Here is a 114611-nt window from a genome sequence, read left to right on the forward strand (position 1 = left end):
GCGACGCGTGCCGTGGCTGCTCCGGCGGCTGAGGCTGCCGAGGTTCCGGTTGTGGAGGCTCCGGCTGCCGCTGAGGCTGCCGCCCCGGTGGTCGAAGAGGCCACTGCCGCTCCGGCTCCGCGTGCCCGTCGTCGTGCGACGCGTGCCGTGGCTGCTCCGGCGGCTGAGGCTGCCGAGGTTCCGGTTGTGGAGGCTCCGGCTGCCGCTGAGGCTGCCGCCCCGGTGGTCGAGGAGGCCGCTGCCGCTCCGGCTCCGCGTACCCGTCGTCGTGCCACCCGCGCCGTCGCCGCCCCCGCCGCCCAGGCCCCGGCCGCCGAGACCGCGGCCGAGCCCGCCCCGGCCGCCGCCGCGGAGGAGGCCCCCAAGGCCGCCCGCGCCGTGACCGTCGCCGACGCCGTGGACGCCCCCAAGCGCGGCCGCCGCCGCGCCACCCGCTCCACCACCACCGCGGCCGCCGCCGCCCCGCAGCAGCCCGCCGCCGAGCCCGAGGCCGCCGAGGCGCCCGCCGCTCCGGCCCGTGCCCGCCGTGCGGTGCGCCCCGCCGTCGCCGTCTTCCAGGCGCCGGTCTTCACCGAGCCGATGTTCCAGACCCCCGAGACCGCCGCCATGGCCGCCGCTGCCGCCGCAGCCGCCGCCCCGGCCGAGGAGGTCGAGGAGGAGGAAGAGACCGAGGCCGCGGCTCCCGTCGAGCCCGCGCAGCCCGCCGGCCGCCGCCGTCGCCGTGGCCGCGGCGCCGCCGAGAACGCGCCGGTCTCCCTGCCCGAGGTCCTCGCGGAGGAGGAGCCGGAGGCCGAGGCCGCCGAGTTCGAAGAGGAGTCCGCCGAGTCCGCGGAGTTCGACGAGGGCGACGAGTCGGGCGAGCGCCCCTCGCGCCGTCGCCGTCGCGGTGGCCGTCGCCGCCGTCGCGGTGAGGCCGCCGACCTCGACGAGTCCGCCGAGGACGAGACCGAGGCCGAGACCGCCGAGCAGGACGCCGACGAGGAGGAGGACGAGGAGACCGACGAGGCCTCCGGCTCCACCTCCAGCCGTCGTCGCCGCCGTCGCCGCCGCCGCAGCGGCGAGCCCGCCGACGCCGCCGGCGAGTCCGCCGGCGACGAGGACGGCGTCCGCACCGTCGTCAAGGTCCGCGAGCCCCGCCCGGCGCGCGAGAAGGCCGAGCCGTCCGACGAGGTCCAGTCCATCAAGGGCTCGACCCGCCTGGAGGCGAAGAAGCAGCGCCGCCGCGAGGGCCGCGAGCAGGGCCGCCGCCGCGTGCCGATCATCACCGAGGCCGAGTTCCTGGCCCGCCGCGAGGCCGTCGAGCGCGTCATGGTCGTCCGCCAGAGCGGCGAGCGCACCCAGATCGGCGTCCTCGAGGACAACGTGCTCGTCGAGCACTACGTCAACAAGGAAGAAGCCACCTCGTACGTCGGCAACGTCTACCTGGGCAAGGTCCAGAACGTGCTGCCGTCGATGGAGGCCGCCTTCATCGACATCGGCAAGGGCCGCAACGCGGTCCTGTACGCCGGCGAGGTCAACTTCGAGGCGCTCGGCATGGCCAACGGGCCGCGCCGCATCGAGTCCGCCCTGAAGTCCGGCCAGTCGGTCCTCGTGCAGGTCACCAAGGACCCGATCGGCCACAAGGGCGCCCGCCTGACCAGCCAGGTCTCGCTGCCCGGCCGCTACCTGGTCTACGTGCCCGAGGGCTCGATGACCGGCATCAGCCGCAAGCTGCCCGACACCGAGCGCGCGCGCCTGAAGACCATCCTCAAGAAGATCGTCCCCGAGGACGCGGGCGTCATCGTGCGCACCGCCGCCGAGGGCGCGAGCGAGGACGAGCTGCGCCGCGACGTCGAGCGTCTGCAGGCCCAGTGGGAGGACATCCAGAAGAAGTCGAAGCAGATCACGACCTCTTCGCCGTCCCTCCTGTACGGCGAGCCGGACATGACCGTCCGCGTCGTGCGCGACATCTTCAACGAGGACTTCTCCAAGGTCATCGTCAGCGGCGACGGCGCCTGGGAGACCATCCACGGCTACGTCTCGCACGTGGCCCCGGACCTGGCCGACCGGCTCCAGCGCTGGACCTCCGAGGTCGACGTCTTCGCGACGTACCGGATCGACGAGCAGCTCGCCAAGGCGCTCGACCGCAAGGTGTGGCTGCCCTCGGGCGGCTCGCTTGTGATCGACAAGACCGAGGCGATGATCGTCATCGACGTCAACACCGGCAAGTTCACCGGTCAGGGCGGCAACCTCGAGGAGACCGTCACCAGGAACAACCTGGAGGCGGCCGAGGAGATCGTGCGCCAGCTGCGGCTGCGCGACCTCGGCGGCATCGTCGTCATCGACTTCATCGACATGGTCCTGGAGTCCAACCGCGACCTGGTCCTGCGCCGCATGCTGGAGTGCCTGGGCCGCGACCGCACGAAGCACCAGGTCGCCGAGGTCACCTCGCTGGGCCTGGTCCAGATGACCCGCAAGCGGGTCGGCCAGGGCCTGCTGGAGTCCTTCTCCGAGACCTGCGTCCACTGCAACGGCCGCGGTGTCATCGTCCACATGGAGTCGCCGGCCGCGATCGGCGGCGGTGGCAACGGCAAGCGCTCCAAGCGCCGTGGCGGCCGCACCGAGTTCGACCAGCACGACCACGAGGTCGAGACCGTCGAGACCGCCGAGCCGGAGGCCTTCGAGTCCGAGGCCGAGGTGGCCGCCGAGGTCGCGGCGCCGAAGGCGCTGCCCGAGCCGGCGTTCGTGGCGGGCGAGGAGCTCTACGGCTCCCCGGCCGAGGCCGAGGCCGCCGCCGGCCTGAGCGGACGCCGCAACCGGCGCCGCGCCACCCGCAAGGCCACCGCTCCCGCGGGCGCCCCGCGGGGCGAGGCCGCCGCGGTGCAGGCCCCGGCCCCCGTGGCCGAGGCCGTCGCCGAGCCGGTGACCGAGCCGGCCGACACCGTCCTGGAGCCGGCCGCGGAGGTCGTCGCCGAGGTCGTCGCCGAGGCCGCCCCCGCCGTGGAGCCGGCCCCGGCCGCCCCGGTCGAGGAGGCCGCGCCGAAGGGCCGTACCCGTCGCCGTGCGACCCGCAAGGCCACCGCGCCGGCGCCGGTCGCCGACGCCGCCCCGGAGCCGGCCGTGACCGCGGAGCCGGAGCCGGAGCCGGTCGTGGCTTCCGAGCCCGAGCCCGTCGTCGAGCCCGAGCCGGTCGCCGCCGTCGAGGAGGCCCCGGCGGCGGAGGCCGCACCGGCCCGTCCGCGCCGTCGTGCCACCCGTAAGGCCACCGCACCCGCCGGTTCCCCGGCGGGCGCCGCGGAGGCCGCCGTGGTGGTCGTCGAGGCCCCGGTGACCGAGCCGGCGGCGCCGGCCGAGGAAGCCGCGCCCGCCGAGGAGCCCGCGCCGGCCAAGAAGGCCGCCCGCAAGGCTCCGGCCAAGAAGGCCGCCGCGGCGAAGAAGGCCCCGGCCAAGAAGGCGGCGGCCGCCAAGAAGACCGCGGTCAAGAAGACGGCCACGACCAAGAAGACCGCGACGAAGCGGGCGACGAAGAAGACCGCGGCGGCGGAGCAGCAGGCTGCCCCGTCCGTCTCGGCTCCGACCGAAGCCTGATCCGTCACACGACCGTGGGCCCCGCCGACCGGCGGGGCCCACGGCCGTGCGGGACCCGGTTTGACCCTCCGGAACCGGCCCCGTAACCTAGACCGTCGGCGTGTCCTGTACGCGCCGCGCTCCTGAGCACCTTCCTCCCGCTTCCCGCGCGCAAGCGCTGTACGGGAGAGGCCGCTCGTCCAATCCGGATCAGCGTGGGCCCCGGCCCGCCTGAGCGGCTGGCTTCAGGAGCATCCGTCCCGAGTGAGAGAGAGATCCGCGTGTACGCCATCGTGCGCAGCGGTGGTCGCCAGCACAAGGTTGCTGTCGGCGACATCGTTGAGGTTGACAAGATTTCCACTGCCAAGGTTGGCGACACGGTCGAGCTCTCGACCCTGCTCGTTGTCGACGGCGACGCCGTGACCAGCGACCCGTGGGTCCTGGCCGGTATCAAGGTCACGGCCGAGGTCGTGGACCACCACAAGGGCGCCAAGATCGACATCCTGCGCTACAAGAACAAGACCGGCTACCGCCGTCGCCAGGGTCACCGCCAGCAGTACACGGCGATCAAGGTCACCGGTATCCCCGCGGCTGCGAAGTAAGAGGGACTGAGACATGGCACACAAGAAGGGCGCATCGTCCACCCGGAACGGGCGCGACTCCAATGCCCAGCGGCTCGGCGTGAAGCGCTTCGGCGGTCAGGTCGTCTCCGCCGGCGAGATCCTCGTCCGCCAGCGCGGCACCCACTTCCACCCGGGCTCGGGTGTCGGTCGTGGTGGCGACGACACGCTGTTCGCGCTGCAGGCCGGTGCCGTGCAGTTCGGCACGCACCGTGGCCGCAAGGTCGTCAACATCGTTCCGGCCGCCTGATCCAGCTTCGGCTGATCGAGCGTTCGTAACTTCCCGAGGGCGGATCTCAGCTCTTCCCGGCTCAGGCCGGGAAGAGAGGTCCGCCCTCGGCGCGTTGTCACATAGACACGTTTAATGGGCAGCAAGGCCTGCCACCGGATTTTCCGGACTATCCCCGCTGTATCTGGAGGAACAACCATGACCACCTTCGTGGACCGCGTCGAGCTGCACGTCGCCGCGGGTAACGGAGGCCACGGCTGCGCCTCCGTTCACCGGGAGAAGTTCAAGCCGCTCGGCGGCCCCGACGGCGGCAACGGCGGCCGCGGCGGCGACGTCATCCTGGTGGTGGAGCAGGCGATCACCACCCTGCTGGACTACCACCACAGCCCCCACCGCAAGGCCACCAACGGCAAGCCCGGCGAGGGCGGCAACCGCTCCGGCAAGGACGGCCAGGACCTGATCCTGCCCGTTCCGGACGGCACCGTCGTCCTCGACAAGCAGGGCAACGTCCTCGCCGACCTCGTCGGTCAGGGCACCACCTACGTGGCCGCCGAGGGCGGCCGCGGCGGCCTCGGCAACGCCGCGCTCGCCTCCGCCCGCCGCAAGGCCCCCGGCTTCGCGCTCCTCGGCGTCCCCGGCACCACCGGCGACATCGTCCTGGAGCTCAAGACCGTCGCCGACGTGGCGCTGGTCGGCTTCCCGAGCGCCGGCAAGTCCTCGCTGATCTCGGTGCTCTCCTCCGCCAAGCCGAAGATCGCGGACTACCCCTTCACCACCCTCGTCCCGAACCTGGGCGTCGTCACCGCCGGCTCGACCGTCTACACGATCGCCGACGTCCCGGGCCTGATCCCCGGCGCCAGCCAGGGCAGGGGACTGGGCCTGGAGTTCCTGCGCCACGTCGAGCGCTGCTCGGTGCTCGTGCACGTCCTGGACACGGCCACCCTGGAGACCGACCGCGACCCGATCGCCGACCTCGACGTCATCGAGGAGGAGCTCAAGCTCTACGGCGGCGGCCTGGAGAAGCGCCCGCGGCTCGTCGTCCTCAACAAGGTCGACATCCCCGACGGCCAGGAGCTCGCCGACATGGTGCGCCCCGACCTGGAGGCGCGCGGCTACAAGGTCTTCGAGGTGTCCGCGGTCGCCCGTACGGGCCTGAAGGAGCTCTCCTACTTCCTCGCCGAGGTCATCGCCAAGGCCCGCTCCCGCAAGCCGAAGGAGGAGGCGACCCGCATCGTCATCCGCCCGAAGGCCGTGGACGACGCCGGCTTCACCGTCGCCTACGACGAGGCCGAGGACGTGTACGTGGTGCGCGGCGAGAAGCCGGAGCGCTGGGTCCGCCAGACCGACTTCAACAACGACGAGGCCGTCGGCTACCTGGCCGACCGGCTCAACCGCCTCGGTGTCGAGGACGCGCTCAAGAAGGCCGGCGCGCGGGCCGGCGACGGCGTCGCCATCGGCTCCGACGAGAACGCGGTCGTCTTCGACTGGGAGCCGACCATGATGGCCGGAGCCGAGATGCTGGGCCGCCGCGGTGAGGACCACCGCATGGAGGCGCCGCGCCCGGCCACCCAGCGCCGCAAGGAGAAGGAAGCCAAGCGCGGGGATTCGGCGCAGCAGGAGTACGACGAATTCCGGCCGTTCTAGTCCACTCCCGAGGGAATCTGCCCCGGAGGGTTTGAAGGCGTCTTTATGTGGGTCGCCTAGGATCCTCCGGGTGAACAGCAGCAACCTCCCCACGGTCTCCGTCGTGGTCATCGCGTACAACGACGCCGGGCTCGTGGGCGAGGCCGTCTCCTCGGCCCTCGCCCAGGGCCCGGTGGTCACCGAGGTCATCGCGGTGAACGACGCCTCGTCCGACGGCACCGCGCGGGTGCTGGACGAACTGGCCTCCGTCCACCCCCGCCTCAAGGCCGTGCACCGGACGGAGAACAGCGGCGGGTGCGGCACCCCGCGCAACGACGGGATCGCCGCGGCGTCCGGCCGCTACGTGCTCTTCCTCGACAGCGACGACATCCTGCCACCGGGCGCGGCGGACGCCCTGGTGCGCGCCGCCGAGCGGCACCGCGCCCCGGTCACCGTCGGCGCGGCCGTGCGGCGCGAGCTGCCCCAGCACCACGACGTGCCGTGGATGCCCGGTCTCTACACCCCCGGCGACGTCATCGAGCGCCCCGCGGACCGGCCCGAGCTCGTCCGCGACACCCTGTGCGTCAACAAGCTCTACGAGCGCGCGTTCCTGGAGGAGCACGGCCTGCGCTTCCCGGACGGCCGGTTCGTCTACGAGGACTTCGTCTTCACCTCCCGCGTGCTCGCCGCCGCCCCCCGCATCGCCGTCACCGGCGACCTCGTCTACGTCTGGCACGTGCGCCGCAGCGCCGCCCAGGTGTCCATCTCCCTGGACCGCAAGGACGTCGGGAACTGGCGCTCCCGCATCGAGGCCCACCGCACGGCCGCCCGGACCCTGGCCGCCGCCTCCCCGGTCCTGGGCAGCGCCTGCCACGTGAAGTTCCTCGAGTACGACCTGCCCATGTACCTGCGCGAGCTGGGCACCGACCCCGAGTACCGGGCCGCCTGGTGGACCCTCACCCGCGAGTACCTCGACACGTTCGCCGAGGCCGACGTCGAGGCCGCCGCGGCCCATGCCCGCTGGATCGTACGGGTGCTGCGCGCCACCGCGACCCCGCCCGCCGACGTCGAGCGGCTCACCCGCCTGGCCGCGCAGCCGCCGCGCCTGCTGCCCCCGTACGCGGTCGGCGCCTCCGGCGAGCCGGTGTGGAGCGAGGAGCTCCCCGTCGAGCTGGACGGCCTGCCGACGCTGCCGGTCGGGGAGCTGCCCGTCACCGTCGACGCCGAGCCGGCCGGCCGCGGCGCCGTCCGGATCCGCGTGCACGACCTCTACGGGCGCCTCGCCGAGGCGGGCCCGCAGACCGCGCGCCTGAGCTTCATGCCCCGCGCCGGGGGCGAGCCCGTCCTCGCGCGCCCCGTCGAGCTGCTGCCCGACCGCAGCGGCGGCTGGATGGCCGTGCTGCCGTTCCGCCTCGCCGACCTGGCCGTCACCGGCCGCCGCCAGGGGCTGCGCAGGATGCAGGCCTGGAACGTCGGGGTGGGCGTGCAGTGTGCCGACGGGAGCTCGGTGTTCACCTCCCTGCGCCCCCGGGGCCGGCTGCTCCGCCGTCGGGCGCTGCCCAGCAGCCGGTACGGTGTTCTGCTGGCGCAGCCCTACCGGACGGGGGCCGGCGCCCTCGCGCTGCGCCTCGCGCCGGGCGCCGAGGGAGCCCTGTACCTCGTACGCAACCGCCTCCACCGGGCCCGGGCGGCCCGGGGGGCGGGCTGAACCCGATGCGCCCCGCTGCGCTTTCCCCACCGAAGTCGGACAGGACCAAGGAGATACACATGACGTTTCTGATCACCGGTGGCGCCGGTTACATCGGCGCGCACGTCGTCCGCGCGATGCTGCTCGCGGGGGAGAAGGTCGTCGTCCTCGACGACCTCTCCACGGGCAACGAGGACCGCGTCCCGGAGGGCGTCCCGCTGGTGGTCGGCTCCGTCCTGGACCGGCTGGTGCTGGAGAAGACCCTCCGCGAGCACAAGATCACGGGCGTGGTGCACCTGGCCGGCAAGAAGCAGGTCGGCGAGTCCGTCGAGAAGCCGCTGTACTACTACCACGAGAACGTCCAGGGCCTGACGGTCCTGCTCCAGGCCGTCGCCGACGCGGGCGTGCGCAACTTCCTCTTCTCCTCCTCCGCCTCCGTGTACGGCATGCCCGACGTCGACCTGGTCACCGAGGAGACCCCGTGCGCGCCGCTGAGCCCGTACGGCGAGACCAAGCTGGCCGGCGAGTGGCTGGTGCGCGCCGCGGGCAAGGCGCACGGCATTTCCACCGCGTGCCTGCGCTACTTCAACGTGGCGGGTGCGGCGACCCCGGAGCTCGCGGACACCGGCGTCTTCAACCTGGTGCCGATGGTCTTCGAGCGCTACGACGCCGGCCAGGGCGCCAAGATCTTCGGTGACGACTACCCGACGCCGGACGGCACCTGCATCCGCGACTACATCCACGTCGAGGACCTGGCGGAGGCCCACGTGGCGGCCGCCCGCAAGCTGGCCGAGTGGGCCGCGGCGGAGGACTACAAGGACCTCACCGTCAACATCGGGCGCGGCGAGGGCGTTTCCGTCGCCGAGATGGTCGAGCTCCTGAACAAGGGCACCGGGCACGACTACGCCCCCGTGATCAGCCCGCGCCGTCCCGGGGACCCGGCGAAGGTCGTGGCCTCCGCCGAGCGGATCAACACGGTGCTGGGCTGGGCTGCCCGGCACGACGTCAGCGAGATGGTCACCTCCGCCTGGGCGGGCTGGGAGGCCAACAAGGTGGCCCGCGCGGACGCGCACCGCGACGTCCACAAGGCCTGACGGGCACCGCCCCCGCCGTACGACGAAGCCGCCCGCCCCGGACACCTCCGGGGCGGGCGGCTTCGTCGTTCCTCGCGTGTGGCGCCGCCGTCAGCGCTCCAGGAAGGAGAACAGCTCCTCCCACCGGTCGGTGATCTCGGCGCTGGAGTAGCGCTTCACCGAGCGGAAGGCGTTGTCCCCGAGCCGGTCGCGCAGCTCGCGGTCGGACATCAGCGCGTGCAGGTGTCCGGCGAGCTCCATCGTGTTGCCCAGCCGGGCCAGCAGCCCGTCCTCACCGTGCTCGACGATCTCCCGCACGCCCGGCGCGCAGTCGAAGGCGGCCGGTGCCACACCCGCCGCCATCGCCTCCAGCAGCGTGATCGGGAAGCCCTCGGCGCGCGAGGCCTGCGCGAAGACCGAGGCCTCCTGCAGCGCGCCGAGCACGTCGTCGGTGCTGCCCATCCACTCGACGGAGTCGTCCAGCCCGAGCGAGGTGCAGTGCGCCCGCAGCGCCGCCTCCTCCACGCCCGCGCCGTAGATCCGCAGGACCCAGTCGGGGTGGTGCGGCGCCGCGTCGGCCCACGCGTCGAGCAGCAGGTCGACGCCCTTCTCGAAGGCGAGCCGGCCGACGCTGGCCACGATCTTCCCGGTGCGCCGAGCGGGGGTGGCGGGCATGAAGGGGATCGGGTTCGGCATGCTGCCGACGTTCTCCATGCCGGCCCGGATCCACAGGTCCGCGTCCTCGGGGGTGAGCACCAGCAGCCGGTCCACCTCACGGAAGTGCCGGCGGACCCGCTCGCCGCGGGTGGACTTCTGGCTGGCCTCGAACGACTCGTGGCTCATGCCGATGACGGAGAGGCCCTTGGTGTCGGCGAGCGCCACCCACTCCATGGCCCAGACCTGGGTGACGATGACGACCCCGCCCGGGCGGGCGCCGCGCAGCAGTTCGCTCAGCCGGTCCGCCTTGACCCGCATCTGCGCCCGCCGGGCCGCCTGGCGGCGCCGCTCGGGCGCGTTCAGCCGGCCCTTGATGCCGCGCAGCCGGCGCGCCGACGGCGGGTGGGCCTCGTACAGCGTGGTCGTCGCGTACGGCAGGTCCTGGGGCAGCTTCTGCCGGATCTCCTCGGCGACCGGCGCGATGCCGACGATGTGGACCCGGTGCCCGCGGTCGGTGAACTGCCGGGCCATCTGGTGCGACCAGGTGGTCACGCCGCCGATCTCGTCGACGCTGTTGGAGACGATGAAGATGTCCCGGCTCACTTGCCGCTCCCGGTGAAGAACTTCTCGACGATCTGGCGGGCCGCGTCCCCGCGGTCGTACTCGCCGAACTCGGTGAGGAAGCGCTGCCGCGCCTCCGCGTACTTGGCGTCCGCCTCCTCGAAGGCCGCCAGCGCCTGCAGGAGTTCGTCGGCGGTGGCCACCACCGGGCCCGGGGCCTTCTCCTTCAGGTCGAAGTACGTGCCGCGGATGTCGGTGGCGTACTTCTCGTAGTCGTACGCGAAGAACACCATCGGCCGGTCCAGGACCGCGTAGTCGAACATCACGGACGAGTAGTCGGTGATGAGTCCGTCGGCAAGGGCCAGCAGCGGGGTGATGTCGTGGTGCCGTGACACGTCGACGACCCGGCCCGCGACCGACGGCGGCAGCGAGACGCTGTTGAGGTAGTGGGTCCGCACCAGCAGCGTGAAGCGGTCGCCGAGCCGGTCCGCGAACTCCTCCACGTCGAAGGGGAAGGTGAAGCCCTCCACCGCGCCGTCCGCGCCCGCCCGGAAGGTCGGCGCGTACAGCAGCACCTTCTTGTCCGGGTCGATGCCGAGTTCGGTGGCGAGGGCGCCGCGGACCCGCTCGCCGCTGTCCATCTCGGCCCGGTGCGCCTCGACGAGGGCGTCGTTGCGCGGGTAGCCCGTGCGCAGCAGCACCTCGTCGCGCAGCCGGAAGCCCTTGGCGAGGGTGCGGGCGTCGTGCTCGGAGCGGATCAGGAAGTGGTCGAAGCGGTCGACGGCCGCCTGGAAGCGGGCCTGGCCGGCCCGGCCCTGCGCCTTGGTGCGGGGCTCGTGGAAGCCCATCCGCTTGAGCGCGGAGCCGTGCCAGGTCTGGATGTACGTGGTGCCCGGGCGCTTGGCGAGGGCCAGGGGGAAGCCCTGGTTGTCCACCCAGTACTCGGCCTGGGCCAGGGCGCGCAGGTACTGCCAGCTCCAGCGCTTGACCAGGGTGGCCTCCTTGGGGAAGCCGGTGGGCCTGGAGCCCGCGTACGACCAGACCGCCTCGAAGGGCACGCCCTGGCGGACCATCTCCTCGTAGATGGCCTTCGGGCTGTCGCTGTACTGCTTGCCCATGTGGCTCTCGAAGACGACCGTGCCCTTCTTGACGGGCAGCTTGGAGAAGACCTCGTGGTAGATCTTCACCTTCTGCTCGCCGGAGCCCATGTTCCGGCGGGCCCGCAGGGCCTTGCGCAGACCCCGCTTGACCACGCCCGCCGCCCTGCCCTGTATGGCGTTGTTGATCAGCGACTGGGTGCGTACGGCGGCGGCGCCCTCCGCGGTCAGGACGTAGGAGAGGTTGCCCTTCTTGGTCATCTCCGCCGCGAAGCGGTCGGAGACCAGGCGGGTCAGCCGCGGCCGGACGCGCAGCCGGGCCGCCGAGTCCAGGTCCAGGCCGCCGATCGAGACGCGGGTGGTGATGCGCTCGCCCCCGGCGGTCAGCTTCAGGCGGACGTCCCAGACGGCGTCGATGATGCCGAGGGGGCGCACGGTGCCGCCGATGTCCGCCGTCGTGCGCCACTCGATCGTGTCACCGGCGTGTCGCACGCTTGCCACGGGGAAGCTGAAGGAGCGCACGCCGATCTGGCGGCGGGCCCGCAGCTCCAGGGTGGCCTTCAGCTCCGCGTCCTCGGCGATGCGGCCCAGCGGGTTCACCACGGTGCCGGACAGCGTGACGGTGCCGCGGCCGTCGTCCTCGTAGGAGGTGAGGCGGTTGCCCAGGGTGAGGGACGCGAGCGGGGTGGTGTGGAAGCCCTGCTCGGTGACGTCCAGTATCCGGCGGGCCTCGGCGGCGTCGGGGCCGTCGATGTGCTGCGCGCACCAGTAGACGCGGCCGTCGCGCTCGGCGAGCGGGGAGGTCAGCCGACCCTTGTTGATCATGGCGTCGGCGGCCGGGAGCAGGTTCTCCCAGTCCTCCTTGCCCAGCAGGTACGCGCAGATCGCCTGGAGGTGGGTGACGTGCTCGTAGGCCTCCGGGTCGATGCCCGCGAGGTAGCCGTTGGCGAGGCCCGCGAACTCCTGGCGGTACTCGTCGCTCAGCAGCGGCAGGTCACGCAGGTGCAGGACCAGGTCGTGCTTGAGGAACTTGGCGTCCTTCGCGGACTTGATGTCCGTGTGGCCCTTGGCCGCGAGCAGCTCGTCGACGCGACGGTGGATCTCCATCCGGTGGACGAAGTTCGCGATCTCGTGGCGCCGGTTGCTGATCGACTTGGCCGCGGCCTTCTCGACCACGTTCCAGAAGTAGACGTGGTTGGGGATCAGCGTGATGCGCCGGGCCGCCACGTACGCCTGCGCGGAGAACAGCAGGTCCTCGTAGTGGATGCCGACCGGGAACTCCAGGCCCTGCTCCAGCAGGAACGCGCGCCGGTAGCACTTGTTCGTGGAGAGCGTGTCGTAGACCAGCAGGTCCGGGAACTCGGTGATCGACTCCAGCGTGCGGGTGCTCGAGTAGATCCAGGGGTACCACTCGGTGGTCTTGCCCCACCGGTTGTCGAGGTGCACGCGTACGCACATGCCCGAGACCAGGTCGGAGCCGGTCCGCTCGGCGGCGGCCAGCATGTTCCGGCAGGCGTTGCGCTCCAGCACGTCGTCGCTGTCCAGGAACATCACGTACGTTCCGGTGGCCTGCTGGACGCCGTGGTTGCGCGGCGCACCGCAGCCGCCGCTGTTCTGCGGCAGCTGGAAGGCGCGCACCCTCCCCGGATGCGCGGATTCGAGTTCCTGGGCGACCGCGAAGGAGCGGTCCTGGCTGCAGTCGTCGACGATCACGATCTCGACACCCTGGAGTGTCTGGTCGAGAACCGACTGGACTGCTGTCGACAGACGCTCTGCGTCGTTGTAGACGATGACGACCACGGAGACGTCGGGCACGTGCACCTCGATCCCTTCGTTTCGTTCCGCTCATTCCGCTTATCCCGTCAAAGCTACCGTGTGCCGCCCTCGGCTCAGGCAGGGCGACTCTCGGTAGCCGCTCGCCGTGCATACTTCTAAGGAAGAGGTGAGAGGCGGGTGCGGTCGCCACAATCACCCGTTCGGATCCAGCAGGAAGTGTTCATGACGAAGCTGTCCGTAGTTGTCCCTTGCTACAACGAAGAAGCCGTCATCGACAGCTTCGACGTGGAGATCCGCAGGGTTCTGGACGCCCTGCCCGTCGAGTACGAGGTCTGCTACGTCGACGACGGGAGCCGTGACGGCACCCTCGACAAGCTCCGGAAGATCGCCGCGGAACACGGTGAGGAGACCCGCTACGTCTCCTTCAGCCGCAACTTCGGCAAGGAGGCCGGCATGCTCGCCGGCCTGCGCGAGGCCACCGGCGACGCCGTCGTGATCATGGACGCCGACCTCCAGCACCCGCCGGAGCTCATCGCCACCATGCTGGAGCACTACCGGCAGGGCCACGACCAGATCATCGCCCGCCGCACCCGCGAGGGCGACAAGAAGGTGCGCTCCGCGCTCAGCCGCCTCTACTACCGCGGCGTGAACCGCTGGGTCGACGTCGAACTCACCGACGGCGTCGGCGACTTCCGGATGCTCTCGCGCCCGGCCGTGGACGCCCTGCTATCCCTGCCGGAGTACAACCGCTTCTCCAAGGGCCTGTTCTCCTGGATCGGCTTCGACACCGTCCACTTCGACTACCGCAACGCGCAGCGCGAGGCCGGCGAGACCAAGTGGAAGTTCGGCGCCCTGCTGAACTACGGCATGGACGGCCTGATCTCCTTCAACAACCGGCCGCTGCGGATCGGCATCTGGTTCGGCGTGTCCCTGGTCGCCCTGACCGGCCTCTACGCCCTGTGGATCACCGTCATGGCGATCACCAACGGCGTGGACGCGCCCGGCTACGTCACCCTTGTGGCCATCATCACGGGCCTGGGCGGCGTACAGCTGATCATGCTGGGCCTCGTCGGCGAGTACATCGGCCGCATCTACTACGAGACCAAGCGCCGGCCGCACTTCCTGGTGAAGGAGTCGCACGGCTCGGAGCCCCTCCCCAAGGCCGCGGGCGCCGCCCCGGCGGCGGAGCCGACGATCCGGGAGCGCAGCGCCCGATGACCCGCAAGGAGCAGCTCGGCCAGGTATTCCGCTTCGCCCTCGTGGGCGGGGTCAACACCGGCACCTTCTTCGGCATCTACCTCCTGCTGCACCCGTGGATGCCGTACTTCGCCGCCTACTCGCTCGCCTTCGTGCTGGCGATGGTCGGCTCCTTCTTCATGAACACCTACTTCACCTACCGGACCCGGCCGACCTGGAAGAAGTTCCTCCTCTTCCCCCTGACGAACGTGACCAACTACGTCATCCAGTCCGCCGGCCTGTACGCCCTGGTGACCTGGGCCGGGATGGACACCCGCATCGCCCCGCTCGTCGCGGCGATCGTGGCCATCCCGTTCACCTTCCTGCTCTCCCGCAAGATCCTCGTCCCGGGCGCGGCCCGCGCCGCCGCCGGGCAGGAGGAGAACCAGGGACAGGCCAGGACCTCGTCCACGGTCTGAAACCCCCGAGCGGCCCCCGTCGGCCACCCCGTAGATTGAGGTGGCAGGCAGTGCAGGTGAAGGCAAGGGGCAAGGGGAAGAACGTGTCAGCGGCTAGGCAAGGTGTCGTGGACGCCCGCAGGATCGTGGTCAAGGTCGGCTCCTCCTCCCTGACCACCGCGGCCGGCGGACTCGACGCCGACCGGGTGGACGCGCTCGTCGACGTCCTGGCCAAGGTCCGCAGCGGCGGTGAGAAGGAGATCGTCCTCGTCTCCAGCGGAGCCATCGCCGCCGGGCTCTCCCCGCTCGGCCTGCGCCGCCGCCCCAAGGACCTGGCCCGCCAGCAGGCCGCCGCCAGCGTCGGCCAGGGCCTCCTCGTCGCCCGCTACACCGCCTCCTTCGCGCGCTACGGCCTGCGCGTCGGCCAGGTGCTGCTCACCACCGACGACACCAGCCGGCGCGCCCACTACCGCAACGCCTACCGGACCCTCGACCAGCTGCTGGACATGGGCGCCGTCCCGGTCGTCAACGAGAACGACACCGTCGCCACGGACGAGATCCGCTTCGGCGACAACGACCGGCTCGCCGCCCTCGTCGCCCACCTCGTCCGCGCGGACCTCCTCGTCCTCCTCTCCGACGTCGACGGCCTCTACGACGGCGACCCGTCGCAGCCCGGCACCACCCGCATCGACGAGGTCCGCGGGCCCGAGGACATCGCGCACGTCACCATCGGCAGCGCCGGCAAGGCGGGCGTGGGCACCGGCGGCATGGTCACCAAGGTCGAGGCGGCCCGGATCGCGGCCGCCGCCGGTATCCCGGTGGTGCTCACCTCCGCCAGCCAGGCCGCCGACGCCCTGGCGGGACGCGGGACCGGCACGTTCTTCCACGCCACCGGACGCCGCTCCGCGGACCGGCTGCTCTGGCTCCAGCACGCCTCGACCCCGCAGGGCCACCTGGTCCTCGACGACGGGGCGGTCAGGGCCGTGACCGAGCGCGGCAGCTCGCTGCTGCCCGCCGGCATCGCCGCGGTCGAGGGGGACTTCGTGGCCGGGGACCCGGTGGAGCTGCGCGCCGCCGACGGCCGCGCCGTGGCCCGGGGGCTCGTCAACTTCGACGCCAAGGAACTCCCGCAGCTCCTCGGCCGCTCCACTCGCGAGCTCGCGCGGGAACTCGGACCCGCGTACGAGCGGGAGGTCGTCCACCGTGACGATCTGGTCCTGCTCCAGGGCTGAGGTTCTGCAAAACCGCAGCGCGGCCGCCCGGGGACTGGTCAACTGTGAGGGGCGGAGCAGGCGGACACGCGTAGCGGAGACAGGAGACGGCTGGTGAGACGAGCGTTGACCAGCGTCGGTCCGGGGGACGGTGACGGCGGCGGGTACGAGCAGGAGCAGGCCTCGCGCCTGTGGCACGTGACCCTGAGCGTCTCCGGCAAGCCGGCCCCGCTGTCCGAGGTCCGGCGGGGACTGGAGCAACTGGCCCACGACCACCCGTTCCTCCTGACCAGCCGGTACGCCGACGACCACGCGGAGATCCGCTACTGGGAAGAGGCCCGCGACCTCCACGACGCGGCGGCCGTCGCCCTGCGCCTGTGGGGCGAGCACCGGTCCACGGCGCAGCTGCCGCCGTGGGAGATCGTCGGCCTGGAGGTCATCGACCGCGCCACCTACCACCTGCGCGTCGCGGAGGGCTACGGCCCACCCCCGGCCCACCCGGTGGGCGTCCACCCGTACTGACCCCCCTCAAGCCCCGCCCCGGCTCTTCCAGCCCCGCCGGCGTTTGAGGCGCGGGTCCGGGCAGCGCCCGGGAAACGGAGAAAGGGCGGGGCGGGGAGACGGCTCCGCGCAGCGGCGTCCGGCGGGGCCCGTCTCGCGGAACGGAAGCCCCGTCGGCGGGGCATCGGCGTGGGCTTACCCTGGCCGCATGACCTCGCTCGACGACGCCACCGTCACCTCGCCCGTCCTCGCCACCGCGCACCGCGCCCGGACCGCCGCCGCGGCCATCGCCCCACTCCCGCGGTCCGCCAAGGACACGGCCCTGCTGGCGATCGCCGACGCGCTGGAGGCCCGTACCGCCGAGGTCATCACGGCCAACGCCGTGGACACGGACAAGGCCCGCGCCGCCGGCACCAGCGAGACCGTCATCGACCGCCTCACCCTCACCCCGGAGCGGATCGCCGCCATCGCCTCCGACGTGCGCGACGTCGCCGCCCTCCCCGACCCCGTCGGCGAGGTCGTCCGCGGCAGCACCCTGCCCAACGGCATCGACCTGCGGCAGATCCGCGTCCCGCTCGGGGTCGTCGGCATCATCTACGAGGCCCGCCCCAACGTCACCGTCGACGCCGCCGCCCTCTGCCTGAAGTCCGGCAACGCCGTCCTCCTGCGCGGCAGCTCCTCCGCCTACGCCTCCAACACCGCGCTCGTCGCCATCCTGCGCGACGCCGTCGAGAGCACCGGACTGCCCGCCGACGCGATCCAGCTCGTCCCCGGCGAGTCCCGCGACTCCGTCCGCGAGCTGATGCGCGCCCGCGGCCTCGTCGACGTGCTCATCCCGCGCGGCGGCGCCTCCCTCATCAAGACCGTGGTCGAGGAGTCCACCGTCCCGGTCATCGAGACCGGTACCGGCAACTGCCACGTCTACGTCGACGCCCAGGCCGACCTCGACATGGCCGTGGACATTCTCATCAACTCCAAGGCCCAGAGGCCCTCGGTCTGCAACGCCGCCGAGACCCTCCTCGTCCACCGCGAGATCGCCGGCGCCTTCCTGCCGCGCGCCCTCGACGCGCTCGCCGACGCCGGCGTCACCGTCCACGGCGACCCGGCCGTCCTCGCCGCCGCGGAGGGCGCCAAGGTCACCGCCCTGCCCGCCACGGACGAGGACTGGGCCGCCGAGTACCTCTCGTACGACATCGCCGCGGCGGTCGTGGACTCCCTCGACGACGCCGTCACCCACATCCGCCGCTGGACCTCGGGGCACACCGAGGCGATCGTCACCACCTCGCAGGCCGCCGCGCGCCGCTTCACCCAGCTGGTCGACTCCACCACCGTCGCCGTGAATGCATCCACTCGGTTCACCGACGGTGGTCAGTTCGGCTTCGGCGCGGAGATCGGCATCTCGACGCAGAAGCTGCACGCCCGGGGCCCGATGGGGCTTCCCGAGCTCACCTCCACCAAGTACATCGTCACCGGCGACGGTCACGTTCGGTAGTCGCAGCGCCAACTCGGTGTGGCCGGAATTCGGCGGACACCCTGCCCAAAGGCTCCCCCCAGGTCTACGCTGTCCCCGTGCCGGACGACGTGGGGGGCAAGCCGTTCCCGGACGACGGGACCCCCGAAGACGATGCAGACGACCGCGGAGGCGCGGAAGAGTACTTCGCCTCCGTGGTGTTCGACGAGGACTTCGTCCGGAACGCCGAGATCCATGAACCGAGCGCCGCGGAGCGCCAGCGGGCCGCCGACCGGGCGCGCGCCGAGGCGGAGGCCGCCCGGGCCGTCGCCGGCGGCTGGACGGGCGACGACGACCACGACGGCTACGGATACGGCCACCCGGACGGGTACGACGCCGACGCGTACGGCTGGGATCACGACGGGGACCACGAGCGGGGCCACGGCCACCCCGACGGCCCGTACGGGGCCTACGGCGGCAGCCTGCGCCCCTACCGCGGCCGCGCACCCTGGCTGCGCCCCGTCGCCTGGGTGCTCGCCTTCGTGATGGGCCTCGGCATGGTCGCGCTCGCCTTCAGCGCCGTCTACCGCAGTGCCGCGGGTGAAGCGGAACCCGCTCCGGCGCCCGCCAGCACCCCCAGGGGTGAAGTCACCGGCGTCGGCGCGTTTACGTACCCCTCAGTACGCCAACCCTGAAGGTACGACCCCCCTCGCGTTCGCCGGAGCTGGGGGCTTCTCTGAAGCGGGGACAGCGGGGAGAAGCGATGGCCGTGCCAGGAGATCCACCCAACGGCACCCCCGACGGCACCGGCGGGGACGACGAGGAGTTCCGGTCGGACGAATACCGGTCGGTGGTGTTCGACGAGGACTTCGTCCGTGCTGCCCGGCTCCAGGAGTACTCCGCCCAGGAACGGATGGGCGAGCACGCCCGGGCCGTCCGCAGCCGGTCCATCTGGTCCTCCGGCGGTACCGCACCCCGGACCAGCACCCCCGGCCGCGGCGCCCGGCAGGGCATGCTGCTCGTGCTGCTCATCGCCACGGCCTTCGCCGCCGCCGTCTACATGGGGCTGCGCAACCCCTACGTGCCCCCGCCCGGAGGTCCTGTCCAGCCGCTCACCAGCACCGTGGTCCCGCTCGCGCCGACCACCGCCGTGCCCGGCGGGCTGCCGCCCGAACTGTTCGCGAAAAGCCCCGCCGCCGACTACCGGGTCGGGGCGGCCGGGATCACCCTCCCCGCGGTGCGCCGCACGCACCACTTCACCGACGTCCAGGTCGTCACCGCGCTGTCCATCGCCAAGGACTACCTGGTGCAGTCCTCACTGGACCCCGACGTCCTGGCCGGATCCGCCACGCGGCCGGTGCGCGTCCTGCTCGACCCCGACCAGCTGGAGCAGTTCGACCGCAGCATGACCTCGCCCGCCGGCGACGGCCGGCACGCGGCCACCGGCTGGCTCGTCCGCTTCGACCCGGCCACCGCCGTCATGGCCGACTCCCGGGTCCGGGTGAGCGGCACCCTCGCCTTCGAGGAGGTGGCCCAGGACGTGCTGGAGGTCACCACCGATCACACCTTCGTGTACGCGGTGCGGCCGGCCACCGGAGCCCCGGCCGCCGCCGAGGGCGCGTCGCTCTTCACCGTCCGGCGCGAGCTGCGGCTGCGCTTCGACCGGGACGACCTGGGCGCCCGGCGGCTGGAGCTGGCATCGGCCTACGTGATGGCAGGACCGCAGGACTGCTCCGCCGACCCGTCCGGAGGCTTCCGCCCGCTCCTGGCCGGGGCCGGTCCCACCACCGTGGGACCGGCCGCGAGCGATCCGTACGCCAGCGGCCACCCGAGGCGCTCGGCCGGGCTGTGCGGCGTACTGGCCCCCTCCGCGACCCCGGGCGCCCCGGTCAGCCCTGCCCCGTAGCCCCCTTGCCCTCGGAGCCGGAGCCGCCCCCGGCGCCGGTGAACTTGTCGCGCAGCTTGCCACCCATGTCGGCGGCTCCGCCCGCGATGTCGCCCACCAGCTTGAACAGCGGGTCCTTGCTGGTGCGCACCGAATCGGCGTAGTGCGCGGCCGACTCCCGGAAGGAGTCCGTGACCGAGGTGTCCTTGTCCTCCTCGCGGCGCGGGTAGTGGCCGTCCATGATCCGCTGGTAGTCCCGGCTCTCGGACCACTTCTTCAGCTCGGCCGCCCGGACCGTGGTGAAGGGGTGCGTGCGCGGCAGCATGTTGAGGATCTTCAGCACAGAATCCCGCAGGTCGCCGCCCTTCTCGTACTCGTCGGCCTGCTCCAGGAAGGCGTCCACGTTCATCTCGTGCAGGTGGTTGCCGCCCGCCAGCTTCATCAGCCCGCGCATCGAGGCCGTCACGTCCTGCCCCACCAGCAGCCCGGCCCGGTCGGCCGAGAGCTCCGACTTGCGGAACCACTCCCGCAGCGCGGTCACGATCGTCATGATCGCCACATTGCCCAGCGGGATCCACGCGACCTTCAGCGCCAGGTTCGTCAGGAACAGCAGGATCGTGCGGTACACGGAGTGCCCCGACAGCGCGTGGCCCACCTCGTGGCCGACCACCGCCCGCATCTCCTCCTCGTCGAGCAGCTCGACGAGGCTCGTGGTCACCACGATGATCGGCTCGTCCAGCCCGATGCACATGGCATTGGGCCGCGGGTCCTGCTGCACGTACATCTGCGGGACCTTCTCCAGGTCCAGGATGTAACAGGCGTCGCGGAGCATCGCGTACAGGTGCGGGAACTGCGTCTCGCCCACCCGCACCGAGTCCGACAGGAACAGCAGCCGCAGGCTCCGCTCCGGGAGCAGTCCGCTGAGGGCCTTGAAGACCGTGTCGAAGCCGGTCAGCTTGCGCAGCGCCACGAGGGCCGAACGGTCCGCCGGATGCTCGTACGCACGCGAGGAGATACCGGGGAACCTCCTGCGGTCCCGCGCCGGTGCCTTCTCGAAACCCGTCTCCGTCATTGCGCCCTCCCCTGATGGAACTGCTCGACCTTGCGTCTATCCTCTCCAACGCCTGAGTCGGCGCGAGCGTGCCCCGGGCGCCCGCATACGATGTGAGCGAAGTCTCCGACCGCTCCCCGACTCGATAGGTACCTGCCTGATGAGCCTCTCCTCCACCGCCCACAACCTGGTCGTCCTCGCCTCGGAGGGGGCCGAACAGCACGGCGGCAACCACGACAGCCTGAACCCCTACCTGACCGGCGGCGCCGCGTTCGTCATCCTGATGCTGATGCTCTGGGTCACCACGCGCCTGAACCGCGACCGCTAGTCGGACCGGTCCGCCGGGCCAGTAGGCTCTGCGCTCATGGGAGAGCAGGAGACGCCTACCGGTCCGGTCAAGCGCCGGCTCGGCGTGATGGGCGGGACATTCGACCCGATCCACCACGGACACCTGGTGGCCGCCAGCGAGGTGGCCGCCCTTTTCCACCTCGACGAGGTGGTGTTCGTGCCGACGGGCCAGCCGTGGCAGAAGTCCCAGCGGGCCGTCTCGCCCGCCGAGGACCGCTACCTGATGACGGTCATCGCCACGGCCTCGAACCCGCAGTTCTCGGTGAGCCGCATCGACATCGACCGCGGCGGGCCGACGTACACGATCGACACCCTGCGGGACCTGAAGGCGCTGAACGACGACGCCGACCTGTTCTTCATCACGGGTGCCGACGCGCTCGCACAGATCCTGACCTGGCGCAACGCCGACGAGCTCTTCTCGCTCGCCCACTTCATCGGAGTCACCCGGCCGGGCCACGTGCTCACCGACGACGGACTCCCCGAAGGCGGCGTCTCCCTGGTCGAGGTCCCCGCGCTGGCGATCTCGTCCACGGACTGCCGCACGCGCGTCGCCCAGGGGGATCCCGTCTGGTACCTGGTGCCGGACGGCGTGGTGCGCTACATCGACAAGCGTGAGCTGTACCGGGGAGCCTGAGCTTCCGGAGAGAGGGGCCCCGCGGTGAACGACCGACAGGACCAGTACGGCCGATACGACCCGCACGCAGCCCACGAGCAGCAGCTCATCGGCTACGACGCGTACGGGCGGCCGGTGTACGGCCAGGCGCCCGCGCAGCCCGCCCAGCAGTACGAGCAGCAGTACGGCTACGACTACCAGGGCTACGACCAGCAGCAGCCGCAGCAGTACTACCAGCAGCCGCAGCCGGCGGCCCAGGAGTACGGGCAGCAGGAGTACACCCAGGCCCCCTCCTACGGGTACGACGCGCAGCAGAGCCCCCAGCAGGCCCAGCAGGCTCCGCAGCAGACCCAGCAGTGGATCCCGCAGCAGACGGCGCCCGAGCCCCCGGCGGCCGAGCAGCCCTCCGCCCCGGCGGAGCGGCCGGCCGGCCAGGTCCCCGAGCCGCGCCGCCCCGAGAGCGGTTCCGAGGCGGGCCGGGACTACCGCACCGAGATGTTCGCGTTCATCGACCAGCCGGACGAGGACTCCGAGGACGTCATCGACTGGCTCAAGTTCACCGAGAGCCGCACCGAACGCCGCGAGGAGGCCCGACGCCGCGGCCGCAACCGGGTCGTCGCGCTGATCGTCGTGCTCGCGGTGTTCGTCGTCGCGGGCCTCGGCTACCTCTGGTACGCGGGCAAGCTGCCGTTCCTCGACGGTCCCGGGGAGAAGACCGCCGCCACCGCGGACGCCGCGGCGCAGAAACGCGACATGATCGTCGTGCACCTGCACAACACCAAGAAGGGCGGCACCTCCTCGGCGCTCCTCGTCGACAACGTCACCACCAAGCAGGGCGCCACCGTCCTGCTGCCGAACGCCCTCGCCGTCGCCGGCCAGGACGGCGCCGCCACGGCACTCGGCAAGGCGGTCGAGGAGGGCGGCCTCGGCACCCGCGAGGCCCTCGACTCCGTCCTCGGCACCCACATCGGCGGCACCTGGCGCCTGGACACCCCCTTCCTGGAGAACCTGGTCGAGCTGGTCGGCGGCATCGAGACCGACACCGACGTCGCGGTCCCGGCCGACGACGCGGCCAAGACCCCGGCCGTGGCCCAGGGGCAGAAGCAGAGCCTGAGCGGCCCGATGGCCGTCGCGTACGCCACGTACCGCGCCCAGGGCGAACCGGAGGCCAAGCAGCTGGAGCGCACGGGCAAGGTGCTCCACGCGGTCCTGCGCAAGTTCCCGAGCGACCCGAAGGCCGGGGCGGTCACGGTCGAGAGCATCGGCCAGATCCTCGACCCCGCACTGAACGCGCAGACCCTCGGCGCCCTGCTGTCCCGGCTCGGCGCGCACGCCAAGGTGGGCGACTACCGCACCGACGCCATCGCGGTGAAGGCGGACGGGACGCTCACCGAGGACGCCAACAAGAAGGTGGTCAAGGAGGTGCTCGGCGGCTCCGCCGACGCGGCGCAGCCCGGCGCCACCCCGCGCGTCGGACTCAAGGACGCCACCGGCGACGAGAAGACGCAGGTCGCGGCGAAGGCGGCGCTGATGAACGGCGGCTACACCTTCGTGGACGGCGGCAAGGCCGACAAGACCGCGGCGGCCTCGCAGATCACCTACCAGGACGACGCCCAGCGCGACCGCGCGATCGAGGTCGCCAAGACGCTGGGGCTGCCCGAGACGGTCGTGAAGAAGGCGGAGAACGTCGTGAACGCCGAGGTCGTGGTGATCCTCGGGAAGGACTACAAGCCGTCCTGACCGGGTCCCGGTCCGGCCGGGAGAGGGCACCGGCGCCCGTGCGGAACGTTCCGCGCGGGCGCTGTCGGCGGTACATGAGACCCTTGTAAGGATCTGCCCGCCAACCCGAAAGCATGGCCAGTGACCGCCACGGACCGCTCCATCGAGCTCATCACCACCGCTGCCCAGGCCGCGGCCGACCGGCTCGCGCACGACATCATCGCGTACGACGTCAGCGACGTGCTGTCGATCACCGACGCCTTCCTGCTCGCCTCGGCGCCCAACGACCGCCAGGTCAAGTCGATCGTCGACGAGATCGAGGAGCGCCTGCAGAAGGAGCTCGGCGCCAAGCCGGTGCGCCGTGAGGGCGACCGCGACGCCCGCTGGATCCTGCTCGACTACGTCGACATCGTCGTCCACGTCCAGCACAGCGAGGAGCGGGTCTTCTACGCGCTGGAGCGCCTGTGGAAGGACTGCCCCGAGATCGAGCTCCCCGAGGACGCCAAGCTCACCATCGGCAAGGCCGAGGAGCACGCCAAGCTGCGCGAGGCGGCGGGCGACGACGACCTGGACGGTGATCTGTTCTGAGCGCGACCGAAGCGGCCGGTCCGGCCAGGTCCAGCAGGAAGATCGTCCTCTGGCGGCACGGCCAGACCTCGTGGAACCTGGAGCGGCGCTTCCAGGGGTCCACGGACATCGAGCTGACCGAGACGGGCCTGGCGCAGGCGCGCCGCTCCGCGCGGCTGCTCGCCTCGCTGAAGCCGGACGCCATCGTCGCGTCCGACCTCAAGCGCGCCGCGGCCACCGCGGCCGAACTGGCCGCCGTCACGGGCCTGCCCGTGACGCACACCGAGGCGCTGCGCGAGACGTACGCCGGCGAGTGGCAGGGCCTGACGCACGAGGAGATCGTCGAGAAGTACGGCGAGCAGTACGCGGCGTGGAAGCGCGGCGAGCCGGTTCGCCGGGGCGGCGGTGAGCTGGAGACCGAGGTCGCCGACCGCGCCGCGCCCGTGGTGCTGGACCACACCGACCGGCTGCCGGCGAACGGCACGCTCGTCGTGGTCAGCCACGGCGGCACCATCCGTACGACCATCGGCCGTCTGCTGGGCCTGGAGGCGCGCTCCTGGGAGAGCCTGGGCGGGCTCTCCAACTGCTGCTGGTCCGTGCTCGGCGAGGGCGCGCGCGGCTGGCGGCTGCTGGAGCACAACGCCGGCACCCTGCCGGAACCGGTGCTCGGCGACGACGACTGAGCGGGCTCCCTGCCGCCTCCCACCAGGGCTCCGACCCGGATTTCACTTTCCGGCTGGTCACAGGCTAGAGTTCTTCTTGTTCGCAGCGAAGAACACCGGAGACGGGGGAAGCGCAGCGGAGAGCGGGGCTATAGCTCAGTTGGTAGAGCGCCTGCATGGCATGCAGGAGGTCAGGAGTTCAATTCTCCTTAGCTCCACAATCAGGATCCCGTCCCCAAGTGGGGGCGGGATCCTTGTTTTTATACCCTTTGCGTTTGCTGACCTGGCCCGCACCGGCGTGGCAGAATCGGACGGCCGGAGGGGGAGTCGACGGCCCGACGCGGGAGGGAGTCGCGAACGGATGGGTGCACACCGGCGCCGGTGCGACTGGTGCAACAACGGGACGCCGATCGTGCGGGACATGGACCCGGTCAACCCCGACTACCAGTACTGGTGCGAGGAATGCGCGCGGGCGCTGATCATAAAAGGCGACCCGATCGAGACGTACCGCGAGCTGGAAGGGGAGCCGATCTACGGACGGCTGCTCGACGAGCACTGCACGCTCAAACGCTTCTACCAGTTCGCAAGAGCGTGACGTAACGTCTCAAATCGGACATGGCCCTTGGTTGGTGGAAACCGATTTTTGGACCAGGGCCATGACCGTGTAATGTTTGGGACGTCGCCAAGGGGAACCGGCAAGGGAAACCGAAGCGGCAAGCAGGGCAAGGGGCTATAGCTCAGTTGGTAGAGCGCCTGCATGGCATGCAGGAGGTCAGGAGTTCAATTCTCCTTAGCTCCACAGTGAAGAAGCGGGCCACCCGGATCGGGTGGCCCGCTTCTCGTTGTGTCACCGGGTGGAACGGCCGAGCGTCGGCCGGGGCCGCTGCGGTACCCTGACGCCATGCGTGCCGTACGCCTCCTGCTTACCGAGCCGCGCTGAACAGTACCGACCTTCGAACGGTCGGCCTCGGCGCGGCGCCCCCTCCTGTGCGAGGGGTTTTTTCGTTTGGGCAGGCAGAGACGGCAGAGACGATCGATGGAGCTTCAGAAATCATGAGCGAGACGAACACCCCGGCCCCCGAGGCGGCCGAGGCGCACCGTTACACGGCTGCCATGGCCGCCGACATCGAGGCACGCTGGCAGGACGTATGGGACGCGCAGGGCACGTACGAGGCCCCGAACCCGACCGGTGACCTGGCCGGGGACCCCGCGGTCGTCGCGCGGCCCAAGAAGTTCATCATGGACATGTTCCCGTACCCGTCCGGTGCGGGCCTGCACGTCGGTCACCCGCTCGGGTACATCGCCACCGACGTCTACGCCCGCCACCAGCGGATGACCGGCCACAACGTCCTGCACACCCTGGGATTCGACGCCTTCGGCCTGCCGGCCGAGCAGTACGCCGTGCAGACCGGCACGCACCCGCGCGTGTCGACCGAGGCGAACATCGAGAACATGAAGCTCCAGCTGCGCCGGCTGGGCCTGGGCCACGACAAGCGCCGGTCGTTCGCGACGATCGACCCGGACTACTACAAGTGGACCCAGTGGATCTTCCTGCAGATCTACAACTCCTGGTACGACGAGGACGCGAAGCGGGCCCGGCCGATCGCCGAACTGGTCGCCGCCTTCGAGGACGGCTCCCGTGAGGTCCCGGGCGGCCGCGCCTGGGCCGGGCTGACCGCCGCCGAGCGCTCCGACGTCCTCAACGGCTTCCGGCTGGCCTACGCCTCCGACGCGCCGGTCAACTGGTGCCCCGGGCTGGGCACCGTACTGGCCAACGAGGAGGTCACCGCCGACGGCCGGTCCGAGCGCGGCAACTTCCCCGTCTTCAAGTCCAAGCTGAGCCAGTGGAACATGCGGATCACCGCGTACGCCGACCGGCTGCTGGACGACCTGGACGCGCTGGACTGGCCCGAGGCCATCAAGCTGCAGCAGCGCAACTGGATCGGCCGCAGCGAGGGCGCGCGCGTCGACTTCGCGCTGGGCGACGAGGCCATCACCGTCTTCACCACCCGCCCGGACACCCTGTTCGGCGCCACCTACATGGTGCTGGCGCCCGAGCACCCGCTGGTCGAGAAGTTCATCCCGGCCGCCTGGCCCGAGGGCACCCACGCCGTCTGGACGGGCGGGCACGCCACGCCGGCCGAGGCCGTCACCGCCTACCGCAAGCAGGCCGCCTCGAAGTCGGACGTCGAGCGCCAGGCCGAGGCCAAGGACAAGACCGGCGTCTTCACCGGCGAGTACGCGGTCAACCCGGTCAGCGGCGACAAGGTCCCGGTCTTCATCGCCGACTACGTCCTGATGGGCTACGGCACCGGCGCGATCATGGCCGTTCCGGCTCACGACAGCCGGGACTTCGAGTTCGCGCGCGCCTTCGAGCTGCCGATGCGCTGCGTCGTGCAGCCCTCGGACGGCCGCGGCACCGACCCGGCCGAGTGGGACGACGCCTTCGCCTCCTACGACGCGAAGCTGGTCAACTCCACGGGCGAGGGCATCTCGCTGGACGGCCTGGGCGTCGCCGAGGCGAAGGCCGCGATCACCGAGTGGCTGGCCGAGCGCGGCATCGGTGAGGGGACGGTCAACTTCCGCCTGCGCGACTGGCTGTTCAGCCGCCAGCGGTACTGGGGCGAGCCCTTCCCGATCGTCTACGACGAGGACGGCGTCGCGCACTCCCTGCCCGAGTCGATGCTGCCGCTGGAGCTGCCGGAGGTCGAGGACTACTCGCCGCGCACCTTCGAGCCGGACGACGCGGACTCGCAGCCGGAGACCCCGCTGTCGCGCAAGGCCGACTGGGTCAACGTCGAGCTGGACCTGGGCGACGGCGTGAAGTCCTACCGGCGCGAGACCAACACCATGCCCAACTGGGCCGGCTCCTGCTGGTACGAGCTGCGCTACCTGGACCCGAACAACTCCTCCGCGCTGGTCGACCCCGAGATCGAGCAGTACTGGATGGGTCCCCGCGAGGGCGCTCCGCACGGCGGTGTCGACCTGTACGTGGGCGGCGCCGAGCACGCGGTGCTGCACCTGCTGTACGCCCGCTTCTGGTCGAAGGTGCTGTTCGACCTGGGCCACGTGTCCTCGGTCGAGCCGTTCCACAAGCTGTTCAACCAGGGCATGATCCAGGCGTACGCCTACACCGACGAGCGCGGCGTGTACGTCCCGGCGGCCGAGGTCGAGGAGCGCGACGGCGCGTACTTCTACGAGGGCAAGCAGGTCAAGCGCGAGCACGGCAAGATGGGCAAGTCCCTGAAGAACGCCGTCACGCCGGACGAGATCTGCGAGGAGTACGGCGCCGACACGCTGCGCCTGTACGAGATGGCGATGGGCCCGCTGGACGTCTCCCGTCCGTGGGACACGCGTGCCGTGGTCGGCCAGTACCGGCTGCTGCAGCGCCTGTGGCGCAACATCGTCGACGAGGAGACCGGCGCGGTCACCGTCGTGGACGGCGAGCCCGGCGAGGACACCCTGCGCGCGCTGCACAAGGCCATCGACGGCGCCGGGGCGGACCTGGCGGGGCTGCGGTTCAACACGGCCATCGCCAAGATCACCGAGCTGAACAACGCGCTGACGAAGGCGGGCCGCCCGCTGGAGCGCTCGGTCGCCGAGCGGCTGGTGCTGCTGGTCGCCCCGCTGGCCCCGCACATCGCGGAGGAGCTGTGGCACCGGCTGGGCCACAGCGACTCCGTGGTCCACCAGGACTTCCCGGTCGCGGACCCGGCGTACGTCGTGGACGAGAGCGTGACGTGCGTCGTGCAGGTCAAGGGCAAGGTCAAGGCGCGGCTGGAGGTGCCGCCGACGATCACGGACGCCGAGCTGGAGCAGCTGGCCGTGACCGACGCCGGTGTCGTGGCGGCGCTGGGCGGCGCGGAGATCCGCAAGGTGATCGTGCGCGCGCCGAAGCTGGTGAACATCGTCATCTGAGCCGCCGGAAGGCGCGCGGCCCCCGCATAGGGGGGATCCCGTACGGGCAGGTTGGGGGTTCGAATGGAACCCCTGGCCTGCCCGTGGCGTTTACCGTGGAGGGGAAGAACCGACGCCTGGGGAAAGGGGCCCGTCATGGAGGCCGCGTTGATCATCTTCGCGCTGATGTTGCTGACCTTCGTCGGTCTCGGCGCGTACCTCACGGTCAAGGCGGTGGGCGCGGCCAAGCGGGGCGTGGAGCGCACCGTCGCCCAGGCGCGGCGCAGCGTGGAGGACACCACGCTGCGCGCCAAGAGCTTCGGCCAGGTCGGCGTGGCGGGGTCCCTGGCGCAGCTGCGTCTCGACCTGCGCACGTCGATGCGCGCCACCCAGCAGGCGCTGGCCGAGGGGGCCCAGGTGGACGCCTCGCTGCGGGAGTCCCTCGGGCTGTTCGAGCGGCTGAGCGCCCACGGGCACGAGCTCGACGGGGAGCTGAAGCGGCTGGAGCAGGAGCCCGACCGGCAGCGCACCGCCGAGCTGCTGCCGGATCTGCGCGAGCGCGCGGCCAAGATCATCCAGGCGGCGGACTCGCTGCGGTGGGCCGCCCGCGACCGGGCCCGGCGCTTCGCGGAGGACGAGATCTCGCTGCTGTCGGAGCAGATCGAGATGGAGTCCGGCGCCCTGCGCGACTGGTCCCGGGAACCGGTGGACGACCTGGCGGCGGCGGCCGCCGAGTGGGACGCGGCGCCGGCCCCGAAGCAGAACCCGACGCCCACACCCCCGCCGGCGCTGAACCCGCCGACCCCGACGATGCAATACCCGTGGCAGAAGGCCGCCCGCCCGGAGAGCGCCGGCTGAGCCGCACCACTGCACTACCGGGTACCTGCCCGGTGCCAGCCGGGCGCGCCGGGTGCAGCGGGCGTGCCGGGCCTCGGGCGTGCTGTGCCTCGGGCGTGCCGGTTGCGCCGGGCCTGGGCCCGCCGGGCCTCGGGCGTGCCGGTTGCGCCGGGCCTCGGGCGTGCTGTGCCTTGGGCGTGCCGAGCCGGGGGGCCGACGTGCCTCGGGCGGGCTGGGCCTCGGGTGTGCCGGTTGCGCCGGGCACGAGCCCGTGCGGACCGTGGTCGACCGGCCCGTGGGCCGCTCACGGGCCGGACGGGGGGCGGAGCCCCAGGGAGCCGGGGCAGCGCCCCGGGTCCAGGGAAGGGGCGGGGGAGAGGCTCCCAGGGCCCCGGTGCCGACCGCCCGCAACGCGCTCCGTAGGCTCTGCCCACCCGCCCGGCAGGGGCCGAGGACGTCCCGCCCCGCCCCGGCCAGGGGCCCCGGCTGCCGCGCCGCGCCGACGGGCGGTAACCTCCGCCTCATGTCCCGCCATGTCGCCATCGTCACCGATTCCACGGCCTACCTGCCCCGACCGGCCATGGCGAGGCACGGAATCGCCTCCGTCCCGCTCACCGTGGTCCTCGGCGGCGAGGCGCTCGAAGAGGGCACCGAGATCTCGGCGCGCAGCCTCGCCCTCGCCCTGCAGAAGCGCCGCTCCGTCACCACCTCCCGCCCCAGCCCGGAGGAGTTCGTACGGGCCTACCGGGCGGCCGCGGACGCCGGGGCCACCGGCATCGTCAGCCTGCACCTGTCCGCCGAGTTCTCGGGGACCTACGACGCCGCCGTGGTGGCCGCCAGGACCGCTCCCGTGCCCGTACGCGTCGTGGACACCGGCATGGTCGCGATGGCCCTCGGCTTCTGCGCGCTGGCCGCGGCCGAGGTCGCCGAAGCGGGCGGCTCCGTGGACGAGGCCGTGGCGGCCGCCGAGAAGCGGGCGGCGGACATGGCCGCGTACTTCTACGTCGACACCCTCGACTACCTGCGCCGCGGCGGCCGGATCGGGGCCGCGCAGGCCCTGCTCGGCTCGGCCCTGGCGGTGAAGCCCCTGCTGACCCTGGACGGCGGGCGCATCGAGATGCTGGAGAAGGTCCGTACCGCCTCCAAGGCCATCGCCCGCCTGGAGGAGCTGGCCGTCGAGCGCGCCGGCTCCGCCGAGGTGGACGTCGCGGTGCATCACCTGGCGGCACCGGAGCGGGCCGAGAAGCTCGCCGAGCGGCTCCGCGAGCGCATCCCCGGCCTGGTCGAGCTGCACGTCAGCGAGGTCGGCGCGGTGATCGGCGCGCACACCGGACCGGGGCTCCTGGCGGCGGTCGTCTCGCCCCGCTGATCACCGGAACGGGTGGCCCGGATATCCACAACGGGACTGTCATCCACCGGAATTGAAGGCTCCGAACGGGGGTCGGGATCTGCCCCTACGGTCGTGGCATGACTCTTCGAACGCGTACTCCGTATCCCTCGGGGGCCACCAGCGGCCCGGGCCGTTCCCCTCTCTCCGACAGCCGCCTGCGGCACGGCACCGCCCGCGGCAGGCGCCGCCACGGCCTCCGCGGCACGGCCGCACGTCCCCGCCCGCAACCCGACCCCGGACCGGATCCGGTGCTGCGGAGGGCCGAAGCCCTGCTCGGCGGTGCCGACCCGCCGCGGGCATCAGCGCCGCCGTCGCCCCTGCCGCCCTTGCCGTCGTCCTCGCTGCCGTCCCCTTCCCCGTCCCCGTCCCCGTCTCCTTCCCCGTCGGGAAGGGACGGTCTGCCGGAGCCGTCCGACGGGGCGGCCGCCGCCCTGCCCGCCGCCACCGCGCGCAGGCTCGCGGTGCGGGAGCGGCTGCCGGTGTGGCTGCAGACCCGTTGCGCTGTGGAACCGCGGACGGTGGCCGCGATCGGGGTGGTACTGGTCGCGGCCGTGGGCTTCGCCGGGCAGCAGTACTGGTCGGCCCGGCCGCAGGGGGTTTCGGCCCCCGCGCCGGTCGCCCCCGCGGTGGTGCCGGCGGGGGCCGCGGCGTCGGCCGGGACGCCCGCTCCGGCAGGGGGCGGCGCGGGACCCGCGCGGATCGTCGTCGACGTCGGCGGCAAGGTCCGGGATCCCGGAGTCCGGCGGCTGCCGGCGGGATCCCGGGTCGAGGACGCGCTGGCCGCCGCCGGGGGAGTGCGTCCGGGCACGGACACCACCGGGCTGAACCGGGCCCGGGTGCTGGTGGACGGCGAGCAGGTGCTGGTGGGTGCCACGGCGCAGCCGCAGCCGCAGCCGCCGCCCGGCGGGGCCGCGGGCGGGCCGGCCGCCGGGCCGCTCAGTCTGGGCTCGGCCACCGTCGAGCAGCTGGACGGCCTGCCGGGGGTGGGGCCGGTCCTGGCCCGGCACATCGTCGACTTCCGCACAGCCCGCGGCGGCTTCCGTTCCGTGGAGGAGCTCCGGCAGGTCACCGGCATCGGCGAGCGGCGCTTCGCCGACCTGCGTGAGCTGGTGCGGCTGTGAACCGCGAGGAGCGGGCGGGCCCGACGGACCTGCGGATCGCGGTGCCGGCCGTGGCAGCCTGGGCGGCGGCCGCCCTCGCCCTCGACGTGCCCCTGGGGCGGACGGCCCTCGGCGTGGGCCTGGCAGCGGTCTGCGCGGGGCTGTTGATGCTGGTCCATGGCGGCCGTCCGGGGGCGCTGTGGAAGGTCGCCCCGGCCGTGGCGGCGGCCCTGCTGTCCGCGGGCGCCGGAGCGGGCGTGGCGGGGCTCCAGCTGGCCGAGGCGCGGGCCGGGCCGGTCGCCGGGCTCGCCCGTGAGCACGCCCGGGTCCTCGCGGAGCTCACCGTCGGCTCCGATCCCAGGACCGCGCGCAGCGGGAGCGGGCCGCCGGTGGTGGTGCTGGACGCCGTGGTGACCCGGGTGACCGGGCCCGACGGGGCGAGCACCCGGGTCGAGACCCCGGTGCGGGTACTGGCGGGGCACGCGGGATGGGCCCGGCTGCTGCCCTCCACCCGGGTGGTGGTCGCCGCCCGGCTGGCCCCGGCCCGGGACGGGGAGCGGGCCGTGGCGCTGCTCCGCCCGGCCGGTGACACAGTGCCGGGGGTGACCCGCGGCCCGGATGCCGCCCAGCGGTTGGCCGGGCGCCTGCGGGCCGGGCTGCGCGAGGCCACCGAGGGGCTCGCGCCGGACGCGCGGGCCCTGTTGCCGGGGCTGGTCGTCGGGGACACCTCCAGGGTTCCGCCCGACCTGCACGAGGCGTTCAGGGCCACCGATCTGCTCCACCTGCTGGCCGTCTCCGGTTCGAACCTGACCGTGGTGCTGTTCCTGCTCATCGGGCCCCCGGGGCGCGCGCAGCAGGCCGAGCGGCGCGGGCTGGCGCCACGGCTGGGACTCTCGCTGCGGACGACCGCCCTGTGCGGGGCGGCCCTGACGGCGGCGTTCGTGGTGGTGTGCCGGCCGGAGCCGAGCGTGCTGCGGGCGGCGGCCTGCGGGGCGGTCACCTTGCTGGCCATCGCCACCGGCCGGCGCAGGTCCCTCGTCCCCGCCCTGGGAGCCGCGGTCCTGCTGCTGGTGCTCTACGACCCGTGGCTGGCCCGCAGTTACGGCTTCCTGCTCTCCGTCCTCGCCACCGGGGCGCTGCTGACCCTGGCTCCCCGGTGGAGCGGCGCCCTGCGGCGGCGGGGGATGGGGCCCCGCCTCGCGGAGGCGGTGGGCGCCGCTGCTGCCGCCCAGGCGGTGTGCGCGCCCGTGGTCGCCGTGCTCGCGGCCCGGGTCAGCCTGGTGGCGGTGCCCTGCAACCTGCTGGCCGAGCTGGCCGCGGGCCCGGCGACCGTCCTCGGCTTCGCCGCGCTGGCGGTGGCCCCGCTCTCGATGCCCGCCGCGGAGCTGCTCGCCCGGTGCGCCGGGGTGCCCGCGGGGTGGATCGCGGCCGTCGCGCGGGCCGGGGCGGGGTTCCCCGGGGCGGAGCTGCCCTGGCCGGGAGGTCTCACCGGCGGCCTGCTGCTGGCCGCGGCGACCCTGACGGCCGTCGTCCTCGGCGCCCGGTGGGGGCGGCAGCGGTGGCTGTGCTGCGCCCTCGCGGTGCTGCTGCTCCTCGCGGTACTGCGGCCGCCGCAGCTCACCCGTACGCTCACCGGCTGGCCACCGCCCGACTGGAGCTACGTCCAGTGCGCCGTGGGACAGGGGGACGCAGCCGTCCTCGCCGTCGGCCCGGGGGAGGCGCTGGTGGTGGACGCGGGCGCGGAGCCCGGGCCGGTGGACGAGTGCCTGCGCGAGCTGGGAGTGCGGCGGGTGCCGATGCTGCTGCTGACGCACTTCCACGCGGACCACGTGGGAGGGCTCCAGGGCGTCCTGCGGGGCCGCTCCGTGGGGATGATCCAGGCCTCCGTGCTGGAAGAGCCCCGGGGCCAGGCCGAGTTCGTCCGGCGGACCGCGGCGGCCGCGGGCGTGCCGGTCGTACCGGCCGTGCAGGGGGAGCGGCGCCGGGCGGGCCCGTTCGAATGGCAGGTGCTGTGGCCGCCGTCGGCCGGGTCGCCCTTCGAAGGACCCAACGACGCGAGCGTGGTGCTGCTGGTGCGCGGTGCGGGACTGACCCTGCTGCTGCTCGGCGACCTCGAACCCCAGGCGCAGCAGGCCCTCCTGAGGGAGCATCCGCAGCTGGGCCCGGTCGATGTCCTCAAGGTCGCCCACCACGGCTCCGCGCACCAGGACCCCGCCCTGCACGAGCGGGTCCGGCCGCGGCTCGCGATTGTTCCCGTCGGTACAAAAAACCGCTACGGACATCCGGCGCCGGGTACGCTCGCCCGCCTGCGGGCCGTGGGGGCGACGGTGCTCCGCACCGACACCGACGGATCGATCGCCGTCAGTGGAACCGGCGTTCGGCTGCGTGCGTTTCCAGCCAGGAGACGGCGTGACCGACGCGGGCATACCGGGCGGGAGTGTTCTGTTTGCCCACAACCCGGCAGCATGATCGAATGCGTCGTCGCCAGAACGGTCCAAGTCCACACAGCACGGGGGTGCACACGTCATGTTCGGTCGCCGACGGGGGATGGAGTCGGCCGGAAGTTCCAGCCCGCACACATCCGCGACACTGACGCTGCCGCCGACGGCGCGTCTGCTCAGCTGCCGGGTCCTCGACACGGTCCACCGGCCCATCCGGCAGGCCGCGTTCGAGGTGACGGATCCGATCGGCCGCCGGATCGTCAGCGGCGAGACCGATCCCTTCGGGGGCTTCACGGCCGCCGTTCCGGAAGGGGAGTACCGGCTCTCGGTCACCGCCGAGGGGTACACGCCGTTCCACGGGGTCACGCTCGTGGGAGACCCGGCGCAGCCCGGTACGGGGGAGATCGTCCTCGACGCGGTGGAGCCGCCGGTCCTGCCGCAGCCCGGGCACTGGGAGCTCGACCCGGCGCACTCGTCCATCGGTTTCACGGCCCGGCACATCGGCCTGGCCCGGATCAACGGACGGTTCAACACGTTCGCCGGGGCGGTGCGGATAGCCGACCGCATGGAGGACTCCTCCATGCACGTGATCATCGATGCGGCGAGCATCGACACCGGGATGCGGCTGCGCGACGACCACCTGCGGTCGGGGGACTTCCTGGACGCGGTCCGCCACCCGACGGTGGAGTTCTACAGCGAGCGGTTCATCCACCGCAGCGGCAGCCGCTGGGCCGTCGCCGGCGCGCTGACCCTCCACGGCGTGAGCCGGTCGGTGACCCTGGACACCCAGTACCTGGGTCTCGGGACGGGCATGGAGGGCGAGGTGCGGGCGGCCTGCCGGGCCACCGCAGAGCTGCACCGCGAGGACTTCACCCTCAACTGGCAGTCGATGCTGGCGCACGGGGTCGCGGCGATCGGTTCGAGCGTGGACGTCACGCTGGACATCCAGATCGTGCACAAGGCCTGACCCCCCTGCCCCCGGACGGGGCTCAGGGGGCCTCCAGCCAGCCTTCGTACTCGGCGGCGAGCTCGTCCAGGGCGGTCGCGTCGAGCCGTTCCCGCGGATCCTCGACGACGACCAGCCACTGGGCGTCCTCGGCGTCGTCCTCGCCGGCCAGGGCGTCGCGGACCAACTGCGGCTCCTCCGGGAGTCCGAAGCGGTCGACGGCCTCCTGCGCCACCTCCTCGGCGGCGTCGCGGTCGGGCAGGACGAGTACATGTCGCACGTTCACCCGGCCATTGTCGGACACCCGGTGAAGCGGTCCGGGGCGCGGGGTGCTGTCAGTGCGGCGTGGGATGCTGGAGGCGATGGCCACCAGGAAGAACTCCACCGACGATCCCCTCGCCCCGATCACCCTTGCGGTGGGGCAGGAGGAGCTGCTGCTCGACCGCGCCGTGCGGGAGGTGGTGGCGGCCGCCCGTGCCGCCGACGCCGACACCGACGTCCGCGACCTCACCTCCGACCAGCTCCAGCCCGGCACGCTGGCCGAGCTGGCGAGCCCCTCGCTCTTCTCCGAGCGCAAGGTGCTGGTCGTGCGCAACGCGCAGGACCTGTCCGCCGACACGGTCAAGGAGGTCAAGGCCTACCTCGCCGCACCCTACGAGGAGATCTCGCTGGTCCTCCTCCACGCGGGCGGGGTCAAGGGCAAGGGCCTGCTGGACGCGGCGCGCAAGGCGGGCGCCCGGGAGATCGCCTGCCCGAAGATGACGAAGGCGGCGGACCGGCTCGCGTTCGTACGGGGCGAGTTCCGCACGCTGGGCCGGTCGGCGACCCCGGAGGCGTGCCAGACGCTGGTCGACGCGATCGGCAGCGACCTGCGGGAGCTGGCGAGCGCCGCCGCCCAGCTGTGCGCGGACGTCGAGGGAACCATCGACGAGGCCGTCGTCGGCCGCTACTACACGGGCCGTGCCGAGGCCTCCAGCTTCACGGTCGCCGACCGGGCGGTCGAAGGGCGCGCGGCCGAGGCCCTGGAGGCCCTGCGCTGGTCCCTGGCCACCGGGGTGGCCCCGGTCCTGATCACCAGCGCGCTCGCGCAGGCGGTCCGCGCGATCGGCAAGCTCGCCTCGGCCCCGCGCGGGGCCCGGCCCGGGGACCTGGCCCGCGACCTCGGCATGCCGCCGTGGAAGATCGACCGGGTCCGCCAGCAGATGCGGGGCTGGTCGGCGGACGCCGTCGCGGACGCGCTGCGCGCCGTGGCCGCCGCCGACGCCGGGGTCAAGGGCGGGGGCGACGATCCCGAGTACGCGCTGGAGAAGGCGGTCGTCGCTGTGGCCCGCGCGGCCCGCCCCCAGCGCCGCTGACCCGTGCCCTGAAGGCTGCCGCCCGCTCGCCTCGATCCGCACGCCACACGTCTCCCGCCCGCCCTGCCCGCCGCGCCGCGCCCCGCCCGCCCCGGCCCCACCCGGCCGGGGCGGGCGCCGGGCCGGGCCCGGCAGCACGAAGGCCCCGTCCGTCACCCTGGGGAAGGGGGACGGACGGGGCCTTCGGTCACTGCTGGTGTTGCTCCGCACCCGCGTGGCGAACGCTTCGTGTGCGGAGCGGGGTGCCGGTCAGGAGCGGGAGAGAGGGCCCGCTGGGTCCCTTCCGGCGATCACATCGAGTGCGGAACTCAGATGGAGGCAACCTTGGAAGCCAGCGCCGACTTCTTGTTGGCGGCGGCGTTCTTGTGGATGACACCCTTCGAGACGGCCTTGTCCAGCTTCTTGGAAGCCAGGCGGGCCGCGGCGGTGGCCTTCTCCGCGTCGCCGGCGAGGATGGCCTCGTTGGCCTTGCGGATGAAGGTGCGCAGCTCGGACTTGACCGACTTGTTGCGAAGGCGAGCCTTCTCGTTGGTCTTGTTCCGCTTGATCTGGGACTTGATGTTCGCCACGAAAGAGCCTTTTCAGGTTCAGAGTTTGATCTTCGGATTGTGCCTCGACAGCTGAGAGGGCATACGAGACACAGCTGCCCAGGCTACCAGGCACGCTCCTGGCGGCCCAAACCGAGCGCACTGCCCCGTCCATGGGACCATGGGAGCCTGCGTATGGACCGACATCGTGCCGCCGAGAGCGACCGGAGCCGGACTGTCCGCTCCGACCGACGCTCCGAAGACGCTTCCGACTGCGACCCGAGAATCAGGACACTGCGTGCCCGCGATCCCCAGCCACGTGCCCGAGCCGAGCCGTACCGACCCGGCGCTGATCCGCAATTTCTGCATCATCGCGCACATCGACCACGGCAAGTCGACCCTTGCCGACCGGATGCTCCAGCTCACCGGTGTCGTCGACCAGCGGCAGATGCGCGCCCAGTACCTCGACCGCATGGACATCGAGCGTGAGCGCGGCATCACGATCAAGTCCCAGGCGGTGCGGCTGCCCTGGGCGCCCACCACGGGCGAGGGTCAGGGCAGCACCCACATCCTCAACATGATCGACACCCCCGGGCACGTCGACTTCACGTACGAGGTCTCGCGCTCCCTCGCCGCGTGCGAGGGCACGATCCTCCTCGTGGACGCCGCCCAGGGCATCGAGGCGCAGACCCTCGCCAACCTGTACCTGGCGATGGAGAACGACCTCGCGATCGTCCCGGTCCTCAACAAGATCGACCTGCCGGCCGCCCAGCCGGAGAAGTTCGCCGAGGAGCTCGCGAACCTGGTCGGCTGCGACCCCGACGACGTGCTGCGCGTCTCGGCCAAGACCGGCATGGGCGTGGACGCCCTGCTGGACAAGGTCGTCGCCACCGTCCCGGCCCCGGTCGGCGTCAAGGACGCCCCCGCCCGCGCGATGATCTTCGACTCGGTCTACGACTCCTACCGCGGCGTCGTGACGTACGTCCGTGTGGTCGACGGCCAGCTCAACAAGCGCGAGCGCATCAAGATGATGTCCACCGGCGCCACCCACGAGCTGCTGGAGATCGGTGTCTCCTCCCCGGAGATGACCCCGGCCGACGGCATCGGCGTCGGCGAGGTGGGCTACATCATCACCGGCGTGAAGGACGTCCGTCAGTCCAAGGTCGGTGACACCATCACCAGCCTGCACAACGGCGCGACCGAGGCCCTCGGCGGCTACAAGGACCCGAAGCCGATGGTCTTCTCGGGCCTCTACCCGCTCGACGGCTCCGACTACCCGGACCTGCGCGAGGCCCTGGACAAGCTCCAGCTCAACGACGCCGCGCTGGTCTACGAGCCCGAGACCTCGGCGGCGCTCGGCTTCGGCTTCCGCGTCGGCTTCCTCGGCCTGCTCCACCTGGACGTGGTCCGCGAGCGCCTGGAGCGCGAGTTCGGCCTCGACCTGATCGCGACCGCGCCCAACGTGGTCTACCGGGTGGTCCTGGAGGACGGCAAGGAAGTCACCGTCACCAACCCGAGCGAGTTCCCCGAAGGCAAGATCAAGGACGTCTTCGAGCCGGTCGTCCGGGCCACGGTGCTCGCCCCGACCGAGTTCATCGGCGCGATCATGGAGCTGTGCCAGCAGCGCCGCGGCACCCTCCTCGGCATGGACTACCTCTCCGAGGACCGCGTCGAGATCCGCTACACCCTCCCGCTCGCCGAGATCGTCTTCGACTTCTTCGACCAGCTGAAGTCCAAGACGCGCGGCTACGCCTCCCTCGACTACGAGCCCACCGGCGAGCAGGCCTCCAGCCTGGTCAAGGTCGACATCCTGCTGCACGGCGACAAGGTCGACGCCTTCTCCGCCGTCTGCCACAAGGACGCGGCCTACGCCTACGGCGTGCGCCTCGTCGCCAAGCTGCGCGAGCTCATCCCGCGGCAGGCCTTCGAGGTGCCGATCCAGGCGGCCGTCGGCTCCCGCGTCATCGCCCGCGAGACCATCCGCGCCATCCGCAAGGACGTCCTCGCCAAGTGCTACGGCGGTGACATCTCCCGTAAGCGGAAGCTGCTGGAGAAGCAGAAGGAAGGCAAGAAGCGCATGAAGATGGTCGGCTCCGTGGAGGTCCCGCAGGAGGCCTTCATCGCCGTCCTCTCCAGTGACGAGTCCGGCGCCAAGAAGAAGTAGCCACCTCTCCGTCACCCGGCGTACACAGGCCCCCGCGCATCGGCGCGGGGGCCTGTTTCGTTATGAACCGGCCGCTCACTGGCTCTTACGCGCACGCCGGACGCGCTCTAGTCTGATCACTGCTCAACGGTTACTCGTCAGTTAAGAAAGTCAACGGCTGCAAACCCGCCAGTCCCAAGCGCCCCCAGCGCCCCACGCCCACGCACTGCCGCGTGGACCGGTCCGGAGGATGTCGTGAGCGACACACAGACCTATCTCGAGAACCGCCCGCCCACCGTGGCGGTGCTCTTCCGTGAGCGCGTCGCCGCGACGCCGAACGACGAGGCCTACCGGTATCCGGTGCCCGCGGCCGGCGGTCAGGGCGCGCCGGACGACTGGAAGTCGCTGAGCTGGAGCCAGGCCGCCGAGCGGGTCTTCGCCATCGCGGCCGGACTGATCTCCCTCGGGCTGGAAACGGAACAGCGCGTCGCCCTCGCCTCCAACACCCGCGTCGAGTGGATCCTCTCCGACCTCGGCGTGATGTGCGCCGGCGGCGCGGTCACCACGATCTACCCCAGCACCAACGCGGACGAGTCGGCGTTCATCCTCGCGGACTCCGAGAGCCGGGTGCTCATCGCCGAGGACGCCAAGCAGCTGGCGAAGGCCCGCGAGCGCCGCGCCGACCTGCCCGGACTGCGCCACGTCGTGGTCCTGGACGCCGCCGACGCGGTCGCCGCCGAGGGCGACCCGGAGGGCTGGGTGCTCTCCCTGGCCGACCTGGAGGCGAAGGGCAAGGAGTACCTCGCCAAGCACCCCGAGGCCGTCGACGAGCGCATCGCGTCCATCACCTCCGGGCAGCTCGCCACCCTCATCTACACCTCCGGCACCACCGGCCGCCCCAAGGGCGTACGGCTGCTGCACGACAACTGGTCCTACCTGGCCAAGGCCATGACCGCCACCGGCCTGATCGGCAAGGACGACGTCCAGTACCTCTGGCTGCCGCTGGCCCACGTCTTCGGCAAGGTGCTGACCTCCGGCCAGATCGAGGCCGGTCACGTGACGGCCGTCGACGGCCGCATCGACAAGATCATCGAAAACCTGCCGGTCGTGCAGCCGACGTACATGGCCGCCGTACCGCGCATCTTCGAGAAGGTCTACAACGGCGTGGCCGCCAAGGCCCGGGCCGGCGGCGGCGCCAAGTACAAGATCTTCCAGTGGTCCGCCGGCGTCGCCCGCGAGTACGCCAAGGTCACGCAGGACAACTACCGCCGCACCGGGCGGGCCACCGCCCCCTTCGGCCTCACCACCAAGCACAAGATCGCCGACGCGCTCGTCTACTCCAAGCTCCGCGACGCCTTCGGCGGGAAGCTGCGCGCGGCCGTCTCCGGCGCCTCCGCCCTGGCCCCCGACATCGGCTTCTTCTTCTCCGGCGCGGGCATCCACATCCTGGAGGGCTACGGCCTGACGGAGTCCAGCGCGGCCTCCTTCGTCAACCCCGGCGAGGCCTACCGCACCGGCACGGTCGGCAAGCCGCTCCCCGGCACCGAGGTCCGCATCGCCGACGACGGCGAGGTCCTGCTGCGCGGCCCCGGCATCATGCAGGGCTACCACGGGCAGCCGGACAAGACCGCCGAGGTCCTGGAGTCCGACGGCTGGCTGCACACGGGCGACATCGGCGAGCTCTCGCCCGACGGCTACCTGCGCATCACCGACCGCAAGAAGGACCTGATCAAGACCTCGGGCGGCAAGTACGTCGCCCCGGCGGAGATCGAGGGCCGGTTCAAGGCGATCTGCCCGTACGTGTCGACCATCGTCGTGCACGGCGCCGACCGGAACTTCTGCTCGGCGCTGATCGCGCTCGACGAGCCGTCGATCCTGGGCTGGGCCGCCGAGAACGGGCTGGAGGGCAGGACGTACAAGGAGGTCCTGGCCGCGCCGGAGACCGACCGGCTGATCGAGACCTACGTCCAGACCCTGAACGAGGGCCTCCAGCGGTGGCAGACGGTCAAGAAGTTCCGGATCCTGCCCCGCGACCTCGACGTCGAGCACGGCGACCTCACGCCCAGCCTGAAGCTGAAGCGGCCGGTGGTCGAGCGTGAGTTCAAGCACCTGATCGAGGAGATGTACGAGGGGTCCCGCGAGGCCTGAGGCCTGCGACGGGCCCGGCGGGGCGGGTCGGTGACCCGCCCCGCACCCTGCGCTCCGTCCGGCGGACCGCCGGGTGCGCCGGGTGCGGGATGATGGGGGTATGCCTTCCGCACTCCCCGACGGTGAACCCATGCCCGAAGACGGCTCGCTGCCGTCGCACGCCCTGGCGGGCGCGGGGGAGCGGCCGCTCGGCTTCTACCTGCACGTCCCGTACTGCGCCACGCGCTGCGGGTACTGCGACTTCAACACCTACACGGCCACCGAGCTGCGGGGCACCGGAGGGGTGCTCGCCTCCCGCGAGAACTACGCCGACACCCTGATCGACGAGGTCCGCCTCGCCCGCAAGGTGCTCGGCGACGACCCGCGGGCCGTCCGCACCGTCTTCGTCGGCGGCGGCACGCCGACGCTGCTGCCCGCCGGGGACCTCGTACGGATGCTCGCGGCGATCCGGGACGAGTTCGGCCTGGCCGAGGACGCCGAGATCACGACGGAGGCCAACCCGGAGTCCGTCGACCCGGCGTACCTGGCCGAGCTGCGCGCCGGCGGCTTCAACCGGATCTCCTTCGGCATGCAGAGCGCCAAGCAGCACGTCCTGAAGGTCCTGGACCGCACCCACACGCCCGGGCGCCCCGAGGCGTGCGTGGCGGAGGCCCGCGCTGCGGGCTTCGAGCACGTCAACCTCGACCTGATCTACGGGACGCCGGGCGAGAGCGACCAGGACTGGCGCGACTCCCTCGCCGCCGCGCTCGGGGCCGGCCCGGACCACGTCAGCGCCTACGCGCTGATCGTCGAGGAGGGCACGCAGCTGGCCCGCCGGATCCGCCGCGGCGAGGTCCCCATGACCGACGACGACGTCCACGCCGACCGCTACCTGATCGCCGACGAGGTCATGGCCCAGGCGGGGTACTCCTGGTACGAGGTGTCGAACTGGGCCACCTCGGAGGCCGGACGCTGCCTGCACAACGAGCTGTACTGGCGCGGCGCCGACTGGTGGGGCGCAGGTCCCGGCGCGCACTCGCACGTGGGCGGGGTGCGCTGGTGGAACGTCAAGCACCCCGGCGCCTACGCCGCCGCCCTCGCCGAGGGGCGCTCCCCGGGCGCGGGACGCGAACTCCTCTCGGAGGAGGACCGCCGCGTGGAGCGGATCCTGCTGGAGCTGCGCCTCGTGGACGGCGTCCCGCTGTCCCTGCTCGCCCCGGCGGGCCTGGCCTCCTCCCGCAAGGCCCTTGCGGACGGGCTCCTGGAGCCGGCCCCCTACGAGGCCGGGCGCGCCGTGCTGACCCTGCGCGGGCGGCTGCTGGCCGACGCGGTGGTCCGGGACCTGGTCGACTGATCACCTTCCCGGGTGAACCCGCGCCGATCCGGGTCGGCGCTGCCTACCCTGTTCCCAGCCTGTCGTCGTACCTCACGGCGGCAGAAACGGAGGGCCGGAGACGACCGCTGTGGACGATCAGCGCATGACCGAGTTCTTCGAGAGCCTCGCGGCTCCCGAGGGCGTCAAGGTCGAGCTCCTCCGGGGGGAAATCGTGATGACGGCCGGGCCCGACGTGGTCCACAACCTGATCGTGCTGTTCATCTGATCGTCGACCCCTTCGAAGCGAAGTGCACGCTGCTCACCGAGCCGTTCGGCGGCGGGGACCAGGCCGGCTACCGCACGGCGCGGACCAGCAAGTTCGCAGAACCGGTCCCGCTCGATGCCCTCGGGGTGACGCTCGACACCGGGCAGTTCGGCACCCTGCCGTAGATCAGGCCGGGGCCGTGACGAAGTCGATCAGTTCCTCCACGCGGCCCAGCAGGGTCGGCTCCAGGTCCTTGTAGGAGCCCACCCGGGACAGGATGTGCTGCCAGGCGGCCCCGGTGTTCTCCGGCCAGCCCAGGGCCCGGCAGACGCCCGTCTTCCAGTCCTGGCCGCGGGGGACCACCGGCCAGGCCGGGATGCCCAGCGCGGACGGCTTCACCGCCTGCCAGACGTCCACGTACGGGTGGCCCACCACCAGCACGTCCGGCGAGGTCACCGCCGCCGCGATGCGGGACTCCTTCGAGCCCGGCACCAGATGGTCCACCAGGACCCCGAGGCGGGCGTCCGGGGCCGGGCCGAACTCCGCCACCACGGCCGGGAGGTCGTCGACGCCCTCCAGGTACTCCACCACCACGCCCTCGATGCGCAGGTCGTCGCCCCACACCCGCTCCACCAGCTCGGCGTCGTGCCGGCCCTCGACGTAGATCCGGCCGGCCCGCGCCACCCGCGCACGGGCGCCGGGGACGGCGATGGAGCCGGACGCCGTGCGGGTGGGCACCGCCGGGCCGCGGGGCGGGCGCACCAGCGTCACCACCGCGCCGTCCAGCAGGAAGCCCCGCGGCTCCATCGGGAACACCCGGCGCTTGCCGAAGCGGTCCTCCAGGGTCACCGTGCCCGCCTCGCAGGCCACCACCGCGCCGCAGAAGTCCGTACCCGCCACCTCGACCACCAGGTCCGGTTCCGCGGCGACCTCCGGCACGGCCTTGGGTCGCTTCCACTGCGGGGTCAGATCGGGGGAGTACTCGCGCATCCGGCCGACACTAGGAGAGCGGCGCCCCTCCCCGCTACGACACGCCGGAACGGGCCGCCAGTGTGGCGCGTTGCGCACGCACGAACTCCGCGGTGACCACCGCTCCGTGACCCGGTACGTACAGCGCGTCCTCACCGCCCAGCGACAGCAGCCGGTCCAGGGCGGCGGGCCACTGCCGGGGCACCGCGTCCGGGCCCGCCATCGGCTCGCCCGACTCCTCGACCAGGTCCCCGCAGAACACCGTCTCGCGTTCGCCCGGGACGAAGACGGCCAGGTCGTGCCCGGTGTGCCCGGGCCCCACGTTGGCCAGCAGCACCTGCACCCCGCCCAGTTCCAGGGTCCATTCGCCCGACACCTGATGGCCGGGCAGTACCAGCCGGTCCACCGCCTCGGCCGCCTCCGCCTCCGCCAGCCCGTGCCGCACCGCGTCCCCGCGCAGCTCCTCGCGCTCCGCGTCGAGGAGCGCGGCCAGCCCCACCGCCCCGAAGACCTCGGCCCCGGGGAGGGCGGCCGCGCCCAGTACGTGATCGAAATGGCCGTGCGTGAATGCGATATGGGTCACGCTGCGGCCCGTCAGGCGCTCGGCCTCGGCCCGTACCGCGGCCCCCTCGCGCACGCAGGAACCGGGATCGATCAGGAGGACGGACTCGTCCCCCACCACCAGCCCCACCGTGCAGTCCCACACCGGCAGGCGCCGCCGGCCGGCCCTTCCGGTGAGCCGTTCCCAGCCCGCCTCTTCCCAACGCACGTCCATGCCGCGACGCTACCCTGGCGGGCCTCCCTTGCCAGGGTCTTACTACCCGGCCGTACACTGAGCGGGGGCTCTCTGGCACTCGAACGTACAGAGTGCCAACGAACGTCAGAACACGGCAGAAGACGTCGGAACACGTCGGAACACGGCAACGGATCACGCTGGAGGTGTGCGCGATGCTCAGCGAACGCAGACTCGAAGTGCTGCGCGCCATCGTCCAGGACTACGTCGGGACGGAGGAGCCGGTCGGCTCCAAGGCGCTCACCGAGCGGCACCGGCTCGGCGTCTCGCCCGCCACCGTGCGCAACGACATGGCGGTGCTGGAGGAAGAGGGCTACATCGCCCAGCCCCACACCAGCGCCGGCCGGATCCCCACCGACAAGGGCTACCGGCTCTTCGTCGACCGGCTCGCGGGGGTCAAGCCGCTGTCGTCGCCCGAGCGACGGGCCATCCAGAACTTCCTCGACGGGGCCGTCGACCTCGACGACGTCGTCGGCCGTACGGTGCGGCTGCTCGCGCAGCTGACCCGCCAGGTCGCGGTCGTCCAGTACCCGAGCCTGACCCGCTCGACCGTCCGGCACGTGGAGCTGCTCTCGCTCGCTCCCGCGCGCCTGATGCTCGTGCTGATCACGGACACCGGACGCGTCGAGCAGCGCCTCGTCGACTGCCCGAGCCCCTTCGGCGAGGCTTCGCTCGCCGACCTGCGGGCCCGGCTCAACAGCCGGGTCGTCGGCAGGCGCTTCACCGATGTGCCGCCGCTCGTCCAGGACCTCCCGGAGTCCTTCGAGGCCGACGACCGGGGCACCGTCTCCACCGTCCTCTCGACCCTCCTCGAAACCCTGGTCGAGGAGGCGGAGGAGCGGCTGATGATCGGCGGAACCGCCAATCTCACCCGCTTCGGACACGATTTTCCCCTGACGATCAGGCCGGTGCTGGAGGCGCTGGAGGAGCAGGTCGTGCTCCTCAAGCTGCTCGGCGAGGCCAACGAGTCGGGAATGGCCGTAAGGATCGGGCACGAGAACGCCTACGAGGGGCTCAACTCCACGTCGGTCGTCTCGGTCGGTTACGGTTCGGGCGGCGAAACGGTCGCCAAACTCGGCGTGGTCGGACCGACCCGCATGGACTACCCCGGAACGATGGGAGCGGTACGCGCAGTGGCACGTTACGTCGGACAGATCCTGGCGGAGTCGTAAGTGGCCACCGACTACTACGCCGTTCTCGGCGTGCGCCGCGACGCATCGCAGGACGAGATCAAGAAGGCCTTCCGGCGCCTCGCGCGTGAACTCCACCCGGACGTGAATCCGGATCCGAAGACGCAGGAGCGCTTCAAGGAGATCAACGCGGCCTACGAGGTGCTCTCGGACCCGCAGAAGAAGCAGGTCTACGACCTCGGCGGCGACCCGCTGTCCTCCTCGGGCGGCGGCGGAGCCGGCGGCTTCGGAGCGGGCGGCTTCGGCAACTTCTCCGACATCATGGACGCCTTCTTCGGCCAGGCCTCGCAGCGCGGCCCGCGCTCGCGGACCCGGCGCGGCCAGGACGCCATGATCCGCCTCGACCTGGAACTGGACGAGGCGGCCTTCGGGACGACCAAGGACATCCAGGTCGACACAGCCGTCGTCTGCACCACCTGCTCCGGCGAGGGCGCGGCCCCCGGCACCTCGGCGCAGACGTGTGACATGTGCCGCGGCCGCGGTGAGGTCTCGCAGGTCACCCGGTCCTTCCTGGGCCAGGTCATGACCTCGCGCCCCTGCCCGCAGTGCCAGGGCTTCGGCACCGTCGTCCCGACCCCGTGCCACGAGTGCGCGGGCGACGGCCGGGTCCGCTCCCGCCGCAGCCTCACGGTCAAGATCCCGGCAGGCGTCGAGAACGGCACCCGGATCCAGCTCGCGGGCGAGGGCGAGGTCGGCCCCGGCGGCGGCCCCGCCGGCGACCTGTACGTGGAGATCCACGAGCTGGCCCACCCGACCTTCCAGCGGCGCGGGGACGACCTGCACTGCACGGTCACCATCCCGATGACGGCGGCGGCGCTCGGCACCAAGTGCCCGCTGGAGACCCTGGACGGGCTGGAGGAGATCGACATCCGGCCCGGCACCGGGTCCGGCCAGGCGATCCCGCTGCACGGGCGCGGCGTCACCCACCTGCGCGGCGGCGGGCGCGGCGACCTGATCGTCCACGTCGAGGTCACCACCCCGGGCAAGCTGGACGCCCAGCAGGAGGAACTGCTGCGCCAGCTGGCGAAGCTGCGCGGCGAGGAGCGGCCCATGGGCCAGTTCGCGCCGGGCCAGCAGGGCCTCTTCAGCCGGCTGAAGGACGCCTTCAACGGTCGCTGACCGCACGGCGGACACCGCTTCGAGCCCGGCCCGGGGACACCCCGGCCGGGCTCTTCGCGTACGCCCGGAGGCGGCCCCTCCGCCCGCCGGGACGGGGACTATGCCAAGCGAATGCGGTGATTCGGCGCCCCGGGCCGGACGTGGCACGATGCAGCCATGTCCACCGCCGCGAACGGTCTCTCCCCCCACCCGATCGTGCAGGCTCCCATGGCGGGCGGCGCCTCCTGCCCGCCGCTCGTCGCCGCCGTGTGCGAGGCCGGCGCGCTGGGCTTCCTGGCCGGCGGCTACAAGACCGCCGACGGGATGTACCAGGAGATCAAGCAGGTGCGCGCGCTCACCCGGCACCGCTTCGGCGTCAACCTCTTCATGCCGCAGACCGGGTACGTCGACCCGGCCGCGGTGGAGGCGTACCGCGGGCAGCTGGCCGGCGAGGCCAGCTGGTACGAGATCTCGCTCGCCGAGGAGGACATCATCGGCACCAGCGACGACGGCTACGACGCCAAGCTCGCCATCCTCCTCGAAGACCCGGTCCCGGTCGTGTCGTTCACCTTCGGCTGCCCCGCCCCCGCGGCCCTCGCCGCCCTGCGCAAGGCGGGTACGTACACCGTCGTCACCGTGACCTCGGTCGAGGAGGCCCGCAGCGCCCAGCAGGCGGGCGCCGACGCCGTCTGCGTCCAGGGCGTCGAGGCGGGCGGCCACCAGGGCACCCACCGGGACGACCCGCAGATCGACGGCACGGCGGCGGTGGGACTGCTCGCGCTGGTGGCACAGGTACGGGAGGCGGTGGCCCTGCCGATCATCGCCGCGGGCGGGGTCATGCGGGGCGCGCAGATCGCCGCGCTGCTGGCGGCCGGCGCGGCGGCGGTGCAGCTCGGGACGGCCTTCCTGGTGTGTCCCGAGTCGGGGGCGGACCCCGTGCACAAGAAGGCGCTGACCGATCCGCTCTTCGTCCGCACGGAGCTGACCCGGGCCTTCTCCGGGCGGCCGGCCCGGGGCCTGGTCAACCGCTTCATGCGGGAACACGGCCCCTACGCCCCGGCCGCCTACCCCCAGGTCCACCACCTGACCTCGGGGCTGCGCAAGGCGGCCGCCGCGGCCGGCGACCCGCAGGGCATGGCCCTGTGGGCGGGCCAGGGGCACCGGCTCGCGCGGGCGCTGCCGGCGGCGGAGCTGGTGGAGGTGCTGGCGGCCGAACTGGCCGAGGCGCAGAGGATGTTGAAGGAAATGCAGATGAGGAGTGCGTCATGACGGCCCCGGTGTTCGTGGTCGAAGAGGTCCCCGCGGGGGCGGAGTTCGTCCTGGACGGCCCGGAGGGCCGCCACGCCGTGTCCGTGAAGCGGCTGAACCCGGGCGAGCAGGTGGTCCTGACGGACGGCCGCGGCGGCTGGGCGGAGGCGGTCGTCAAGGCGGCCGAGGGCAAGGACCGGCTCGTCGTGGCGGTCGCCGGCGCCGGGCGCGAGGAGGAGCCCGCGGTCCGCATCACCGTGGTCCAGGCCCTGCCCAAGGGGGACCGGGGCGAGCTGGCCGTCGAGACCATGACCGAGACCGGCGTGGACGCGATCGTGCCCTGGCAGGCATCCCGCTGCATCACCCAGTGGCGCGGCGACCGCGGGGCCAAGTCCCTGGCCAAGTGGCGGGCCACGGCCCGCGAGGCGGGCAAGCAGTCCCGCCGGGTCCGCTTCCCGGAGGTGGCCGAGGCCATGTCCACCAAGCAGGTCGCGGCGCTGCTGGCCGACGCCGATCTGGCGATGGTCCTGCACGAGGACCGCGACACCCCCTCGCAGGCCCTGGCCACGGCCGAGCTGCCCGCGGCCGGCTCCGTCGTCCTGGTGGTCGGCCCGGAGGGCGGGGTCTCCCCGGAGGAGCTGGAGGTCTTCGCCGCGGCGGGGGCGCACCCGCACCGCCTGGGCCGCTCCGTCCTGCGGACCTCCACCGCCGGCACCGCGGCCGCGGCGGTCCTGCTCGCCCGTACCGGACGCTGGGCCTGACCGGCCGAAATGCGCGCCCGCGGCGGGCCCCCGGCTGGATACGATGCCCGGACCGATCAACGTCACGGGAGGGTGTGCACATGGCCGGGGAACCGCAGGCCGACTGCCTGTTCTGCAAGATCGTCGAGGGGAGCATCCCGGCGACCGTGGTCCGGGAGACCGAGACCACCGTCGCCTTCCGGGACATCAACCCGCAGGCGCCCACGCACGTGCTCGTCATCCCCAAGGTGCACTACGCCGACGCCGCGTCCCTCGCGGCCGCCGAGCCGGGCGTCGCCGCCGACATACTGCGCGAGGCCGCACAGGTCGCCGCCGACGAGAAGATCGACGACCACGGCTACCGGATCGTCTTCAACACCGGATCCGGTGCCGGGCAGACCGTCTGGCACGCCCACGCGCACGTCCTGGGCGGCCGCGGCCTCCAGTGGCCCCCGGGATAGCACGTGTCCGTCAGAGAGTTCGTGGTGCTGGGCACCGCCAGCCAGGTGCCCACCCGCCACCGCAACCACAACGGCTACCTGCTGCGCTGGGACGGCGAGGGCATCCTCTTCGACCCGGGCGAGGGCACGCAGCGGCAGATGCTGCGGGCCGGGGTCGCCGCGCACGACATCAACCGCATCTGCATCACCCACTTCCACGGCGACCACAGCCTCGGCCTCGCCGGCGTGATCCAGCGGATCAACCTCGACCAGGTCCCGCACCCCGTCGCCGCGCACTACCCGGCGTCGGGGCAGAAGTTCTTCGACCGGCTCCGGTACGCCACGGCCTACCGCGAGACCGTGCCGCTCCTGGAGGAGCCGGTCCGCGAGGACGGGCCGGTCGCGCAGGGCGCCTCGTACGTCCTGGAGACCCGGCGGCTCTCGCACCCGGTGGAGTCCTTCGGCTACCGGATCACCGAGCCCGACGGGCGCCGGATGGTGCCCGAACTGCTCGCCCGGCACGGGATCAAGGGGCCCGACGTGGGCCGGATCCAGCGCGACGGACACCTCGGCGGGGTCACGCTGGAGCAGGTCAGCGAGCCCCGGCCCGGGCAGCGGTTCGCGTTCGTCATGGACACCCGGCTCTGCACCGGCGTGGACGAGCTCGCCGAGGGCTGCGACATGCTGGTCATCGAGTCGACCTTCCTCGACGAGGACGAGCGCCTGGCCACCGACCACGGGCACCTCACCGCCGGCCAGGCGGCGCGCGTGGCGCGGGACGCGGGCGTGCGGCACCTGGTGCTGACGCACTTCTCGCAGCGGTACACCGACCCCACCGAGTTCGAGCGCCAGGCACGGGCGGCCGGGTTCGAGGGGGAGCTCACCGTGGCCGCGGACCTGATGAGGGTGCCGCTGCCGAAGCGGGGCTGAGGCGCGCGGCCCGGGACGCGCGGCGTCCCGGGCCCGCCACCGGAGGTTGGGGTGACCGGGTCGCAGGGCATCTTGCGGGTGACCTGCGCCACACTGGGTTTTGATCCCGCACCTGGTGGGGAGACCTCGCAGCTTTCACCGAGAAACGGCCCTTCGAGATCAACCGGGGAGACCACCGTGACCAGTCGGGACCTCGACAGCCGCACCGCAGCCGTGGACCCGCTCGGTCCGCTGCGCGACCCGGAGGAACCGGGCTGCGACGTCTTCCTGACCGGGACGGTCTTCCTCGACATCATCTTCACCGGCCTCGACTCGGCGCCCGTGCGCGGCACGGAGTCCTGGGCGCGCGGCATGGGCTCCAGCCCCGGCGGCGTCGCCAACATGGCCACCGCCCTGGCCCGGCTCGGCCTGCGCACCTCGCTGGCCGCGGCCTTCGGCGACGACCACTACGGCGAGTACTGCTGGGACGCGCTGGAGCAGGGCGAGGGCATCGACCTGTCCATGTCGCGGATCGTCCCGGGCTGGCACAGCCCCGTCACGGTCTCGATGGCCTACGAGGGCGAGCGCACGATGGTCTCCCACGGCCACGAGGCCCCGCCGCCGGCGGACCCCGGGCCCCTGCCGCAGTGCCCGCCGAGAGCCCGCGCGGCCGTGGCCTCGCTGGGCCCCGGCCGCGGCGAGGCGTGGATCGGCGAGGCCGCCCGGCGCGGCTCTCGGGTCTTCGCGGACGTCGGCTGGGACGAGAGCGGGCGGTGGGACCTGGGGGCCCTGGCCGACCTGGAGCACTGCGAGGCCTTCCTGCCGAACGCGGGCGAGGCGATGCGGTACACGCGCACCGACTGTCCGCGGGCGGCGGCCCGCGCGCTGGCCGAGAAGGTCCCGATCGCGGTGGTGACCATGGGCGCGGAGGGCTCGTACGCGGTCGACGGGCGCACCGGTGAGACCGCGCACGTCCCCGGGATCGCCGTGGAGGCGCTGGACCCGACGGGGGCGGGGGACGTCTACGTGGCGGGCTTCGTCACCGGCACCCTGGCGGGCTGGCCGCTGGCGGACCGCCTCGCCTTCGCCGGGCTGACCGCCGCCCTGTCGGTCCAGGAGTTCGGCGGCTCCCTGTCGGCCCCCGGCTGGCCGGAGGTGGCCCACTGGTGGCGCGACGCCCCGCACGCGCTGCGCGGCCGCTACGGCTTCCTGGACGACCTCATCCCGTCGGCCGCTACCCCGGCCGCCCGGCGCAGGGCCGTCCCGACCATCGGCTTCCGGCACTCCGCGTAGCCGCGGGACTGCGCGGGGCGGGGCGGTGAAAACCTCTCGGGGAAGCAGCGGCGGCGACGTACGCTTGGTACTCCGGAGGTCGTCGATCGGCGCGGCCCCTCAGCAGGAGGTATGCGCAGGCCACAGTGCCGGCCCATGACTCAGACATCGACAGCCCACATCCCCGCGCCGGGGCAGGCGCGAGCGCACTTCACCGTACCGGCGACGCACCCGATGGTGACGGTGCTCGGCTCGGGCGACGCCCTGTTGCGCGTGATCGAGAAGGCCTTCCCGAAGGCCGACATCCATGTTCGGGGCAATCAGGTCAGCGCGATCGGAGAGGCGGCGGAAGTCGCCCTGATCCAGCGACTGTTCGACGAGATGATGCTGGTGCTCCGCACCGGGCAGCCGATGACGGAGGACGCAGTGGAACGCTCGATCGCCATGCTCAAGGCGAGCGCGAACGGCAACGGGGACGGGCCCGAGACGCCCGCCGAGGTGCTCACCCAGAACATCCTCTCCAGCCGCGGCCGCACCATCCGCCCCAAGACCCTCAACCAGAAGCGGTACGTCGACGCGATCGACAAGAACACGATCGTCTTCGGCATCGGCCCCGCCGGTACCGGAAAGACCTACCTCGCCATGGCCAAGGCGGTCCAGGCCCTGCAGTCCAAGCAGGTCAGCCGGATCATCCTGACCCGGCCCGCCGTCGAGGCGGGGGAGCGGCTCGGCTTCCTGCCGGGCACCCTCTTCGACAAGATCGACCCGTACCTGCGCCCGCTCTACGACGCGCTGCACGACATGCTCGACCCCGACTCGATCCCGCGGCTGATGGCGGCGGGCACGATCGAGGTCGCGCCGCTGGCCTACATGCGCGGCCGCACGCTCAACGACGCGTTCGTGGTCCTCGACGAGGCCCAGAACACGACCACCGAGCAGATGAAGATGTTCCTGACGCGTCTCGGCTTCGACTCCAAGATCGTGATCACCGGTGACATCACCCAGATCGACCTGCCCGGCGGGGCCAGGAGCGGTCTGCGCCAGGTCCAGGAAATCCTCGACGGGGTACCGGACATCCACTTCTCGAGGCTCACGTCCGAGGATGTCGTCCGGCACAAGCTGGTCGGCCGTATCGTCGACGCGTACGAGAAGTACGACGACGGCCAGCAGGCCGCCAACGGCTACCAGCGGAAGTAGAACCCAGCGCACCATGTCGATCGACGTCAACAACGAGTCCGGAACCGAGGTCGACGAGCAGGCGATCCTCGACATCGCCCGCTACGCGCTCACCCGGATGCGGATCCACCCGCTCTCGGAGCTCTCCGTCATCGTCATCGACGAGGACGCGATGGAGCAGCTCCACATCCAGTGGATGGACCTGCCGGGCCCGACCGACGTCATGTCCTTCCCGATGGACGAGCTCCGTCCGCCGTCGAAGGACGAGGAGGAGCCCCCGCAGGGGCTCCTCGGCGACATCGTGCTCTGCCCCGAGGTCGCGAAGAAGCAGGGCGAGGAAGCCCCGACGCAGCACTCCATGGACGAGGAGCTCCAGCTCCTGACCGTCCACGGGGTGCTGCACCTGCTCGGGTACGACCACGAGGAGCCGGACGAGAAGGCCGAGATGTTCGGCCTGCAGGCGGCCATCGTGGACGGCTGGCGCGGTGAGCGCGGGCTGACCGGCCCGTCCCCGGCTCCCACCGTCTCGTGAGCGCCCCGCAACTGATCACCGGCGCGGTGCTGCTGGTGGTCGTGGCCTGGTTCGCGGCGTGCGCGGAGTCCGGCATCGCCCGCATCTCGATCTTCCGCGCCGAGCAGGCCGTACGGGAGGGCAGGCGCGGCAGCGAGAAGCTCGCCCAGGTCGCCGGCGACCCCACCCGCTACCTGAACGTGGCGCTGCTGGTCCGGGTCACCTGCGAGATGGCGGCCGGCGTCCTGGTCACCTACGTCTGCCTCGACGAGTTCGGCGAGAACTGGACCGCGCTGCTCGTGGCCATCGCCGTGATGGTGCTGGTCTCCTTCGTCGCCGTGGGCGTCTCCCCGCGCACGATCGGCCGCCAGCACCCGCTGAACACGGCGACGGCGTCCGCGTACGTCCTCGTACCGCTCGCCAGGATCATGGGACCGATCCCGCAGCTGCTGATCCTCGTCGGCAACGCGCTCACGCCGGGCAAGGGCTTCCGCAAGGGCCCCTTCGCCTCCGAGGCCGAGCTGCGGGCGATGGTCGACCTCGCCGAGAAGGAATCGCTCATCGAGGACGACGAGCGCCGCATGGTGCACCAGGTCTTCGAACTCGGCGACACCCTCGTGCGCGAGGTGATGGTGCCGCGCACCGACCTGGTCTGCATCGAGCGCTACAAGACGGTTCGTCAGGCGACCACGCTCGCCCTGAGGTCCGGTTTCTCGCGCATCCCGGTCACCGGGGAGAACGAGGACGACATCGTCGGGATCGTCTACCTGAAGGACCTGGTCCGCAAGACGCACGTCAATCGGGACTCCGAGGCCGACCTGGTGTCGACGGCGATGCGGCCGGCCGTCTTCGTACCGGACACCAAGAACGCGGGCGACCTGCTGCGCGAGATGCAGCAGGTGCGCAACCACGTGGCCGTCGTGATCGACGAGTACGGCGGCACGGCCGGCATCGTCACCATCGAGGACATCCTTGAGGAGATCGTCGGCGAGATCACCGACGAGTACGACCGGGAGCTCCCGCCGGTCGAGGACCTGGGCGAGGACCGCTACCGGGTCACGGCGCGCCTGGACATCACCGACCTCGGCGAGCTGTTCAAGGTCGAGGCCTTCGACGACGAGGACGTCGAGACCGTCGGCGGACTGCTGGCGAAGGCGCTGGGCCGGGTGCCGATCGCGGGCGCCTCGGCGCTGGTGGAACTGCCCGACGGGCGTCCGCTGCGGCTCACGGCCGAGTCGCCGGCGGGCCGGCGGAACAAGATCGTGACGGTCCTGGTCGAACCGGTGGCCGCGGCGGAGGCCGCGGGGGAGGAGGGGGAATGACCCCGGCGCAGCTGCGGGAGTTCTGTCTGGGCTTCAACGCGGCGGTGGAGGAATTCCCCTTCACCCCGGAGACTTCGGTGTTCAAGGTGATGGGCAAGATGTTCGCGCTCAGCGCGCTGGACGCCGAGCCGCTGAAGATCAACCTCAAGTGCGAACCGGAGCTGGCGGTACGGCTGCGCGAGGAGCACGGGGCGATCGCGCCGGGCTATCACATGAACAAGCGGCACTGGAACACGGTGACCGTGGGCGGGATCCCGGACGCGATGCTGCGCGAGCTCGTCGAGGACTCCTACGACCTGGTGGTGGCGGGGCTGCCGCGGGCGGAGCGGCTGAAGCTCGACCGGCCCTGAGACGGGCACGGCCGGGGCCGGCCGGGCGGCGGCGGGGTCGTTGCGCGGTCGGGCGGGGACGCTCCCTATGCTTTCGACCATGACGGAGAGCACCGGGATCGACCCCGAGGACAGCAAGATCATCACGCTGGCGCGCAGCGCCCGGGCCCGCAACGGGGTGCCCGAGGGGGCGGCGGTGCGGGACGAGACGGGGCGGACGTACGTCGCGGGGACGGTGGCGCTCGACTCCCTGAAGCTGAGCGCGCTGCAGACCGCGGTCGCGATGGCCGTGGCCAGCGGGGCGCGGTCCTTGGAGGCCGCCGCCGTCGTGAGCGCGGCCGACGCCCCGGCCGAGGCCGACCGCGCGGCCGTCCGCGACCTCGGCGGCCCGGACACCCCGGTCCTCCTGGCCGCCCCGGACGGCACCCTGAAGTCCACGACTCCGGCCGGTCCGTAGCCCCTGGCCTCCCGGCGGGGCGGCCGCCCCGTGTTCGGCCGGTGCCGCACCAAGTCCAGCCTCGCCGGCGTTTGAGGCGCGGGGTCTGGGGCGGCGCCCCAGGAACCCGGCTCCGCCGGGCACCGGGCTCTGCCCGGACCCGCGCCTCAATCTCCCCCAGCTACCGCTGGGAGGTGCCCCCTGGCGAGGCTGGATCTGCCGGGCCCAGGCCGGATCAGGCGCCGGGGAGTTCGGCCGCCCCGCCGGAAGGCCGGCGGCGGATGACCATCGCCATCAGGGCCGCCATCGCGCACAGCCCGCCCGAGGCGTACCAGACCACGTCGTACGAGCCCGTGAGGTCCCGGGCCAGGCCGCCCAGGAAGGCCACCACCACCGCGCCGATCTGGTGCGAGGCCAGCACCCAGCCGAAGACGATCGCACCGTCCTCCCCGTAGTGCTCGCGGCACAGGGCGATCGTCGGCGGGACGGTCGCGACCCAGTCCAAGCCGTAGAAGACGATGAAGAACACCAGCGGCGGCCGCACCGACGGCGCCAGCAGGATCGGCAGGAACAGCAGCGACACCCCGCGCAGCGCGTAGTAGACCGCCAGCAGCCGCCGGGACTCGAAGCGGTCCGTGAACCAGCCCGAGGCGATCGTGCCGACCACGTCGAAGACGCCGATGACCGCCAGCAGCCCGGCGGCCGCCGTCACCGGCATGCCGTGGTCGTGCGCCGCCGGCACGAAGTGCGTCCGCACCAGCCCGTTCGTCGAGGCGCCGCAGATCGCGAAGGTGCCCGCCAGGAGCCAGAAGGGACCCGTCCGGGCCGCGTCGGCGAGGACCTTCAGCGCCCGCCGGGCCGCGCCAACGGCCGGGGCGGGCTTGGGCGCGTAGGTGCCGCCGTACGGCGCGAGCCCCACGTCCGCGGGGTGGTCGCGCAGCAGCAGCCAGACGAAGGGCACGACGGCCAGCGCGGCGACCGCGACCGTCACCGTCGCCGGGCGCCAGCCGTGGCGGTCCACCAGCCATGCCAGCGTCGGCAGGAACACCAGCTGCCCGGAGGCGCCGGCGGCGGTCAGGATCCCGGTGACCAGGCCGCGCCGTGCGGTGAACCAGCGGCCCGTCACCGTCGCGGCGAAGGCCAGGGCCATCGAGCCGCTGCCCAGTCCCACCAGCACGCCCCAGCACAGCACCAGCTGCCAGGGCGCGGTCATCCACACCGTGGCCACCGCACCGCCCGCGATCACGGTCAGGGCCACCGCCACGACCCGGCGGATGCCGAAGCGGTCCATCAGCGCCGCGGCGAAGGGCGCGGTGATCCCGTACAGCGCCAGGTTCACGGAGACGGCCACGCCGATGGTGCCGCGCGACCAGTCGAACTCCTCGTGCAGCGGCTCGATGAGCAGTCCGGGCAGGGAGGCGAAACCGGCGGCGCCGATGATCGTCACGAAGGCGACGGCGGCGACGTACCAGGCGCGGTGGACGCGTCCGGCCCGCCGCGGGGAGAGGGCGGGAAGGGTGCCGGGGGCGGGGTCTGTCTGGGTCACGCGAGAAGCTTCGGGCCGGCGGGACACCGCAGGACAGTGGCCTGACTGTCATGCTTCGATACGATCGGGCCATGGAATCCGCGCCGCACCGCGTCGTCGTCCTGGCCCTCCCCGGGCTGCTGCCCTTCGAGCTCGGCATCCCGCACCGGATCTTCGGCCGCGCCAAGGACCGGCACGGGCGGCCGCTGTACGAGATCCTCACGTGCGGGCTCGCCCCCGGCCCGGTCCCCACGGACGCCGACTTCGCCGTCCAGGTCGCGCGGGGCCCCGAGCTGCTCGCCACGGCGGACACGGTGGTCGTGCCGGCCTCCTACGAGCTGGGACCGGTCCACGAGGAGGGCAGGCTGGGCGACGAGCTCGCCGCGGCCCTCGCGCACATCCGGCCCGGCACCCGGCTCGTCTCCATCTGCACGGGCGGCTACGTGCTGGCCGCCGCCGGCTACCTGGACGGCCGCCGGGCCACCACCCACTGGGCCTCCGCCGAGCACTTCCAGCGGCTCTTCCCCGCCGTGCAGGTGGACGCCGACGTGCTCTACACCGACGACGGGGACGTGCTGACCTCGGCGGGCGTGGCGGCGGGCATCGACCTGTGCCTGCACATCGTGCGCCGCGACCACGGTGCGGCGGTCGCCAACGAGGCCGCCCGGCGGACCGTCGTACCGCCCCACCGGGAGGGCGGGCAGGCGCAGTTCGTCGACCGCCCGGTGCCGGAGCCGCAGCTCGCCACCACCACGGCGGCCCGGGCCTGGGTGCTGGACCGGCTGCACGAGCCGCTCCGGCTCGCCGACATGGCCCGGCAGGAGGCCGTGTCGGTGCGGACCTTCACGCGCCGCTTCCGCGAGGAGACGGGCATCAGCCCGGGGCAGTGGATCACCGGCCGGCGGGTGGAGCGGGCGCGGCGGCTGCTGGAGCAGACGGAGCTGTCGATGGAACACGTCGCGCGGGAGAGCGGCTTCGGCACGGCCCAGTCCCTGCGCAAGCACGTGCAGGCGGCGCTGGGGGTGAGCCCGACGGCCTACCGGCGCACGTTCCGGGCCACGGCGGGAGGCGCCGCCACCGGGGGAGGCGGTGTCACGGCAGCGGCCGGCGCCAACCTCCCATCTCCTGATGGGCCATCAGTTGCTGCCGGGTCCGTGCATTGACTTCTCCCGCCGCCCGCTCGTGAATGGCCCCCTGCGCGGGGCTCGGCGCGAGGGAACCCAGGGGGCGGGCAGTGCGAACACGGGCGCGGAACCGGAGATGGTCGGCAGCCGTCGGCGTGGCCGCGCTGGCGGCCACGGCCGGGGGCGCCCTCGGCGCACCGGCCGCCGCCGAGGGCGAGACGCCCCCGGGACAGGTGGAGTTCCCCACCCAGTGCCTGGCGCCCCAGGAGGCCGGACTGCCGCCCGCCGACGGGCGGACCACCGCCCGGATCACCGTGGACGACCCGGCCCCCCGGGTCGGCGACACCGTCACCGCGACCTACCAGGTGCTCAGCACCCCGGCCCTGAACCCGGTCGGCGGTGAACTCCCCGCCGATACGCTCACCCCGACCGGCCGGATCGTGCTGGCGGGCGCCCAGAGCGGCGAGGTCACCGTCGTCGGCGTCCAGCGCAACGACCCCGTACCGGCCGGCGCGCCCCTGCCCGCCGTCACCATGACCGGCACCTTCACCGTCACCGCGCCCGGGGAGATCACCCTGGCCCCGGGCGCCTACACCCTGCACACCCGCCACCTGCTCGACCTCGACACCTCCTGCACCGCCGCCGCCCCGGCCGCCGCACCCGTCTCCGCCCGCCTCACCGCCGCCGCACTGCCCACCGCCAACCTGCGCAGCGTCTTCCTCGCCACCGCCCACGGAAAGCCCGGAGCCGAGGTCGAGGTCACCGCCGCCGGCTTCCCCCCGGGCGCCGCCGTGACCGTCGCCGGACGGGCGGGTGCCGCCGAGACCGCCGACCGGGTGAGCGCCACCGCCGACGGCGCGGGCACGGCCGTCATGCGGCTGCCGGTCACGGACCGGGCCACCACCGCCGTGATCGCCTACGAGGGCGCGGCCTGGTCGGCGCCGCGGGGCTCCGGCCCGGCCGCGTACACGGTCGTCGACGCCGCCCCGCCGGCGTCCGGTACCCAGAAGGTCACCGCCACCGTCGAGCCCGGCGCGCTCGGCATGACCCAGGCGGGCCAGGACATCACCCTCGGCGCGGTCCCGTACGGCGGCGCAGGCGCCGCCCCCGGCCGGATCGGCACCGTGACGGTCACCGACGCGCGCGGCGGCCCGGCCGGCTGGTCCCTCACCGGCAAGGTCACCGACTTCACCGGACCGGGCGGGATCCGCATCCCGGGCGCGTCCCTGTCCTGGACGCCGTCGTGCGTGGCGGCCCCCGGCAGCCAGAGCCCCTGTACGCCGGGCAGCGCGGGCGTCGTCGGCCCGGAGGGCGCCCTCCTGGCCTCCACCCCGGACGGCCCGCTGGTCGGCGGCACCTTCACGATCGACGCCGCCGTCACCCTGCACGTGCCGCCGTACACCCCGCCGGGCGCCTACACGGCGGTCCTCACGCTGACCCTGTCGTGACGCCTTCCGTCCGGCGGAGGGTGCCGCGGCGCGGAAGGCCGCGCTCCGCCCGGCCCCCGTCCTCGACCGCCCCCGGCGGCGGCGCCGCGGCGCGAAGCCCCGGGAGCACGGTCGTCGCCCTGCTGACGACAGCCCTGGCCGCACTGGGCCTCCTCCTGCTGCCCGCCGGGACGGCTTCGGCGGACGACGGCCAGTGGTCCGTACTGCCCGCCGCGAACACCGTGGGCCGGCGCCCGTACTTCTACCTCGCCGCGGCGCCCGGCCAGAGCGTCGCCGACGCCGTCACCGTCACCAACCGGACCGACCGCACCCGCACCTTCCGCCTCTACGCCGCCGACGCCCACAACACCGTCCGCGACGGCGGCTTCGCCGTGCGCGGGCCCGACGAGCCGCGCCGGGCCGCCGCCGCGTGGACGAAGCTCGACCTGGAGCGGGTCACCGTCCCGGCCGGCGGCACGGCCCGCGTCGGCTTCACCCTCACCGTCCCCGACCGGGCGGAACCGGGGGACCACCCCGGCGCCGTCGTGGCCCTCGAAGAACGGCCCGCCGCCGCGGCCGCGGACGCCCGGGGGATCGGGGTGCAGCAGGCGGTCGCCGCCCGGCTGTACCTGCGGGTGACCGGCCCCACCGCGCCCGCCCTCGCCGTCCGGGACGTCACCGTGCACCGGCGCGGGGCCGCCGCGGAGATCTCGTACACGCTCCACAACACCGGCAACGTCACCCTCCGGCCCCGGGCCACCCTGACCGCCTCCGGGGCGCTCGGCCGCCGACTGCTCGACCGCGGGCTCGCCGGGCTGCCCGCCGAACTGCTGCCGGGTCAGGAAGTGCGCCTGCGGGCCCACTGGGACGGCCCGCCGGCCGTGGAATGGGCGCAGGTGACGGTGCGCGCGCGGGCCGGCGGAACCACAGCTCAGGGGCGTGCCGCCCACGCCGCGCACCCGCCCCTCACGACACTGCTCGGCCTCACCGCCCTGGTCTGGTCGGCGCTGGGAGCCGCATCGGGGAGAATGGCCCGTATGAGCGATCGTTCCCCCGAGTCCACCGCCCCGCACCGTGCGGGCTTCGCCTGCTTCGTCGGCCGTCCCAACGCCGGCAAGTCGACCCTCACCAACGCACTCGTGGGCACCAAGGTCGCGATCACCTCCAACCGGCCGCAGACCACCCGCCACACCGTCCGCGGCATCGTGCACCGCCCCGACGCGCAGCTCGTCCTCGTCGACACGCCCGGTCTGCACAAGCCGCGCACCCTCCTCGGCGAGCGCCTCAACGACGTCGTGCGCACCACCTGGGCCGAGGTCGACGTCATCGGCTTCTGCCTGCCGGCCGACCAGAAGCTCGGCCCGGGCGACAAGTTCATCGCCAAGGAGCTCGCGGGGATCAAGAAGACCCCCAAGATCGCCATCATCACCAAGACCGACCTGGTCGAGTCGAAGGTGGTGGGCGAGCAGCTCATCGCCGTCCACCGGCTCGCCGAGGAGCTGGGCTTCGAGTGGGCGGAGATCGTCCCCGTCTCCGCGGTCGGCGACAGCCAGGTCCAGCTGCTGGCCGACCTGATCGCGCCGCTGCTGCCGGAGAGCCCGCCGCTGTACCCGGAGGGCGACCTCACCGACGAGCCCGAGATGGTCATGGTCGCGGAGCTGATCCGCGAGGCCGCGCTGGAAGGCGTACGGGACGAGCTCCCGCACTCCATCGCCGTGGTCGTCGAGGAGATGATCCCGCGCGAGAACCGGCCGGCGGACCGGCCGCTGCTCGACATCCACGCCAACGTCTACATCGAGCGGCCGAGCCAGAAGGGCATCATCATCGGCCCGAAGGGCTCCCGCCTGAAGGAGGTCGGGATGAAGTCGCGCAAGCACATCGAGGCGCTGCTCGGGACCCCCGTCTTCCTCGACCTCCACGTGAAGGTCGCCAAGGACTGGCAGCGGGACCCCAAGCAGCTGCGCAAGCTCGGCTTCTGACCGGCCGCCCGGGCACGCTTCCCGGAAGCGTCCCCGGGCCCGTCCGGAGACGGCCTATGCGACGCGCCGGACCTTGACCGCGTTGTCGGGGCGGCTGCCGGGCCGGCCCTCCGGGTCGGTCATGGGCTGGACGTGCTCCGCCGCGGTCAGGACCTCCCAGCCGCCCTCCGCCAGCTCCAGCTGCGCGAGGACCTCCTGCGGGGTGGGGAAGTGGATGTCCGCGAGGGCTTCGGGGTTCCAGGACGGCCCTCCCGCGTGGCCCACCACGAGGAGGGTCCCGCCGGGTGCCACCGCGGCGGCGGCCCGGCGCAGGATCCGCTCGCGCGGGAAGTCCCCGTAGCTGTGCAGGAAGCAGGCCGAGACGAGGTCGAACTCCCCCTCGGGGAACGACTGCGAGAAGTCGTGCTGCTGCCAGTCGACGAGCTCGCCGACCCCGGCCTCGGCGGCGTGTTCCGCGGCCCGGCCCAGGGCCACCTTCGAGATGTCGGTGGCGGTGACCCGCCACCCGCGGCGGGCCAGCCAGACCGTGTCGGCGCCCTCCCCGCAGCCGAGGTCGAGGGCCCGGCCGGGGGCGAGGTCCTCCGCCTCGCGGACCAGGACGGCGTTCGGCTTGCCGCTCCAGATGCGCGTGCTCTCGCTGTAGCGCCCGTCCCAGAACTCCGCGCCGCCGGGGGCGGGAGCGTTCCCGTCCCCGTGGACGTTCTCGTCGGCGTGCGCGTGTGCGTCTGCGTGCGCGTGGTCGTGCTTCGGCATGGGAGCCTCTTCCGCTCGGGGTCTTCGTGTCCCCGATGCTGCGCCCGGCCCGCCCCCACCGGCAAACATTGTTGCCGTCCCGGCAAAACCGTCACGCGTCGGCGGGCGGCTCCGCGATCAGGGCCGTGCCCACCCGCCGGAAGCCGGCGCGCCCGTAGATCCGGGCCACGTCCTCGTCCCCGGCCGAGAGGAAGACCGTACGGGCGCCCCGGGCGCGGGCCTGCGCGACCAGGGCCGCGGTGACCCCGAGGGCCAGGCCCTGACGGCGGGCGGACGGGAGGGTGCCCACGCCCACGACCTCGGCGACGTCCCCGACCGGGTTGAACATGCCCGAGCACAGCACCACGCCGTCGCGGACGGCCGCGGCCATCCCCGAGGTGCCCGCCGCGAGCTTCGCCGAGACGCTCGCCCGGCGCGTCTCCACCGACGGGTCCGCCAGTGCGGCCGACAGCTGCGCCGGCCCGGCCTCGCCCACCGCGGTCCCCGGGTCGGCGAAGGCCAGCGCCGGGACGGTCAGCGCCGCCGCCAGCAGGGGGTCCTCGGCGTCGAGCAGCCGTACCTCCGGGTGCGGGGGCAGCTCCTGCGCGGCCTCCAGCACCATCAGCGGGTGCGCGTGGACGTGGAGCCCCGCCTCCTCGGCGGCCGCGCGCAGCGCGGGGCTGGTCTCGGCGACCCACTCGAAGGCCTCGGGCACGCCGAGCTCCCGCTGCCGGGCCAGCACCCGTTCCACGTCGGAGGCGGTCGCGTCGGAGCCGCCGAGCGCGGGCCGCGCGTAGTACGGCCAGCCCGCGCCCTCCTGGACGAACAGGGTCAGGGGACCGAAGTCCTCGGCCCGGGCGCCGCCCACCCGCGGCACCGTGTCGTAGTACCGCTCCAGCTCGGACAGCGTCGAATCGATCATGGGATTGGTCATCCGGCCATCCAAGCAAAGGGCCGGGGCTCAGGCACCTTCTTTCAGGACGCGCGAGATCAGGGCCCGCTGGGCCTCCGACAGGCGCGGCTCGGCGCAGGAGACCGTCCGGCCGTCCACCGTGATCCGGTACGAGAAGCCGTCCCGCACCCGGTCCGCCGGGTCGCCCGGCGGACCGGGCCGCAGCGCGAGCTGGGCCAGGGCCCGCCACTCGTCCTCGTCCGGCAGGCCCGAGGTGTCCACCTCGGCCCGTCGCTCGATGCCCGCGAAGCCGCCCGTCCGTACCACCAGAATCCGCATGGGAGGGCTCTACCCCGCAAACGGGACGCCCACGGTCGACCAGGCCTTCTGGAGTGCCTGGTGTTCCGCCCCGCCGTCCCCGTACCGGGTGGCGGCGGCCGCCGTGGAGAGCCGGGCGAAGTCGGCGAAGTCGGCCTTCGGGGTGAGGTCCCCGCCGGTCAGGGTGTCGTACCAGATCTGCCCGGCCCGCTCCCAGGCCTTGCCGCCGAGTTCGGTCGCCGCGATGTAGAAGGCGTGGTTGGGGATGCCGGAGTTGATGTGGACACCGCCGTTGTCGCTGTGGGTGTTCACGTAGTCGTCCATGGTCGCCGGCTGCGGGTCCTTGCCGAGCTCGTCGTCGTCGTACGCGGTGCCCGGGGCCTTCATGGAGCGCAGCGCGACCCCGGTCACGTTGGGGCCGAGGAGGCCGGCCCCGATCAGCCAGTCGGCCTGGTCGGCCGTCTGCTCCAGCGAGTACTGCTTGATCAGGGAGCCGAAGACGTCGGACATCGACTCGTTGAGGGCGCCGGACTGGCCGCGGTAGCGCAGGTTCGCCGTGTACTGGGTGACCCCGTGGGTCAGCTCGTGCCCGATGACGTCCACCGACACGGTGAAGTCGAGGAAGAGGTCCCCGTCCCCGTCGCCGAAGACCATCTGCTGCCCGTCCCAGAAGGCGTTGTTGTAGTCCTCGCCGTAGTGGACGGTGGCGTCCAGCGGCAGTCCGGAATCGTCGATCGAGCGGCGCCCGAAGCCCTTCAGGAACAGCTCGTACGTCGCCCCGAGGCCCGCGTAGGCGCGGTTCACGGTGGCGTCCCTGCCCGGCGGGTCGCCCTCCTCGCGGACCTTCGTCCCCGGCAGCTGCGTGCGGTGCTGGGCGTCGAAGACCGTCCGCTGCGGGTCGTCGCCCGCCGGCGCGGCGAGGGTGGGCACGATCCCGCGCACGGCGGTGACCCGGCGCCGGGTGCGCAGCAGGGAGTCGCGTTCGAGGGTGCGCTGGGCGAGGTCGGCGCGCCGGGTGTCCCCGGACAGTGCGGCCTTGTCGAGGAGGTGCGGCGGCACGACCGTGCAGAAGACGGGGTGGCGGTGGGCGTGGGAGGCATCCATGCCCGGCAATGTGGCACCGCGTCACATCGATGTCACTAGCTGCAACCATGATTCATTCGGTTGTGTCACCTTCCCGCGCTGCAGAAACGTGCCTGGTGTCATCGCACGGCCGGAACGCGGCGGCTTCGGGGGATCGCCCCGACCTGGACGGCGGGAACGAGGCTTGGCTCACATTTGGTGCAAATCGGACGCGCGGGTCTTGCATACTGAAACAGGTCCTCGCGTTACGGCGCGGCTCGGCTAGGCTCGGCCCATCATGCGTTTCGGGCTGCTTCTCCTTAGCTGCCGCGGCGAGGGTCTGTAGTCGTAGGCCGGCCCCCTCCCCGCGGAGTTTGGTGTTGCGGTTTTCACTACCGCCGTCGGCCGTCCCAGCGAACTACCGCGGACACGCGAGGAGCCCAACGCCATGAGCCAGCAGCCTTTTGTCGGTCGCCCCACGCCCATCACGAACGCGACCCACACCCAGAAGCCCTCCGGGATGCCGATCCACAAGTACGGACAGTACGAACAGGTGGACATCCCGGACCGCACCTGGCCCGGCGCCCGCGTCACCAAGGCCCCCCGCTGGCTCTCCACCGACCTGCGGGACGGCAACCAGTCGCTGATCGACCCGATGACCCCCGCCCGCAAGCGCGAGATGTTCGACCTGCTGGTGCGCATGGGCTACAAGGAGATCGAGGTCGGCTTCCCGTCCTCCGGCGAGACCGACTTCGCCTTCGTGCGCTCCATCATCGAAGAGGGCGCGATCCCGGACGACGTCACCATCTCCGTACTGACCCAGGCCCGCGAGGACCTGATCGAGCGGACCGTGGAGTCCCTGGTCGGCGCCAAGCGCGCCACCGTCCACCTGTACAACGCGACCGCGCCGACCTTCCGCCGGGTCGTCTTCCGCGGCTCCAAGGAGCAGATCAAGCAGATCGCCGTCGACGGCACCCGCCTGGTCATGGAGTACGCCGAGAAGCTGCTGGGCCCGGAGACCACCTTCGGCTACCAGTACAGCCCGGAGATCTTCACCGACACCGAGCTGGACTTCGCCCTGGAGGTCTGCGAGGCCGTCTGCGATGTCTGGCAGCCGTCCGAGGGCCGCGAGATCATCCTGAACCTGCCCGCCACCGTGGAGCGTTCGACGCCGTCCACCCACGCGGACCGCTTCGAGTGGATGGCCCGCAACCTGACCCGCCGCGAGCACATCTGCATCTCCGTGCACCCGCACAACGACCGCGGCACCGCCGTCGCCGCCGCCGAACTGGCCCTGATGGCCGGCGCCGACCGCATCGAGGGCTGCCTGTTCGGGCAGGGCGAGCGCACCGGCAACGTCGACCTGATCACGCTGGGCATGAACCTGTTCTCCCAGGGCATCGACCCGCAGATCGACTTCTCGCAGATCGACGAGATCCGCCGCACCAGCGAGTACTGCAACCAGATGGAGGTCCACCCGCGCCACCCCTACGCGGGCGACCTGGTCTACACCGCCTTCTCCGGCTCCCACCAGGACGCCATCAAGAAGGGCTTCGACGCCATGGAGGCCGACGCGGCCGCCCGGGGCAAGACCGTGGACGACATCGAGTGGGCGGTGCCGTACCTGCCCATCGACCCCAAGGACGTCGGCCGCTCCTACGAGGCGGTCATCCGGGTCAACTCGCAGTCCGGCAAGGGCGGCATCGCGTACGTCCTGAAGAACGACCACAAGCTGGACCTGCCGCGCCGCATGCAGATCGAGTTCTCGCGGATCATCCAGGCCAAGACCGACGCCGAGGGCGGCGAGGTCACGCCGAAGGCGATCTGGGACGTCTTCTCCGACGAGTACCTGCCGAACCCGGAGAACGCCGCGTCTCGATGGGGTCGTATCCAGCTGCGCTCCGGCTCGACGGCCACCGACAAGGACGGCACGGACACGCTGACCGTCGAGGCGGTCGTGGACGGCGTGGACACGGTCCTGAACGGCACCGGCAACGGCCCGATCTCCGCCTTCTTCGACGCGCTGGCCGGCATCGGCGTCGACGCCCGCCTGCTGGACTACACCGAGCACACGATGAGCGAGGGCGCCTCCGCCGTGGCCGCCTCCTACATCGAGTGCGCGATCGACGGCCGGGTCCTGTGGGGCATCGGCATCGACGCCAACACCACCCGCGCCTCCCTGAAGGCGGTCATCTCCGCCGTCAACCGCGCGGGCCGCTGACCACTCGTACGTGAACCCCGCTCCTCCTTCCGGAGGGGCGGGGTTCCGCCGTTCCCGGGCCGCGCCGTTCCCGGGCCGCGCCGTTCCCGGGCCGCGCCGTTCCCGGGCCGCGCCGTTCCCGGGCCGCGCCGTTCCCGGGCCGCGCCTGCCCGGGTCGCGCAGGGCCTCAGCGGGCCAGGTAGCCGCCGTCCACCGGCAGGACCACGCCCGTCACGAACGAGGCCGCGTCCGAGGCGAGGAAGGCGATGACCCGGGCCACCTCCTCCGGCTCGCCGAGCCGGCCCATCGGGTGCGCCGCGGTGACCTCCGCCAGGTACTCCGGCCCGCCCGGCTCGTCGTCCAGCGCGATCACCCGCTCCGTTCGGATCGTTCCGGGAGCCACCGCGTTGACGCGGATCCCGTGCGCCGCCCACTCGACGGCGAGGTGCTTGGTCAGCCCCGACGCGACGAACTTCGCGGGCCCGTACGCCGCCTGGCGCGCCTGCCCGGCCACCCCCGAGATCGAGGACACGCAGACCAGCGCCCCGCCGGGCCGCGGCTGCGCCGTCATCGCCTCGATGGCGTACTTGCAGGTGAGGAACATCCCGCGGCCGTCGACCGCCATGACGTGGTCCCAGTCCTGCGCGGTCGTCTCCCGTACATCCGAAAGAGGGAGCACCCCGGCGTTGGCCACGGCGACGTCGAGGCGTCCGTAGGCCTCCACCGCGGCGGCGACCATCGCCCGGTTGTCGTCCGGATCGGAGACGTCACCGCCCACCACGGTGATCGAACGGCCCTCGGCGGCCAGATCCGTACGCAGCGCCTCCACCCCGGGGCCGTTGATATCGGCCGCGGTCACCCGGGCTCCGGAGCGGGCGAGCAGCACGGCGGTGGCCCGGCCGATCCCGCTCGCGGCCCCGGTCACCAGACACGACTTCTCGTTCATGCGGCAGACCCTAAGCGGAACCGGGGGTGCAGATCGGCCAAGTCCCGCGCGCGGGACATGTTGTCTTGTCGCACGACTGACGCATGCTCACCGATGTGGCTAACATCACGCCAACCCGGCGATGCTGCCGGACGACCACGGAGGTGCGACGTGCTGCCAGTTCGGGGTGGGGACGGCCGGAAGCTGACGGTCTGGGGCATCCGTACCACCTGGAGCACCGTGGGTGACGGGGAGTTCTTCTGCCCGGACTGCGGTGGGGACCGCAACTACCGCAGGCGCACCGGCCGCCGCCGGTTCACCGTCCTCGGGGTGCCGCTGCTGCCGCGCGGGCAGGCGGGACCCGTCGTCGAGTGCCAGGGCTGCCGCGAGCGGTTCGGCACCGACGTGCTCGACCACCTGACCACCACGCGGTTCACCGCGCTCCTGCGGGACGCCGTGCACACCGTGGCGCTCGCGGTGCTCACGGCGGGCGGGACGGCCTCGCGCAGCGCGCTGGAGGCCGCCGTGTGCACCGTACGGGCCGCGGGCTTCCAGGACTGCACCGAGGAGCAGCTGGAGTCCCTCGTGGAGGCGCTGTCCTCGGACGAGGGCCGCCTCGGGCTGTACGACATCCCGGAGTGCTGCGGGGCCGCGCTGTCGATAGAGCTCCACGAGGCCCTGGAACCGCTCGCCCCGCACCTGGCCGGCCCGGGCCGCGAGTCGATCCTGCTCCAGGGCGCCCGGATCGCCCTCGCGGACGGCCCGTACATCCCGGCCGAGCGCGAGGTGCTGGCGACCGTCGGGGCTGCGCTGCGGATCGGCGCGGACGAGGTGGCGCGGCTGCTGTCGGCGGTGCGCGCGCCCTGAGGACGGCCCCCGGAACCGTCCGGAACGCCGCGGTCCGACGTAACGATCCGGCCTCGCGGAGGCCGAAATCTCGACTGGTGAACACTTTGTGAACAGCGGAGCCGACTGCTCCGGGCCCGTTCGCGCCACTCTCGGGGGTGGCGGAACGGGCCCTTCTTTTTTGCTGCGCCGAAAGACCGCAAAGCATGTCGCGGCAGGTCATGGCCGGTGCGCTTCGCACTCGCGCGGCCGGAGCGCGCTGTACCGGAAGGCTCGGCTCATACCCCTGCGGCGCATCCTCCACCACTGGAGAAATCTACAGATCTGAAGCCAGGGGGAGTCAACAGTTTGTAGAAGTCGACGATATCTGTGAGGCCTCCCACAGGCGTTCAATTCCGGTCACACGCCGAGAAGCCGCCGCCCCGCACAGCGGGACTTCGACCCACGTGAACGTACTGAAAACCCTGGCGAACCAACGGGTTAACGACCCACTTCGCCCAGGGATAACCAGATCTCCTCTCACTTACCTACCTTGAAGGGCAAGGCTGAGATGGCACGTGTCGCCGCCCGGCTTTCCACCGAAGGAAAGCAGAGCACGCACCCGGTCGACGAGGTGCTCCCCGTCCCCAAGCTCGCGCTGTACGGCTTCCAGCACGTACTCGCCTTCTACGCCGGCGCGGTGATCGTTCCGATCATCGTGGGCAGCGCGCTCAAGCTGAGCCCTGAACAGCTGGTCTACCTGATCAACGCGGACCTCTTCACCTGCGGTATCGCATCGATCATCCAGGCCTGGGGCATCGGCCGGATCGGCGCGCGACTGCCGCTGATCCAGGGCGTGACCTTCACCGCCGTGTCCCCGATGATCGCCATCGGTCTCGGCGCGGGCGGCGGAACGGCCGCCCTGCTGGTCATCTACGGCGCGGTCATCACCGCCGGTATCGCCACCTTCGCCTTCGCCTGGCTGCCGGCCAAGGCGTTCCGGATGGTGATGCGGCTCTTCCCGCCCGTCGTCACCGGCACGGTGATCACCGTCCTGGGCATCGTCCTGATCCCGGTCGGCCTCAACGACGCGGCCGGCGGCCTCGGCAGCCCCGACTTCGGCGAGCCGAAGAACTTCGCCTACGCCGGCGGCACCATGCTCTTCATCCTGATCCTGATGAAGCTCGGCAGGCCGTTCCTGTCCAGCATCGCGATCCTGCTGGGCCTGGTCGTCGGCACCGGCGTCGCCTTCCTCCTCGGCGACGCGAAGTTCGGCGACGTGGGCAAGTCCGACTGGATCGGCGTCACCACGCCCTTCCACTTCGGCGTCCCGAAGTTCGAGTGGTTCCCGATCGTCCTGATGCTCATCGTCATGCTGATCACCATGGTCGAGACGACCGGTGACACCTACGCCGTCGGCGACATCGTCGGCAAGGAGGTCGACAGCGAGACCGTGGCCCGCGCCCTGCGCGCCGACGGCGCCGCCACCGCGCTCGGCGGTGTCCTCAACTCCTTCCCCTACGTCGCCTTCGCCGAGAACGTCGGCCTGGTGCGGATGACGAAGGTGAAGAGCAGGTTCGTGGTCGTCGCCGCGGGCGTCTTCATGATCATCCTCGGTCTGCTGCCCAAGGCCGCCGCGATCGTCGCCGCCGTCCCGCACGGAGTCCTCGGCGGCGCCGCGACCGTCATGTTCGCCATGGTCGCCCTGGCCGGCATCCAGACCCTGGGCAAGGTGGACCTCAAGGAGGAGAAGAACGCGCTGATCGTCGGCGTCTCCCTCGCCTTCGCCCTGCTCCCGGCGACCGTCCCGGTCTTCTTCACCAAGCACATGGACGCGGACCTGTCCTCGCTGCTCAACAGCGGTGTCACCCTCGGCGCCACGGCCGCCATCGTGCTCAACCTCATCTTCAATGGCCCGGCCAAGGACAACGCCCACGACGCCCCGGAGGCAGGGGCCCGGGCCCTCGCCGAGGCCGAGGTCGCCACCGCTCCCGGCGCCGGCGCTCCGGCCGCCGGGGCCCCCGCGGCGGTGCCGGCCCAGGCCGCCGCCCCCACCCCCGCAGCCGAGAAGGCGGACGACGCGGACCCCACGCCGTCCCCGTCCGCTCCCTGATCCTCCCAAGGGGTGCTGACCCCTCGTCCGGACCCGGTCCGGACGAGGGGTCATCGCTGTCCCTGCGCGGGTCCCCGTCCGCGAAAACCGCTACGGCGAAACGGCGCCGGCTTCTTAAGATCATCTTTCCTCCGCGCGGAGCCCCCCCCACGAAGCCAGCACCCTTCCGGACGAACGAACGGACCCGCACATGCGCATGCGCGCACTCGGCCGCACCGCGGCCGCAACAGCCCTGGCCACCCTGGCAGCCCTGCTGACCACGAGCGGCGCGGGGGCCGCCGAGGACCCCCTCCGCAATCCGGCGTACACAGTGCCCACCCGGGCGACGGCGGTCTTCAACGACCCCATGTCGGCGGACGCGGGCAAGCGCGACGCCGTACGCAACGAACTCGTCGACCTGATCCAGCGGGCGGAGACCGGTTCCGAGATCAACGGCTCCATGTTCCTGTTCAACGACGAGCCCGTCGCCACCGCCCTGATCCGCGCCGCGGCCCGGGGCGTCAAGGTCAAGATGATCGTCGACGCCAAGGCGCTGGAGCAGAAGGACTCCCAGGTACCCCGGCTGCGAGAAGCCCTGGGCACGAGCACGGCCGCGAACTCCTACCTCTTCAGCTGCCCGGCCGGCCGGGGCTGCATCGGTACCCGCGCGGGCCTGAACAGCGCGCCGATCAACCACAACAAGTTCTTCCTGTTCAGCAAGGTCGCCGGAGCGGAGAACCTGGTCTACCAGTCCTCCGCGAACCTCACCGAGAGCCAGCGCAACAACCTGTACAACAACGCCGTCGTCATCCCGGACGCCGGCCTCCACTCCACCTACCGCAAGTACCACCAGGAGTTGGTGGGCCGCGGACAGGGTGCGGGCCTCACGCACTATTACAAGACCCGCCAGGACGGTCCCTACGAGACGTTCTTCTTCCCGCGCCAGGAGAAGCAGGGCACGTCCGTGACGGACCCGTCCACCGACACCGTGGTCTCGGTGCTCGACAATGTCCGGTGCCTGCCCGACCAGGGCACCAAGATCCGTGTCGCCATGTTCGCCTTCACCCGCGAGGAAGTGGCCAAGAAGCTGGCCTCGCTCCGCGACCTGGGCTGCCACGTCTACGTCTTCTACAACGGCTACACCAAGACCGACGAGGGCAACTCCGTCAGCGGCGACGTGCTCCGCGCCCTCGACGGCGGCAAGGTCCGCAAGCTCAGCGCCCAGGCCCCCTGTGTGGCCGACTCCCCGAACCAGCCCGGCCAGGGCGTGGGCCTGCACTCGAAGTACCTGCTCATCGAGGGTGCGTACGGTGACGTGGACGACACCGCCCTCGTCTTCACGGGCAGTGCCAACTACACCGTCCCGACCCTGCGCGGTCACGACGACACGCTCCTGAAGATCTCCGACCGCAGCGTGTACCAGCAGTTCGAGAACAACTTCGACGACGTGCTCAGCGGTACGGGAGCGAAGACCGGCATCTGCGCACTGCCCGAGGCGGTCCCCTTCCAGTAGGAGCCGCCCGCAGGGCGGTGGCCGGCGCCCGTTGTCCCGCCCCCGGTGCGGGACAATGGGCGCATGAGTCTGTTCCGCGACGACGGCATCGTGCTGCGCACCCAGAAGCTGGGTGAGGCGGACCGCATCATCACGCTGCTGACCCGGGGCCACGGCAGGGTGCGGGCCGTCGCCCGCGGGGTGCGGCGCACGAAGTCCAAGTTCGGCGCCGGGCTGGAACCTTTCTCCCACGCCGACGTGCAGTTCTTCGCCCGGGGCAGCGAACTGATCGGCCGCAGCCTCCCGCTCTGCACCCAGACCGAGATCATCGCCCCGTACGGCAACGGCATCGTCACCGACTACGCCCGCTACACCGCCGGCACCGCGATGCTGGAGACCGCCGAGCGGTTCACCGAGAACGAGGGCGAGCCCTCCGTGCAGCAGTACCTGCTGCTGGTGGGCGCCCTGCGCACGCTCTCGCGCGGCGAACACGAACCGAACCTGATCCTGGACGCCTTCCTGCTGCGCTCGCTCGCCGTCAACGGCTACGCGCCCAGCTTCGAGGACTGCGCGAAGTGCGGGATCCACGGACCCAACCGGCACTTCTCCGTCGCCGCGGGCGGGGTCATATGCGGGGACTGCCGGGTGCCCGGCAGCGTCGTACCCTCGTCGGAGGCCATCGCCCTGCTCAGCGCCCTGCTGACGGGCGACTGGGGGCATGCCGACGCGTGTGAGGCGCGTCACGTGCGGGAGGGCAGCGGGCTGGTCTCCGCCTATTTGCACTGGCATCTGGAGCGCGGGCTACGCTCCCTGCGATACGTCGAGAAATAGGAGCTGGGCACATGGCACGACGCGGGATTCTGGGACGCTCTCGCCGGGAGTACAAGGTTCCCGAGCCGCACCCCTCCGGTGCGGTCCCGCCGAAGATCCCCGGCGAGCTGGTCCCGAACCACGTCGCGGTCGTCATGGACGGCAACGGCCGCTGGGCCAAGGAGCGGGGCCTGCCGCGCACCGAGGGGCACAAGGTCGGCGAGGGCGTCGTGCTCGACGTGCTCAAGGGCTGCCTGGAGATGGGCGTCAAGAACCTCTCCCTGTACGCCTTCTCGACGGAGAACTGGAAGCGCTCGCCCGACGAGGTCCGCTTCCTGATGAACTTCAACCGCGACGTCATCCGGCGCCGCCGCGACGAGATGAACGAGCTGGGCATCCGCATCCGCTGGGTCGGCCGCATGCCGAAGATGTGGAAGTCGGTCGTCCAGGAGCTCCAGGTCGCGCAGGAGCAGACCGTCGACAACGACGCCATGACCCTGTACTTCTGCGTGAACTACGGCGGCCGCGCGGAGATCGCCGACGCGGCACAGGCCATCGCGCGGGACGTGGCCGCGGGCAAGCTGGACCCGTCGAAGGTCAACGAGAAGACCTTCGCCAAGTACATCTACTACCCGGACATGCCGGACGTGGACCTGTTCCTGCGGCCGAGCGGCGAGCAGCGCACGTCCAACTACCTGATCTGGCAGAGCGCGTACGCCGAGATGGTCTTCCAGGACGTGCTGTGGCCGGACTTCGACCGGCGCAACCTCTGGGCCGCGTGCCTGGAGTACGCCCAGCGCGACCGCCGCTTCGGCGGCGCCGTCCCGAACCAGCCCGAGGGCTCCGCGGGCTGAGCCCGGGGCTAGGCTCTGCCCTCATGAACACGACAGGTGGGGCAGAGCCGGCCGTCGGCGCGCAGGTGGAGGCGTACTTCGGCCCCCGGCCCGCGGATGCCCGCGAGGCCCTGAGGTGGCAGAGCCGCAAGACGGCGAGGGGCCGCGTGAGGATGCTCCTGTGGCTGGGGCTGCCCCTGGTGCCCGCCGTGCTGGGGGCGGTCCGCGGCATCGCGCCGGAGCACCTCCTGGTGCTGGCCGTGCTCGCTCCGCCGGTCGGCTGGTACGCGGCGCACATGAGCCTGGACCGGCGGGTGTACCGGCTGTACGAGTGGGCGGCCCGGCACCGCGAGTACCGCTGCACCGTCTCCGACACGGGGCTGGAGACCCGGCTGCCCGACGGGACCTCGTCCCTGCTCCTGTGGAGCGAGTGCGAGGCCTTCGCCGAGACCCGGAACCTGTTCCTGCTGCTGCCTAAGGGCAAGGGCGCACCGCTGTGGCTGCCCAAGCGGGCGGCGCTGACGGACGCCGAGCTGGCCCGGATCCGCGCGTTCCTGGAGCGGAACCTGCGCAGGTTCTAGCCGGCGGCCGCGCAGTCGGCGCAGGTGCCGAAGATCTCCACCGTGTGGGCGACGTTCACGTAGCCGTGTTCGGCGGCGATGGACTCCGCCCACTTCTCCACGGCCGGGCCCTCCACCTCGACGGCCTTGCCGCACTTGCGGCAGACCAGGTGGTGGTGGTGATCGCCGGTGGAGCAGCGGCGGTAGACCGACTCGCCGTCACTGGTGCGCAGGACGTCGACCTCGCCCGCGTCCGCCAGGGACTGCAGGGTGCGGTAGACGGTGGTCAGGCCCACGGAGTCGCCACGGTGCTTGAGCATGTCGTGGAGTTCCTGGGCGCTGCGGAACTCGTCCACCTCGTCCAGCGCCGCCGCCACTGCGGCCCGCTGGCGGGTGGATCGTCCTCGTACTGGCGCGGTATTCATCTCGCCAGGCGCAGTCGCCACCGGTTCCTCCTCGTATAGGCCTGCGGCCATTGTGCCAGCCCGCTAGACCTTCACATCGTCGCGCGTGCAGACCTCTTCGGCCGCCAGCGCGGCCCTGGCCCGCCGACGGGCCAGGGGAGCGGAGAGGGCGGTCAGCACCATGAAGACGCCGATGGCGAGCAGCACGATCGTCGCGCCCGAGGGCACGTTGATGTAGTAGGTGGCGGCCGTGCCGGTCAGGGAGACGGTCACGCTGATGGCCATGGCCAGGCCCAGCGTGGTGGCGAAGCTGCGGGTGAGCCGCTGGGCGGCGGCGACCGGGATCACCAGCATCGCGCTGACCAGCAGCAGGCCGACGATGCGCATGGCGACGGTGACGGTGACCGCGGCGGTGACCGCGATCAGCAGGTTCAGGGCGCGCACGGGCAGCCCGGTGACCCGGGCGAACTCCTCGTCCTGGCAGACGGCGAAGAGCTGCCTGCGCAGGCCGACGGCGACGGCGAGGACGAACGCGGCGAGGATCGCCATCGCGGTCACGTCCTCGGCGGCGACCGTGGTGATCGAGCCGAACATGGAGCCCAGGAGGCTGGCGGTCTGGCCGCCGCCCAGGTTGATGATCATGACGCCGCCGGCGAGGCCGCCGTAGAAGAGCATGGCGAGGGCGACGTCGCCGCTGGTCCTGCCGCGGGCGCGGATCAGCTCCATGCCGACGGCGCCGACGACGGCGACGAGGGTGGCCATCCAGACCGGGCTGGTCTGGAGCACGAAGCCGAGGGCGACACCGGTCATGGCGACGTGGCCGAGGCCGTCGCCCATGAGCGCCTGGCGGCGCTGGACGAGGTACGTGCCGATGGCGGGGGCCGTGATGCCGACCAGGGCGGCCGCGATCAGCGCTCGCTGCATGAAGGCGTAATCGAGGATGTCCATCAGCTCAGCAGTCCCGTCCGCAGGGGCTCGGCGTCGTGCGCCGCGTGGGGGTGTACGTGGTCGTGGCCGGGCAGGGCGTGCTGGCCGACGGCCTCCGGGGGCGGGCCGTCGTGGACGACGCAGCCGTCGCGCAGGACGACGGCGCGGTCGATCAGGGGCTCCAGCGGCCCCAGCTCGTGCAGGACGAGCAGGACGGTGGAGCCGGCCGCGACCTGCGCGCGCAGGGCGCTCGCCAGGACCTCCTGGTTGGCGAGGTCCACGCCCGCCATCGGCTCGTCCATGATCAGCAGTTCGGGTTCGACGGCGAGCGCCCGGGCTATGAGGACGCGCTGGTGCTGGCCGCCGGAGAGGGCGTCCACCGAGACGTCGGCGTGGGCGTCCATGCCGACCAGGGCCAGGGCGTGCTCGATGGCGGCCCGGTCGGCCTTGCGCAGAAGCCCGAAGCGGGTGCGGGCGAGCCGGCCGGAGGAGACGACCTCGCGGACGGTGGCCGGGACGCCGCCGGCGGCGGTGGTGCGCTGCGGGACGTACCCGATGCGCGACCAGTCGCGGAAGCGCTTGAAGTCCGTGCCGAAGAGGCTGAGGGAGCCGTCGGTCAGCGGTACCTGGCCGACCACGGCGCGGACGGCCGTGGACTTGCCGGAGCCGTTGGCGCCGAGCAGGGCGACGACCTCGCCGCGGTGGACGGTGAGGTCGATTCCGCGCAGCACGGGGCGCGAGCCGAGCGAGGCCTTGGCCCCGCGCAGGGATATGACGGGCCGGTCGTCGGCCGGTCGGGGCGGTGACTGCATGGCTCGCGCCTCCGTTGCTGCTGTCATCACTTGGCTCCGAGTGCCTTCTGGAGGTTCTTCAGGTTGGACCGCATGACCTCGAAGTAGTCGGTGCCCTGGGACGTGTCGGTGATGCCCTCGAGCGGGTCGAGGACGTCGGTCTTCAGGCCGGTGTCCGTCGCGAGGGTCTTGGCCGTCTTGTCGCTGGCCAGCGTCTCGAAGAACACGGTGGTGACATTGTCCTTCTTCGCGACCGCCTGAAGATCCTTCATGCGGGCCGGGCTCGGCTCGGACTCGGGGTCGACGCCGGCGATGCCCTCCTGGTCGAGGCCGTAGCGCTCGGCGAGGTAGCCGAAGGCGGAGTGGGTGGTGATGAAGGTCCGGGAGGCCGTGTTCTTCAGGCCGTCCTTGAACTCGGTGTCCAACGCGCCCAGCTTGCCGACCAGTTCGTCGGTGTTCTTCTTGTAGTCCGCCGCGTGGTCGGGGTCGGCCTTCTCCAGGGCCGCGCCGACGCCCTTGGCGATCTCCGCGTACTTGACCGGGTCGAGCCAGACGTGCGGGTCGGTGCCGCTGCCGCCGTGGTCGTGGCCCTCGTGCCCGCCGGCGTGCTCACCCGCGTGCTCGTCGCCCTCCTGGTGCGCGTGGCCCTCCTCGCCGTGGCCCGGCTCGGCGCCGTGGGCCTCCAGCGTGGTCAGGGTGGCGGCGTCGACGACGTTCTTCACGCCGGACTGGGCGACGGCCTTGTCGACGGCCGGCTGCAGGTTCTTGAGGTAGAGGACCACGTCGGCCTCGCCGAGCTGCGCGGTCTGCTTGGGAGTGATCTCCAGGTCGTGCGGTTCGACGCCGGGCTTGGTCAGGCCGTCGACCTTCACGTGCTCCTTGCCGATCTGCTCGGCGACGAACTGGAGCGGGTAGAACGACGCCGTCACGCCGAGCTTGCCGTCCTTGCTGCCGGCCGCGCCCGCTCCGGAGCAAGCGGTCAGGGCCGTGGCACCGAGGGCGACGGCGCCGGCGAGGACGGCGGTGGGTATGAGGCGTCGTACGTTCATGACATCCATTTTCATCAAAGATGGAAACGATTGTCAAAAACGCAGGTGGGAGGGACGGGGGGCCAGGCGTGGAAGGGGAACCGATTTGAAAGCGGGGGTGCGGGCGCCGGTAACCTAAGGGCTTCGCCGTTCGTCCTCGTAATGAAGAGAGCACCGTGGCCGCCGACAAGATCGACACCATCGTCAGCCTGAGCAAGCGCCGTGGCTTCGTTTTCCCGTGCAGTGAGATCTACGGCGGCTCCAAGGCCGCCTGGGATTACGGTCCGCTGGGTGTCGAGCTCAAGGAGAACATCAAGCGCCAGTGGTGGAAGGCGATGGTCACCGGGCGTGAGGACGTCGTCGGTCTCGACTCGTCCGTGATCCTGGCTCCCGAGGTCTGGGTGGCCTCCGGCCACGTCGCCACTTTCTCGGACCCGCTGACCGAGTGCACCTCGTGCCACAAGCGCCACCGCGCAGACCACCTCGAGGAGGCGTACGAGGCCAAGCACGGCCGCCTCCCCGCGAACGGCCTGGCCGACATCAACTGCCCCAACTGCGGTGTGAAGGGCCAGTTCACCGAGCCCAAGCAGTTCTCCGGCATGCTGGAGACCCACCTCGGCCCGACCCAGGACACCGGCTCCAAGGCGTACCTGCGCCCCGAGACCGCGCAGGGCATCTTCACGCAGTTCGCCCAGGTCCAGGTCACCTCGCGCAAGAAGCCGCCCTTCGGCATCGCGCAGATGGGCAAGTCCTTCCGCAACGAGATCACGCCGGGCAACTTCATCTTCCGCACCCGCGAGTTCGAGCAGATGGAGATGGAGTTCTTCGTCAAGCCGGGCGAGGACGAGCAGTGGCAGGAGTACTGGATGCAGGAGCGGTGGAACTGGTACCGCGGCCTCGGCATCCGTGAGGAGAACATCCGCTGGTACGAGCACCCGAAGGAGAAGCTGTCCCACTACTCGAAGCGCACCGCCGACATCGAGTACCGCTTCAACTTCGGTGGCAGCGAGTTCTCCGAGCTCGAAGGCGTCGCCAACCGCACCGACTTCGACCTCAAGGCGCACTCCGCGGCCTCCGGCCAGGACCTGCGCTACTTCGACCAGGAGTCGAAGGAGCACTACACCCCGTTCGTCATCGAGCCGGCGGCCGGTGTCAACCGCGCCATGCTCGCCTTCATGCTCGACGCGTACAACGAGGACGAGGCCCCCAACGCCAAGGGCGTCATGGAGAAGCGCACCGTGATGCGCCTCGACCCGCGCCTGGCCCCGATCAAGGTCGCCGTCCTGCCGCTGTCCCGCAACGCGCAGCTGTCGCCGAAGGCCAAGGGCCTCGCCGCCGACCTGCGCAAGTTCTGGAACATCGAGTTCGACGACGCGGGCGCCATCGGCCGCCGCTACCGCCGCCAGGACGAGATCGGCACGCCGTTCTGCGTCACCGTCGACTTCGACACCCTGGACGACAACGCGGTGACCGTGCGCGAGCGCGACACCATGAAGCAGGAGCGCGTCTCCCTGGACCAGATCCAGACCTACCTCGGCAGCCGCCTGCTCGGCTGCTGACGAGCGCCGTACCGACGACCGGTGGCCCGGTGCGCACACTGCGCACCGGGCCACCGGTCGTTCGCCGTGCTGGCCGCGGTCAGGCCGCCCCGGCCCCTGCCCCTGACCCTGCCCCCGCGTCGGCTGCTGCCGCCGCCTCGGCGGCCCGCCTCTCGCCCTCGGCCTGTGAGCGCTTGCCGTACATCGCGGTCCACACGCCCAGGCAGCCCAGAACCGTGTAGATCATGACCGGGCTGACCACGACCATCGTGTCGGTGTCCACGACGAAGGCCAGGGCGATCCGCACCCCCGCCTCGACGAGGTACACGACACCCCAGACGGCGGTCATCACGATCATCGTCCGGCGGAATCCCTCGTACTGCCACAGACCGTTCCACCAGGCGGTACTCGCGGGAGTGCCGTCAGTGGCGAACTTGCGCCCGAAGTAGAACATCAGCGGCCGGGGCGCGAGCAGGGTGGCCAGGCAGAGCAGGCCGAACAGCCCGGTCACGCCGGAGTCCTTGATCAGCAGCGCGCGTGCCGAGTGCGCGCCGATCAGCGAGACCACCGCGGTGATCACCAGGAACACCAGGGTGACGACGGCGAACTCGTCGATCTTGCGGCGCCAGGCCAGGCTGATCGCACTGTCGAGCACGGGCCACGCGCTGCTGATCAGGAGCGCGCCGAACTCGCTCCAGCCGTGGTCGCGCAGCTGGTGGTAGGTGATGATCGGCGCGACCACGTTGAGCCCGATGGTCAGGATCCAGCCGAGGGCGGCCGCGCCGCCCTTGCGTGCCGGAGGGCCGGGTCGTTCGTGTTCAACTGCTGGTGCGGACATGGTTCCCCCGTGAAGTACCTGATGAGTAGGTAGGGGAACCGTATGAATCTTGAATGGGCACGGACAAGCGTGGCGCAGCCAAAATGATCACAAAGCCGTGCCAGGCGGCCCGTTCGGCATGATCCCGGTGTGCGTCAGGGGCGCAGGCCCCGGATCACCAGAGCGGTGACCGCCTCGAACTCCGCGACGATGGTGGGGGAGAACCACTCCGCCGCGTACTGCGGGTCGTGGAAACGCCCGGTGGCGTCGAAGACCGCACGGGCCGCGGCCGCAACGTCGGGGGCCGCGAGCGAACCGTCGGCGACGCCCTGGCCGATGATCCGGCCCAACTGCTCGATCAGCTCGGCCAGATGCTGCTCCACCGTCCCGCTGTTCTCGGCGAGGAGCACCGTGTACGTCGCGAACAGCTCCGGATCGTCCCCGGCCTTGTGGCGCTTGGCCTCGAACAGTGCCTCCAGCCAGGCCTCCAGCTTGGAGGGCGCGCTCCCGGCGGGAGCCGAGGTGATCTGCTCCAGCATGACGACGCTCTTGGCGAGCCAGCGGTCGGTGACCGCCTCGCGCAGCGCGGCCTTCGAGGGGAAGTGCCGGTAGACGCTGCCGTGGCTGACGCCCAGGGCGCGCGCCACGTCCACCACGGTCGCCTTGGTGGGGCCGAAGCGGCGCAGCACTTCCTCGGTGGTCTCGAGGATGCGCTCGGGGGTGAGGGGCTCGGCGGCAGCGGGTGGCATGGGTACGACCGTACAGCCGGCTCAGTGCTCGCTGTCGAGGTGGGCCATCTGCGCCGCCGGATACCGCTCGCCCGCCGCCGCGCCGGCGGGCACGGCCTCCTCGATGGCGGCCAGGTCCGCCTGGCTGAGAGTGACGTCCATGGCACCCAGTGCCTCTGCGAGACGGTCCCGGCGGCGGGCGCCCACCAGCGGCACGATGTCCTCGCCGCGCGAGAGCACCCAGGCGATGGCCGTCTGCGCGACGCTCACGCCCTTGTCGTCGGCGACCTTGCGCAGGGCGTCGACGAGGTCCAGGTTCCGGCCGAGGTTCTCTCCCTGGAAGCGGGGGCTCATTCCGCGGAAGTCGCCCGGGGCCAGGGCGCGGTCGCGGGTGAAGTGGCCGCTGATCAGACCGCGGGACAGCACCCCGTACGCCGTGACGCCGATGCCGAGCTCGCGCGCGGTCGGCAGGATCTCCTCCTCGATCCCGCGGGAGATCAGCGAGTACTCGATCTGCAGGTCGGAGATCGGCGCCACGGCCGCGGCCCGGCGCAGGGTGTCGGCCCCGACCTCGGAGAGGCCGATGTGGCGTACGTGCCCGGCCTGCACCGCTTCGGCGATGGCCCCGACGGTCTCCTCGATCGGCACGTCCGGGTCCACGCGGGCGATCCGGTAGACGTCGATGTGGTCCCGGCCGAGCCGCTGGAGGGAGTAGGCGAGGAAGTTCCTGACGGCCTCGGGACGGCCGTCGTAGCCGGTGAAGCCGCCCTCGACCGTGCGCAGCGCACCGAACTTGACGCTGGTCAGCGCCCGGTCGCGGGCCGCCGCGGGTGCCGTGCGCAGGGCTTCGTTGATCAGGAGCTCGTTGTGGCCCATGCCGTAGAAGTCGCCGGTGTCGAGCAGCGCGTCCGCGCCCTCGGGGACGGCCTCCAGGTATGCGTGGATCGTCGCGACGGACTCGGCGCGGTCGGCCTCCCCGTAGAGGGCCGACATCCCCATGCAGCCCAGCCCCAGCGGGAAGACGGAGGGGCCGGTGCTGCCGAGGCGCCGGGAGGCGGCGGTGGTGGAGCCGGCGGTGCCGGCGGTGGTCAGGTCGGTGCTCTCGTTCTTCGTCATGGAACGAGAATGGCATGACGAGTGACAGATTTCAATATCTGTCACTCGTCAGTGTCAGGCGAGGACGCGCAGCACCAGTGCCGCCACCGCGACCAGGGTGAGGACCGCCGCCGGCGCGAGGTCGTGGTCCTTGACCCGCAGGTGACTGATGACCGCGCCGATGAAGTAGAGGGTCACGCCGACCGCGGCGGCCACCCCGAGCGGAGTGACCCACAGGCCGGCGACCAGCCCCAGTGCGCCGGCGGCCTTGAGGGTGGCCAGTCGCGGCAGCCAGGAGTCGGGGACCTCGACCTTCCGCATGCTCGCGACGACCTGGTCGTTGCGCTGCAGGGTGAAGGTGGCGGAGGCGGCCAGGGCGAGGGCGAGCAGGCCGCCGACGACGGCGTAGGCAATGAACATGGAGGGCTCCAACGATTGGTTGTGTCAGATCATTGAATAGCATCAACGATATGCCAGCCGCAATCATTTCTCAGGCGCTACGATGTGGACCATGACGGCAGACCAGGACGGATCGCACCCCCCGCAGCGCCTGGGCCTGCTGCTGGCCTGGCACGGCGCGGTCACCCAGACCCGCATGAAGCACGCCCTCGGCGCGGCCGGACTCACCCCGCGGCACGCGATGACGCTGATGCACCTGGAAGCCGGCCCCATCAGCCAGCGGGCGCTCGCCGACCGGCTGGAGGTCGACCCGAGCGTGCTCGTCGGAGTCCTGAACGACCTGGAGGGCGAAGGCCTGGCCGAACGCCGCCGCGACCCGGCCGACCGGCGCCGTCACAACGTGGGCATCACCCCCGCCGGGCAGAGCGCCCTGGCGAAGACGAACGCCGCCCTCGACGAGGTCGAGGACGGCATGTTCGCCGGCCTGTCGGCCCAGGAGCGCGACCACCTGCGCGCCCTCCTCGACCGGGTCAACACCTCGGCCGAGGACTTCGACTGCGGCGAGTAGCTCCGGCTCCGCCCGCACGCCCCGGGGTCCCGCTCCGAAAGGGACGGCCTAGGCGCGCGGGGACCCCACCGGCGCCGCGGGCCCGCTGCTCTCCTCCAGGGTGCGGGCCGTGCGTTCCGCCGTTCCGCGGGCCCAGCTGCCGCTGGTCGCCGCGCCCACGACCAGGACGAGCAGCCCGCACAGCGTGATGATCCACCAGGCCGGCTGGGCCGCCCCGGAGAAGTCGGCGCCGCCCGCCAGCCCCGCCGCCAGGACCGAGCCGATGACCGCGACGCCCAGCGTGCCGCCCGTCTGCCGGCTGGTGGAGGCGATGGCGGCCGCGACACCGGCCTGCGAGCGCGGCATCCCGGACACCGCCGTATTGGTGATCGGCGCGTTCACCATGCCGAAGCCGAGCCCGAACAGCATGTACCCGGTGAAGAGGAGCGGGTTGGACGTCTCCGCCTCGAACAGGGCGAACAGCAGCCCGCTCGCGGCCATCGACACGCCCGCGATCAGCAGGCAGATCCGCGGCCCCCGACTGCCCACCAGCCGCCCCGCCAGCGGCGCGAACAGCACGGTCAGGCCGGCCATCGGCAGCAGGTACAGCCCGGCGTGCAGGGCGCTGAGCCCCCGTACGTCCTGGAGGTAGAGGGTGTTCAGGAAGAGGAAGCCCGCCAGCCCGGCGAAGGCGCTGATCGCGATGATCGTCGAGCCGCTGAACGGTGCGCTCCGGAAGAACCGGAGGTCGATCAGCGGCTCCGGGCACCTGGGCTCGTGGACCAGCAGCCCCACGAAGGAGGCGACGGCCACCACCGCGCAGCCCATGATCAGCGGCGAGCGCCAGCCGGCGGCGGGCGCCTCGATGATCCCGTACGTCAGGCTGCCGAGCAGCGCGATGACCAGCACCTGGCCCAGCGGGTCCGGGCGGCGCGGACGGGCCGCCCGCGACTCGGGGATGTGGCGCAGGGTCAGTACGAGCGCCGCGAGGCCGATCGGCAGGTTGATCAGGAAGATCGAGCGCCAGCCCACGGTGTCCACCAGCACCCCGCCGATCAGGGGGCCCGCCGCCATGGAGACGCCCCCCACCGCGCCCCACACGCCGATGGCCCGCGCCCGCTCGGCCGGATCGGTGAAGGTGTTGGTGATGATCGACATCGCGACCGGGTTGAGCATCGCGCCGCCGACCGCCTGCACCATCCGGAAGACGATGAGCCAGTCGAGGCTCGGCGCGAGCGAGCACAGCAGCGAACCGAGGCCGAAGGCCAGCAGGCCGGCGACGAACACCTTGCGGCGGCCGATCCGGTCGGCCGTGGAGCCCGCCAGCATCAGCAGCGAGGCCAGGACGAGCGTGTACGCGTCGATGGTCCACTGGAGCCCCGCGACCGAGGCGTCCAGCTCGCGGCGCATCGAGGGGAGCGCGACGTTGAGCACGGTGTTGTCGAGGCTGACGATGAGCAGGCTCATGCAGCAGATCGACAGGACGATCATGCGCTGCCGGTGACTCGGCTCGATCATGCGCCGATGCTACGTCCGCACGCCCCCCTCGGCATGCGGGACAATGGGCGGATGACCACGCTCCCCCCGCCCCTCGCGATCGGCCCGCACACCGTGCAGCCCCCCGTGGTGCTCGCGCCCATGGCCGGCATCACCAATGCCCCGTTCCGTACCCTCTGCCGGGAGTTCTCGGGCGGCAAGGGGCTGTTCGTGAGCGAGATGATCACGACACGCGCCCTGGTCGAGCGCAACGAGAAGACCATGCAGCTGATCCACTTCGACGCGACCGAGAAGCCCCGCTCGATTCAGCTGTACGGGGTGGACCCGGTCACGGTGGGCAAGGCGGTCCGCATGATCGTCGAGGAGGACCGCGCCGACCACATCGACCTCAACTTCGGCTGCCCGGTCCCCAAGGTCACCCGCAAGGGTGGCGGCTCGGCGCTGCCGTACAAGCGCAACCTGCTGCGCGCGATCCTGCGCGAGGCCGTCGCCGGGGCCGGCGACCTGCCGGTGACCATGAAGATGCGCAAGGGCATCGACGACGACCACCTCACCTACCTCGACGCCGGCCGCATCGCCGTCGAGGAGGGGGTCACCGCCATCGCCCTGCACGGACGGACCACCGCACAGCACTACGGCGGCACCGCCGACTGGGACGCCATCGCGCGGCTCAAGGAACACGTGCCGGAGATACCGGTACTCGGCAACGGCGACATCTGGTGCGCCGAGGACGCGCTGCGCATGGTCCGCGAGACCGGCTGCGACGGCGTGGTCGTGGGCCGGGGCTGCCTGGGGCGGCCGTGGCTGTTCAACGACCTGGTGGCGGCCTTCGAGGGGCGCCCGGAGGACTTCCACAAGCCCACGCTGCGCGAGGTCGCGCGGACGATGCACCGGCACGCCCAGCTGCTGGGGGAGTGGATCGGCGACGAGACGCGCGGCGTGATCGACTTCCGTAAGCACGTCGCCTGGTACCTCAAGGGCTTCTCGGTCGGTTCCGAGATGCGGAAGAAGCTCGCGGTGACCTCGTCGCTGGCCGAGCTGGACGCTCATCTGAGCGAGCTCGATCTGGATCAGGCATGGCCGGAGAGCGCCGACGGCCCGCGCGGCCGGACGTCCGGAAACAACCGAGTTGTCCTGCCCGACGGCTGGCTGAAGGACCCGTACGACTGCGCGGGTGTGAGCGAGGACGCGGAACTGGACACCTCCGGAGGCTGACAAATCGCCCTCCGTGGTGCGTGATATACGCCACGCATGGGAGAGGTTTCGCTCAGATGAGCAGCTAAGCCGTGGGTAAGACTTTCAAAGGGTGGCACTGGGTGCCACCCTTTGTGCGTTCAAGACTTGAACGCAAATGGATCGATGATCGCTCATCCGAGCGCAGTCAAGCCTCAGGGGCCCCCTCACCCTTCGGGATCTGAACGCTCTTCGTGCTTTCTGGTTACCCTTGAGTTACTTTCGATCTGCTGGCGCACGGGTGGTTACAGCCGTATGACGGCCAAGTGGACGTACCCAGAAGCCTTCGATCTGGGTATGTTCCTGGCCGTCAGGGCAGCCACCGAGCCTCGAGGAGTCGAGACCCGTGTCGGAAAACAAAGATCAGAAGTTCGTCTACGACTTCACCGAGGGCAACCGCGACCTCAAGGACCTTCTCGGCGGCAAGGGAGCCAACCTCGCCGAGATGACCAACCTGGGTCTGCCGGTCCCTCCCGGCTTCACCATCACCACCGAGGCCTGCAAGGTCTACCTCGAGAGCGGCTCGGCCCCGGCCGCGCTGCGCGACGAGGTCAGTGCCCACCTTGCCGCCCTCGAGTCGAAGATGGGCAAGAAGCTCGGGCAGTCGGACGACCCGCTCCTGGTCTCCGTGCGTTCCGGCGCCAAGTTCTCGATGCCCGGCATGATGGACACCGTCCTGAACATCGGCCTCTCCGACGAGTCGGTCACCGGCCTCGCCTCCCAGGCCGGTGACGAGCGCTTCGCGTGGGACTCCTACCGCCGCCTGATCCAGATGTTCGGCAAGACGGTCCTCGGCGTCGAGGGCGAGCTCTTCGAGGACGCCCTCGACGAGGCCAAGGCCGCCAAGAAGGTCACCGTCGACACCGACCTCGACGCCGCCGACCTCAAGAAGCTCGTCAAGGTCTTCAAGAAGATCGTGGCGAAGGAGGCCGGCCGCGAGTTCCCGCAGGACGCCCGCGAGCAGATGGACCTCGCCGTCGAGGCCGTCTTCAACTCGTGGAACACCGACCGCGCCAAGCTCTACCGCCGCCAGGAGCGCATCCCGAGCGACCTCGGCACCGCGGTCAACGTCTGCTCCATGGTCTTCGGCAACCTGGGCCCGGACTCCGGCACCGGCGTCGCCTTCACCCGCGACCCCGCCAGCGGCCACGCGGGCGTCTACGGCGACTACCTGCAGAACGCCCAGGGCGAGGACGTCGTCGCGGGCATCCGCAACACGGTGCCGCTCGCGGACCTGGAGACCATCGACAAGGCCTCCTACGACCAGCTCATGACGATCATGACGACGCTGGAGACCCACTACAAGGATCTCTGCGACATCGAGTTCACCATCGAGCGCGGCCAGCTGTGGATGCTGCAGACCCGTGTCGGCAAGCGCACCGCCGGCGCCGCCTTCCGCATCGCCACCCAGCTCGTGGACCAGGGCCTGATCGACGAGGCCGAGGCCCTGCAGCGCGTCAGCGGCCACCAGCTGGCCCAGCTGATGTTCCCGCGCTTCGACGAGGGCGCCAAGACCACCCTGCTCGGCCGCGGCATCGCCGCCTCCCCGGGCGCGGCGGTCGGCAAGGCCGTCTTCGACTCCTACACGGCCGTCAAGTGGTCCCGCTCGGGCGAGAAGGTCATCCTGATCCGCCGCGAGACCAACCCCGACGACCTGGACGGCATGATCGCCTCCGAGGGCATCCTGACCTCGCGCGGCGGCAAGACCTCCCACGCGGCCGTCGTCGCCCGCGGCATGGGCAAGACCTGTGTCTGCGGCGCCGAGGAGCTCGACGTCGACACCAAGCGCCGCCGCATGACGGTCGGCGACACGGTCATCGAAGAGGGCGACGTCGTCTCCATCGACGGCTCCACCGGCAAGGTCTACCTCGGTGAGGTACCCGTCGTACCGTCCCCGGTCGTCGAGTACTTCGAGGGCCGCATGCACGCCGGCGCCGACGACGCCGACGAGCTCGTCGCCGCCGTGCACCGGATCATGGCCTACGCGGACCGCGTCCGCCGCCTGCGGGTGCGCGCCAACGCCGACAACGCCGAGGACGCCCTGCGCGCCCGCCGCTTCGGCGCCCAGGGCATCGGCCTGTGCCGCACCGAGCACATGTTCCTCGGTGAGCGCCGCGAGATGGTCGAGCGCCTGATCCTCGCCGACACCGACGGCGAGCGCGACGAGGCACTCAGTGCCCTGCTGCCGCTCCAGAAGAAGGACTTCATCGAGCTGTTCGAGGCGATGGACGGCCTGCCCGTCACCGTCCGCCTGCTCGACCCGCCGCTGCACGAGTTCCTGCCCGACATCACCGAGCTGTCGGTGCGCGTCGCCCTCGCCGAGTCCCGCAAGGACGCCAACGAGAACGACCTGCGCCTGCTCCAGGCCGTCCACAAGCTGCACGAGCAGAACCCGATGCTGGGTCTGCGCGGTGTCCGCCTGGGCCTGGTCATCCCCGGCCTGTTCGCCATGCAGGTCCGGGCGATCGCCGAGGCTGCGGCCGAGCGCAAGAACGCCAAGGGCGACCCGCGCGTCGAGATCATGATCCCGCTCGTGGGCACCGTCCAGGAGCTGGAGATCGTCCGCGAGGAGGCCGACGCGGTCATCGCCGAGGTCGAGGCCGCCACCGGCACCACCCTCAAGCTCTCCATCGGCACCATGATCGAGCTGCCGCGCGCCGCGCTGACCGCCGACCAGATCGCCGAGGCCGCGCAGTTCTTCTCCTTCGGCACGAACGACCTGACCCAGACGGTGTGGGGCTTCTCCCGCGACGACGTCGAGGCCAGCTTCTTCACCGCGTACCTGGAGAAGGGCATCTTCGGGGTCTCGCCCTTCGAGACCATCGACAAGGACGGCGTCGGCTCCCTCGTGCGCCACGCGGCCAAGCTGGGCCGGGCCACCCGTCCCGACCTCAAGCTCGGCGTCTGCGGCGAGCACGGCGGTGACCCCGAGTCCGTCCACTTCTTCCACGAGGTCGGCCTCGACTACGTCTCCTGCTCGCCCTTCCGGATTCCGGTGGCGCGCCTGGAGGCCGGTCGTGCGGCCGCCGAGGCGAAGGGCAGCGACAGCCGCTGACCCACCGGCCCCACACGGGCCCCACAGACCGCGCCTGTCCCCGGGTTCCCTGACTGCCCGGGGGCGGGCGCGCTTCATTTTTTTGTTCAACAAGTCTTTACGCCAGCAGGCGGTGGACGGATCCCCACCCGTCCACCGCCGCTGTCATTCTGCCGGGCACGTCGGCGCTTCCCAGTGCGACCGACCGCCAGGCCCCGCAAAGCCCCCCACGGCCTTCGCGGAGCGTTTCGGTCGCACCGGAGTGTGCCCGGCGGAGTACAGGATTTCGGTTGTCACGCCCCTGCCGAAAGGGGTTTCAACTGTGGCCGAAAGGGCGTGGTGACCACGTGTGACTGCGTGCATACTCATGGGGCGGGGGGATTGCGGTTGCACAGGTGGGGGTTCGGTGCTGCGTATCCATTTCACTGGAGTGGACCTGGCACGCGTACGGATGGCAGGGCGTCCCGATGCGTTGTGGGAAACGATTCTCAGCTTTCACCGCTTAAGAGACCGGCGCGATGCCCGGTTGTTCGGTGAATGGCGTACGGAAACCCGGAGCAGGTTGAATAGTGAAACACGCACGCTCGGTATGCTCATACCGAGTCGCGGTTATTTCCCCGATTTTTTGACCCCTGTGGAGGGGCAGTACGGGTGGGACGTGGGCCTCGACGCGCTGCGCGGCATCCGTCCCGAGCGCATGCGCCGGGAGCTCCAGCTGCTGGGCGCAGGGGCGCCCACGACGCCGCGGCTGCGGGACTTCATGGAGGGCGGCACCAAGCAGCTCCCGAGGCTGATGGGCGAGCTGCGCGCGTACCACCGGGCCGCCGTGGAGCCGTACTGGACCCACATACAGGCCCAGATAGAAGCCGAACGGGCGGCACGCGGCCGCGCGTTGCTCGACGGCGGCGCCGACGAGCTGCTGGCCTCGCTGCCGCCCATGCTGCGCTGGCGGGCGCCGGTGCTGGAGTGCGACTACCCCGTGGACCGCGACGTACGGCTGCGCGGGCGCGGGCTGCTGCTCCAGCCGTCCTTCTTCTGCCGGCGCACCGCGGTGACCCTGCACGACCCCGAGCTGCCGCCGGTGCTGGTCTACCCGGCCGCCGCCCAGCTGGCCTCCGCGCCGGGCAGCGGAGAGGCCACCCGGCCCGTGGAGGAGCAGCGCCAGCGCACCCTGGGCAAGCTCGTCGGGCACACCCGCTCGGTCGTGCTGCGGGCCATAGGGGACGGTGCGACCACCAGCGAGCTGGCCCGCCGCGCCGGGGTCTCGCTGGCCTCCGCGAGCCAGCACGCCTGCGTGATGCGCGAGGCGGGCCTGGTCACCACCCTGCGCCGCGGCAACGCCGTCCTGCACACCGTGACCCCGCTGGGAGCCGCGCTCCTCAAGGGCGGTGCCGTGGCCTCGTGAGACGCCGGCGGCCCCCGACCCTTCGGAAGGGCCGGGGGCCGCCGGGAACGCCCGTCAGGTGCGGAAGGGGCCCGTCACCTCGTAGGTGATGCCGCCGGAGGAGCTGCCGCTCGTACCGCGCTGGCTGGAGAAGTAGAGCCGGTTGCCGGCGGGGGAGAAGGCGGGGCCGGTGATCTCGGAGGAGGACTGTCCGGTGATCCGCAGGAAGGGCGCCACCACGTCGTCCGGGGTGATCACGCAGATCTCCATGTTGCCGCCGTCCTCCGCGACGTACAGGTCGCCGTACGAGGAGCCGGTGACGTTGTCGACACCCGTCAGGGGCGCCGCGCCGCCGGGCACGAGCGAGTCGTCGTAGGCCAGCTCGTAGGTGTTGTTCGCCAGGTTGAGCTGCCAGACCCGGTTGTCGCCCTTGGTGGTGAACCAGACGGTGTCGTTGGCGTAGTGGCAGCCCTCGCCGCCGTTGAACTTCTTGGAGCCGGAGACCTGGCTGCGGGTCGCCGTGGGGGAGCCGTCCGGGTCCGGGACGTTCTGCCAGGTGAAGGAGCCGGAGGTGGCTGTTCCGGCCTTGAGGACCTGGAGGGTGCCCGAGGAGAGGTTGCCCCAGGTGGTGGGGATGAAGCGGTAGAAGCAGCCGCTCGTCTCGTCCTCCGTCAGGTAGATCACCTGGCGGACCGGGTCGGCGGCGGCGGCCTCGTGCTTGAAGCGGCCCATCGCCGGGCGCTGGACGGCCGCGTTCACGCCGTAGGGGTCGGTCTCGTAGACGAAGCCGCGGTCGACCTCCTCGCAGGACAGCCACGTGTTCCACGGGGTCTTGCCGCCCGCGCAGTTCTGCCGGGTGTTCGACAGGATCCGGTAGGCGCCGGTGACGGTGCCGGAGGAGTTGAACTTCACCGCGCTCGCGCCGCCGGAGGGGTTGATCTCGGAGTTGGACACGTAGATCCAGCCCGTGCCGTCGGTGTAGCAGGCCCCGCCGTCGGGGGCGCTGTGCCAGGTGTACGAGGTGCCGCTCACGGTCTGGCCCGAGCGGGCGATCACCCGGCTGGTGAAACCGCTCGGGAGCATGATGCCGTTGGCGTCGGCGGCACCGAGCGCCCCGTAGGGACCGGCTCCGGGCTGGGCGGGCGCCGCGTAGGCCGCCCCGTGCATCAACGTGCCGCCGAAGGCGGCGGCCGACGAACCGATCACTGCGCCGCGCAGGAAGGTACGACGTTCCACGGTCACTCCTGTGGGAGGAAGGCCCCGCGGCCGGTCGGACGCGGGGTCGCACGCGTCGAGGAACCTAGGAGACGCCAGTTGACGTGGCGCCAAATCCTCATTACGCCCGAGCGACCGGCCGGCGTTCAATCCCCCGGCGGGGATTTCCGGGACGGGGCGCCCGCGCTTTCTTTCCCGAGAGCCTTCCGGAGCCCCGCCGCGCCGCCGCGGCCGGATTCCCGTGGGCCGGCTCTCCGGGCGGCGGACGGCGTTCGCACTGCGCCGCGTCCGCGAAGACTCCGGGCACCCCGCGCCCGCGCCGAGGGGCGCCCGGTGGATCACACCGGCCAGTTCCGGACTGTCTCGGCCGCCGGGGTTTAAGAGGTGCGCGCACGCGGTGGCGAGAATTGGCCCATGGCGGGACCTTGTGCCCTGGGAAGGGGCCGGGCGGAGGAGGACCGTGGAGGCATGAACCGCTCCGCCGCCGACATCTCGGGCCGTGCCGATCTCGACGTCGTCCTGCGGCGCTTCTACACGGCCGCCTTCGCCGACCCGCGGATCGGTCCGTTCTTCACCCGCGTCGCGGGCACGGACCTGGAGGTCCACCTGCCCCGGATCACCGACTTCTGGGAGCGGGCCCTCTTCCGCACCGCCCCGTACCGGCGCAACGCCTTCGCCCCGCACGCCGCGCTGCACTCGGTGCGCGCGCTGACGGCCGCCGACTTCGGCCGCTGGGTGCAGCTGTGGCACGCCACGATCGACGGGCTGCACAGCGGCCCCAACGCCGAGCGGGCCAAGGCCCAGGGCGAGCGGATCGCGCTGACCCTCCACCGGCGCCTCGCCGGGCCGGACGCCGACCTGCGCGGCGAAGGCACCACCGGCTTTGTCCCCCTCGCCGCGCTGGAGCTGCGCTCGGCGGCCTGACCTGCGGTTTCGCCGGTCCGGAAGAAAATCTCAGAAATCTTCGCGAGCGGCGATGAGTTTCCCGCGGCCCCTCGGTCTACCTCTCGACAGCACCGACCGAGCACCGAGCGCCGAACAGCGACCGCCGAGAAAGAGGGACCTCGATGTCCGCGACCATGATCTTCGTCAACCTGCCCGTCAAGGACCTGGAGGCCAGCAAGGCCTTCTGGGGCAAGCTGGGCTACTCCTTCAACGCCCAGTTCACCGACGAGAACTGCGCCTCGATGGTCATCAGCGACACGATCGTCGCGATGCTCCTGGCCGAGGCCCGCTACAAGGACTTCACCCACAAGGAGATCGCGGACGCCACGAAGACGTCCGAGGTCCTGCTGTGTCTGAGCGCCGAGAGCCGCACCGCCGTCGACGAGCTGGTGGACGGGGCCCTGGCGGCCGGAGCCACCGAGCCCCGCCCCGCCCAGGACCACGGCGTCATGTACGGCCGTGCCTTCGACGACCTCGACGGCCACACCTGGGAGATCATGTGGATGGACCCGGCCGTGATCCAGAAGCAGGACTGACCGGCCGCCCGGCCCGCCCCGCCGGTCAGGAGGTCGCGGCCGTCCGCACCGGGTAGGTGCGGACGGCCACCTCCTCGTCGTCCAGGCAGCGCCCCGTCTCCAGGTCGAAGCGCTGCTTGAGCAGCGGAGAGGCCACGAAGGGCCGGCCCGCCGCCGCCCCCACCAGGCCGCGGGAGAGCACCTGCGCCCCGGTGAAGGGGTCCTGGTTGCCGATGGCGTACGCCCGCCCCGCACGGTCGACGAACACCGCGGCCTGGCTCCCGTCGGGCAGCAGCGCCGCGACCCCGCGCCCGGGGACGAGCGCCGACAGCTCGCACACCGTCAGCCAGCCCTGCGCCACTTGCAGTTCCACGGTCATCGGACGGCACCTCCTATGGTCAGGACGGCCAGGTCGGGCTTGACCTGGTCGCGTTCGGGGACGAACTTCACCGTCGGGTCGGGGGCGCCGGGCGCGTTCACGAAGGACACGAACCTGCGCAGCCGCTCCGGGTCCCGGAGCGTCTCGGCCCACTCGTCCCGGTAGTGCGCCACGTGGTCGGCCATCAGGGACTCCAGCTCCGCGCACAGCCCCAGCGAGTCGTGCACGACCACGTCCCGCAGGTGCGCGAGGCCCCCCTCCAGCCGCTCCAGCCAGGTGGAGGTCCGCTCCAGCCGGTCGGCGGTGCGGATGTAGAACATCAGGAAGCGGTCGATCAGCCGGATCAGTTCCGCGTCCGACAGGTCCTGGGCGAGGAGGTCGGCGTGGCGCGGGGTGGCGCCGCCGTTGCCGCCCACGTAGAGGTTCCAGCCGCTCGCCGTCGCGATGACCCCGAAGTCCTTGCTCTGCGCCTCGGCGCACTCGCGGGCACAGCCCGACACCGCCGACTTGAGCTTGTGCGGGGCGCGCAGGCCCCGGTAGCGCAGCTCCAGGTCGATGGCCATCCGCACGCTGTCCTGGACGCCGTAGCGGCACCAGGTCTGCCCCACGCAGGACTTCACGGTCCGCAGGGCCTTGCCGTAGGCGTGTCCGGACTCGAAACCGGCGTCGACGAGCCGCGCCCAGATCCGCGGGAGCTGGTCCACGCTCGCGCCGAACAGGTCGATCCGCTGCCCGCCGGTGATCTTCGTGTAGAGGCCGAAGTCGCGGGCCACCTCACCGATCACGATCAGCTTGTCGGGGGTGATCTCACCGCCGGGGATCCGGGGCACGACCGAGTACGAGCCGTTGCGCTGCATGTTCGCGAGGAAGTGGTCGTTGGTGTCCTGGAGGGCGGCCTGCTCCCCGTCCAGGACGTAGCCGCTCGCGCCGAGGGTGGCCGCGAGCGAGGCGATGATCGAGCCGACGGCCGGCTTGCAGACCTCGCAGCCGTCGCCGCCGCGGACCCCGTCGCGGCCGTGGCCGTCGAGGATCTCCTGGTACGAGGTCAGCCGCCGGGTGCGGACGATCTCGTAGAGCTCGGCCCGGGTGTACGGGAAGCAGCCGCACAGGCCCTTGTCGGCGGCGGCCGGGAGCAGCTGTCCGATCACCTTGACGCAGGAGCCGCAGCCGGTGCCCGCCTTGGTGCACTTCTTGACCTCGGGCAGGGTGGAGCAGGCGGTGATGGCCTTCTTCGTGACGTTGTGGCAGGAGCAGATCACCGCGTGGTCGGGCAGGGCGGACGGGCCGAGCGCGACGGGCGCGCCGACGCCCGCGGGCAGGACCAGCTGTTCGGGGGCGACGGGCGGGACGCTGCCGGTGAGCGGGCGCAGCAGGCCGTAGGCGTCGGCGTCGCCGACCAGGACACCGCCGAGGAGGACCCCGTCGGGGGAGACCACCAGCTTCTTGTAGACGCCGGAGCGGGAGTCGGACCAGACGACGTCGAGGCTGTCGGGAGCGGTGCCGTGGGCGTCGCCGAAGGAGGCCACGTCCACGCCGAGCAGCTTCAGCTTGGTGGACAGGTCGGCTCCGGTGAACTCCTTCGCGCGGCCCAGCAGGTCGTCGGCGGCGGTCTCGGCCATCTCGTAGCCGGGGGCGACCAGCCCGTAGACGCGGCCGTCGACGGCGAGGGCGCACTCGCCTATGGCGTAGACGTGCGGGTCGGAGGTCAGGCAGCGCGCGTCGACCGCGATGCCGCCGCGCTCGCCGACGTCCAGCCCGGCGTCGCGGGCCAGTTGGTCGCGGGGGCGGACGCCGGCGGAGAAGACGACGAGTTCGGTGTCGACGGTCGAGCCGTCGGAGAGCCGCATTCCGCTGACACGGCCGTCCTCGCCGGTCACCACCTCCTGGGTGCCGACACCGGTGTGGACGGTGAGGCCCATGGACTCGATGGTGCGCAGCAGCGCGGCGCCGCCGCCCTCGTCGACCTGGACGGGCATCAGGCGCGGGGCGAACTCGACGATGCGGGCGGCGAGGCCCAGCCCCTGGAGGGCGCCGGCGGCCTCCAGTCCGAGCAGTCCGCCGCCGACGACCGCGCCGGTGCTCTTGTCCTTCGCGTACTCCTCGATGGCGAGGAGGTCCTCGATGGTGCGGTAGACGAAGCAGCCGGGCGCGTCCTTGCCGGGGACGGGCGGCACGAAGGGGTAGCTGCCCGTGGCCAGGACCAGCACGTCGTACGGGAACACCCGCCCCGAGCGGGAGGTGACGGTGCGGGCGGCGCGGTCGATGTGCTCGGCCGGGTCGTCGAGGTGGAGGGCGATGCCGTGCTGCTCCATGAACCCGGCGGGCGTCAGGGACAGGTCCTCGGGGGTGCTGCCGGAGAAGTACGAGGTCAGGTGCACGCGGTCGTAGGCGGGCCGGGGCTCCTCGCAGAGCACGGTGATCCGGTGCGTGGCGGTGATCCCGCGCTCGGCGAGCGCTTCGAGGTAGCGCTGGCCGACCATGCCGTGCCCGATGAGCACGATCGTGGGCGAGGGCTCGGTCATGTCAGTGGCCTCCGTCGTCGGTGAGCAGGTGGAACAGGTCGTGCGGTGGTTCCCCGCCCTCCCAGGTGCGGGCGAGGGCGCCCACCGTGGAGAGCTCGCCGAGCAGCACCCCGCCGACGAGGAGGTCGCCGCGCAGGACGACCTTGCGGTAGGTCCGCCGGGTGGCGTCGGCGAGGCGGACCACGTCGTCGCCGGGGCGGGGGGTGGTCTCGCCGAAGGCGGCTAGGTCCAGGTGGCCGGCACCGGCACCGGCACCGGGCGCGCCGAGGGTGAGGCGGGTCAGGGCGCGGGTGCCGGTGTACGGCGCGGGAGCCCCGGTGAGGACGGCGGCGAGGGCGTCGGCCTGCTCCAGGGCCGCGCCGGCCAGGCCGTACACCTGCCCGGCGTGCTCGGCGCAGTCGCCGATGGCGTGGATGCGGGGGTCGCCGGTGCGCAGGTGGTCGTCGACCACGATGCCGGTGCGGACCTCCAGGCCGGCGGCCCGGGCGAGGCCGGTGCGGGGGCGTACGCCGCACGCGAGGACGACGACGTCGGCCTCCAGCCGGTAGCCGTCGGCGAGCTCGACATGGGTGACCTTGCGCGGAGCGTCCGCGCGGCGCCGTGTCCCGGGCTCCGCCCGGACCCGGGCCGCGGGCGGGCCCGTCGTGACGAGCCCGCGGACCCGGCATTCGGTGTGGATCTCCACGCCGAGTCCGCTCAGGTGGGTCGCGAGCAGGGCGGAGGCGTCGGCGTCCAGCTGGCGTTCCATCAGGCGCTCGCCCTGCTGGGCCAGGACCACCACCGCTCCGCGCGCGGCGAGCGCCCGGGCGGCCGAGACGCCCAGCAGGCCCCCGCCGATGACCACCGCCCGTACCCCGGGGCGCACGGCCGCCGAGAGGGCCAGGCAGTCGTCCATCGTGCGGAAGGCGTGGACCCCGTCCGGGAGCTCCCGCCCCCCGGGCTCGAACAGCCCGCGCAGCGGCGGGAGCACCGCGTTCGAACCGGTGGCCAGGACCAGCGTGTCGTACGGGGCCACCGTGCCGTCGTCGCAGTGCACCGCCCGCTCGGCCCGGTCGACGCGCACCGCCCGTACCCCGCGCCGCAGCGCCGGGCCGGGGGCCGGGAGGGCGGTCACCTCCGGTGCGTACCTGCCCGCAAGGACCTCGGCGAGCAGGACCCTGTTGTACGGGACGTGGGACTCCTCGCCGAGGACGGTCACCGTCGCGGCCGGGCCCAGCCGGTCCGCGAGCCGCAGGCCCGCGAGGCCGCCGCCGATCACCACCACATGCTCTTGCGAGGTCATGCCTCGAGGGTGCGCGGCCGCTGTTTCCCCGCCGCATCGCTGCTGTTACCCGGACGGAACGCCGGCCTCAGCGCTCGGTTTAAGGGTCGGTGAGGCCTTCCTCAAGGCCGCCTTAAAGGCCATCACGGCTGCTCCGGGGGCCCTTAGCGTGATCCGCATGCGAGATGCGGCGGTGCGGGTCAGGAGCGGGATCCTGGGCGGGGCGGGGGTGGTGGTCCTGCTCTGGGCGGTGCAGGTCCGGCCCTCGGCGCGGCCCGACGCGCTCTTCGCCACCGCCGCGCACCTGACCGGTCTGCTCGCCGGCTACGGGGTGCTGGTGCTGCTCTTCCTGATGGCCCGGGTGCCCGCGGTGGAGCACGGGGTCGGCGCCGACCGGCTCGCCCGCTGGCACGCGTTCGGCGGCCGCCACGTCCTGCTCCTGTGCTTCGGGCACGGGCTCTTCGCCCTGCTGGGGTACGCCGTGCACACGGGGGCCGATCTGGTCCGCGCCGTCCGGGAGCTGCTCGGCTACCCGGCCATAGCCGCCGCCGCGGCCGGGACCGTCCTCCTGGCCGCGGTCGGTGCGACCTCCGCCCGGGCCGTACGCCGCCGGATGTCGTACGAAACCTGGCGCGGGGTGCACCTGCTCGTATACCTCGCCGCCGCCCTGGGCTTCGGGCACCAGCTCGCAGGCCCCGACCTCGCCGCCGCGGCCTGGTTCTGGGCGCTCGCCCACACCCTGGTGGCCGTGCTGCTGGTCTGGTACCGCGCCGTGGTGCCCGTACGGCAGGCCCTGCGGCACGCGCTGCGGGTCGCGGAGGTCCGCTTCGAGGGGCCCGGGGTCGTCTCCGTCGTCGTCCGGGGCGAGCACCTGGCGGAACTGCGCGCGGAGCCGGGCCAGTTCCTGCGCTGGCGGTTCCTGCAGCGGGGGCTGTGGCCGACGGCGCTGCCGTTCTCGCTGTCCGCGCCGGTCCGCGGGGACACGCTGCGGATCACCGTGAAGGGGCTCGGCGGCCACTCCCGCCGCATCCGCCGCCTGCGTCCCGGCACGCGGGTCCTCGCCACCGGGCCGTTCGGGGCGCTGACCGCGGCCCGGCGGACCCGGACCAAGGTGCTGCTGATCGCGGGCGGGGTCGGGATCACCCCGATGCGGGCCCTGTTCGAGACGCTGCCGGGCGGTCCCGGGGACATCACCCTGCTCTACCGGGCCGGCGCCGAGGAGCACCTGGTGCTGCGCGCCGAGCTGGAGGCCATCGCCGCCGAGCGGCGGGCCGGGCTGCACTACCTGCTCGGGCCGTCGGGCGCCGCCTACGACCCGCTGGCCCCGCAGGCGCTGGCCGCGCTTGTGCCCGGCCTGGCCGAGCACGACGTCTACCTGTGCGGGCCGCCGGGGATGGCCGAGGCGACGCGGGCCGCGCTGCTGCGGGCCGGGGTGCCGGCCGGGCGGATCCACTCGGAGTGCTTCAGCTTCTGAGCCGCGCCGGCCGCGCCCGGTGCGCGCACCGCCGTCCGCCGCTGTCCGCAGCCGTGCCCGACCCTCCCGCATCCATGCCCCCGCGTCCCCGCGCCCAGCGTCCCCCGAGGAGTCCCCGCCCATGCGTCACCCGCTGCACGTCGCCCTGTCCGTACCCGTCGGAGTTCCGGGCCCGGCCCCCGTCTCGGCCCCGGCAACTGCCCCGGCGGCGGCCGCCCGGCACCGCAAGCCGCGCAGACCCTCGCCGGTGCGGACCGCTCTGGCCGCGCTGGCCCTCGTACCCCCGGCGGGGCGGCTCGCGGCGGGGCTGGGGGCGGCCGGCGTGCTGGCCGCCACGGTGCTCACGGCGGTCGTGGACCCGGCCGCTCCAGTGGCTCCGGACCGGGTCCCGGCCCGGCAAAGCTCAACCTTTGCGCAAGTTTCAGGGAATTGAATGGTCAGTGCACCGACAGCTCCATAAGGTCGGTTCGTGCCTGACATATCAACGACCATGATCATCGTGCTGTGCGTGGCGGCCGCGGCGGCGGGCTGGATCGACGCGGTGGTGGGCGGCGGCGGCCTGCTGCTCCTGCCCGCGCTCCTGCTGGGCCTGCCCAACGCGCACCCCGCCACCGTCCTGGGCACCAACAAGGCGGTGGCCATCGTCGGTACCGCCGGCGCGGCCGTGACGTACGTCCGCAAGGCCCCGGTGGACGTGAAGCTGGCCGTCCGCATCGGCCTGGCGGCGCTCGCCGGATCGATGGGCGGCGCCGCGCTCGCCGGCGGCATCAGCAAGGACGCGCTCCGCCCGATGATCATGGTGGTGCTCGTGGTCGTCGCCGGATTCGTGCTCTTCCGGCCCGGCTTCGGCACTGCCCCCTCCACCTCGCCCGTCAGCCGCGCCCGGGTGCTGCTCGCCATCGGGCTCGCCGGCCTCGGCATCGGCTTCTACGACGGCCTCATCGGTCCGGGCACCGGCACCTTCCTGGTGCTCGCGCTCACGGCCCTGCTCCACCTCGACCTGGTCACCGCCTCCGCCACCGCCAAGATCGTCAACTGCTGCACCAACGCGGGGGCGCTCGCGATGTTCGCCTACCAGGGCATGGTGCTGTGGCAGCTGGCCGCGCTGATGGCGGTCTTCAACCTGGCCGGCGGCATGATCGGCGCCCGGATGGCGCTCAAGAAGGGCAGCGGGTTCGTCCGCGGGGTGCTGCTGACCGTGGTCGGCGCGCTCGTGATCAAGCTCGGCCTGGAGCAGTGGGGCTGACCGGCCGGAGGCCGCTCAGTACGTCCCGGTGAGGTGGGCGAAGACGACCACGTTGCCGCGGTAGCCCGTACGCGGCGAGAACCCGCCGCCGCAGGTGATCACCCGTAGCTCGGCGCGCGGTGAAGGGCCGTACACGCGGGTGTCGGGGAAGGCCTTGGCGTCGTGCACCTCGACCGCGTGGACCGTGAACACGGCCGTACGCCCGTCCGCGCGCGGGACCTCGATCGCGGCCCCGCGGCGCAGCGCGCCCAGGTGGTAGAAGACCCCCGGGCCGGCGGAGTCGTCCACGTGCCCGGCGATCACGGCGGTTCCGGTGGCGCCCGGGGTGGTGCCCTCGCGGTACCAGCCGGCGAGGTCCCGCCGGTCGGGCGGGGGCACTTCGAGGTGACCGGCCCGGTCCAGCCCGAGCCCGACCAGCGGGGCGTCGACCCGGATGGAGGGGATCCTGATCCGGCCGGGCGGCGAGCCGGGAAGCGGGGCGATACCGGGGCCGACGACCCCGGCGGCGGTCAGCGCCTCCGCGGGGGAGGGCAGCGGTGGCCCCACCGGCTCCCGGGAACCGCTGGTCACGAGCCAGATGCCGATGCAGGCGGCGAGCGCGACGAGTCCCCCGTGGCGGGCGGTGGGACGGAAGTCGCCGGCCATGAAGAAACCCTCCGCCTCTCTTCCGAGGTGACTGGCCGTCGCCCGGCCCCGCGAACGGGGGGACCTCGCGGGGCGGGCGACGGGGGACGGTACCGGTCGGACCGCGGCCGGAGCCGCGGTGGGCGTCCGTCAGCTCCGCGTGCCGCTCGCCCGGCGACGCAGGAGCCAGGTACCGCCGACGGCGGTCGCGGCCAGTACGGCCGCTCCCGCCGCGATCTTGGCGGGGTCGGTCGTGGTGGCCGTGCCACCGCCCACCCCGGAGTTGACGTGGCCCTGCGGGCCGCGTTCGCCGACCACCAGGTCGCCGGTCGCGAACTTGCCGTTCGCGCACGTCGCACCGATGGCGTAGGTGCCGGCCCGGGTGCCGCGGGCCACCTGGAACTGCCCCACGACCACCTCCTTGTGGGTGCCCGGGACCAGCTTGAACCGGCCGCCGCCGACCGTGGTGGCATCGCCGTCGGCGTGGCTTCCCGGGCCGCAGGCGGTGGTGTTCACGGTGACCGTCGCGCCGGGGGCGGCCGACTTCGGCCAGACCTCCAGCGCGGCGAAGTCCCCGGGGGCGAAGCCCACCATGCCGAGGCCCGGGGCGGCGACCGCGCCGGCGACCGGGCCGGTGAACGCGACGGCGGTCAGCGCGGTCGCGGTCAGCACGTGTGCGGTACGTCGGCGCATGGGACTCTCCCTGAGGACACGGGGTCGTGTGTCCGAGGAAACCCGGCCCGCCCGCGGTGCGCCTGCTGATGTTCCGTCAGGTATGCCCCCGCCGCGCCCTGCGGCGGTTCGTTCGCGCAGGTCACGGCGAGGACGGAGCCATCCGGGCGGCCCGCGCCGTCCGGGTGACCCCATGCCCCGGACGGCCGCCGCGTCAGGCGGGCGGGAGCGTCACCGTCGCCGCCGCGCCCCCGCCGCGCGGGTTGGCGAGCCCGACCCGCGCACCGATGACCTGCGCCTGCCCGAAGGCGATCGTCAGACCCAGGCCCGTGCCCTGGCCGCGCTCGGGCGCATCGGTGAGGAACCGCTGCGGCCCCTCCCGCAGCAGCCGCTCCGGGAAGCCCGGCCCCGCGTCCCGCACCGTCACGGCCGTACCGGCGACCGTCACCACGACCGGATCCACGCCGTGCCGCCGGGCGTTGGCCAGCAGGTTCGCCAGGATCCGCTCCAGCCGCCGCACGTCGGTGCGCACCCGGGCCGGCTCGCACGCCCCGAGGACCTCCGCGGCCACCCCTGACCGCCGCGTGACCGACTCCACCAGCGGCCCCAGCGGGAGCGCCTCCCACTGCGGCTCCTCCCGGTTCGCGTCGAGCCGCGCCACCTCCAGCAGGTCCTCGGTCAGCGTCCGCAGCGCCGCGACCCGGTCCCGGACCAGCTCCGTGGGCCGCCCCGGCGGCAGCAGTTCGGCCGCGGTGTGCAGACCGGTCAGGGGGGTGCGCAGCTCGTGCGCCACGTCCGCCGTGAACCGCTGCTCCGCCTCCAGCCGCTGCTGCAGACTGGCCGCCATCGTGTCGACCGCCCAGGACAGTTCGGCGACCTCGTCCCGCGCCCCCGGCCGCCCCGAAGGGCCGATGCGCGCGTCCAGGTCACCCGCGCTGATCCGGCGGGCCGTCTCCGCCGCCGCCCGCAGGTCCCTGCTCAGCCGGCTGGCCAGCAGCGCCCCGCCCAGCGCCGCGAGTCCCACGACCGAAGCCCCGTACGCCACCAGCCGGTCGTCCAGTTCGGCGAGCTCGGCACGCTCGTCGTCCAGCGGCAGACGTACGGACAGCACGTGCCCGCTCCCGACGGGACGGGCCGCCCAGACCACCGGGTCCGCTCCGGACAGGTCGAGGTAGGTGGTGCGCTGCCCGTCGAGGGCCGCCGTCCGCAGCGCGCGGGGCAGCTGCGGGCAGTCGATGCGGGCATCGGCCTCGCCGACGTACTCGCGGTCGAGCCGGCCCGTCAGCTCGTACACCTTCCGTACGGTGATCAGCTGGGCGGTGGCGTTCGCCCGCGCCGCCTCGCCGATCTGGCGGGCGCGCGCCCCGTGGATCAGGATCCCGATGGCGACCGCGACCAGGGAGCAGCCGACGGCCAGCAGCACGGCGATCTTCCAGCGCAGGCCGACGGCCTGCGGCAGCCTGCGCCAGGACGCCGGCACCGGGAGCCGCCTCACGGGCTCTTCCTCCCGCCCACGGCGGGCCGGGCGGCCGCAGCGGTCCCCTCGGCGCCGGAGTCGGGGCCCGCCGTGCGGAAGCTCCGTTCGTCGTTGACGACCGTCATCCGGTGACCGTCCCAGTGGTAGCGCACGGCCTGCTCCGAGCCGTCGTCGGCGGCGATGCGGACCAGCAGGTCGTTGCCGATCGTCTCGGCGGCCAGCTGCCGTCCGATGGTGAACAGGACGGAGACGATGCCGTCCCCGGCCACCGCGTAGACGCTCAGCGCCGAGCGGCCCGTCGCCGTGTCGGCCGCGACGATCAGCTCCGGCTTCCCGTCACCCGTCAGGTCCCGGTGGACGGGCGGGCGCATACCGGCCCGTCCCGGCTCCTGGAGGGAGCCCTTGCCGAGGTACGGGCGCATCCGCGGGTCGGCGCGCGCCACCTGCGCCGGGTCCACCCCGAGGAGTCCGTCGGGGCCGGGCGCGGGGGCGTTCTTGAGGGGGGTCGGCGCGGGTTCCTGACGGCCCACCGCGGCGCCCGGTGCCGAGGTCCAGGCCGGCCAGAGCGGTTCGGGATGCGGCTGGGGGGACACGGGCGGCGCGGGCGTTCCCGCCCCGAGCCCCCCGTCGGGTGCGCAGCAGCCTCCCGCGGCCAGTGCGCACAGGGACAGCAGGGCGGCGGCGAAGCGGCGGCACAAAGGGGTCATGGACGCAGAACCGTGAGGTCGGAGGGGGTGTGATCCGACGCTAGACGGCCCGGGTCACGGGCACCGGGACGTTGTGTAACAGCGGTGCGTACGGTGGTGCTGTGCAGCGAAGTCGGGACTTTCGGCCCGGCCGCGGAGCGCTGCGCCATACCCGAGGGAGGGCTCCGTGACATCGGTCGAACGGCCGCGAGAGACGACCACCGGCGAGCTCCCGTTCTTCGTGTACGGGACCCTGCGCCCCGGCGAGGTCAACCACGACCTGTTCCTGCGCGGCCGCACGGCCTCCGAGGAGCCCGCCACCCTGCCGGACGCGGTCCTCTACGACGGCCCGGGCTATCCGTACGCCGTCCACCGGCCGGGCACCGCCGTCGTCGGGGAGCTGATCACCGCGGAGCCCGGCACCTACCGGGAACTGTTGGCCGATCTGGACCGGCTGGAGGAGTACGAGGGCCCGGGCCGGCCGGGGAACGTCTACGACCGGTTCGCCCGCGAGGCCCTGCGCCCCGACGGCACACCGGTGCGCGCCTGGGTCTACCTGGCGTCCCCGCTGATCGCCCGCGACCTGCGGGAAAGGGGGACGGAGATCACCGGGGGCGACTGGCTGCGCCGCTCGGCCGAGCCGTCCGGACGGCCCCCCGGATAAGGCCGGCTAGAGCCCTTCGGCCCCGCGGTTGCGCAGGCGCTGCCCGTACTGCTGGAGCACCCACAGCTCTTCCTGGACGGCGGCGTGCTGCTCCGGCGGGGCCTGCGGACTCAGGCGGGTCATGGCGCCCTGGATCTCCAGGACCCGGCGGTCGACGGCCCGCAGTCGGACCTGGACGAGCTGGACCCCGGCGTAGACCTCGTCCACCGTCTTGGCGTGGATGGCCTCCACCGCCAGCTCCGTGACCATCGCGCGGACGGTGTCGTTCGGCGCGGCGTCGCGCACGCGGGCCAGGTAGCCGTCGTCGGCCTGCGAGGTGCCGCCCGCGTCCTGGACGGCCTGGCGGACCGCGGCGTAGGGCGGGGCAGTGAACTCGTCGATCCCGTAGGCGTCGAACGCCGGGGAGACCAGGGCGGGACGCTGGAGCGCCAGCTTGAGCAGTTCGCGCTCGGTGCGGTGGGCGGGGCTGCGCAGGTTGAGGGCGGGGCCGCCGCCGACGGCCGAAGGCGGCGTCGGCTCGGGGGCGGCGGGCTGCGGGGCGCGGCCCCGGCCCTGCTGCTGCGGCTGGTTGCCGCGCTCGCGCGCCCAGCGGGCGAGCTGGGACACCCGCTTGACGACGAACTGCTCGTCGAGGATGCCGAGCATGCCCGCCAGCTGGACCGCCGACTCGTGCTGGATCGAGAGGTCCTTGATGCTCGCGACGACGGGCGCGGCCTCGGCCAGCGCGGCCGCCCGCCCCGCCGGGTTCTCCAGGTTGTGCCGGGAGACGATGTGCCGCAGCGCGAACTCGAACAGCGGGGTGCGGGCCTCCACCAGGCCGGCGACGGCCGCGTCGCCCTGCGCGAGGCGCAGGTCGCAGGGGTCCATCCCGCCGGGGGCGATGGTGATCGAGGTTTCGGCCGCGAACTTCTGGTCGTCCTCGAAGGCCCGCAGGGCCGCCTTCTGTCCGGCCGCGTCGCCGTCGAAGGTGAAGATCACTTCGGCGGTGGCGTTGTCCATCAGCAGGCGGCGGAGGATCTTGATGTGGTCCCCGCCGAAGGAGGTGCCACAGGTCGCGATGGCGGTGGTGACGCCCGCCAGGTGGCAGGCCATCACGTCCGTGTAGCCCTCGACGACCACGGCCCGGGAGGTCTTGGCGATCTCCTTCTTGGCCAGGTCGATGCCGTACAGGACCTGGGACTTCTTGTAGATCGCCGTCTCGGGGGTGTTCAGGTACTTGGGCCCGTTGTCGTCGTCGCGCAGCTTGCGCGCGCCGAAGCCGACCACCTCGCCGCTGGTGTCGCGGATCGGCCACATCAGGCGGCCGCGGAAGCGGTCGATCGGCTTGCCGCTGCGGCTGTCCTGGGCGAGCCCGGAGGTGATCAGTTCCTTGTCGGTGAAGCCCTTTCCGCGCAGGAAGCGGGTCAGGTGGTCCCAGCCGGCCGGGCTGTAGCCGACGCCGAAGTGGGCGGCCGCGGCCTGGTCGAAGCCGCGCTCCGCCAGGAACTTGCGGCCGATCTCGGCCTCGGGGCCGTCCAGCTGGTCGACGTAGAACCGGGCGGCTTCCCGGTGCGCCTCGACCAGCCGGATGCGCTCGCCGCGGCCGCTGGTGCCGGCGGTGTAGCCGCCCTCCTCGTAGCGCAGGGTGATCCCGGCCAGGCCGGCCAGGCGCTCGACCGCCTCGGAGAAGGAGAGGTGGTCGATCTTCATGACGAAGTCGAGGGTGTCCCCGCCCGCCTGGCAGCCGAAGCAGTGGTAGAGGCCCTTGCTGGGGCTGACCTGGAAGGAAGGGGACTTCTCGTCGTGGAAGGGGCACAGGCCCTTGAGGTTGCCTCCGCCGGCGTTGCGCAGCTGGAGGTAGTCGGAGACCACGGCGTCGATCGGGACCGCGTCCCGTACCGCCTTCACGTCGTCGTCATTGATCCGTCCTGCCACCCGTGAAGTCTACGGCCGGGTGGGGGCAAACCCGTCAGGCCCCCTCCGCCGGGATCAGCGAGGCAAGCGGAACTGACGGGTCCGAAAGGGCCTCGCGGTCCACGGGCGCCTTTGACCTGATCAGAGCCTGGATGTGCTCGGTGACGTCCCACACGTTCACGTTCATTCCGGCGAGGACGCGCCCCTCGGAGAGCCAGAAGGCGATGAACTCCCGCTTGCCGGCGTCGCCGCGGATCAGCACCTGGTCGTAGCCGCCGGGCGGGGCGTACCCGGAGTACTCCAGGCCCACGTCGTACTGGTCCGAGAAGAAGTACGGCACCCGGTCGTAGGCGACGTCGTGCCCCAGCATCGCGCGGGCGGCGGCCGGGCCGCCGTTCAGCGCGTTGGCCCAGTGCTCGACCCGCAGCCGGGTGCCGAGCGCCGGGTGGTGGGCCGCCGCCACGTCACCGACCGCGTGGATGTCCGGGTCGGAGGTGCGCAGCGAGGCGTCCACGGCGATCCCGCCGCCGTGCTCCCGGTCGACCAGGGCCAGCCCGGAGGTCTCGGCGAGGGCCGTCCGCGGCGCGGCCCCGATCGCCGCGAGCACCGCGTGCGCGGGGTGCTCCTCGCCGTCGTCGGTCCGGGCGGCCAGCACCATGCCGTCCTGGCCGATGATCTCCGTCAGCCGGGCGCCGAAGTGGAAGCGCACCCCGTGGTCGGCGTGCAGGTCGCCGAAGAGCCGGCCGATCTCGGGGCCGAGCACCGCGTGCAGCGCGGTGGCCTCCGGTTCGACGACGGTCACCTCGGCGCCGTACCCGCGGGCCGCCGCGGCGACCTCCAGGCCGATCCACCCGGCGCCCGCGATCAGCAGGTGGCCGTTGTCCCGGCCGAGGCCCGCCAGCACGTGGCGCAGCCGCTCGGCGTGCGCGAGCCGGCGCAGGTGGTGCACGCCGGCCAGCCCGGTCCCGGGGATGTCCAGGCGGCGCGGCTCGGCGCCCGTGGCGAGCAGCAGCTTGTCGTAGTGGACGACCGTGCCGTCCCCGAGGACCACCCTCTTGGCCTCCCGGTCGAGGTGGACGGCCGGCTGCCCGAGGTGCAGCTCGATGTCGGAGGCCGCGTACCAGGACGGCTCGTGGACGAAGACGCTCTCGCGCTCCTCCTTGCCCGTCAGGTAGCCCTTGGACAGCGGGGGGCGCTCGTACGGATGGTCACGCTCGTCCCCGATCAGGATCACCCGCCCCGTGAACCCCTCGGACCTCAGCGTTTCGGCCGCCTTCGCCCCGGCGAGCCCTGCGCCGACGATGACGAATGTCCGGTGTGCGTCGACCACCTGATGCCTCCTCATAACCTCTACGCCACATGCGACCACATGCGAGCGTCCCGCACTGAGCCTGCCGCGTGAAGGGGGAGTGGCTCGATCGGCTCACCCTTCGGCGCGTCGGGTGCGCCGGGTGAGACGTGCGTGCAGGGAACGTGCGGAAGCGTCGGTGAGACACGCGATCTGGTCGACCACGGCCCTCTTCCTGGCCCTGTCGTCCCCGGCGGCGTCGAAGATGGCCCGGAACTGCGGGTCCAGACCCTCGGGTGCGCGGGCGCTGAGCGCCTCGGCCAGTTCGGCCAGGACGATGCGCTGGTCGGCTCGGATGCGCTCCTGTTCGTCGCGCTGCATGACGTACAGGTCGGCGACCGCCTTGAGGACCGCGCACTCGTTGCGCGCGTCCCGCGGGACCACCAGTTCGGCGCCGTAGCGGGTGAGGCGGCCCGAGCCGTACGCCTCCCGGGTGGCTCCTTCGGCGGCCAGGCAGAAGCGGCCGATCAGCTGGCTCGTGGCGTCCTTCAGGCGGGCCTGGGCGACGGCGGAACCGTCGTACCCGTGCGGCCACCACTCCTGCTCCATCAGCCGGTCGAGGGCGGCCCGCAGCTCGTCGGGGGAGGTGTCGGCGGGGACGTACCGGCCGATGGCGACCTGCCAGATCGCCGCCCGCTCGGGCTCGGCGAAGAGCAGGTTCGGGTCGAGGTGCCCGGCGTGCAGGCCGTCCTCGAAGTCGTGGACGGAGTAGGCGACGTCGTCCGCCCAGTCCATGACCTGGGCCTCGAAGCACTTGCGGTCGGCGGGCGCGCCGCGGCGCAGCCACTCGAAGACCGGGAGGTCGTCCTCGTACGCCCCGAACTTGACCGAGTCGGGGTCGGTCGGGTGGCCGCCGCGGGCCCACGGGTACTTGGTGGCGGCGTCCAGGCAGGCCCGGGTGAGGTTGAGGCCGACGCTGACGGGCTCCCCGCTCGCCGGGTCGGGCACGAACCGCTTGGGCTCCAGGCGCGTCAGCAGGCGCAGCGACTGCGCGTTGCCCTCGAAGCCGCCGCAGTCCTTCGCGAACTCGTTGAGCGCCTCCTCGCCGTTGTGGCCGAAAGGCGGGTGGCCCATGTCGTGCGAGAGGCAGGCGGCTTCGACGAGGTCGGGGTCGCAGCCGAGCGCGGCACCGAGCTCCCGTCCGACCTGGGCGCACTCCAGGGAGTGCGTGAGGCGGGTGCGGGGGCTGGCGTCCCAGTCGTAGGAGCGCGTGCCGGGCGTGACCACCTGGGTCTTGCCTGCGAGGCGGCGCAGCGCGGCGGAGTGCAGTACGCGGGCGCGGTCGCGCTGGAAGGCGGTGCGGCCGGGGCGTTTGTCGGGCTCGGCGGCCCAGCGCTCGGTGTCGGCCGGGTCGTAGGGCGAGTAGAGGTCGTCTGCGGGGGCGTGCGCGGTGCCTTCCATGACAAGACGGTAACCGCAACGACTGACAAACCGGGATCAGGCGGAGACGAGTTCCGGCCGGAGGAGGGCGGCGGGACGGCCCAGGGCCTCGTCGTAGCGGCGCAGCAGCAGGCGGGCCATGGCCGGGTGGTCGCCCAGCGGGGCGGCCGCGGGGCCGGGCGAGGCCGCGGCGGTCTGCGCGGCGAAGCGGCCGGGAGCGGTGAAGTACGAGGCCACGGCCGTGCGGTGGTGGCCGCGGGCGGCGAGGGCCCGGACGGCCTCGGGGACGGTGGGCGCGACGGCCGAGGCGTGGGCGGGTACCACGGGGACACCGCCGAGGCGGCCGGAGAGCAGCGCGGCGGTGCGGCGGGCGTCGGCCGCGGAGTCCGGGTCGCGGGAACCGGCGGAGGCGAGCACCACGGCGGTGCCGGGTGTCCAGCCGGCTTCCAGGAGCCGTTCGTACAGGGCCTCGACGAGCAGCGGGTGCGGGCCCAGCGGGGCGGCGACGCGGGTGCGCAGGTGGGTGGCCCGGGCGGCGGCCGCGGGGAGGTCGCGTTTGACGTGGTACCCCCGGCCGAGCAGCAGCGGGACGAGTACGGCCGCGCCGGACGTCGCGCGCAGGGTGTCGTCGAGCAGCGGCTCGTTCAGCTCGATGTGGCCGAGCCGGACGTCGAGCCGCGGGCGGAGCTCGCGGACCCGTTCGAGGAGGGCGAGGACGGTGTGCAGGGCGCGGGGGTCGCGGCTGCCGTGGGCCACGGCGACGAGGGCGGGCTGCTGCATGGGCGGTCTCCGGGGGTGCGGGTGCGGGGCGGTCGCAGTCCGCTGAGCTGCGTGCCGAGTTGGGCGGTGATCCGGGTCAGCAGCTCGGCCGCGCTGCCGAACGGGAGGGAGGGGAGAGAGGGGAGTGAGGGGAGGGAGAGGCTGTCGGAAGGGTGCACCGGCTCCGTCATGAACCGATCCTGCGGGCTGCAGATTGCCGGTGCGTTGCGCCGGGGTGACGGGTGTTTGCCGGGTGCTCACTCGGTCGTTCGTACGGGTGAAAGGGGGCGGTGGCGGAACTCCGGGCCCGGCGGTGATCGTCAATGTGTGCGAACGGTGTGTGCGGGTGGTGTGCGGGAGGGGCGGTCATGGAGATCAAGGGCTGGGCGAGGGCGGGCGCGCGGGCGGTGGCGGGGCCGAAGGTGCGGGCGAGGGCGGGTGCCCTGGTGCGCGCGGTGGCGGACGGGCGGCGGCCCGGTCGGCCGCAGCGGCTGCAGCGGCTGCGCCGGCTGCGGGGAGTCCGGGGCAGGCGGCTGGCGGTGCAGACCGTCATGGCGGCCTGCGTGCTGGCGCTGCTGCCGTCGGCGTGGACCCACGCGTCGGCCGCCGACCGGCTGCGGACGACGGCCGACGCGCCCGCGGCCGACGTGGCGGTGGTGTTCGGTGCGGGTCTGTGGCGGGGGCGGCCCACCCCTTATCTCGCCGACCGGCTCGACGCCGCCGCCGAGCTGTACCGCACGGGCAAGGTCAGAGTGGTGCTGGTCACCGGGGACAACAGCCGCAAGGAGTACGACGAGCCCGACGCCATGCGCAGGTACCTGACCGAACACGGGGTTCCGGACGCGCAGATCGTCAGCGATTACGCGGGCTTCGACACCTGGGACTCCTGCGTGCGGGCCAAGGAGATCTTCGGGGTCGAGCGGGCCGTGCTGGTCACCCAGGGCTTCCACATACGCAGGGCCGTCGCCCTGTGCCAGGCGGCGGGCCTGGAGTCGTACGGGGTCGGCGTGGCCGACGTGCACGACGCCACCTGGTACTACGGCCAGGCGCGCGAGTTCTTCGCATCGGGCAAGGCGGCGGTGGACGCCGCCCTCAAGCCCTCCCCGCGTTTCCTGGGGCCGAAGGAGGAAGGGGTGACGCGGGCCCTGGCGGCTCTGGCAGACTGACGCACCGCTGCATATGCCGATTAGTCATATGCCGGATCGGTCGGTACGAGCGTCAGGGGTGTGGAACCGTGGCTGGAGCAGTGGATCTGAGCGGCAAGGTCGTCGTCGTCACCGGCGGAGCCCGAGGTCTGGGCGCCGCGACGGCGCAGGCCGTGGTGGACGGCGGGGGCCGGGTGCTGATCACCGACGTGCTGGAGGAGGAGGGCGCCGAGACGGCCGCGAAGCTGGCCGGCGCGGCACGCTTCATCCGGCACGACGTGACGAGCGAGGACGACTGGGCGGCGGCGCTGGACCACGCGGTCGCCGAGTTCGGCCGGATCGACGGCCTCGTGAACAACGCGGGCATAGCCTCCGGCCAACTGCTGGAGCACGAGAGCGTCGAGAGCTTCCGCCGCGTCGTCGAGATCAACCTGGTCGGCGTGTTCATCGGGATCAAGGCCGCGATCCCGCTGCTCCGTGCGAACGGCGGCGGATCCATCGTCAACATCTCCTCCGCCGCCGGTCTCACCGGGCTCGCGCTCACCGCCGGCTACGGCGCCTCCAAGTGGGGTGTGCGCGGCCTGTCGAAGATCGGCGCGGTGGAGCTCGCCGAGGCGGGGATCCGCGTCAACTCCGTGCATCCCGGCATGACCCTGACCCCGATGACCGCCCCGGTCGGCATCCAGGCGGGCGAGGGCAACTACCCGGGCGCCCCCATGGGCCGCGTCGGCGTCCCCGAGGAGGTGGCCGCCGCGGTCGCGTTCCTCCTCTCCGACTCCGCCGCGTACATGACGGGCGCCGAGCTGGCGGTGGACGGCGGCTGGACCGCGGGCCTGACGGTAAAACACCTGACGTCCCGCTGACCCGGCCGGGCCGCGGGCGCCTCGCCGCGGGGCCGCGGGGTGTCGGGGGTCTATGGGTCCCTGAGGCGCCGCCCGGGGGCGCGCGTAAATCCGTGTGCCCCCGCCGGGGCCGCCGGGCTACGGTGCGTGCCGTGACCCAGGACCAGGACGCACCCCTCGTCCGCGACGTCTTCCCCGACCTGACGGCCGAACTCGTGCGGTTGCTGGAGGAGGAGGGCGAACGCGACCTCGCCATCTGCGCCCACGACCTCCGGCTGGTGGCCGAGTGCGGCTGCGGCGACGACTTCTGCCAGAGCCTGCACACCCACGACCACCCCCCGGGCCGGCCCTACGGGCCGGGACACCGCATGGTGTGCCTCCTCCCGGAGCGCGGCCTCCTCAACCTCGACGTCGTCGATCGGCGGATCGTGTACGTCGAGATCATCGACCGCCCCGCCATGCGGCGCGCGGCGGCGGGCGCCTCACCGGTGGGGGCGGGCGGTGCTGAGGGACCCGTACGGGAGGTGTAACCGGGGGCGGCGGCCCGTGTAACACCGCCGACGCACGCTGGACCGCATGCACACCCCGGGAGCAACCGCCGCCACCGCCACCCACTGCCCCTACTGCGCGCTGCAGTGCGGGATGAACCTGCGCCCCGAACCCGGCGGTGCGGGCGTGGCGGTGGAGGAGCGCGCCGACTTCCCGGTCAACCGGGGCGCGCTGTGCGGCAAGGGCCGCACCGCTCCCGCCGTGCTCTCCTCCCGGGTGCGCCTGACCGAGCCGCTCGTCCGCACCCACGCAGGGCGGCTCGAACCCGCCACCTGGGAGGAGGCCCTGGACGCCGTCGCCGCGGGCCTGGCCCGCACGGCCCGCGCGCACGGACCGGACGCCGTCGGCGTCTTCGGCGGCGGCGGGCTCACCAACGAGAAGGCCTACGCGCTCGGCAAGTTCGCCCGCGTCGCGCTGCGCACCTCGCAGATCGACTACAACGGCCGCTTCTGCATGTCCTCGGCCGCCGCCGCGCACCAGAAGGCCTTCGGGCTCGACCGCGGCCTGCCCTTCCCGCTGGCGGACGTCCCCCGCACCGGCTGCGTGATCCTCGTCGGCTCGAACCTGGCCGAGACCATGCCGCCCGCCCTGCGCTTCCTCACCGAGCTCAAGGCCAACGGCGGCACCCTCGTCGTCATCGACCCGCGCCGCACCCGCACCGCCGAACAGGCCGACCTGCACCTGGCCCCGCGCCCCGGCACCGACCTCGCCCTCGCCCTCGGCCTCCTGCACCTGGTCGTCGCCGAGGGCCGCACCGACGAGGAGTTCATCGCCTCCCGCACCACCGGCTGGGAGGAGGCCCGGGCCGCCGCCATGGCCCACTGGCCCGAGCTGGTGGAACGCATCACCGGCGTCCCCGTCCCCGCCCTGCGCGAGGCGGTCGGCCTCTTCTGCGCCCCCGAGTCCGCGATGGTGCTCACCGCCCGGGGCCCGGAGCAGCAGTCCAAGGGCACCGACACCGTCGGCGCCTGGATCAACCTGTGCCTGGCCACCGGCCGGGCCGGCCGCCCCCTCTCCGGCTACGGCTGCCTCACCGGCCAGGGCAACGGCCAGGGCGGCCGCGAGCACGGGCAGAAGGCCGACCAGCTCCCCGGCTACCGCAAGCTCACCGACCCGGCCGCGCGGGCGCACGTCGCCGGGGTCTGGGGCGTCGACCCCGACAGCCTCCCCGGCCCCGGCCGCAGCGCCTACGAACTCCTCGACGCCCTCGGCACCGACGTGAAGTCCCTCCTCCTGATGGGCTCCAACCCGGTGGTCTCGGCACCGCGAGCCGCACACGTCGAGGACCGGATCCGCTCACTGGACTTCCTCGCCGTGGCCGACGTCGTCCTCTCCGAGACGGCCGCCCTCGCCGACGTCGTCCTCCCCGTCACCCAGTGGGCCGAGGAGACCGGCACCACCACCAACCTGGAGGGCCGCGTCCTGCTGCGCCGCCGCGCCCTCACCCCGCCCCCGGGCGTCCGCAGCGACCTGGAGGTCCTGCACGGGCTCGCCGCGCGCCTCGGCGTCGAGAAGGGCTTCCCCACCGACCCCGAGGAGGTCTTCGACGAACTGCGCCGCGCCTCGGCCGGCGGCCCTGCGGACTACTCGGGTATCACCTACGCCCGCATCCGGGCCGAACAGGGCGTCTTCTGGCCCTGCCCCGAAGGCACGTCCGGCACCGAGCGCCTCTTCCTGGACCGGTTCGCCACCGAGGACGGCCGGGCCCGCTTCGTACCCGTCGCCCACCGCGACGCCGCCGAGGTCCCCGACGCGGACTACCCGCTCCTGCTCACCACCGGCCGCGTCGTCGCCCAGTACCAGTCCGGCGCCCAGACCCGCCGGGTGGACGAACTCAACGACGCCGCCCCCGGACCCTTCGTCGAACTCCACCCCCGCCTCGCCGCCCGCCTCGGCGCCGTCGACGGCAGCCCGCTGGCGGTCACCTCCCGCCGCGGCCGCGCGGTGGCCCCGGCGCGCATCACGGACGCCATCCGCGCGGACACGGTCTTCATGCCCTTCCACTGGCCGGGCGAGGGCCGCGCCAACACCCTGACCAACCCGGCCCTCGACCCCACCTCCCGCATGCCGGAGTTCAAGGTCTGCGCGGTCCGCGTCGAACCGGCCTAGGCGTCCACGTCCTGCCCGAGTCTGCCGTCGTCCACCGACAGGTCGCGGTCGTACAGCACGAACTGCCGCTTCCCGGTGTCCACTTCGTACCCGGCCGAGTCGAGCTCCCGGACCAGCGCGTCGAAGGCCGCACCCGCACCGGCCGCCCCCGCCGCGCCGCTCCACCGCTGGCTCACGCACCGCACCTGCCAGTACCCGCCCCCCACCCGGCGCACGCTCCGCGACAGGTGCGCCCCGTGCGGGGCCGCCAGGGCCTCCAGCGCCGTGCGGTCGAAGTCCGCGGGCAGCAGCACCGGGAGGTGGTGCTCGAAGTGGCCGCCGCCCGGTCCCGGGAGGTCCCTGGTCCAGGGGACCGTCGTCACCTCGACCCGCACCGGATCGAAGCCGTCGGCCCGCAGCCGCGGCACCAGCCGCTCGTGGCCCGTGCGGTCCGGCAGGGTCAGCACCGGCCGCCACACCGCCCGCCCCCGCTCCGGCTCGACGTGCGTCACCTCCAACTCCCTTGCCGCTGCCCAGGTGTTGAGCCGCACCGGCTCCGCCGCGTCCGCGCAGCGCACCGTCACGTGGGTTTCGTACTCGCGCATGGAGCCGATCATCTCGGACATGCGTCCGATCCGCATCGGGGTTCCCGGCAGGGGGTAACCATCGGTCACGCGCCGGACTCAGAAAGTGCTCGCACGCCCCTCGTGGCAGCGATGTGTCTTACCCCACACTGAATGCGGTGCCCCCGTCCTCGGAGCCCTGGAGGTCGCCCCCGTGCAGACCCGGACCCTGACCGTGAACGCGAGCGAGTCCTCGGAGGCCAAAGCCGTGGACGAAGAGCCCGAGGTACTGGAGCTGATCGAGCCGGTGCCTGTGCAGCGCAGGCGGGACAGCGACGGGAGCGGGGGCGGAGCGGGACCCTCCGCCGACCTGTTCCGGCAGTACCTGCGCGAGATAGGCAGGATCCCGCTGCTCACCGCCGCCGAGGAGGTGGACCTGGCGCGGCGCGTCGAAGCCGGGCTGTTCGCCGAGGAGAAGCTCGGCAACACCCCCGACCTCGACTCTCAGCTCGCCGTCGACCTCGACCGGCTCGTCGTCATGGGCCGCATGGCCAAACGCCGCCTCATCGAGTCGAACCTGCGGCTGGTCGTCTCGGTCGCGAAGCGGTACGTCGGCCGCGGGCTCACCATGCTCGACCTGGTCCAGGAGGGGAACCTCGGGCTGATCCGGGCCGTTGAGAAGTTCGACTACGCCCGCGGGTACAAGTTCTCCACCTACGCCACGTGGTGGATCCGGCAGGCGATGTCCCGGGCCCTCGCCGACCAGGCCCGGACCATCCGGGTGCCCGTCCATGTCGTCGAGCTGATCAACCGCGTCGTCCGCGTACAGCGCCGCATGCTCCAGGAGCGCGGCTACGAGC

101 protein-coding genes, 2 tRNA genes and 1 pseudogene (1 of these 104 cut by a window edge) are annotated in these 114611 nt (G+C 72.4%); 69 read left to right on the top strand and 35 right to left on the bottom strand.

Annotation, left to right across the window (positions count from 1 at the left end; genetic code table 11):
- The 6 genes from AB0O53_RS23815 to galE form a co-directional block, all read left to right on the top strand.
- On the top strand, positions 1-3567 hold a 3567-nt coding region (locus tag AB0O53_RS23815), incomplete at its 5' end, for an Rne/Rng family ribonuclease (protein ID WP_365198045.1).
- Positions 3568-3827: 260 nt separating this feature from the next.
- Positions 3828-4148, top strand: coding sequence for a 50S ribosomal protein L21 (gene rplU / locus AB0O53_RS23820; RefSeq protein ID WP_015033583.1), 321 nt, complete (start codon positions 3828-3830; stop codon positions 4146-4148).
- A gap of 13 nt (positions 4149-4161) precedes the next feature.
- Positions 4162-4416: a 50S ribosomal protein L27 gene (gene rpmA, locus AB0O53_RS23825; protein WP_030027134.1), complete on the top strand. Its 255-nt coding sequence runs from the start codon at positions 4162-4164 to the stop codon at positions 4414-4416.
- 177 nt (positions 4417-4593) lie between these two features.
- Positions 4594-6039 carry a GTPase ObgE gene (gene obgE / locus AB0O53_RS23830; protein WP_350995406.1) on the top strand — a complete coding sequence of 482 codons (1446 nt, stop codon included), beginning with the start codon at positions 4594-4596 and terminating at the stop codon, positions 6037-6039.
- Positions 6040-6109: 70 nt separating this feature from the next.
- Positions 6110-7726 (top strand): glycosyltransferase family 2 protein, encoded by a 1617-nt coding sequence (locus AB0O53_RS23835; RefSeq protein ID WP_350995408.1) that lies wholly within the window; start codon positions 6110-6112, stop codon positions 7724-7726.
- Between the two features lie 59 nt (positions 7727-7785).
- Positions 7786-8799: a UDP-glucose 4-epimerase GalE gene (galE, locus tag AB0O53_RS23840; RefSeq protein ID WP_350995410.1), complete on the top strand. Its 1014-nt coding sequence runs from the start codon at positions 7786-7788 to the stop codon at positions 8797-8799.
- A 90-nt stretch (positions 8800-8889) separates the two neighbouring features.
- Here the strand turns inward: galE and AB0O53_RS23845 are convergent, their stop codons facing one another.
- Positions 8890-10038 (bottom strand): glycosyltransferase, encoded by a 1149-nt coding sequence (locus tag AB0O53_RS23845; RefSeq protein WP_365198049.1) that lies wholly within the window; start codon positions 10036-10038, stop codon positions 8890-8892.
- Positions 10035-12914 carry a bifunctional glycosyltransferase/CDP-glycerol:glycerophosphate glycerophosphotransferase gene (locus AB0O53_RS23850; protein WP_365198052.1) on the bottom strand — a complete coding sequence of 960 codons (2880 nt, stop codon included), beginning with the start codon at positions 12912-12914 and terminating at the stop codon, positions 10035-10037. The genes AB0O53_RS23845 and AB0O53_RS23850 overlap by 4 nt, the downstream gene beginning before the upstream one ends.
- A 177-nt stretch (positions 12915-13091) precedes the next feature.
- Between AB0O53_RS23850 and AB0O53_RS23855 the strand changes: the two genes are divergently transcribed.
- The 7 genes from AB0O53_RS23855 to AB0O53_RS23885 all read left to right on the top strand — a co-directional run bounded on the left by AB0O53_RS23855 (position 13092) and on the right by AB0O53_RS23885 (position 19571).
- Complete coding sequence (locus tag AB0O53_RS23855; RefSeq protein WP_350999943.1) at positions 13092-14087, top strand: glycosyltransferase family 2 protein; 996 nt, start codon at positions 13092-13094, stop codon at positions 14085-14087.
- On the top strand, positions 14084-14524 hold the full coding sequence (locus tag AB0O53_RS23860) for a GtrA family protein (protein ID WP_350999946.1): 441 nt from the start codon (positions 14084-14086) through the stop codon (positions 14522-14524). The genes AB0O53_RS23855 and AB0O53_RS23860 overlap by 4 nt, the downstream gene beginning before the upstream one ends.
- A gap of 83 nt (positions 14525-14607) precedes the next feature.
- Positions 14608-15735, top strand: a complete 1128-nt coding sequence (gene proB, locus AB0O53_RS23865; protein ID WP_350999949.1) for a glutamate 5-kinase — start codon at positions 14608-14610, stop codon at positions 15733-15735.
- 105 nt (positions 15736-15840) lie between these two features.
- Complete coding sequence (locus AB0O53_RS23870) at positions 15841-16236, top strand: DUF8830 family protein (protein WP_351000182.1); 396 nt, start codon at positions 15841-15843, stop codon at positions 16234-16236.
- A gap of 187 nt (positions 16237-16423) precedes the next feature.
- Positions 16424-17707: a glutamate-5-semialdehyde dehydrogenase gene (locus AB0O53_RS23875; RefSeq protein ID WP_365198057.1), complete on the top strand. Its 1284-nt coding sequence runs from the start codon at positions 16424-16426 to the stop codon at positions 17705-17707.
- Positions 17708-17784: 77 nt separating this feature from the next.
- Positions 17785-18360 carry an SCO2584 family spore wall biosynthesis protein gene (locus tag AB0O53_RS23880; protein WP_350999953.1) on the top strand — a complete coding sequence of 192 codons (576 nt, stop codon included), beginning with the start codon at positions 17785-17787 and terminating at the stop codon, positions 18358-18360.
- A gap of 68 nt (positions 18361-18428) precedes the next feature.
- A complete protein-coding gene (locus AB0O53_RS23885) occupies positions 18429-19571 on the top strand; it encodes an SCO2583 family membrane protein (protein ID WP_350999955.1) in 1143 nt (380 codons plus the stop codon).
- On the opposite strand, the gene AB0O53_RS23890 is transcribed toward AB0O53_RS23885, so the two are convergent.
- The gene (locus tag AB0O53_RS23890) at positions 19555-20622 is read right to left on the bottom strand and encodes a M48 family metallopeptidase (RefSeq protein ID WP_350999957.1); all 1068 of its coding nucleotides are present in this window, start codon (positions 20620-20622) and stop codon (positions 19555-19557) included. The genes AB0O53_RS23885 and AB0O53_RS23890 overlap by 17 nt on opposite strands.
- A 139-nt stretch (positions 20623-20761) precedes the next feature.
- Between AB0O53_RS23890 and AB0O53_RS23895 the strand changes: the two genes are divergently transcribed.
- The 14 genes and pseudogenes from AB0O53_RS23895 to AB0O53_RS23960 all read left to right on the top strand — a co-directional run bounded on the left by AB0O53_RS23895 (position 20762) and on the right by AB0O53_RS23960 (position 35142).
- Positions 20762-20929 carry a hypothetical protein gene (locus tag AB0O53_RS23895; RefSeq protein WP_037631388.1) on the top strand — a complete coding sequence of 56 codons (168 nt, stop codon included), beginning with the start codon at positions 20762-20764 and terminating at the stop codon, positions 20927-20929.
- A 36-nt stretch (positions 20930-20965) separates the two neighbouring features.
- On the top strand, positions 20966-21583 hold the full coding sequence (nadD, locus tag AB0O53_RS23900; protein ID WP_350999959.1) for a nicotinate-nucleotide adenylyltransferase: 618 nt from the start codon (positions 20966-20968) through the stop codon (positions 21581-21583).
- 24 nt (positions 21584-21607) lie between these two features.
- A complete protein-coding gene (locus tag AB0O53_RS23905) occupies positions 21608-23302 on the top strand; it encodes an LCP family protein (protein ID WP_350999962.1) in 1695 nt (564 codons plus the stop codon).
- Positions 23303-23422: 120 nt separating this feature from the next.
- A complete protein-coding gene (gene rsfS, locus AB0O53_RS23910) occupies positions 23423-23869 on the top strand; it encodes a ribosome silencing factor (protein WP_030027741.1) in 447 nt (148 codons plus the stop codon).
- A complete protein-coding gene (locus AB0O53_RS23915; RefSeq protein ID WP_351000184.1) occupies positions 23866-24531 on the top strand; it encodes a histidine phosphatase family protein in 666 nt (221 codons plus the stop codon). Before rsfS ends, AB0O53_RS23915 begins: the two co-directional genes overlap by 4 nt.
- A 124-nt stretch (positions 24532-24655) precedes the next feature.
- Positions 24656-24728 (top strand) — tRNA-Ala (locus AB0O53_RS23920).
- 143 nt (positions 24729-24871) lie between these two features.
- Positions 24872-25105 (top strand): hypothetical protein, encoded by a 234-nt coding sequence (locus AB0O53_RS23925; protein WP_008738908.1) that lies wholly within the window; start codon positions 24872-24874, stop codon positions 25103-25105.
- A gap of 131 nt (positions 25106-25236) precedes the next feature.
- Positions 25237-25309: transfer RNA gene (locus AB0O53_RS23930), tRNA-Ala, on the top strand.
- Between the two features lie 254 nt (positions 25310-25563).
- Entirely contained in the window at positions 25564-28428 is a 2865-nt protein-coding gene (leuS, locus tag AB0O53_RS23935; RefSeq protein ID WP_365198063.1) for a leucine--tRNA ligase, read from the top strand.
- Between the two features lie 135 nt (positions 28429-28563).
- On the top strand, positions 28564-29265 hold the full coding sequence (locus AB0O53_RS23940) for a hypothetical protein (protein WP_365198065.1): 702 nt from the start codon (positions 28564-28566) through the stop codon (positions 29263-29265).
- Positions 29266-29767: 502 nt separating this feature from the next.
- On the top strand, positions 29768-30613 hold the full coding sequence (locus AB0O53_RS23945) for a DegV family protein (protein WP_350999968.1): 846 nt from the start codon (positions 29768-29770) through the stop codon (positions 30611-30613).
- A 98-nt stretch (positions 30614-30711) separates the two neighbouring features.
- Positions 30712-31755: a ComEA family DNA-binding protein gene (locus tag AB0O53_RS23950; protein WP_365198068.1), complete on the top strand. Its 1044-nt coding sequence runs from the start codon at positions 30712-30714 to the stop codon at positions 31753-31755.
- Positions 31752-34124: pseudogene (locus AB0O53_RS23955) on the top strand (ComEC/Rec2 family competence protein); the annotation flags it as partial. The gene AB0O53_RS23950 and the pseudogene AB0O53_RS23955, both read left to right, overlap by 4 nt.
- A 136-nt stretch (positions 34125-34260) precedes the next feature.
- Positions 34261-35142, top strand: coding sequence for a YceI family protein (locus AB0O53_RS23960; protein WP_403141905.1), 882 nt, complete (start codon positions 34261-34263; stop codon positions 35140-35142).
- 22 nt (positions 35143-35164) lie between these two features.
- Here the strand turns inward: AB0O53_RS23960 and AB0O53_RS23965 are convergent, their stop codons facing one another.
- Positions 35165-35407: a hypothetical protein gene (locus tag AB0O53_RS23965; protein WP_350999973.1), complete on the bottom strand. Its 243-nt coding sequence runs from the start codon at positions 35405-35407 to the stop codon at positions 35165-35167.
- 76 nt (positions 35408-35483) lie between these two features.
- Between AB0O53_RS23965 and holA the strand changes: the two genes are divergently transcribed.
- Positions 35484-36476: a DNA polymerase III subunit delta gene (gene holA, locus AB0O53_RS23970; protein ID WP_350999975.1), complete on the top strand. Its 993-nt coding sequence runs from the start codon at positions 35484-35486 to the stop codon at positions 36474-36476.
- 308 nt (positions 36477-36784) lie between these two features.
- Here the strand turns inward: holA and rpsT are convergent, their stop codons facing one another.
- Positions 36785-37045, bottom strand: a complete 261-nt coding sequence (rpsT, locus tag AB0O53_RS23975) for a 30S ribosomal protein S20 (protein WP_079426863.1) — start codon at positions 37043-37045, stop codon at positions 36785-36787.
- Positions 37046-37301: 256 nt separating this feature from the next.
- On the opposite strand from rpsT, the gene lepA reads away from it, so the two are divergent.
- From lepA to AB0O53_RS23995, 4 genes are all read left to right on the top strand, one after another.
- The gene (gene lepA / locus AB0O53_RS23980; protein ID WP_030819275.1) at positions 37302-39167 is read left to right on the top strand and encodes a translation elongation factor 4; all 1866 of its coding nucleotides are present in this window, start codon (positions 37302-37304) and stop codon (positions 39165-39167) included.
- Between the two features lie 234 nt (positions 39168-39401).
- Complete coding sequence (locus tag AB0O53_RS23985) at positions 39402-41294, top strand: AMP-dependent synthetase/ligase (protein ID WP_350999978.1); 1893 nt, start codon at positions 39402-39404, stop codon at positions 41292-41294.
- A 100-nt stretch (positions 41295-41394) separates the two neighbouring features.
- On the top strand, positions 41395-42627 hold the full coding sequence (gene hemW / locus AB0O53_RS23990; protein ID WP_365198072.1) for a radical SAM family heme chaperone HemW: 1233 nt from the start codon (positions 41395-41397) through the stop codon (positions 42625-42627).
- Positions 42628-42751: 124 nt separating this feature from the next.
- A complete protein-coding gene (locus tag AB0O53_RS23995; RefSeq protein ID WP_350999982.1) occupies positions 42752-42874 on the top strand; it encodes a hypothetical protein in 123 nt (40 codons plus the stop codon).
- 165 nt (positions 42875-43039) lie between these two features.
- On the opposite strand, the gene AB0O53_RS24000 is transcribed toward AB0O53_RS23995, so the two are convergent.
- Positions 43040-43843, bottom strand: a complete 804-nt coding sequence (locus AB0O53_RS24000; RefSeq protein WP_350999984.1) for a DUF3097 domain-containing protein — start codon at positions 43841-43843, stop codon at positions 43040-43042.
- A 34-nt stretch (positions 43844-43877) separates the two neighbouring features.
- Positions 43878-44597: an MBL fold metallo-hydrolase gene (locus AB0O53_RS24005; protein ID WP_350999986.1), complete on the bottom strand. Its 720-nt coding sequence runs from the start codon at positions 44595-44597 to the stop codon at positions 43878-43880.
- Between the two features lie 173 nt (positions 44598-44770).
- Between AB0O53_RS24005 and hrcA the strand changes: the two genes are divergently transcribed.
- The 12 genes from hrcA to AB0O53_RS24065 all read left to right on the top strand — a co-directional run bounded on the left by hrcA (position 44771) and on the right by AB0O53_RS24065 (position 55307).
- Complete coding sequence (hrcA, locus tag AB0O53_RS24010; RefSeq protein ID WP_350999988.1) at positions 44771-45787, top strand: heat-inducible transcriptional repressor HrcA; 1017 nt, start codon at positions 44771-44773, stop codon at positions 45785-45787.
- Entirely contained in the window at positions 45788-46924 is a 1137-nt protein-coding gene (dnaJ, locus tag AB0O53_RS24015; protein ID WP_031145725.1) for a molecular chaperone DnaJ, read from the top strand.
- A 156-nt stretch (positions 46925-47080) separates the two neighbouring features.
- Positions 47081-48172: a nitronate monooxygenase gene (locus tag AB0O53_RS24020; RefSeq protein WP_365198076.1), complete on the top strand. Its 1092-nt coding sequence runs from the start codon at positions 47081-47083 to the stop codon at positions 48170-48172.
- Positions 48169-48912: a 16S rRNA (uracil(1498)-N(3))-methyltransferase gene (locus AB0O53_RS24025; RefSeq protein ID WP_350999992.1), complete on the top strand. Its 744-nt coding sequence runs from the start codon at positions 48169-48171 to the stop codon at positions 48910-48912. The genes AB0O53_RS24020 and AB0O53_RS24025 overlap by 4 nt, the downstream gene beginning before the upstream one ends.
- 80 nt (positions 48913-48992) lie before the next feature.
- On the top strand, positions 48993-49352 hold the full coding sequence (locus tag AB0O53_RS24030) for a histidine triad nucleotide-binding protein (protein ID WP_350999994.1): 360 nt from the start codon (positions 48993-48995) through the stop codon (positions 49350-49352).
- A 3-nt stretch (positions 49353-49355) separates the two neighbouring features.
- Positions 49356-50261, top strand: a complete 906-nt coding sequence (locus AB0O53_RS24035; protein WP_365198080.1) for a ribonuclease Z — start codon at positions 49356-49358, stop codon at positions 50259-50261.
- 177 nt (positions 50262-50438) lie between these two features.
- Positions 50439-51533, top strand: a complete 1095-nt coding sequence (locus AB0O53_RS24040) for a carbohydrate kinase family protein (RefSeq protein ID WP_350999998.1) — start codon at positions 50439-50441, stop codon at positions 51531-51533.
- Positions 51534-51668: 135 nt separating this feature from the next.
- A complete protein-coding gene (locus tag AB0O53_RS24045) occupies positions 51669-52709 on the top strand; it encodes a PhoH family protein (protein WP_030819296.1) in 1041 nt (346 codons plus the stop codon).
- Between the two features lie 13 nt (positions 52710-52722).
- Positions 52723-53220: an rRNA maturation RNase YbeY gene (gene ybeY, locus AB0O53_RS24050; protein WP_351000001.1), complete on the top strand. Its 498-nt coding sequence runs from the start codon at positions 52723-52725 to the stop codon at positions 53218-53220.
- Complete coding sequence (locus AB0O53_RS24055; RefSeq protein ID WP_365198084.1) at positions 53217-54521, top strand: hemolysin family protein; 1305 nt, start codon at positions 53217-53219, stop codon at positions 54519-54521. The genes ybeY and AB0O53_RS24055 overlap by 4 nt, the downstream gene beginning before the upstream one ends.
- The gene (locus AB0O53_RS24060) at positions 54518-54871 is read left to right on the top strand and encodes an MmcQ/YjbR family DNA-binding protein (RefSeq protein ID WP_351000006.1); all 354 of its coding nucleotides are present in this window, start codon (positions 54518-54520) and stop codon (positions 54869-54871) included. Before AB0O53_RS24055 ends, AB0O53_RS24060 begins: the two co-directional genes overlap by 4 nt.
- A 79-nt stretch (positions 54872-54950) precedes the next feature.
- Positions 54951-55307 carry a cytidine deaminase-like protein gene (locus tag AB0O53_RS24065; RefSeq protein ID WP_351000008.1) on the top strand — a complete coding sequence of 119 codons (357 nt, stop codon included), beginning with the start codon at positions 54951-54953 and terminating at the stop codon, positions 55305-55307.
- A gap of 214 nt (positions 55308-55521) precedes the next feature.
- Here the strand turns inward: AB0O53_RS24065 and AB0O53_RS24070 are convergent, their stop codons facing one another.
- Positions 55522-56832: an MFS transporter gene (locus AB0O53_RS24070; protein ID WP_365198087.1), complete on the bottom strand. Its 1311-nt coding sequence runs from the start codon at positions 56830-56832 to the stop codon at positions 55522-55524.
- Positions 56833-56903: 71 nt separating this feature from the next.
- Here AB0O53_RS24070 and AB0O53_RS24075 point away from each other — a divergent pair, with 71 nt between their 5' ends.
- From AB0O53_RS24075 to era, 3 genes are all read left to right on the top strand, one after another.
- Positions 56904-57974: a GlxA family transcriptional regulator gene (locus AB0O53_RS24075; RefSeq protein ID WP_365198090.1), complete on the top strand. Its 1071-nt coding sequence runs from the start codon at positions 56904-56906 to the stop codon at positions 57972-57974.
- 116 nt (positions 57975-58090) lie between these two features.
- Positions 58091-59383 carry a beta-xylosidase gene (locus AB0O53_RS24080; RefSeq protein WP_365198093.1) on the top strand — a complete coding sequence of 431 codons (1293 nt, stop codon included), beginning with the start codon at positions 58091-58093 and terminating at the stop codon, positions 59381-59383.
- Positions 59384-60390: 1007 nt separating this feature from the next.
- Positions 60391-61341: a GTPase Era gene (gene era / locus AB0O53_RS24090; RefSeq protein WP_168714643.1), complete on the top strand. Its 951-nt coding sequence runs from the start codon at positions 60391-60393 to the stop codon at positions 61339-61341.
- Between the two features lie 54 nt (positions 61342-61395).
- On the opposite strand, the gene AB0O53_RS24095 is transcribed toward era, so the two are convergent.
- The 4 genes from AB0O53_RS24095 to AB0O53_RS24110 all read right to left on the bottom strand — a co-directional run bounded on the left by AB0O53_RS24095 (position 61396) and on the right by AB0O53_RS24110 (position 64387).
- A complete protein-coding gene (locus tag AB0O53_RS24095; protein ID WP_351000016.1) occupies positions 61396-62094 on the bottom strand; it encodes a class I SAM-dependent methyltransferase in 699 nt (232 codons plus the stop codon).
- A 91-nt stretch (positions 62095-62185) separates the two neighbouring features.
- Entirely contained in the window at positions 62186-63007 is an 822-nt protein-coding gene (locus AB0O53_RS24100) for a GNAT family N-acetyltransferase (RefSeq protein ID WP_351000018.1), read from the bottom strand.
- Between the two features lie 27 nt (positions 63008-63034).
- Positions 63035-63304, bottom strand: coding sequence for a protealysin inhibitor emfourin (locus AB0O53_RS24105; protein ID WP_030840943.1), 270 nt, complete (start codon positions 63302-63304; stop codon positions 63035-63037).
- A 9-nt stretch (positions 63305-63313) separates the two neighbouring features.
- Entirely contained in the window at positions 63314-64387 is a 1074-nt protein-coding gene (locus AB0O53_RS24110; RefSeq protein ID WP_351000021.1) for a M4 family metallopeptidase, read from the bottom strand.
- A 406-nt stretch (positions 64388-64793) separates the two neighbouring features.
- On the opposite strand from AB0O53_RS24110, the gene leuA reads away from it, so the two are divergent.
- Positions 64794-66566, top strand: coding sequence for a 2-isopropylmalate synthase (gene leuA, locus AB0O53_RS24115; protein WP_351000023.1), 1773 nt, complete (start codon positions 64794-64796; stop codon positions 66564-66566).
- Between the two features lie 166 nt (positions 66567-66732).
- On the opposite strand, the gene AB0O53_RS24120 is transcribed toward leuA, so the two are convergent.
- Positions 66733-67491, bottom strand: a complete 759-nt coding sequence (locus AB0O53_RS24120; RefSeq protein WP_351000025.1) for an SDR family NAD(P)-dependent oxidoreductase — start codon at positions 67489-67491, stop codon at positions 66733-66735.
- Between the two features lie 150 nt (positions 67492-67641).
- Here AB0O53_RS24120 and AB0O53_RS24125 point away from each other — a divergent pair, with 150 nt between their 5' ends.
- The 6 genes from AB0O53_RS24125 (at position 67642) to AB0O53_RS24150 (ending at position 74103) form a co-directional block, all read left to right on the top strand.
- The gene (locus tag AB0O53_RS24125) at positions 67642-68337 is read left to right on the top strand and encodes a TerB family tellurite resistance protein (protein ID WP_351000027.1); all 696 of its coding nucleotides are present in this window, start codon (positions 67642-67644) and stop codon (positions 68335-68337) included.
- A gap of 529 nt (positions 68338-68866) precedes the next feature.
- Complete coding sequence (locus AB0O53_RS24130) at positions 68867-70408, top strand: nucleobase:cation symporter-2 family protein (RefSeq protein ID WP_351000029.1); 1542 nt, start codon at positions 68867-68869, stop codon at positions 70406-70408.
- Positions 70409-70598: 190 nt separating this feature from the next.
- Positions 70599-71900, top strand: a complete 1302-nt coding sequence (locus AB0O53_RS24135; protein WP_351000032.1) for a phospholipase D-like domain-containing protein — start codon at positions 70599-70601, stop codon at positions 71898-71900.
- Positions 71901-71963: 63 nt separating this feature from the next.
- A complete protein-coding gene (gene recO / locus AB0O53_RS24140; RefSeq protein ID WP_351000034.1) occupies positions 71964-72710 on the top strand; it encodes a DNA repair protein RecO in 747 nt (248 codons plus the stop codon).
- Between the two features lie 11 nt (positions 72711-72721).
- Positions 72722-73543 (top strand): isoprenyl transferase, encoded by an 822-nt coding sequence (locus AB0O53_RS24145; protein WP_030957637.1) that lies wholly within the window; start codon positions 72722-72724, stop codon positions 73541-73543.
- 23 nt (positions 73544-73566) lie between these two features.
- Positions 73567-74103 carry a YcxB family protein gene (locus AB0O53_RS24150; RefSeq protein ID WP_365198099.1) on the top strand — a complete coding sequence of 179 codons (537 nt, stop codon included), beginning with the start codon at positions 73567-73569 and terminating at the stop codon, positions 74101-74103.
- Here AB0O53_RS24150 and AB0O53_RS24155 read toward each other — a convergent pair.
- The 4 genes from AB0O53_RS24155 to AB0O53_RS24170 are packed head-to-tail and all read right to left on the bottom strand — an operon-like array spanning position 74100 to position 77253.
- Positions 74100-74528, bottom strand: coding sequence for a Fur family transcriptional regulator (locus AB0O53_RS24155; protein ID WP_078626133.1), 429 nt, complete (start codon positions 74526-74528; stop codon positions 74100-74102). The two genes, AB0O53_RS24150 and AB0O53_RS24155, sit on opposite strands and share 4 nt — an antisense overlap.
- A 42-nt stretch (positions 74529-74570) precedes the next feature.
- Positions 74571-75434, bottom strand: a complete 864-nt coding sequence (locus tag AB0O53_RS24160; protein WP_351000040.1) for a metal ABC transporter permease — start codon at positions 75432-75434, stop codon at positions 74571-74573.
- The gene (locus AB0O53_RS24165) at positions 75434-76252 is read right to left on the bottom strand and encodes a metal ABC transporter ATP-binding protein (RefSeq protein ID WP_403141882.1); all 819 of its coding nucleotides are present in this window, start codon (positions 76250-76252) and stop codon (positions 75434-75436) included. The genes AB0O53_RS24160 and AB0O53_RS24165 overlap by 1 nt, the downstream gene beginning before the upstream one ends.
- Positions 76252-77253 carry a metal ABC transporter substrate-binding protein gene (locus AB0O53_RS24170; protein ID WP_351000043.1) on the bottom strand — a complete coding sequence of 334 codons (1002 nt, stop codon included), beginning with the start codon at positions 77251-77253 and terminating at the stop codon, positions 76252-76254. Before AB0O53_RS24170 ends, AB0O53_RS24165 begins: the two co-directional genes overlap by 1 nt.
- Positions 77254-77408: 155 nt before the next feature.
- Here AB0O53_RS24170 and AB0O53_RS24175 point away from each other — a divergent pair, with 155 nt between their 5' ends.
- Positions 77409-78791, top strand: coding sequence for a glycine--tRNA ligase (locus tag AB0O53_RS24175; RefSeq protein ID WP_351000046.1), 1383 nt, complete (start codon positions 77409-77411; stop codon positions 78789-78791).
- A 79-nt stretch (positions 78792-78870) separates the two neighbouring features.
- Here the strand turns inward: AB0O53_RS24175 and AB0O53_RS24180 are convergent, their stop codons facing one another.
- The 4 genes from AB0O53_RS24180 to AB0O53_RS24195 form a co-directional block, all read right to left on the bottom strand.
- Complete coding sequence (locus tag AB0O53_RS24180; protein ID WP_351000049.1) at positions 78871-79608, bottom strand: VC0807 family protein; 738 nt, start codon at positions 79606-79608, stop codon at positions 78871-78873.
- 134 nt (positions 79609-79742) lie between these two features.
- Entirely contained in the window at positions 79743-80336 is a 594-nt protein-coding gene (locus AB0O53_RS24185; protein WP_351000052.1) for a TetR/AcrR family transcriptional regulator, read from the bottom strand.
- A gap of 21 nt (positions 80337-80357) precedes the next feature.
- Positions 80358-81431, bottom strand: a complete 1074-nt coding sequence (locus AB0O53_RS24190; protein ID WP_365198106.1) for an aldo/keto reductase — start codon at positions 81429-81431, stop codon at positions 80358-80360.
- Positions 81432-81485: 54 nt separating this feature from the next.
- Positions 81486-81830 carry a DoxX family protein gene (locus AB0O53_RS24195; protein ID WP_351000054.1) on the bottom strand — a complete coding sequence of 115 codons (345 nt, stop codon included), beginning with the start codon at positions 81828-81830 and terminating at the stop codon, positions 81486-81488.
- Between the two features lie 91 nt (positions 81831-81921).
- On the opposite strand from AB0O53_RS24195, the gene AB0O53_RS24200 reads away from it, so the two are divergent.
- Complete coding sequence (locus tag AB0O53_RS24200; RefSeq protein ID WP_351000056.1) at positions 81922-82377, top strand: MarR family winged helix-turn-helix transcriptional regulator; 456 nt, start codon at positions 81922-81924, stop codon at positions 82375-82377.
- Between the two features lie 48 nt (positions 82378-82425).
- On the opposite strand, the gene AB0O53_RS24205 is transcribed toward AB0O53_RS24200, so the two are convergent.
- Positions 82426-83874 (bottom strand): MFS transporter, encoded by a 1449-nt coding sequence (locus tag AB0O53_RS24205; protein WP_351000057.1) that lies wholly within the window; start codon positions 83872-83874, stop codon positions 82426-82428.
- A 33-nt stretch (positions 83875-83907) separates the two neighbouring features.
- Here AB0O53_RS24205 and dusB point away from each other — a divergent pair, with 33 nt between their 5' ends.
- From dusB to AB0O53_RS24220, 3 genes are all read left to right on the top strand, one after another.
- Positions 83908-85068, top strand: coding sequence for a tRNA dihydrouridine synthase DusB (gene dusB / locus AB0O53_RS24210; RefSeq protein ID WP_403141948.1), 1161 nt, complete (start codon positions 83908-83910; stop codon positions 85066-85068).
- Positions 85069-85432: 364 nt separating this feature from the next.
- Positions 85433-88141 carry a pyruvate, phosphate dikinase gene (ppdK, locus tag AB0O53_RS24215; protein ID WP_351000060.1) on the top strand — a complete coding sequence of 903 codons (2709 nt, stop codon included), beginning with the start codon at positions 85433-85435 and terminating at the stop codon, positions 88139-88141.
- 385 nt (positions 88142-88526) lie between these two features.
- Complete coding sequence (locus AB0O53_RS24220) at positions 88527-89525, top strand: ArsR/SmtB family transcription factor (RefSeq protein WP_351000062.1); 999 nt, start codon at positions 88527-88529, stop codon at positions 89523-89525.
- 54 nt (positions 89526-89579) lie between these two features.
- Here AB0O53_RS24220 and AB0O53_RS24225 read toward each other — a convergent pair whose 3' ends face one another.
- Positions 89580-90740 (bottom strand): alkaline phosphatase PhoX, encoded by a 1161-nt coding sequence (locus AB0O53_RS24225; protein WP_351000064.1) that lies wholly within the window; start codon positions 90738-90740, stop codon positions 89580-89582.
- A 447-nt stretch (positions 90741-91187) separates the two neighbouring features.
- Between AB0O53_RS24225 and AB0O53_RS24230 the strand changes: the two genes are divergently transcribed.
- Positions 91188-91643: a group III truncated hemoglobin gene (locus AB0O53_RS24230; protein ID WP_351000067.1), complete on the top strand. Its 456-nt coding sequence runs from the start codon at positions 91188-91190 to the stop codon at positions 91641-91643.
- A 143-nt stretch (positions 91644-91786) separates the two neighbouring features.
- A complete protein-coding gene (locus tag AB0O53_RS24235; protein ID WP_351000069.1) occupies positions 91787-92200 on the top strand; it encodes a VOC family protein in 414 nt (137 codons plus the stop codon).
- 25 nt (positions 92201-92225) lie between these two features.
- Here AB0O53_RS24235 and nirD read toward each other — a convergent pair whose 3' ends face one another.
- From nirD to AB0O53_RS24250, 3 genes are read right to left on the bottom strand one after another with little or no spacing between them, the layout of a single operon-like run.
- Complete coding sequence (gene nirD / locus AB0O53_RS24240; RefSeq protein ID WP_031145806.1) at positions 92226-92558, bottom strand: nitrite reductase small subunit NirD; 333 nt, start codon at positions 92556-92558, stop codon at positions 92226-92228.
- Entirely contained in the window at positions 92555-95080 is a 2526-nt protein-coding gene (nirB, locus tag AB0O53_RS24245) for a nitrite reductase large subunit NirB (protein WP_351000072.1), read from the bottom strand. The genes nirD and nirB overlap by 4 nt, the downstream gene beginning before the upstream one ends.
- 1 nt (position 95081) lies before the next feature.
- Positions 95082-96362: an NAD(P)/FAD-dependent oxidoreductase gene (locus AB0O53_RS24250; protein WP_365198116.1), complete on the bottom strand. Its 1281-nt coding sequence runs from the start codon at positions 96360-96362 to the stop codon at positions 95082-95084.
- A 157-nt stretch (positions 96363-96519) separates the two neighbouring features.
- Between AB0O53_RS24250 and AB0O53_RS24255 the strand changes: the two genes are divergently transcribed.
- Both AB0O53_RS24255 and AB0O53_RS24260 read left to right on the top strand, forming a co-directional pair.
- Entirely contained in the window at positions 96520-97815 is a 1296-nt protein-coding gene (locus AB0O53_RS24255; RefSeq protein WP_351000077.1) for a ferredoxin reductase family protein, read from the top strand.
- 469 nt (positions 97816-98284) lie between these two features.
- Entirely contained in the window at positions 98285-99061 is a 777-nt protein-coding gene (locus AB0O53_RS24260; RefSeq protein WP_351000080.1) for a sulfite exporter TauE/SafE family protein, read from the top strand.
- Positions 99062-99076: 15 nt separating this feature from the next.
- Here AB0O53_RS24260 and AB0O53_RS24265 read toward each other — a convergent pair whose 3' ends face one another.
- The 4 genes from AB0O53_RS24265 to AB0O53_RS24280 form a co-directional block, all read right to left on the bottom strand.
- Complete coding sequence (locus AB0O53_RS24265; RefSeq protein WP_365198119.1) at positions 99077-99706, bottom strand: class F sortase; 630 nt, start codon at positions 99704-99706, stop codon at positions 99077-99079.
- A gap of 129 nt (positions 99707-99835) precedes the next feature.
- Entirely contained in the window at positions 99836-100378 is a 543-nt protein-coding gene (locus tag AB0O53_RS24270; protein WP_351000085.1) for a GVDTG sorting domain-containing protein, read from the bottom strand.
- Positions 100379-100571: 193 nt separating this feature from the next.
- Positions 100572-101852, bottom strand: coding sequence for an ATP-binding protein (locus AB0O53_RS24275; protein WP_365198122.1), 1281 nt, complete (start codon positions 101850-101852; stop codon positions 100572-100574).
- The gene (locus AB0O53_RS24280) at positions 101849-102541 is read right to left on the bottom strand and encodes a hypothetical protein (RefSeq protein WP_351000091.1); all 693 of its coding nucleotides are present in this window, start codon (positions 102539-102541) and stop codon (positions 101849-101851) included. Before AB0O53_RS24280 ends, AB0O53_RS24275 begins: the two co-directional genes overlap by 4 nt.
- A gap of 166 nt (positions 102542-102707) precedes the next feature.
- On the opposite strand from AB0O53_RS24280, the gene AB0O53_RS24285 reads away from it, so the two are divergent.
- Positions 102708-103184: a gamma-glutamylcyclotransferase family protein gene (locus tag AB0O53_RS24285; RefSeq protein WP_365198125.1), complete on the top strand. Its 477-nt coding sequence runs from the start codon at positions 102708-102710 to the stop codon at positions 103182-103184.
- A gap of 6 nt (positions 103185-103190) precedes the next feature.
- Here AB0O53_RS24285 and dnaG read toward each other — a convergent pair whose 3' ends face one another.
- From dnaG to AB0O53_RS24305, 4 genes are all read right to left on the bottom strand, one after another.
- Positions 103191-105098, bottom strand: coding sequence for a DNA primase (gene dnaG / locus AB0O53_RS24290; protein ID WP_351000096.1), 1908 nt, complete (start codon positions 105096-105098; stop codon positions 103191-103193).
- Between the two features lie 34 nt (positions 105099-105132).
- Positions 105133-106407, bottom strand: a complete 1275-nt coding sequence (locus AB0O53_RS24295; protein WP_351000099.1) for an NAD(P)/FAD-dependent oxidoreductase — start codon at positions 106405-106407, stop codon at positions 105133-105135.
- A 93-nt stretch (positions 106408-106500) separates the two neighbouring features.
- Positions 106501-107826 (bottom strand): deoxyguanosinetriphosphate triphosphohydrolase, encoded by a 1326-nt coding sequence (locus AB0O53_RS24300; protein WP_351000102.1) that lies wholly within the window; start codon positions 107824-107826, stop codon positions 106501-106503.
- Between the two features lie 36 nt (positions 107827-107862).
- Entirely contained in the window at positions 107863-108585 is a 723-nt protein-coding gene (locus tag AB0O53_RS24305; RefSeq protein ID WP_403141860.1) for a sirohydrochlorin chelatase, read from the bottom strand.
- Between the two features lie 347 nt (positions 108586-108932).
- On the opposite strand from AB0O53_RS24305, the gene AB0O53_RS24310 reads away from it, so the two are divergent.
- The 4 genes from AB0O53_RS24310 (at position 108933) to AB0O53_RS24325 (ending at position 113209) form a co-directional block, all read left to right on the top strand.
- Positions 108933-109730 carry a SanA/YdcF family protein gene (locus AB0O53_RS24310; RefSeq protein WP_403141859.1) on the top strand — a complete coding sequence of 266 codons (798 nt, stop codon included), beginning with the start codon at positions 108933-108935 and terminating at the stop codon, positions 109728-109730.
- 68 nt (positions 109731-109798) lie between these two features.
- A complete protein-coding gene (locus AB0O53_RS24315; RefSeq protein ID WP_351000105.1) occupies positions 109799-110572 on the top strand; it encodes a glucose 1-dehydrogenase in 774 nt (257 codons plus the stop codon).
- A gap of 131 nt (positions 110573-110703) precedes the next feature.
- Complete coding sequence (locus AB0O53_RS24320; RefSeq protein WP_351000108.1) at positions 110704-111081, top strand: hypothetical protein; 378 nt, start codon at positions 110704-110706, stop codon at positions 111079-111081.
- A 46-nt stretch (positions 111082-111127) separates the two neighbouring features.
- Entirely contained in the window at positions 111128-113209 is a 2082-nt protein-coding gene (locus AB0O53_RS24325) for a molybdopterin oxidoreductase family protein (RefSeq protein WP_365198130.1), read from the top strand.
- On the opposite strand, the gene AB0O53_RS24330 is transcribed toward AB0O53_RS24325, so the two are convergent.
- The gene (locus AB0O53_RS24330) at positions 113206-113814 is read right to left on the bottom strand and encodes a hypothetical protein (protein ID WP_351000114.1); all 609 of its coding nucleotides are present in this window, start codon (positions 113812-113814) and stop codon (positions 113206-113208) included. The two genes, AB0O53_RS24325 and AB0O53_RS24330, sit on opposite strands and share 4 nt — an antisense overlap.
- A 151-nt stretch (positions 113815-113965) precedes the next feature.
- On the opposite strand from AB0O53_RS24330, the gene AB0O53_RS24335 reads away from it, so the two are divergent.
- Positions 113966-114611, top strand: partial view of an RNA polymerase sigma factor gene (locus AB0O53_RS24335; RefSeq protein WP_351000117.1) — the 5' portion only. Its footprint extends 407 nt past the window's final position; only the first 646 of its 1053 coding nucleotides appear in the window; the start codon lies at positions 113966-113968; its stop codon lies beyond the right edge, outside the window.

This window comes from Streptomyces erythrochromogenes, assembly GCF_040684695.1.
In the GTDB taxonomy this organism is placed as follows: Bacteria; Actinomycetota; Actinomycetes; order Streptomycetales; family Streptomycetaceae; genus Streptomyces; species Streptomyces erythrochromogenes_C.

Bases quoted from the DNA above. Each gene is read 5' to 3' on its own strand.
- rpmA (WP_030027134.1), top strand. From the start codon at position 4,162: ATGGCACACAAGAAGGGCGCATCGTCCACCCGGAACGGGCGCGACTCC.
- obgE (WP_350995406.1), top strand. From the start codon at position 4,594: ATGACCACCTTCGTGGACCGCGTCGAGCTGCACGTCGCCGCGGGTAAC.
- galE (WP_350995410.1), top strand. From the start codon at position 7,786: ATGACGTTTCTGATCACCGGTGGCGCCGGTTACATCGGCGCGCACGTC.
- AB0O53_RS23855 (WP_350999943.1), top strand. From the start codon at position 13,092: ATGACGAAGCTGTCCGTAGTTGTCCCTTGCTACAACGAAGAAGCCGTC.
- AB0O53_RS23860 (WP_350999946.1), top strand. From the start codon at position 14,084: ATGACCCGCAAGGAGCAGCTCGGCCAGGTATTCCGCTTCGCCCTCGTG.
- AB0O53_RS23875 (WP_365198057.1), top strand. From the start codon at position 16,424: ATGACCTCGCTCGACGACGCCACCGTCACCTCGCCCGTCCTCGCCACC.
- AB0O53_RS23885 (WP_350999955.1), top strand. From the start codon at position 18,429: ATGGCCGTGCCAGGAGATCCACCCAACGGCACCCCCGACGGCACCGGC.
- AB0O53_RS23890 (WP_350999957.1), bottom strand. From the start codon at position 20,622: ATGACGGAGACGGGTTTCGAGAAGGCACCGGCGCGGGACCGCAGGAGG.
- AB0O53_RS23895 (WP_037631388.1), top strand. From the start codon at position 20,762: ATGAGCCTCTCCTCCACCGCCCACAACCTGGTCGTCCTCGCCTCGGAG.
- nadD (WP_350999959.1), top strand. From the start codon at position 20,966: ATGGGAGAGCAGGAGACGCCTACCGGTCCGGTCAAGCGCCGGCTCGGC.
- AB0O53_RS23925 (WP_008738908.1), top strand. From the start codon at position 24,872: ATGGGTGCACACCGGCGCCGGTGCGACTGGTGCAACAACGGGACGCCG.
- leuS (WP_365198063.1), top strand. From the start codon at position 25,564: ATGAGCGAGACGAACACCCCGGCCCCCGAGGCGGCCGAGGCGCACCGT.
- AB0O53_RS23940 (WP_365198065.1), top strand. From the start codon at position 28,564: ATGGAGGCCGCGTTGATCATCTTCGCGCTGATGTTGCTGACCTTCGTC.
- AB0O53_RS23945 (WP_350999968.1), top strand. From the start codon at position 29,768: ATGTCCCGCCATGTCGCCATCGTCACCGATTCCACGGCCTACCTGCCC.
- AB0O53_RS23950 (WP_365198068.1), top strand. From the start codon at position 30,712: ATGACTCTTCGAACGCGTACTCCGTATCCCTCGGGGGCCACCAGCGGC.
- AB0O53_RS23960 (WP_403141905.1), top strand. From the start codon at position 34,261: ATGTTCGGTCGCCGACGGGGGATGGAGTCGGCCGGAAGTTCCAGCCCG.
- holA (WP_350999975.1), top strand. From the start codon at position 35,484: ATGGCCACCAGGAAGAACTCCACCGACGATCCCCTCGCCCCGATCACC.
- hemW (WP_365198072.1), top strand. From the start codon at position 41,395: ATGCCTTCCGCACTCCCCGACGGTGAACCCATGCCCGAAGACGGCTCG.
- AB0O53_RS23995 (WP_350999982.1), top strand. From the start codon at position 42,752: ATGACCGAGTTCTTCGAGAGCCTCGCGGCTCCCGAGGGCGTCAAGGTC.
- AB0O53_RS24000 (WP_350999984.1), bottom strand. From the start codon at position 43,843: ATGCGCGAGTACTCCCCCGATCTGACCCCGCAGTGGAAGCGACCCAAG.
- AB0O53_RS24005 (WP_350999986.1), bottom strand. From the start codon at position 44,597: ATGGACGTGCGTTGGGAAGAGGCGGGCTGGGAACGGCTCACCGGAAGG.
- hrcA (WP_350999988.1), top strand. From the start codon at position 44,771: ATGCTCAGCGAACGCAGACTCGAAGTGCTGCGCGCCATCGTCCAGGAC.
- AB0O53_RS24020 (WP_365198076.1), top strand. From the start codon at position 47,081: ATGTCCACCGCCGCGAACGGTCTCTCCCCCCACCCGATCGTGCAGGCT.
- AB0O53_RS24025 (WP_350999992.1), top strand. From the start codon at position 48,169: ATGACGGCCCCGGTGTTCGTGGTCGAAGAGGTCCCCGCGGGGGCGGAG.
- AB0O53_RS24030 (WP_350999994.1), top strand. From the start codon at position 48,993: ATGGCCGGGGAACCGCAGGCCGACTGCCTGTTCTGCAAGATCGTCGAG.
- AB0O53_RS24045 (WP_030819296.1), top strand. From the start codon at position 51,669: ATGACTCAGACATCGACAGCCCACATCCCCGCGCCGGGGCAGGCGCGA.
- ybeY (WP_351000001.1), top strand. From the start codon at position 52,723: ATGTCGATCGACGTCAACAACGAGTCCGGAACCGAGGTCGACGAGCAG.
- AB0O53_RS24060 (WP_351000006.1), top strand. From the start codon at position 54,518: ATGACCCCGGCGCAGCTGCGGGAGTTCTGTCTGGGCTTCAACGCGGCG.
- AB0O53_RS24065 (WP_351000008.1), top strand. From the start codon at position 54,951: ATGACGGAGAGCACCGGGATCGACCCCGAGGACAGCAAGATCATCACG.
- AB0O53_RS24075 (WP_365198090.1), top strand. From the start codon at position 56,904: ATGGAATCCGCGCCGCACCGCGTCGTCGTCCTGGCCCTCCCCGGGCTG.
- era (WP_168714643.1), top strand. From the start codon at position 60,391: ATGGCCCGTATGAGCGATCGTTCCCCCGAGTCCACCGCCCCGCACCGT.
- AB0O53_RS24095 (WP_351000016.1), bottom strand. From the start codon at position 62,094: ATGCCGAAGCACGACCACGCGCACGCAGACGCACACGCGCACGCCGAC.
- AB0O53_RS24100 (WP_351000018.1), bottom strand. From the start codon at position 63,007: ATGACCAATCCCATGATCGATTCGACGCTGTCCGAGCTGGAGCGGTAC.
- AB0O53_RS24105 (WP_030840943.1), bottom strand. From the start codon at position 63,304: ATGCGGATTCTGGTGGTACGGACGGGCGGCTTCGCGGGCATCGAGCGA.
- AB0O53_RS24110 (WP_351000021.1), bottom strand. From the start codon at position 64,387: ATGGATGCCTCCCACGCCCACCGCCACCCCGTCTTCTGCACGGTCGTG.
- leuA (WP_351000023.1), top strand. From the start codon at position 64,794: ATGAGCCAGCAGCCTTTTGTCGGTCGCCCCACGCCCATCACGAACGCG.
- AB0O53_RS24120 (WP_351000025.1), bottom strand. From the start codon at position 67,491: ATGAACGAGAAGTCGTGTCTGGTGACCGGGGCCGCGAGCGGGATCGGC.
- AB0O53_RS24130 (WP_351000029.1), top strand. From the start codon at position 68,867: ATGGCACGTGTCGCCGCCCGGCTTTCCACCGAAGGAAAGCAGAGCACG.
- AB0O53_RS24135 (WP_351000032.1), top strand. From the start codon at position 70,599: ATGCGCATGCGCGCACTCGGCCGCACCGCGGCCGCAACAGCCCTGGCC.
- recO (WP_351000034.1), top strand. From the start codon at position 71,964: ATGAGTCTGTTCCGCGACGACGGCATCGTGCTGCGCACCCAGAAGCTG.
- AB0O53_RS24145 (WP_030957637.1), top strand. From the start codon at position 72,722: ATGGCACGACGCGGGATTCTGGGACGCTCTCGCCGGGAGTACAAGGTT.
- AB0O53_RS24150 (WP_365198099.1), top strand. From the start codon at position 73,567: ATGAACACGACAGGTGGGGCAGAGCCGGCCGTCGGCGCGCAGGTGGAG.
- AB0O53_RS24160 (WP_351000040.1), bottom strand. From the start codon at position 75,434: ATGGACATCCTCGATTACGCCTTCATGCAGCGAGCGCTGATCGCGGCC.
- AB0O53_RS24165 (WP_403141882.1), bottom strand. From the start codon at position 76,252: ATGACAGCAGCAACGGAGGCGCGAGCCATGCAGTCACCGCCCCGACCG.
- AB0O53_RS24170 (WP_351000043.1), bottom strand. From the start codon at position 77,253: ATGAACGTACGACGCCTCATACCCACCGCCGTCCTCGCCGGCGCCGTC.
- AB0O53_RS24180 (WP_351000049.1), bottom strand. From the start codon at position 79,608: ATGTCCGCACCAGCAGTTGAACACGAACGACCCGGCCCTCCGGCACGC.
- AB0O53_RS24185 (WP_351000052.1), bottom strand. From the start codon at position 80,336: ATGCCACCCGCTGCCGCCGAGCCCCTCACCCCCGAGCGCATCCTCGAG.
- AB0O53_RS24190 (WP_365198106.1), bottom strand. From the start codon at position 81,431: ATGACGAAGAACGAGAGCACCGACCTGACCACCGCCGGCACCGCCGGC.
- AB0O53_RS24195 (WP_351000054.1), bottom strand. From the start codon at position 81,830: ATGTTCATTGCCTACGCCGTCGTCGGCGGCCTGCTCGCCCTCGCCCTG.
- AB0O53_RS24200 (WP_351000056.1), top strand. From the start codon at position 81,922: ATGACGGCAGACCAGGACGGATCGCACCCCCCGCAGCGCCTGGGCCTG.
- AB0O53_RS24205 (WP_351000057.1), bottom strand. From the start codon at position 83,874: ATGATCGAGCCGAGTCACCGGCAGCGCATGATCGTCCTGTCGATCTGC.
- dusB (WP_403141948.1), top strand. From the start codon at position 83,908: ATGCGGGACAATGGGCGGATGACCACGCTCCCCCCGCCCCTCGCGATC.
- AB0O53_RS24230 (WP_351000067.1), top strand. From the start codon at position 91,188: ATGAACCGCTCCGCCGCCGACATCTCGGGCCGTGCCGATCTCGACGTC.
- AB0O53_RS24235 (WP_351000069.1), top strand. From the start codon at position 91,787: ATGTCCGCGACCATGATCTTCGTCAACCTGCCCGTCAAGGACCTGGAG.
- nirD (WP_031145806.1), bottom strand. From the start codon at position 92,558: ATGACCGTGGAACTGCAAGTGGCGCAGGGCTGGCTGACGGTGTGCGAG.
- nirB (WP_351000072.1), bottom strand. From the start codon at position 95,080: ATGACCGAGCCCTCGCCCACGATCGTGCTCATCGGGCACGGCATGGTC.
- AB0O53_RS24250 (WP_365198116.1), bottom strand. From the start codon at position 96,362: ATGACCTCGCAAGAGCATGTGGTGGTGATCGGCGGCGGCCTCGCGGGC.
- AB0O53_RS24255 (WP_351000077.1), top strand. From the start codon at position 96,520: ATGCGAGATGCGGCGGTGCGGGTCAGGAGCGGGATCCTGGGCGGGGCG.
- AB0O53_RS24265 (WP_365198119.1), bottom strand. From the start codon at position 99,706: ATGGCCGGCGACTTCCGTCCCACCGCCCGCCACGGGGGACTCGTCGCG.
- AB0O53_RS24270 (WP_351000085.1), bottom strand. From the start codon at position 100,378: ATGCGCCGACGTACCGCACACGTGCTGACCGCGACCGCGCTGACCGCC.
- AB0O53_RS24280 (WP_351000091.1), bottom strand. From the start codon at position 102,541: ATGACCCCTTTGTGCCGCCGCTTCGCCGCCGCCCTGCTGTCCCTGTGC.
- AB0O53_RS24300 (WP_351000102.1), bottom strand. From the start codon at position 107,826: ATGGAAGGCACCGCGCACGCCCCCGCAGACGACCTCTACTCGCCCTAC.
- AB0O53_RS24305 (WP_403141860.1), bottom strand. From the start codon at position 108,585: ATGCAGCAGCCCGCCCTCGTCGCCGTGGCCCACGGCAGCCGCGACCCC.
- AB0O53_RS24310 (WP_403141859.1), top strand. From the start codon at position 108,933: ATGGAGATCAAGGGCTGGGCGAGGGCGGGCGCGCGGGCGGTGGCGGGG.
- AB0O53_RS24325 (WP_365198130.1), top strand. From the start codon at position 111,128: ATGCACACCCCGGGAGCAACCGCCGCCACCGCCACCCACTGCCCCTAC.
- AB0O53_RS24330 (WP_351000114.1), bottom strand. From the start codon at position 113,814: ATGTCCGAGATGATCGGCTCCATGCGCGAGTACGAAACCCACGTGACG.